Annotated in this window: 80 protein-coding genes, 1 tRNA gene, 3 pseudogenes and 1 riboswitch; of the genes and pseudogenes, 61 read left to right on the forward strand and 23 right to left on the reverse strand. The window is 36.6% G+C overall.

What is annotated here, in order from left to right:
• Positions 1-2,036 (forward strand): HD domain-containing phosphohydrolase (locus ACQ5H4_RS18375; RefSeq protein WP_430776447.1); only part of this gene is annotated, 2,036 nt, incomplete at its 5' end.
• 134 nt (positions 2,037-2,170) lie between these two features.
• Positions 2,171-4,222 (forward strand): PAS domain S-box protein, encoded by a 2,052-nt coding sequence (locus ACQ5H4_RS18380; RefSeq protein ID WP_430776448.1) that lies wholly within the window; start codon positions 2,171-2,173, stop codon positions 4,220-4,222.
• A gap of 89 nt (positions 4,223-4,311) precedes the next feature.
• Here the strand turns inward: ACQ5H4_RS18380 and ACQ5H4_RS18385 are convergent, their stop codons facing one another.
• The gene (locus ACQ5H4_RS18385) at positions 4,312-4,752 is read right to left on the reverse strand and encodes an Rrf2 family transcriptional regulator (RefSeq protein WP_430776449.1); all 441 of its coding nucleotides are present in this window, start codon (positions 4,750-4,752) and stop codon (positions 4,312-4,314) included.
• 174 nt (positions 4,753-4,926) lie between these two features.
• On the opposite strand from ACQ5H4_RS18385, the gene ACQ5H4_RS18390 reads away from it, so the two are divergent.
• Positions 4,927-5,790, forward strand: coding sequence for an SDR family oxidoreductase (locus ACQ5H4_RS18390; RefSeq protein WP_430776450.1), 864 nt, complete (start codon positions 4,927-4,929; stop codon positions 5,788-5,790).
• Positions 5,791-6,065: 275 nt separating this feature from the next.
• Here ACQ5H4_RS18390 and ACQ5H4_RS18395 read toward each other — a convergent pair whose 3' ends face one another.
• Positions 6,066-7,211: an ROK family protein gene (locus ACQ5H4_RS18395; RefSeq protein WP_430776451.1), complete on the reverse strand. Its 1,146-nt coding sequence runs from the start codon at positions 7,209-7,211 to the stop codon at positions 6,066-6,068.
• Between the two features lie 259 nt (positions 7,212-7,470).
• Here ACQ5H4_RS18395 and ACQ5H4_RS18400 point away from each other — a divergent pair, with 259 nt between their 5' ends.
• The 11 genes from ACQ5H4_RS18400 (at position 7,471) to ACQ5H4_RS18450 (ending at position 21,137) form a co-directional block, all read left to right on the forward strand.
• Entirely contained in the window at positions 7,471-9,621 is a 2,151-nt protein-coding gene (locus ACQ5H4_RS18400; protein ID WP_430776452.1) for a glycoside hydrolase family 52 protein, read from the forward strand.
• A gap of 99 nt (positions 9,622-9,720) precedes the next feature.
• A complete protein-coding gene (gene xylA / locus ACQ5H4_RS18405) occupies positions 9,721-11,052 on the forward strand; it encodes a xylose isomerase (protein WP_430776453.1) in 1,332 nt (443 codons plus the stop codon).
• A gap of 77 nt (positions 11,053-11,129) precedes the next feature.
• Positions 11,130-12,629 (forward strand): xylulokinase, encoded by a 1,500-nt coding sequence (xylB, locus tag ACQ5H4_RS18410; RefSeq protein ID WP_430776454.1) that lies wholly within the window; start codon positions 11,130-11,132, stop codon positions 12,627-12,629.
• Between the two features lie 20 nt (positions 12,630-12,649).
• A complete protein-coding gene (locus tag ACQ5H4_RS18415; protein ID WP_430776455.1) occupies positions 12,650-13,411 on the forward strand; it encodes a polysaccharide deacetylase family protein in 762 nt (253 codons plus the stop codon).
• A gap of 22 nt (positions 13,412-13,433) precedes the next feature.
• On the forward strand, positions 13,434-14,090 hold the full coding sequence (locus tag ACQ5H4_RS18420; RefSeq protein WP_430776456.1) for an SGNH/GDSL hydrolase family protein: 657 nt from the start codon (positions 13,434-13,436) through the stop codon (positions 14,088-14,090).
• A gap of 21 nt (positions 14,091-14,111) precedes the next feature.
• Positions 14,112-15,149 (forward strand): aldose epimerase family protein, encoded by a 1,038-nt coding sequence (locus ACQ5H4_RS18425; protein WP_430776457.1) that lies wholly within the window; start codon positions 14,112-14,114, stop codon positions 15,147-15,149.
• A gap of 148 nt (positions 15,150-15,297) precedes the next feature.
• A complete protein-coding gene (locus ACQ5H4_RS18430; protein WP_430776458.1) occupies positions 15,298-17,040 on the forward strand; it encodes a sensor histidine kinase in 1,743 nt (580 codons plus the stop codon).
• On the forward strand, positions 17,034-17,822 hold the full coding sequence (locus tag ACQ5H4_RS18435) for a response regulator transcription factor (RefSeq protein ID WP_430776459.1): 789 nt from the start codon (positions 17,034-17,036) through the stop codon (positions 17,820-17,822). Before ACQ5H4_RS18430 ends, ACQ5H4_RS18435 begins: the two co-directional genes overlap by 7 nt.
• A gap of 135 nt (positions 17,823-17,957) precedes the next feature.
• Entirely contained in the window at positions 17,958-19,244 is a 1,287-nt protein-coding gene (locus ACQ5H4_RS18440; protein WP_430776523.1) for an extracellular solute-binding protein, read from the forward strand.
• Positions 19,245-19,343: 99 nt separating this feature from the next.
• Positions 19,344-20,222: a carbohydrate ABC transporter permease gene (locus ACQ5H4_RS18445; protein WP_430776460.1), complete on the forward strand. Its 879-nt coding sequence runs from the start codon at positions 19,344-19,346 to the stop codon at positions 20,220-20,222.
• Between the two features lie 18 nt (positions 20,223-20,240).
• Entirely contained in the window at positions 20,241-21,137 is an 897-nt protein-coding gene (locus ACQ5H4_RS18450) for a carbohydrate ABC transporter permease (RefSeq protein WP_430776461.1), read from the forward strand.
• Between the two features lie 394 nt (positions 21,138-21,531).
• On the opposite strand, the gene ACQ5H4_RS18455 is transcribed toward ACQ5H4_RS18450, so the two are convergent.
• Both ACQ5H4_RS18455 and ACQ5H4_RS18460 read right to left on the reverse strand, forming a co-directional pair.
• Positions 21,532-22,695, reverse strand: coding sequence for an endo-1,4-beta-xylanase (locus tag ACQ5H4_RS18455; protein WP_430776462.1), 1,164 nt, complete (start codon positions 22,693-22,695; stop codon positions 21,532-21,534).
• 307 nt (positions 22,696-23,002) lie between these two features.
• Positions 23,003-23,989 carry a glycoside hydrolase family 43 protein gene (locus tag ACQ5H4_RS18460; protein WP_430776463.1) on the reverse strand — a complete coding sequence of 329 codons (987 nt, stop codon included), beginning with the start codon at positions 23,987-23,989 and terminating at the stop codon, positions 23,003-23,005.
• Between the two features lie 169 nt (positions 23,990-24,158).
• Between ACQ5H4_RS18460 and ACQ5H4_RS18465 the strand changes: the two genes are divergently transcribed.
• A complete protein-coding gene (locus ACQ5H4_RS18465) occupies positions 24,159-25,079 on the forward strand; it encodes an AraC family transcriptional regulator (RefSeq protein WP_430776464.1) in 921 nt (306 codons plus the stop codon).
• 138 nt (positions 25,080-25,217) lie between these two features.
• Positions 25,218-25,694, forward strand: a complete 477-nt coding sequence (locus ACQ5H4_RS18470; protein WP_430776465.1) for a hypothetical protein — start codon at positions 25,218-25,220, stop codon at positions 25,692-25,694.
• Positions 25,695-26,225: 531 nt separating this feature from the next.
• Here the strand turns inward: ACQ5H4_RS18470 and ACQ5H4_RS18475 are convergent.
• Complete coding sequence (locus ACQ5H4_RS18475) at positions 26,226-26,720, reverse strand: hypothetical protein (RefSeq protein WP_430776466.1); 495 nt, start codon at positions 26,718-26,720, stop codon at positions 26,226-26,228.
• Positions 26,721-27,174: 454 nt separating this feature from the next.
• On the opposite strand from ACQ5H4_RS18475, the gene ACQ5H4_RS18480 reads away from it, so the two are divergent.
• From ACQ5H4_RS18480 to ACQ5H4_RS18510, 7 genes are all read left to right on the forward strand, one after another.
• Positions 27,175-28,089, forward strand: a complete 915-nt coding sequence (locus tag ACQ5H4_RS18480) for a sugar phosphate isomerase/epimerase family protein (protein WP_430776467.1) — start codon at positions 27,175-27,177, stop codon at positions 28,087-28,089.
• 76 nt (positions 28,090-28,165) lie between these two features.
• The gene (locus ACQ5H4_RS18485) at positions 28,166-29,257 is read left to right on the forward strand and encodes a sugar ABC transporter substrate-binding protein (RefSeq protein WP_430776468.1); all 1,092 of its coding nucleotides are present in this window, start codon (positions 28,166-28,168) and stop codon (positions 29,255-29,257) included.
• A gap of 70 nt (positions 29,258-29,327) precedes the next feature.
• Entirely contained in the window at positions 29,328-30,845 is a 1,518-nt protein-coding gene (locus ACQ5H4_RS18490; RefSeq protein ID WP_430776469.1) for a sugar ABC transporter ATP-binding protein, read from the forward strand.
• Positions 30,832-31,818, forward strand: a complete 987-nt coding sequence (locus ACQ5H4_RS18495; protein WP_430776470.1) for an ABC transporter permease — start codon at positions 30,832-30,834, stop codon at positions 31,816-31,818. Before ACQ5H4_RS18490 ends, ACQ5H4_RS18495 begins: the two co-directional genes overlap by 14 nt.
• A 2-nt stretch (positions 31,819-31,820) precedes the next feature.
• Entirely contained in the window at positions 31,821-32,732 is a 912-nt protein-coding gene (locus tag ACQ5H4_RS18500) for a ribokinase (RefSeq protein WP_430776471.1), read from the forward strand.
• Positions 32,733-32,809: 77 nt separating this feature from the next.
• Positions 32,810-33,553, forward strand: a complete 744-nt coding sequence (locus ACQ5H4_RS18505) for a DeoR/GlpR family DNA-binding transcription regulator (RefSeq protein WP_430776472.1) — start codon at positions 32,810-32,812, stop codon at positions 33,551-33,553.
• A gap of 361 nt (positions 33,554-33,914) precedes the next feature.
• Complete coding sequence (locus tag ACQ5H4_RS18510) at positions 33,915-35,627, forward strand: SulP family inorganic anion transporter (protein WP_430776473.1); 1,713 nt, start codon at positions 33,915-33,917, stop codon at positions 35,625-35,627.
• A 163-nt stretch (positions 35,628-35,790) separates the two neighbouring features.
• Here ACQ5H4_RS18510 and ACQ5H4_RS18515 read toward each other — a convergent pair whose 3' ends face one another.
• The 8 genes from ACQ5H4_RS18515 to ACQ5H4_RS18550 all read right to left on the reverse strand — a co-directional run bounded on the left by ACQ5H4_RS18515 (position 35,791) and on the right by ACQ5H4_RS18550 (position 46,899).
• On the reverse strand, positions 35,791-37,395 hold the full coding sequence (locus tag ACQ5H4_RS18515; RefSeq protein WP_430776474.1) for an amidohydrolase: 1,605 nt from the start codon (positions 37,393-37,395) through the stop codon (positions 35,791-35,793).
• Between the two features lie 24 nt (positions 37,396-37,419).
• Positions 37,420-39,252 carry a hypothetical protein gene (locus tag ACQ5H4_RS18520; RefSeq protein ID WP_430776475.1) on the reverse strand — a complete coding sequence of 611 codons (1,833 nt, stop codon included), beginning with the start codon at positions 39,250-39,252 and terminating at the stop codon, positions 37,420-37,422.
• A 162-nt stretch (positions 39,253-39,414) separates the two neighbouring features.
• Positions 39,415-40,584 (reverse strand): acetylornithine transaminase, encoded by a 1,170-nt coding sequence (gene argD, locus ACQ5H4_RS18525; protein WP_430776476.1) that lies wholly within the window; start codon positions 40,582-40,584, stop codon positions 39,415-39,417.
• Complete coding sequence (gene argB, locus ACQ5H4_RS18530; protein ID WP_430776477.1) at positions 40,581-41,405, reverse strand: acetylglutamate kinase; 825 nt, start codon at positions 41,403-41,405, stop codon at positions 40,581-40,583. The genes argD and argB overlap by 4 nt, the downstream gene beginning before the upstream one ends.
• Positions 41,368-42,597, reverse strand: coding sequence for a bifunctional glutamate N-acetyltransferase/amino-acid acetyltransferase ArgJ (gene argJ / locus ACQ5H4_RS18535; RefSeq protein ID WP_430776478.1), 1,230 nt, complete (start codon positions 42,595-42,597; stop codon positions 41,368-41,370). Before argJ ends, argB begins: the two co-directional genes overlap by 38 nt.
• Positions 42,598-42,609: 12 nt before the next feature.
• Positions 42,610-43,644, reverse strand: coding sequence for an N-acetyl-gamma-glutamyl-phosphate reductase (gene argC / locus ACQ5H4_RS18540; RefSeq protein ID WP_430776479.1), 1,035 nt, complete (start codon positions 43,642-43,644; stop codon positions 42,610-42,612).
• Positions 43,645-43,674: 30 nt separating this feature from the next.
• Positions 43,675-45,663 (reverse strand): hypothetical protein, encoded by a 1,989-nt coding sequence (locus tag ACQ5H4_RS18545; protein WP_430776480.1) that lies wholly within the window; start codon positions 45,661-45,663, stop codon positions 43,675-43,677.
• A gap of 15 nt (positions 45,664-45,678) precedes the next feature.
• On the reverse strand, positions 45,679-46,899 hold the full coding sequence (locus tag ACQ5H4_RS18550) for an ATP-grasp domain-containing protein (RefSeq protein ID WP_430776481.1): 1,221 nt from the start codon (positions 46,897-46,899) through the stop codon (positions 45,679-45,681).
• A gap of 201 nt (positions 46,900-47,100) precedes the next feature.
• On the opposite strand from ACQ5H4_RS18550, the gene ACQ5H4_RS18555 reads away from it, so the two are divergent.
• Positions 47,101-47,676, forward strand: coding sequence for a GNAT family N-acetyltransferase (locus tag ACQ5H4_RS18555; RefSeq protein ID WP_430776482.1), 576 nt, complete (start codon positions 47,101-47,103; stop codon positions 47,674-47,676).
• A gap of 233 nt (positions 47,677-47,909) precedes the next feature.
• On the opposite strand, the gene ACQ5H4_RS18560 is transcribed toward ACQ5H4_RS18555, so the two are convergent.
• A complete protein-coding gene (locus ACQ5H4_RS18560) occupies positions 47,910-48,590 on the reverse strand; it encodes a winged helix-turn-helix domain-containing protein (protein WP_430776483.1) in 681 nt (226 codons plus the stop codon).
• 363 nt (positions 48,591-48,953) lie between these two features.
• On the opposite strand from ACQ5H4_RS18560, the gene ACQ5H4_RS18565 reads away from it, so the two are divergent.
• From ACQ5H4_RS18565 to ACQ5H4_RS18650, 18 genes are all read left to right on the forward strand, one after another.
• A complete protein-coding gene (locus ACQ5H4_RS18565; protein ID WP_430776484.1) occupies positions 48,954-49,379 on the forward strand; it encodes a transcriptional regulator GutM in 426 nt (141 codons plus the stop codon).
• Between the two features lie 16 nt (positions 49,380-49,395).
• Positions 49,396-49,926, forward strand: coding sequence for a PTS glucitol/sorbitol transporter subunit IIC (srlA, locus tag ACQ5H4_RS18570; protein WP_430776485.1), 531 nt, complete (start codon positions 49,396-49,398; stop codon positions 49,924-49,926).
• A 16-nt stretch (positions 49,927-49,942) separates the two neighbouring features.
• Positions 49,943-50,962 (forward strand): PTS glucitol/sorbitol transporter subunit IIB, encoded by a 1,020-nt coding sequence (gene srlE / locus ACQ5H4_RS18575; protein ID WP_430776486.1) that lies wholly within the window; start codon positions 49,943-49,945, stop codon positions 50,960-50,962.
• A 49-nt stretch (positions 50,963-51,011) separates the two neighbouring features.
• Entirely contained in the window at positions 51,012-51,950 is a 939-nt protein-coding gene (locus ACQ5H4_RS18580; protein ID WP_430776487.1) for a sugar-binding transcriptional regulator, read from the forward strand.
• A gap of 310 nt (positions 51,951-52,260) precedes the next feature.
• Positions 52,261-53,538 carry an NAD(P)H-dependent oxidoreductase gene (locus ACQ5H4_RS18585; RefSeq protein WP_119709615.1) on the forward strand — a complete coding sequence of 426 codons (1,278 nt, stop codon included), beginning with the start codon at positions 52,261-52,263 and terminating at the stop codon, positions 53,536-53,538.
• A 30-nt stretch (positions 53,539-53,568) separates the two neighbouring features.
• A complete protein-coding gene (locus ACQ5H4_RS18590; RefSeq protein WP_430776488.1) occupies positions 53,569-53,925 on the forward strand; it encodes a PTS glucitol/sorbitol transporter subunit IIA in 357 nt (118 codons plus the stop codon).
• 224 nt (positions 53,926-54,149) lie between these two features.
• Positions 54,150-55,133: a pyruvate dehydrogenase (acetyl-transferring) E1 component subunit alpha gene (pdhA, locus tag ACQ5H4_RS18595; RefSeq protein WP_430776524.1), complete on the forward strand. Its 984-nt coding sequence runs from the start codon at positions 54,150-54,152 to the stop codon at positions 55,131-55,133.
• 17 nt (positions 55,134-55,150) lie between these two features.
• On the forward strand, positions 55,151-56,140 hold the full coding sequence (locus ACQ5H4_RS18600) for an alpha-ketoacid dehydrogenase subunit beta (RefSeq protein ID WP_119709613.1): 990 nt from the start codon (positions 55,151-55,153) through the stop codon (positions 56,138-56,140).
• Between the two features lie 14 nt (positions 56,141-56,154).
• Complete coding sequence (locus ACQ5H4_RS18605; RefSeq protein WP_430776489.1) at positions 56,155-57,504, forward strand: dihydrolipoamide acetyltransferase family protein; 1,350 nt, start codon at positions 56,155-56,157, stop codon at positions 57,502-57,504.
• A gap of 14 nt (positions 57,505-57,518) precedes the next feature.
• Positions 57,519-58,928 carry a dihydrolipoyl dehydrogenase gene (gene lpdA / locus ACQ5H4_RS18610; RefSeq protein WP_430776490.1) on the forward strand — a complete coding sequence of 470 codons (1,410 nt, stop codon included), beginning with the start codon at positions 57,519-57,521 and terminating at the stop codon, positions 58,926-58,928.
• 191 nt (positions 58,929-59,119) lie between these two features.
• Positions 59,120-60,079 (forward strand): sugar-binding transcriptional regulator, encoded by a 960-nt coding sequence (locus ACQ5H4_RS18615; RefSeq protein ID WP_430776491.1) that lies wholly within the window; start codon positions 59,120-59,122, stop codon positions 60,077-60,079.
• A gap of 853 nt (positions 60,080-60,932) precedes the next feature.
• Complete coding sequence (locus tag ACQ5H4_RS18620) at positions 60,933-62,975, forward strand: BglG family transcription antiterminator (RefSeq protein ID WP_430776492.1); 2,043 nt, start codon at positions 60,933-60,935, stop codon at positions 62,973-62,975.
• Complete coding sequence (locus tag ACQ5H4_RS18625) at positions 62,947-63,450, forward strand: PTS sugar transporter subunit IIA (RefSeq protein WP_430776493.1); 504 nt, start codon at positions 62,947-62,949, stop codon at positions 63,448-63,450. The genes ACQ5H4_RS18620 and ACQ5H4_RS18625 overlap by 29 nt, the downstream gene beginning before the upstream one ends.
• 28 nt (positions 63,451-63,478) lie before the next feature.
• Positions 63,479-64,837 carry a PTS galactitol transporter subunit IIC gene (locus tag ACQ5H4_RS18630; RefSeq protein ID WP_430776494.1) on the forward strand — a complete coding sequence of 453 codons (1,359 nt, stop codon included), beginning with the start codon at positions 63,479-63,481 and terminating at the stop codon, positions 64,835-64,837.
• 32 nt (positions 64,838-64,869) lie between these two features.
• Complete coding sequence (locus ACQ5H4_RS18635; RefSeq protein WP_430776495.1) at positions 64,870-65,544, forward strand: L-ribulose-5-phosphate 4-epimerase; 675 nt, start codon at positions 64,870-64,872, stop codon at positions 65,542-65,544.
• A gap of 6 nt (positions 65,545-65,550) precedes the next feature.
• Positions 65,551-65,835, forward strand: coding sequence for a PTS sugar transporter subunit IIB (locus tag ACQ5H4_RS18640; RefSeq protein WP_430776496.1), 285 nt, complete (start codon positions 65,551-65,553; stop codon positions 65,833-65,835).
• A 172-nt stretch (positions 65,836-66,007) separates the two neighbouring features.
• Complete coding sequence (locus tag ACQ5H4_RS18645) at positions 66,008-66,544, forward strand: D-glycero-alpha-D-manno-heptose-1,7-bisphosphate 7-phosphatase (RefSeq protein WP_430776497.1); 537 nt, start codon at positions 66,008-66,010, stop codon at positions 66,542-66,544.
• Between the two features lie 643 nt (positions 66,545-67,187).
• Positions 67,188-67,310 carry a hypothetical protein gene (locus tag ACQ5H4_RS18650; RefSeq protein WP_430776498.1) on the forward strand — a complete coding sequence of 41 codons (123 nt, stop codon included), beginning with the start codon at positions 67,188-67,190 and terminating at the stop codon, positions 67,308-67,310.
• Positions 67,311-67,529: 219 nt separating this feature from the next.
• On the opposite strand, the gene ACQ5H4_RS18655 is transcribed toward ACQ5H4_RS18650, so the two are convergent.
• Positions 67,530-67,838 (reverse strand): hypothetical protein, encoded by a 309-nt coding sequence (locus ACQ5H4_RS18655; RefSeq protein ID WP_430776499.1) that lies wholly within the window; start codon positions 67,836-67,838, stop codon positions 67,530-67,532.
• A gap of 402 nt (positions 67,839-68,240) precedes the next feature.
• Between ACQ5H4_RS18655 and pfkA the strand changes: the two genes are divergently transcribed.
• Positions 68,241-69,200 (forward strand): 6-phosphofructokinase, encoded by a 960-nt coding sequence (gene pfkA, locus ACQ5H4_RS18660; protein WP_430776500.1) that lies wholly within the window; start codon positions 68,241-68,243, stop codon positions 69,198-69,200.
• 226 nt (positions 69,201-69,426) lie between these two features.
• Here the strand turns inward: pfkA and ACQ5H4_RS18665 are convergent, their stop codons facing one another.
• Entirely contained in the window at positions 69,427-70,437 is a 1,011-nt protein-coding gene (locus tag ACQ5H4_RS18665; RefSeq protein ID WP_430776501.1) for a Gfo/Idh/MocA family oxidoreductase, read from the reverse strand.
• A gap of 226 nt (positions 70,438-70,663) precedes the next feature.
• On the opposite strand from ACQ5H4_RS18665, the gene ACQ5H4_RS18670 reads away from it, so the two are divergent.
• Positions 70,664-71,521: a MurR/RpiR family transcriptional regulator gene (locus ACQ5H4_RS18670; protein ID WP_430776502.1), complete on the forward strand. Its 858-nt coding sequence runs from the start codon at positions 70,664-70,666 to the stop codon at positions 71,519-71,521.
• A gap of 56 nt (positions 71,522-71,577) precedes the next feature.
• Here ACQ5H4_RS18670 and ACQ5H4_RS18675 read toward each other — a convergent pair whose 3' ends face one another.
• Entirely contained in the window at positions 71,578-72,414 is an 837-nt protein-coding gene (locus ACQ5H4_RS18675) for a Cof-type HAD-IIB family hydrolase (protein ID WP_430776503.1), read from the reverse strand.
• Between the two features lie 1,117 nt (positions 72,415-73,531).
• On the opposite strand from ACQ5H4_RS18675, the pseudogene ACQ5H4_RS18680 reads away from it, so the two are divergent.
• A pseudogene (locus ACQ5H4_RS18680) lies at positions 73,532-73,945 on the forward strand (heme-binding protein); the annotation flags it as partial.
• On the opposite strand, the gene ACQ5H4_RS18685 reads toward ACQ5H4_RS18680, so the two are convergent.
• A complete protein-coding gene (locus ACQ5H4_RS18685; RefSeq protein WP_430776504.1) occupies positions 73,924-74,298 on the reverse strand; it encodes an HAD family hydrolase in 375 nt (124 codons plus the stop codon). The pseudogene ACQ5H4_RS18680 and the gene ACQ5H4_RS18685 sit on opposite strands and share 22 nt — an antisense overlap.
• Before the next feature lie 297 nt (positions 74,299-74,595).
• Here ACQ5H4_RS18685 and ACQ5H4_RS18690 point away from each other — a divergent pair, with 297 nt between their 5' ends.
• Positions 74,596-75,804, forward strand: a complete 1,209-nt coding sequence (locus ACQ5H4_RS18690; RefSeq protein ID WP_430776505.1) for a coiled-coil domain-containing protein — start codon at positions 74,596-74,598, stop codon at positions 75,802-75,804.
• 591 nt (positions 75,805-76,395) lie between these two features.
• Here the strand turns inward: ACQ5H4_RS18690 and ribB are convergent.
• A pseudogene (gene ribB, locus ACQ5H4_RS18695) lies at positions 76,396-76,983 on the reverse strand (3,4-dihydroxy-2-butanone-4-phosphate synthase); the annotation flags it as partial.
• Positions 76,984-77,011: 28 nt separating this feature from the next.
• Entirely contained in the window at positions 77,012-78,046 is a 1,035-nt protein-coding gene (locus ACQ5H4_RS18700; protein ID WP_430776506.1) for a LacI family DNA-binding transcriptional regulator, read from the reverse strand.
• A 379-nt stretch (positions 78,047-78,425) separates the two neighbouring features.
• On the opposite strand from ACQ5H4_RS18700, the gene ACQ5H4_RS18705 reads away from it, so the two are divergent.
• From ACQ5H4_RS18705 to ACQ5H4_RS18755, 11 genes are all read left to right on the forward strand, one after another.
• A complete protein-coding gene (locus ACQ5H4_RS18705; protein WP_430776507.1) occupies positions 78,426-79,862 on the forward strand; it encodes an L-fucose/L-arabinose isomerase family protein in 1,437 nt (478 codons plus the stop codon).
• A gap of 17 nt (positions 79,863-79,879) precedes the next feature.
• A complete protein-coding gene (locus ACQ5H4_RS18710) occupies positions 79,880-80,710 on the forward strand; it encodes a transketolase (RefSeq protein ID WP_430776508.1) in 831 nt (276 codons plus the stop codon).
• Complete coding sequence (locus ACQ5H4_RS18715; protein ID WP_430776509.1) at positions 80,707-81,672, forward strand: transketolase family protein; 966 nt, start codon at positions 80,707-80,709, stop codon at positions 81,670-81,672. The genes ACQ5H4_RS18710 and ACQ5H4_RS18715 overlap by 4 nt, the downstream gene beginning before the upstream one ends.
• 12 nt (positions 81,673-81,684) lie before the next feature.
• Positions 81,685-83,175 (forward strand): glycerol kinase GlpK, encoded by a 1,491-nt coding sequence (gene glpK / locus ACQ5H4_RS18720; RefSeq protein WP_430776510.1) that lies wholly within the window; start codon positions 81,685-81,687, stop codon positions 83,173-83,175.
• A 161-nt stretch (positions 83,176-83,336) separates the two neighbouring features.
• A complete protein-coding gene (locus tag ACQ5H4_RS18725; protein WP_430776511.1) occupies positions 83,337-84,629 on the forward strand; it encodes a PTS sugar transporter subunit IIC in 1,293 nt (430 codons plus the stop codon).
• A gap of 70 nt (positions 84,630-84,699) precedes the next feature.
• Entirely contained in the window at positions 84,700-85,983 is a 1,284-nt protein-coding gene (locus tag ACQ5H4_RS18730) for a glycoside hydrolase family 140 protein (protein ID WP_430776512.1), read from the forward strand.
• Between the two features lie 27 nt (positions 85,984-86,010).
• Complete coding sequence (locus ACQ5H4_RS18735; protein ID WP_430776513.1) at positions 86,011-86,319, forward strand: PTS sugar transporter subunit IIB; 309 nt, start codon at positions 86,011-86,013, stop codon at positions 86,317-86,319.
• An 86-nt stretch (positions 86,320-86,405) separates the two neighbouring features.
• The gene (locus ACQ5H4_RS18740) at positions 86,406-86,732 is read left to right on the forward strand and encodes a PTS lactose/cellobiose transporter subunit IIA (protein WP_430776514.1); all 327 of its coding nucleotides are present in this window, start codon (positions 86,406-86,408) and stop codon (positions 86,730-86,732) included.
• A gap of 25 nt (positions 86,733-86,757) precedes the next feature.
• Positions 86,758-87,612 (forward strand): alpha/beta hydrolase, encoded by an 855-nt coding sequence (locus ACQ5H4_RS18745; RefSeq protein ID WP_430776515.1) that lies wholly within the window; start codon positions 86,758-86,760, stop codon positions 87,610-87,612.
• A gap of 486 nt (positions 87,613-88,098) precedes the next feature.
• Entirely contained in the window at positions 88,099-89,412 is a 1,314-nt protein-coding gene (locus ACQ5H4_RS18750) for a prolyl oligopeptidase family serine peptidase (protein WP_430776516.1), read from the forward strand.
• 419 nt (positions 89,413-89,831) lie between these two features.
• Positions 89,832-92,903 carry a glycosyl hydrolase gene (locus tag ACQ5H4_RS18755; RefSeq protein WP_430776517.1) on the forward strand — a complete coding sequence of 1,024 codons (3,072 nt, stop codon included), beginning with the start codon at positions 89,832-89,834 and terminating at the stop codon, positions 92,901-92,903.
• A gap of 328 nt (positions 92,904-93,231) precedes the next feature.
• Here the strand turns inward: ACQ5H4_RS18755 and ACQ5H4_RS18760 are convergent, their stop codons facing one another.
• Positions 93,232-94,401, reverse strand: coding sequence for an IS256 family transposase (locus tag ACQ5H4_RS18760; protein ID WP_430776518.1), 1,170 nt, complete (start codon positions 94,399-94,401; stop codon positions 93,232-93,234).
• A 100-nt stretch (positions 94,402-94,501) separates the two neighbouring features.
• Here ACQ5H4_RS18760 and ACQ5H4_RS18765 point away from each other — a divergent pair.
• Positions 94,502-94,636 (forward strand): annotated as a pseudogene (locus tag ACQ5H4_RS18765) (IS3 family transposase); the annotation flags it as partial.
• Between the two features lie 78 nt (positions 94,637-94,714).
• On the opposite strand, the gene ACQ5H4_RS18770 reads toward ACQ5H4_RS18765, so the two are convergent.
• A tRNA-Ala gene (locus ACQ5H4_RS18770) sits at positions 94,715-94,787 on the reverse strand.
• 264 nt (positions 94,788-95,051) lie between these two features.
• Positions 95,052-95,166: riboswitch (TPP riboswitch) on the forward strand.
• A gap of 142 nt (positions 95,167-95,308) precedes the next feature.
• Between ACQ5H4_RS18770 and thiC the strand changes: the two genes are divergently transcribed.
• The 3 genes from thiC to ACQ5H4_RS18785 all read left to right on the forward strand — a co-directional run bounded on the left by thiC (position 95,309) and on the right by ACQ5H4_RS18785 (position 98,993).
• The gene (gene thiC, locus ACQ5H4_RS18775) at positions 95,309-97,093 is read left to right on the forward strand and encodes a phosphomethylpyrimidine synthase ThiC (protein WP_430776519.1); all 1,785 of its coding nucleotides are present in this window, start codon (positions 95,309-95,311) and stop codon (positions 97,091-97,093) included.
• 223 nt (positions 97,094-97,316) lie between these two features.
• Positions 97,317-98,018 carry an MgtC/SapB family protein gene (locus tag ACQ5H4_RS18780; RefSeq protein WP_430776520.1) on the forward strand — a complete coding sequence of 234 codons (702 nt, stop codon included), beginning with the start codon at positions 97,317-97,319 and terminating at the stop codon, positions 98,016-98,018.
• A 39-nt stretch (positions 98,019-98,057) separates the two neighbouring features.
• On the forward strand, positions 98,058-98,993 hold the full coding sequence (locus ACQ5H4_RS18785) for a DMT family transporter (RefSeq protein WP_430776521.1): 936 nt from the start codon (positions 98,058-98,060) through the stop codon (positions 98,991-98,993).
• A gap of 19 nt (positions 98,994-99,012) precedes the next feature.
• Here the strand turns inward: ACQ5H4_RS18785 and ACQ5H4_RS18790 are convergent, their stop codons facing one another.
• Positions 99,013-99,189: a hypothetical protein gene (locus tag ACQ5H4_RS18790; RefSeq protein WP_430776522.1), complete on the reverse strand. Its 177-nt coding sequence runs from the start codon at positions 99,187-99,189 to the stop codon at positions 99,013-99,015.
• Positions 99,190-99,548: the final 359 nt, after the last annotated feature.

Consider the following 99,548-nt stretch of genomic DNA (forward strand, 5'->3'; position numbering starts at 1 on the left):
AAAAAATGAAAGTAATTAATTGGTATACAATTAGCTTAGTGATAGTCGGATGTATATCATTTATCTTTTCTCTCACTCAACTCGAATGGTCTGGAATGAAAATTTTTTCCATAATGACATTCATAGTTATTATATTAGAAATTTTCCCTGTTAAATTACCTAGTGGGTATAAATATGCCGCAGGAAGTATTGGATTTCTATTTTTATTAATATACATTGGTTTTTCTTATGCAGTACTTGCCATATTTATTTCAACAGGTACCTACTATTTTATAAGTCTAAGAAAAAAGAGAATTCCAATCATACGACTATTAGTTACGATTGGCATGTATGTAATTTCTATTTTGGCAGCGTTTATTTCATGGAAATTCTCATTTCAAATAAATATATTTTTAGGAGTTAGTTTGGTTGCAATCATTTTTGAGTTGGTGAATTTTGTTGTAATGGAAGGAATTGAAGCAACTGTATTTCGAAAAAAGATGTTTTCTAACCTCAGGGAAAAGTTAATCGAGTTAATTATACCTATAATAGTGAGTATTCTTGTCATTTCTCGACTTATTATAATTAAAACAGAGACACAATTAATTCTTTCCATACTGTATACTCTTTTCTTCCTATTAATTGTTATCTTCTTTTCACATGAATTCACTAAACAATTTATGCTCCGAAAATCAACTTCTAATGCCTTCATGCAAATATTAGAGGATCAAATTAATCCTAGTTTAAAAGGGCATGGAAACCGAGTGGGTAAGATTTGTGATATTCTTCTTGAGGATTTAGGATATCCGAAGAGAAAACGCAACAGCCTAGTACAGATTGCTGCGATCCATGATATAGGTAAAGCATTAATTCCAACCTTTGTTTTTAGAAAACGTGGGGATTTAACATTATCAGAGGAGCGTGAATACAAAAGCCATTCTGAAAAGGCAGTTGAAATAATAAAAAATATATATCCCGATGAGTCTTTTGCCAAATGGATATTGCATCATCATGAACGTTGGGATGGTAAGGGGTTTCCTATTGGTTTGAAAGGAGAGGCCATCCCTTTAGAGTCAAGAATTATTGCTATAGCAAATGAGTTGGATCATATTCTATCCCGTCAAAAAGATCCGGAAACCATATTCAAATTACTTCATGAAAGATCGGGTACAATGTTGGATCCGCATTTAGTAGCAAAGTTAGATATAGATCATATTGAAATGTTGGTTGAAACTATATGTGACCCATCGAGTCACGAAGACGTTTCTATTTCAGTTGAATTGTCTGAAAATCAAAATATGATGGGGAGTTCATATATTAGTATTGGTAATGGAGAATCAATTTTCACTCAGGTGAGAGATGGAAAGATTCATTCTACAAATAATTTAATTCCAAGTACCTTTTACCAAAAACTCGCTGAAATAGCTATGGAGCGGCATGGAATTGTCCATGATACCTTTTCAGATCAACAAAGAACTTGGGATATACATGCACATTCTCTGGGGAATGGTGAGGTGACAATATTTGCTCACGATATTACCCCATACTTAGGGTATAGAAAGCAGTTAGAGAAAAGCATTTTAGAGTCGTATGTAGTTTTAGTTAATATATTGTCGGAAGGTAAAATCAATCTGCATACCTCGTCGGAAGAACTCATGAATCAACTCGGTGAATTTGTAGACGATATTCAAGTATCAAAAAACTCTGATGTACCAAAAAGTAGAGAATTAATAAAAAGAGTTCTTGAAAAATATGCGCCACATTTAGATTCTATGAAAGTACAAGTTGCAGTAACAGAGGCTGTGACAAATGTACTGAAGCATGCAACTGATGGTGGATTATGTATTTATCTCAAAGAAAACCAATTGCAATTTTTTGTATCCGATAAAGGGTCAGGTATCCCACTCCACGAAATTCCAAAAACAATTTTAGTTTCGGGCTATTCAAGTAAAAGGTCTTTAGGGCAAGGATTTAAAATGATTGCAAAATTTTGTGATGAAGTACAAGTTCATACGTCTTCTCAAGGAACCCAGGTTTTAATTGAGTATAAAATCTAAAAATCATACTTATTCTCCGAAATCGAAAGTTTTTGAGGAAAGGGTACAAAAATAAAATAGAAATACATGTACCTGAATAGCCCTTAAAGACACTTTTAAGGCTATTTTAAAGATGTCTTTAAGGGAGGCAATCAATGTATACTATTAATTCTGAATTCTGGGCTATGGCTTTTAATCATATTTCAGATTTAGTCTTCATTATGAAAGTTGAAGATGAATGCTTTCGGTACGTATTTATTAATGAACCCGCCAAAAATTATATCGGATTATCAATCGATGTAATAGGAAAAACACTTGATGAAGTGATGCCAAGTGACACAGCAGAATTAATTACAAGACAGTATTTAAAGGCGATTGAAAATAAAGCATGTACCAGTTATGAAGATTATAAAATCATTTTTCAAATGAAAAGTGATAATGGGAATCATCCATATTCACCAGTCAATCCAGATAATATTATCTATTTTGATTCAAAAATAACACCTATTTTTGATGATAAAGGAATATGTAGTCACTTAATAACGGTTGTTAGAGATATATCCGAAAGAAAAAGAAATGAAATTGAATTAAAGACTTTAAAAGATCGATATCATTCATTGTTTGAATACAATTTTAATGGAGTGTATTCAGTTAATAAACAAGGTTATATTAATTCTATTAATCCTTCTCTAGAAAAAATAACGGGTTATACCATTGATGAACTTATTGGAAAACAAATTACTCCATTTATTGTTCCTGGTTTTGTTAAAAAGACCAGAGGATTTTTTCATAAAGCTTCGAACGGAGATGCTCAAAAGTTTGAATGTGCGATATATCATAAAAATGGTCATATCGTTTATTTAATGGTAATGAATGTTCCTATATACGTAGCAGATCAAATTGTTGGTGTGTATGGAATTGTTATTGATGAAACAGAAAGTAAAAAAGCGGAACTAGCAATAAAAGAGAGTGAAGAGCGATACCGTAAGTTAGTAGAATTTTCTCCCGCAGGAATTGTTGTTCATCGAGAAGGAAAAATACTCTATGCAAATCGGTCAGCATTAAATGTGATGAAAGAGATTGATCTTAAAGATCAATCTATATTCTCATATATACATCCTGATTATCATGAAGTCTCTAAAAAAAGGATCTCGAATGAAAAGGTTGGATCAGAGATTCCTAATATCGAAATTCAATTGGTTCGCAGAGATGGAGAAATAATCTATGCTGATGTCGGGGGAATGGCCATCATATATGATGGAAGTTCTGCTTTTATGACACTTTTTAAAGATGTCTCACAGAGAAAATATATGGAACAAGTATTAATAGAAAGTGAAGAAAAGTACCGATTAATCGCTGATAATATGACAGATTTGGTTAGTATTGTAGATATCCATGGAATTATGAAATATTTATCCCCGTCACACCAAATGGTTTTAGGTCACTCTCCCGAAGTTTATGAAGGGCAAAGTGCTTTTAGTTACATTCATCCAGAAGAAATTGAAGAACTTCAACATCAGTTTATGGACATTTTAAAGAATAAAGAAACTAAAACTGTTGAGTTTCGCCATCTTCACGTGAGTGGCGAGTGGATTTGGGTAGAAGCTAAGGCCACTCCTGTCATGGATGATGAGGGGACCGTCCTTCATGTTCAAATTGTAGCTAGGGAGATAACAGAAAGGAAATTGTTAGAGGGTAAACTAAGATTTATGGCTTTTCATGATATATTGACAGAGTTACCTAACCGAAGAATGTTTAAAGCCAAGTTAGAGGAAATATTGGAAGAGGCAAATCGATATGATCGAAAATTTGCAGTCTTGTATATGGATATGGATAAATTTAAACATATTAACGATACGTATGGGCACGATATAGGGGATGAATTATTAAAACAATTTTCTAAAAAAGTAAAGGATTGTTTGCGGAAATCTGATATGTTAGCACGAATAGGTGGAGATGAATTTTGTGCATTATTGAAAATTAATCAAGAGAAGGATGTTCTTTTAACTGCACAAAGGATTCTTGATAGCATTCAGGCAAAATGGAAAATAAGAGAGTATGAATTTTTTACAACATCTAGTATTGGAATTGCTGTTTATGAACATGGTTTCGGCGTCGATGAGTTGATTAAAAATGCAGATTTAGCCTTATACCAAGCAAAAGAAAAAGGAAGAAATAATTATCAAATATATTCTTCCTTAGAATGAAGTTCCAAAGAATTAAACTATTGTATACTTTTAATGCTTAAAAAACACCTATAAGAATTTTTAGGTGTTTTTTAGTTATTATTATTGCTCTATTCGCTATAACATTTTTCTTTCTCTACTATATCTTTAACAACCTCTTCAATAGTTACATTTCCTAATACCTTTTCTAAAGCAAATTGAGCCGATGATAATATAGGAGTAATCGAATCTTGAATATTTCTGCCTACAGGACAATCTGGGTGAGGATTATCATGTAAACTGAATAGTTCTTTTTCCTTAACCACATCAACTGCCTTATAAACGTCAAGTAACGTTATCGTAGCTGGTTCCTTCGCTAGTTTTGCCCCAGCGATTCCTGGTTGTACTTCTATTAGTCCAGCTTTTTTGAGCATCCCCATAATTTTTCTGATTAAAGACGGGTTTGTGTTGACGCTCCCAGCTAAGAATTCTGATGAGCTAATTCCTTCTTTATTTAATTCAATAAGAGTTAATATGTGAACCCCAACAGTAAAGCGGCTACTAATGGACATTTTATGCACCTACTTCATTATCATGTATTTAATTTGAATACAACGTATTATACCTTATCATTCGTAAAAAATAAAAAAGGTTTTGTTGACAAAACAGCTAGAAGTATCTATTATGAATACATGTAATCGATATGAATACAGGTTTAGAGAAAATAAGAGTGGAGGAATAGGAAAATGAAAATATTAGTAACAGGTGCAACAGGTAAATTAGGAACGAAAGTAGTCGAAAGCTTATTAAAAACGGTACCGGCCAATCAACTGGCTGTAAGTGTTCGTAACCCAGAGAAAGCGGAAGGATTTCAATCTCGTGGAGTCGAAGTTCGCCAGGGAGATTTTGACCGTCCTGAGACATTAGATTCTGCTTTTGCAGGTATTGATAGACTTTTACTCATCTCTGCTGATGGAGATAATGACACAAGAATTAGACAGCATTCGAATGCGGTGGCTGCTGCTGAGCGTGCTGGGGTGAAATTTATCGCTTACACTAGCATAGCGAACGCAATGGAAAGTAAAAACTTCCTAGCTCCAACTCATAAGGCAACAGAAGAAGCAATTATTAAAACGGGAATTCCATATTCTTTCTTACGTAATAATTGGTATTTAGAGAACGAAAGCTCAAGCATTCAAGGTGTACTTGCAGGCGCTCCTTGGGTAACTTCAGCAGGACAGGGAAGAGTAGGCTGGGCATTACAACAAGACTATGCAGAGGCAGCAGCAACCGTACTTTCTGGGAATGGTCATGAAAACACAACATACGAATTATCAGGTAAACTATTAACTCAAGAAGAAATGGCATCTGCTCTTGGTAGAGTATTAAACAAGGAAGTACCTGTACAACAAGTGGATGATGCTACTTATGCGGATATCATGAAAGGTGCTGGGGTACCAGATTTCCTTATCCCTTTCCTAGTGAATATCCAAAAAGATATTCGCGAAGGAACACTAGAAGTCGAGAACAGTGATTTCGAAAAACTGCTTGGGCGTCCAGCTACACCGATTACTGAGGGGTTAAATCTAATTGTTAAAAGTATCTCTTAGTACCCTTATTTTTTGGTTGAGGCATTTGGTTAAGCACCCGAGCTGATAGATAGACGGAGAAATTCCGATTAATTAGTAATTTCCATGAAAAAAAGCTTTAATAGACGGAGAGATTCCGCCTATTGGCTCGAAAAATAAGAAAAGGGGAGATTTTGCTTTGCATAAGCGGAAAACCTCCCCTTATTTACCCTGAAATGTGCTCCAATCTGCACCCAACCGGAAATTCTCCGCTTATTTCACTATTGCTTGTAACTCGACCAAGGGGTTCATGGTTTTTACGCTTTAATAAAATTCTCAACAACAAAAGCAGACATACCAATTGCAATGGAATGTTTACCAAGTTTTGAGAAATCTAATTGGAATTCATTTTGGTGAAAAGCGAGTGAGTGATTTTCAATTGTTGAAAGAATGGGTTGTTCAATCCATTCCTTAGCCATCGATAATCGATTGCCTATGATTACTTGGTCAGGATTAAAGGTATTGATAATATTGTTGATTCCATATCCAAGGTAAACACCTATCTCTGTAAATAAATTCTGAGCATTTTTATCATCACTGTTAGCTAATTGTATTAAGTTTTCAAGTGAGTTGCTATTTTCTCCAGCATTCTTCAACAGGGCTTGTTCAGAAGCATATGCTTCCCAGCATCCCCTGCTTCCACAATTACATGGCTTTCCATTAATATCAATGATCATGTGACCCATCTCACCAGAAAATCCATTTTTCCCTTGATATAGTTCTTTGTTTAAAATGATTCCTACACCAATCCCGATTCCAGCACTAATATATATGATGTTTTGATAATCTTGCCCAATACCAAACTGTTGTTCACCGAATGCCCCAGCATTTGCTTCGTTTTCAATGATGACGGGGACATGGAGTAAATCCTCAAGGTCCTTTTTTATTTGTGTGTTTTTCCAACCTAAATTGGGAGCTAACAGTACAGAACCCTCTTTATTAACTATCCCAGGTACACCTACACCTATCCCAACAATGCCATATCTACTGCTAGGCATCTCGTCGATTAATGACTGGATCATATCTTTTACAATCTCTATCGTAGTAGCATAGGGAGTTTTGTGAACAGACTGATTTTTTTCAATGACGATATTCCCTTTTAAATCAGTCAGTACACATAATACATAGTTCACTCCGATATCAATTCCAATAGAATATCCAGCTATTTTATTAAAATGGAGAATAACAGGGCGGCGACCTCCACTAGATTCCCCAGGACCGGATTCATATACAAGATCTGCGGCTAATAATTCATTGACTAAAGAAGAAACGGTTGCTTTATTTAATCCAGAGACTTGAGCAATGTCAGCTCGAGAAATGGGCTCTTTTTCCATAATCAACTGTAAGACGAGGGCTTTGTTATTTTTTTTCACAACTTGTTGATTCCATGTAATGGTTTCCAATGCTAAAAACTCCTTGTTTGATAGTAAATATATTTTAACACAAAAACTTTGTTTATTGGGTATACAAACTTAGGTGACTGGTGTTATAATCAACTTAAGTTAGTCAAGAATGTTGTAAGGAGGAACCTTCTACTTATTAGAAATGAATCCGTTTACAATCCGTCTTTGACATCTACATACTATTATTTACACCTCAGAAGATGATTTGGGTAGGTATTTCAATTGATAATACATTTCATTTACGAGAGTAGGGAAGAAAATGGCTAAGAATATGTTTTTCAATTCGCATCATTCACCAATTGGAGCGTTTTCTAGTTTTACGCTTGGTTATTATGGAAATGGAGGGGGATTGGATCTAGAGCTAGGACGATCACCAAGAAAAAGTGTTTATGTCGGAGTTGAATCTAGTGAACAGGAAGGAATGTACGATGCATTACCTTTCTTTGAACTAGTAGATGATGAAAGTAAGCGCTATGATATTGAAAATATGGATCCAAATCCAGATAAACCTCGTATTATTCGTCCATATTCAAAGGAAGAAATCCATCGCGATTTTCAGTTAGGAACGGACACTTGGGAGGCAGGCGATTTGAGCTTTACTATATATACTCAAGTTGAATCTGTACCTGATCCTTCTTCAGCAACAGAAGAAGAATTAAAGAAAGCGATCATTCCAGCTGTTTGGGCAGAGCTTACCATTGATAATACAAAAGGTAGCAAAAAGCGCCGGGCATTTTTTGGATATCAAGGAAGTGACCCATACAGTTCTATGCGACGTTTAGACGATGCATGTGATGGCATTGTAGGTGTAGGCCAAGGCCGTTTAACGGCTATTACAACGAATGATTCTGAAGTGAAATCAGCTTTACACTTTAGTTTAGAAAATATATTAACCACTCCTTTTGAGGAAAATTGGACCTTTGGGTTAGGACCTGTTGGTGCTCTCGTAATGGATGTTCCTGCAGGGCAAAAACGTACCTATAAGTTTGCTATATGCTTCTATCGAGGTGGTTATATAACGGCTGGTATGGATGCCTCGTATTATTACACAAGGTGTTTTCCGAATATCGAATCTGTTGCTGCTTATGCATTGGAAAAAGCTGATGATTTTCTCAGTCGAGCGAAGCAGGCTAATAGATTGATAGATGATGAAAAATTATCGGAAGATCAAAAGTTTATGATGATTCATTCGATTCGGAGCTATTATGGTTCTACTCAATTACTAGATACCAATGGTGAGGCTTTTTGGGTAGTAAATGAAGGGGAATATCGAATGATGAATACCTTTGATCTGACAGTAGATCAAATTTTCTTCGAATTAAAGATGAATCCATGGACAGTGAAAAATGAGTTAGACATGTTTGTCAGTCGTTTTAGTTATGATGATAAAGTACGCTTTCCTGGAGAAGAAACAGAGTATCCAGGTGGTATCAGTTTTACCCATGATATGGGAGTGGCCAATACCGTCTCTAGACCACACTATTCTTCTTATGAGCTATATGGATTAGACGGATGTTTTTCTCATATGACGTATGAACAATTGGTGAACTGGGTGTTATGTGCGTCAGTTTATGTGGAGCAAACTGGAGATAAACAGTGGTTACAAACTAATTTAGATATATTTGTTCGTTGCTTTGAAAGCATGCTTAATCGTGATCATCCTGAACCAGATAAGCGCGATGGCATTATGGGGCTTGATTCTTCACGTGTCATGGGCGGAGCTGAAATCACAACGTATGATAGTTTAGATGTTTCGCTTGGTCAGGCAAGAAATAATATTTATCTAGCAGGGAAAACATGGGCTTCGTATGTAGCGTTAGAAAAAATATTTAGAGAAAACGGTTTAGAGGAGAAATCAAAAGAGGCTGGAGCACAAGCTGAAAAATGTGCAGCAACCATTGTCTCTCATTTCACTCCTGATGGGTATATACCAGCAGTAATAAAAGAAGGAAATAACTCGAAAATTATCCCTGCGATTGAAGGATTAATCTTCCCTTATTATACAAATAACAAGGATGCCTTAGATCCCAATGGCCGTTTCGGTGCCTATATTCAAGTGTTAAAGACCCATTTGAAAACCGTTTTAATTGAAGGAGTTTGCTTGTTTGAAGATGGTGGGTGGAAAATTTCCTCTACTAGTAATAATTCTTGGCTAAGTAAAATTTACTTATGTCAGTTTATTGCCCGTGAAATTCTTGGTTTGGAGTGGGATGAAAAAGGAGCGCAGGCAGATGCTGCTCATGTAAAATGGCTGACACATCCAACATTATCTGTTTGGAGCTGGAGTGATCAGATTATTTCTGGAGAAATTTCAGGAAGCAAGTATTATCCACGCGGAGTAACAAGTATTTTATGGCTTGAGGAGAGTAAAAAAACGGTACCATTAAATAAGGTTACACAACAAGCCTAATATGGCATTCTAGTTTATATACTTAGTTTGTTTTGTATATAAACTATATTGATAGAAAAGAATTTTCATAAAAATATAATACCTTTAGGAGGAATAACCATGGCATATTTCGAATCAATTAACAAAATTCAATTTGAGGGTGTAGCATCAAAAAATCCGTTAGCATTTAAGTATTACAATCCCGAAGAACTTGTAAACGGTAACACAATGGAAGAAATTCTTCGTTTCTCTGTAGCTTATTGGCATACATTTACAGCTGACGGTTCTGATCCGTTTGGTGTGGGGACAGCTCTTCGTCCTTGGGACCATTTAAGAGGGTTGGATTTAGCAAAAGCACGAGTGGAAGCTGCTTTTGAGCTTTTTGAAAAGCTTAACGTTCCTTTCTTTGCCTTCCACGATGTGGATATTGCTCCAGAAGGAAGAACCCTAAAGGAAACCAATGAAAATCAAGATGTGATTGTTTCCATGATCAAGGAATATATGAAAACAAGCAAAACAAAATTGCTTTGGAATACAGCCAATATGTTCACTAACCCAAGATATGTTCATGGTGCTGCCACTTCTCCTAATGCAGATATATTTGCTTATTCTGCAGCCAAGGTGAAAAAAGCGCTAGAAGTTGCAAAAGAGCTGGGTGCCGAGAACTATGTCTTCTGGGGAGGACGTGAGGGATACGAAACACTCCTTAATACGGATATGAAGCTCGAACAGGATAATTTAGCTCGATTCTTCCATATGGCAGTAGACTATGCGAAAGAAATTGGCTTAAATGTTCCATTCTTAATTGAGCCAAAGCCGAAGGAGCCTACAAAGCACCAATATGATTTTGATGTAGCTACTGGTCTAGCATTCTTGCAAAAGTATGATTTAACGGATTATTTCAAGTTTAATATTGAAGCAAATCATGCCACTTTAGCAGGTCATACATTTGAGCATGAACTAAGAACAGCTCGTATGAACGGAATGCTTGGCTCTGTAGATGCGAACCAAGGTGACACACTACTTGGTTGGGACACAGATGAATTCCCAACAGATTTGTATACAAACACATTGGCTATGTACGAAATTTTGCAAAACGGGGGCTTAGGTAGCGGAGGCTTAAACTTCGACGCAAAAGTGAGAAGAGGGTCATTTGAATCAGAAGATCTATTCCATGCACATATTGCAGGTATGGATGCTTTTGCCATCGGTCTAAAAGTTGCCAATAAACTAATTGAAGATAAAGTGCTTGATGGTTTTATTGAAGAACGTTATAGCAGCTATACAAAAGGAGTTGGACTAGAAATTGTAGAAGGAAGAACCAACTTCCGTGAACTTGAAGCGTATGCTCTTCAATTAACAGAAATCAAAAATACATCAGGTAGAACAGAGCGCCTAAAAGCTGTAATTAACCAATATTTATTAGAAACACTTTCAAGTGTAACTGTTTAATAACAATCAATAGAATGGTGAAACATGTGCTGGCAGTATATTTACTCCAGCACATTTTTATAGAAAGGATGATATAGATGAAATACGTGATTGGTATTGACCTCGGTACGAGTGCAGTAAAAATATTACTGGTTAATCAGAAGGGTGAGGTTTGTAATGAAATAACGAAATCTTACCCTCTCATTATTGAAAAATCAGGCTTTAGTGAACAAAACCCGGAAGAATGGGTGGGAAAAACAACAGCTGGGTTAACAGAATTATTGGAACAATTTGAGGGGGATGTAAACGATATCGAGGGTATCAGCTTCTCGGGCCAAATGCATGGATTAGTTTTATTAGATGAAAACAATCAAGTATTAAGGAATGCAATTTTGTGGAATGACACGAGAACAACCAAACAATGTAAGGATATTTACGAAGTTGTCGGGAAACAGACGGTACTAGAATTAACGAAAAACCCTGCGTTAGAGGGCTTTACTTTACCAAAGATTCTTTGGGTAAGAGAACAAGAACCCGGAATTTTTCAACAAACTAGTACGTTTCTGCTCCCAAAAGATTATCTTCGATACCGGATGACAGGAAATATCCATATGGAGTACTCTGATGCGGCAGGAACATTATTATTAAACGTGACAAAACGTGAGTGGAGTATAGAAATGTTAGAAGCCTTTGGTCTTTCCTCTACTTTCTGTCCCCCATTAGTAGAATCACATACGTTTGTAGGTATGCTGACAACTGAACTTGCAAATGAAACGGGGTTATCGGAGGCTACAAAAGTATTTGCAGGTGGAGCGGACAATGCGTGCGGTGCCATTGGCTCTGGAATTCTATCTGAAGGGAAAACTTTATGCAGTATCGGAACCTCTGGGGTTGTACTCTCCTATGAAGCAAGAAATGACTTGGATTTTGAAGGAAAGGTTCATTACTTCAACCATAGTGAAGAAAATGCTTACTATACCATGGGCGTCACCCTTGCTGCAGGCTATAGTTTAAGCTGGTTTAAAGATACGTTTGCAAAGGATGAGGCATTTGATCAATTTTTAGACGGGGTTGATATCGTACCGGCTGGTAGTAATGGATTACTTTTTACTCCGTATATTGTCGGGGAAAGAACTCCACATGCGGATTCAAATATCCGAGGTAGTTTTATTGGTGCGGATGCGGCTCATGAACGTCAGCATTTTGTTCGTGCAGTACTTGAGGGAATCACCTTTTCATTAAATGAATCAATCGAAATCTTTAGAAGCAGTGGAAAAAAGATTGATTCCATCGTCTCCATTGGTGGGGGAGCGAAGAGTAATGTATGGTTGCAGATGCAAGCAGATATATTTAATACAAAGATTGAAAAGCTTTCGAGTGAACAAGGTCCTGGAATGGGAGCAGCCATGTTAGCGGCTTATGGATGTGGCTGGTATCCATCACTTAGGGAATGCGCGGAAGTATTTATTAAAACATCAAAAACATACCTTCCTATTGAAGAAAATGTGAAAGCTTATAAAAAATTATTTGCTATTTATCAACAGGTATATACACAAACAAAAGAGTTAAATCAACAGTTAAGTGAATTTAGGAAATGATTTTAGAAAGGATGATTCAATTGAAAAAACTAATGAGCCTGTTATTAGCTTTCTCTCTTGTACTTATTCCCTCTATGGCTGAAGTACCAGTTGCTTCCGCCAAGGAAAATTCTGCTATCAAAATTCCTGTTCTGTTATATCATGTCGTGAAACCGAATCCTGACCCAACCAATCCCTATCAATTCAGTCTGGAAGAATTCGAAAAGCATATGGCTTATCTAAAAGAAAATGGCTATCGGACATTAACGATGAAACAATACTTTAACATCCTTGATGGGAAAGCAGCAATGCCAGAAAAGCCTATCTTACTAACATTTGATGATAATTCAAATGACTTTTATCCATACGTGTACCCAATCTTGCAGAGATATGGAATGAAGGCGACACAATTTACCGTTTCTAATTGGGTGAATGGAAGCTGGAATATGACGGAAAGTGAAATTTTAACGGTAATGGAAAATGGCGTAGATATTCAAATTCATACGGTAACCCATCCATTTTTAGCTAACCTAAGTAAAGAGGAACAATACGTAGAAATCCAAAATGCTGCTGAAGCACTTAAGAACTTAACGGGAAGAACCACTTTTGCGTTTGCCTATCCATATGGGAACTATAATTCAGATACGATTTCTCTACTAAAAGATCTTGGGTTTAAAGGAGCATTCAAAGTTGGTGGAGGTCTAAGCACGGACCAAAGTAACCGATATGAACTTCCTCGAATCATGATCCTTCAGAACCATACAATAGAAGATTTTGTTAGAATGATAGAATCTGGTTACTAATCTATTATCTGGAGGAATAGAAATGATCATTGAGCCGTCTCAAAAACTATTATTCATTGGAGATTCTGTTACAGACTGTGAGCGAGTAAAACCAGAAGGAGAAGGGCTGTTTCAGGCTTTAGGTAAGGGCTATGTCTCTTATGTTGATGCTCTATTGCAAGCGGTTTATCCGGAATTTGGGATAAGAGTGGTTAATAAAGGGATTAACGGAAATACCGTTCGCGATTTGAAAAACAGATGGCAGGAAGATGTGATGAACCAAAAGCCAGATTGGCTATCTATTATGATTGGGATCAACGATGTTTGGCGACAATTTGATACTCCTTTTATTAAGGAATGGCATGTATACCTAGATGAATACGAGGATACCCTTAGGAAGCTTGTTAAGGAGACCAAACCTTTTGTAAAGGGGATGGTTCTTATGACTCCATTTTATATAGAAAGCAATGAACTAGACCAAATGCGGCAGTCCATGGATCAGTACGGGTTAGTGGTAAAGAAAATAGCAGAAGAAGAAGGGTGTTTATTCATTGATACCCAAGCTGCTTTTAATGCTGTATTAAAAGATCTATATTCAGCCACATTGGCTTGGGATCGTGTCCACCCTACAGCTGCTGGACATATGGTTCTTGCACGCACATTCCTTAAGAAAGTTGGCTTTGATTGGAACCGTTCGTAACTTTGCAGAGGAGGAAGAATCTTGGAAGTCACTCAAACTATTTTTGGGGAAGTTGATCAAAAGACCGTATACTCTTTTACTATGGAAAATGATCAAGGAATGAAAGTTACTGCCATAAATTATGGCTGCATTATTACAAGTATCCTAGCACCTGATAAAAACGGTACCTTAGAAGAGGTTGTCATTGGACATGATACACTAGACGATTATATCCATGATTCCTACTTCCTTGGTGCGGTGGTAGGCCGAGTAGGTGGGAGGATTAGAGGTGGTTCGTTCATACTGGACGGGAATACGTACACTCTTCCAAAAAATAACGAAGAGAATCATTTGCATGGTGGGTTCAAGGGTTTAAATAAAGTCGTTTGGGACGCGGAGAGGTTGGAGGAAGGAGTACGTTTCTCCTACTTCAGTCCGGACGGTGAAGAAGGTTATCCGGGAAATTTACACATACAAGTAACGTATACCTTAGATAATCAAAACCAATTAAACATCCACTATGAAGCCCATTCTGATAAGAAAACATTGCTCACGGTAACCAATCATTCTTATTTTAACCTGAGTGGGAACCTAAAGCGGGATATCCAACAGCATTCCTTAAAAATAAAAAGTGATCGGTTTTTAGAACTTAACGATGAGTTTATCCCGACAGGAAAATTTTTAGAAGTTAGTCATACCCCTTTTGATTTTAGAGAGGGTAGGGTAATTGAGACCGGAATCACCTCAGCTCACCACCAAAATATAATAGTAGGAAATGGCTATGACCACCCCTTTATATTAAACACAAACCATGATACGGAGATTGAGCTAAAGGACCCTATCAGTGGACGGATTTTAACCATGGAAACAGATGAAGTTGGATTGGTGTTGTACTCTGGTAATTCTATATCGGCTGAAGGCCAATTTCGGGGTATACCTGCTAAGAAATATTTAGGCATTTGCTTGGAGACACAGGGGTTACCTGATGCGATACACCATCCTAAATTTCCAACAGTCGTACTGGATAAAGATCAAAAGTACTCATCTACAACCATCTATACGTTTGGGATTGAGCGTTAAAAAGTTGCAAGGAGGAGGAGGCACCCACCCAATAGGTTTGTGCTTCCTTTTGTTTCTCATCTATTACCTTCGAAATAAATGTTAACGGTTTCAAAGTTATGAGTTATAGTAAAAAAAAACTATCTACGTTTAGAAGGGCGAAATAAATATGTTCTCTAAATTACATAAATGGAACACGTTGCGAAATCAAATACTAGTGGTTTTTCTCGTTGTTATCGCTATTGTTTTACTGATTGTCGGCGCATTAACCTATAATCAAGTTTCCACTATGTTAAAAAATAACGCGAATAAACAAATTCATCAGATGGCTGCGGAAGCAAATGGTAGATTGGAATCTCTATATAAACAAATTAGTACGGCTTCTAAACTAGTGATGACTAATGGAAATGTTCAAAGAGTATTAACGAACGCCTACGAGGGACAAGAAGTAGGTTTTTCAGAAAGGCAACAACTAGAAGGAATTGTTAATATTATTCAAGCGAATTCAGAAGGGATTTTTTCATTTGAGCTTTACACAAGTAATAGGAAACGATTATTACCTTTGGATGATAAAAGTTTAATGACTAGAATAGATGAAAAGTGGATTCATCGTGCGAACCGGGCAAACGGTCGACTCGTCTGGATAGGAGATGATCCAAGTAACTCAGACAATATTCTAGCTCTTAGACGAGTGAACTTAATGGGGCGAGATTATGCAAACGGTGGCTACCTCCTTATTAGTATTTATAGAAGTTATCTTCAGTTTCCAAACCAGGATGAGTCCAATCAATATTCAATTTTAATTGATAAAGATATAAAGCCTATTCTTTCAAATTATGATCAGTCACTAGTACCAATCTTAAAAAATGAAGATCCAACCATCCTATTAGATAACGAGGAGTATATGGTAACAAAACAAACTTCGAATGAAACCGATTGGACCCTTATCATTCTAACGCCAATTAAGGCTCTTACAGAAGGGATAAGTGTATTGCGAACGGGAATTATCCTTTCAGGGATCATTGGTTTTATTATTTTTTTCATCAGCTCACTATTTCTATCCACTTATATTACGAAGCCTATTATTAAACTGACAGAAACGATGCAGCAGGCGAGTGCAGGGTCTTTAACTATGAATCCAAGTATAACGACAATCAATGAAATCAATGAACTGAACAGTACCTATAATCAACTAGTAAAAGAAACGAATCATTTAATCAATATGGTCTACCAGAAGGAAATTACTCGAAGTAGAAGTGAGTTAAAAGCACTTCAAGCACAAATTAATCCTCACTTTCTTTTTAATACGTTAGACGCGCTAAGATGGTCCCTTGAGGATAAGGATGAGGAAGATTTAGCCGAGTTTGTCGTTGCCATGTCTGAACTCTTCCGATATACGATTACGAAACAATCGGATGATGATTGGGTAACGATCAAAGAAGAAATTCACCATATCGAAAACTATATGGAGATTATCAAAATGCGGTTTGGTGATCACCTTCAATGGAATCTTACTCTTCCTACAAAGTATGAAAAGGTAAAAATTCCAAAACTGTTAATACAACCGTTAGTGGAAAATGCCGTTTTGCATGGAGCTGGAAATAAGCTGAATCCATGCACGATTTCGGTATCTATTCAACCTACGACAGACACCCAATGTTTGCAAGTTCTTGTAGAAGATGATGGTCCCGGGATTACACAAGAAAAATTGGAATCTATTGAACAGGCCATGAAATCTGGAGGTATAAACTCTAAAAAAGGGAATGGTATGGCCATTTCTAATGTACATAAACGATTAGAACTGTACTATCAGGATCGATTAAGAAAGGGCCTTTCGATTGTTAGTGAAGTAAATATGGGGACAAAGGTTTCTTTTGTGATACCTGTTAACGGGGAGGAAGAACAATGTTGAATGTGAAAACCATTTTGGTTGTAGATGATGAGCCAAGAACACGTCAAGGGCTAAAGAAAACTTTGGACTCATGGGCCAATGGGGAACATCAAATATTCATCGCCTCTAACGGGGAAGAGGCGATTGATTTCATGCAAAATCAAAAAGTTCATATCCTCATTACAGACATTAATATGCCGGAAATAACAGGCTTACAATTATTGAGAAGCGTAAAAGAACAAAATATCTTCCCTGTGATCATTGTTATTTCCGCTTACTCAGAATTCCAATACGCCCAGGAAGCGCTTCGTTTTGGCGTTATTAATTATTTACTTAAACCTATTAGCAAAAAGATATTAGTTGAAGCTGTGGAAGAGGCTCTTCAAGCGGTTGAAAAGCAGGAGAGAGCTGGAATGATTGAAAAAGTGGTCGATAATAAGCTTGTTCTTGCTAATAGCCAACACCCAACAGACCGAGTACCAATTAGAGAAGCTGTAGATTATATTAACAATCATTTAAAGAATGAGTTAACCCAAAAAGAAGTGGCTGAACATGTTCACTTAAATCCTAGTTATCTGAGTGTACTGTTTAAAGAACATATGAAGCTTACCTTCAGTGAATATGTGACTAGAAGAAGAATTCAACGTTCCAAGGAATTATTAATCTCCACGAGTCTCCCGATTAATGAAATTGCTGAAGAGTCAGGATACAAAACAGCAAAATACTTTATTAAGATATTCAAAGAATTAGAGGGTATGACACCGAGTGCCTATCGAAAAAACAACAATGAAAGGGTTTTCTAAAAATAGTAGTATTTTTCCTAATCGTTGTGACCTATTTTCAGAATGATCTGAATGTTAAATTATAAGTGTAAGGAAAACTAGTAAAAGGTCATAGGGGGAATTTCATTGTTAAAAAAGAAAACGGTTTCAGTACTAATGTCTTTAATCATGCTTGTCTCTCTAGCATTAGTAGGTTGTTCGTCTTCTAGTTCCACGGAAGAAAGCAGTGCCGATGGTAAAAAAGTAATCAAGTTTATGCATTTATGGCCAGAAGGTAGCTCCAATGCACAGTTTTCAATCGTAAAAGACATCATTGAAGAATATGAAAAAGAACACACAGATATAAAAGTGGAAACAGAAATATTAAATCCTGACCAGTACAGAGAAAAACTTAAAGTCCTTGCCTCTTCTAATGAGTTACCGGATATTGGCATGACATGGTCAGACGGATTCATTAAGCCATATGTTGAAGGAGATATGCTAGCTCCTTTAGATGATATTGTTGATGCGAATCTAAAAGATGCTTTTATTCCTGGGGTTAAAGAATCCTATGCAGTAGATGGAAAAACGTATGGTCTTCCATTGGAATTAAACATTTCTTATGTTTTTTATAACAAAGAAATTTTTGAAAAATACAACCTTGAAGTGCCACAAACATTTGAAGAGTATAAAAACGTTGTTAAAACATTAGCAGATAATGGAGTCGTTCCGGCTACTGTAGGTGCTAAAGATGGATGGCCTGCTTCTTTCTGGTTTATGTATCTAGCAGATCGTATTGGTGGTTCTACTATCTTAACAGATGTGATTCATGGAAAAGCAAAGATGGACGACCCAGCAATTGTGAAAGCAGCGGAAGAAGTGCAAAACCTTGTGGATATGGGTGGCTTTGTTAAAGGATCTAGTGCGTTATCAAATGATGATGCAAAAGGTTACTTTATGAATGAACAAGCAGCTATGTTTCTAACCGCTACTTGGGAGTTACCAAACTATACTACAAGTCCTGATGTAGCACAGGAATTTAAAGACAAGATTGGCTATTTCAAGTTCCCAACATATGAAGGCGGTAAAGGTACAGATATCAACAGTTATGTTGGTGGACCTGGTGTAGGATTATTCGTAGCAAAGGATTCTAAAGTTCAGAACGAAGCAAAAGACTTCTCAGCATTCCTTGTAAAAAGATGGGGAGAAAAATCAGTAACAGATGCTGGTGTTATTCCTGCTACTAAAGTAGACACAGCTAATTTGGACCTTGCTCCAATGTACATTGAAATTTTAAAAGATTTGAGTGAAGCATCCAACGTTACTACTTATTTTGATACTCAATCCAGCCCAGCTGTATCCGAATTACACCATGATTTAGTAACGGCCCTTTTTGGAAAACAAGTGACACCGAAGGATTTTGTAAAACAACATGCGGACGAACTTGCCCAAGAACAAGAATAAAATGGTGTAATTTATCTTTAAAGGAGTAGAGGGCATATAGAGAATATGCCCTCTATCATTTTATAGGAACGCTTTTCAAAGTAGAAGGGAGTACAGAAAATGAAAAGTGTCATGTCAAACAAATTCGTAATCACTCTTTATGTCCTTCCTGCATTAATATTAATTCTGCTCCTAATTTATATCCCAATCGTACTAACTGGCTATTATGGTTTAATGGACTGGAATGGAATCGGGAAGATGAAGTTTATCGGATTAGAAAACTATATCGAGTTAGTCCAAGACAAAAAATTTTGGCAAAGTACGTGGCATTCTCTTTTGCTTGGTATCTTCTCAACAGTAAGCTTGGTTGGCTATCTTATTTTATCGCTTATATTAGCTAGTAAAATAAAAGGAGCCAATTTTTTAAGAAAGATATACTTAATTCCTATGTTGTTATCATCCGTTGCCATCGGACAACTTTGGGCTAAGATATTTGATCCTACTAATGGAATGATCAACCGGTTGTTAGTGATGTTGGGTGTTGAAAACCCACCACTTTGGCTAGCTGATGCTAACATCGTATTATATGCTCTATTCATTCCTATTGTTTGGCAGTATGCGGGCTTTTATATCATCATTTTCTATGCAGCGTTAAAAAACGTTCCAGAGGAATTGATTGAAGCGGCAAAAATAGATGGTGCAAACCCTATTCAAATAGCTTATAAAATAAAGATTCCTCTAATCATTGGTGTAATAAAAGTTATGGTCATTCTAGCAATTGTTGGTTCTTTAAAGTATTTTGATTTAATTTTTGTATTAACAGGTGGAGGACCAAACGGTGCGAGTGAAGTAATGGCTTCTTATATGTATACAGAGGCATTTAGTAAATACAACTTTGGATACGGAAGTGCGATAGGATTCGGTTTATTGGTCATCTGCCTCATTATGACTTGGCTCATTCAAAAACTATTATCTTCTAAAGAAGATGTGCAATTTTAAGAAGGGGGAGTGAAACCGATGAGTAAAATTGCGTATGAAACAGAACCAAGTACGACTCTAGCGGCACCGTATAAAACTAGTAAAACACTCGGAACAAGAATAGGATACGGAATCCTTTATTTTATCCTAGGTGTAATTGCCATTGTCCAAGTGTACCCGCTGGTGTGGTTATTCCTTTTTTCACTGAAAACGAATCAAGAGGTATTCGGTATGTCCCCGTTCGCCTTTCCACAAAATCCTCAATGGGGAAATTACGTAAAGGCATGGACAGCAGGGCATATTGATGTTTACTTTTTTAATAGTGTCTTATACACCCTTGTAGCGGTGTTACTAACCGTTATTCTTGCTAGTTTCGTAACATTTGCTATTACAAGAATGTATTGGAAACTAAGTGGATTAGTTCTTGGATTGTTTATGGCAGGGTATATGATTCCACTTCATTCAACATTAATTCCACTATTTAATATTTTTAAATCAGTCAATTTAATAGATAATCCCATTTCTATTATTTTGTCTTACGTTGCGTTTAACTTACCTATCACGATTATGATTTTAACTGGATTTTACAGGACCATTCCAAGGGAGATTGAAGAAGCAGCAGTTATGGATGGTTGTTCCGTTCATAGGATATTCTTTCAAATAACATTGCCGATGACCGTTCCCGTACTTTCAACAACTGTCATCATTAACATGATTTATAACTGGAATGAATTTGTATTTGTAAATACTTTCTTGAGTTCGGACAAGTGGAAAACAATTACGGTAGGTGTAAATAACTTTGTTGGGCAGTACTTAACGGATTGGGGAGCTATAGGTGCAACCTTAATGATCAGTATTATCCCCGTATTAATCGCATACTTCCTTCTGAGTGACCGAATCGTTGAAGGCATTGCAGCAGGATCTGTCAAAGGATAAAGGTAAAAAACATAAAAAAGATGCAGTCCAATTCAGTTGCGAATTGGACTGCTAATTTGTTTGCTAATTTAGTTTTTGTACTCGAGGTAGAGATAGGAATTCATAGGCGGAGAAATTCCGGTTAATGTGTATAGTATGGGCTCAAGAAGCAGATATAAGCGGATATATTCCGATTAACTTATCAATATATAACCAAATTGATAGATTAAGATCATATTAGCGGAAAAACTCCGCTTATTTTACGGGAAATGTTGGTATTTCCCGAGATAAGCGGAATTTTTCCGTTTATTTTTAATGTGTCTACCTTAAGGGGAGCCTATCACTTTGTTCCAAGCATTTTTGCTTATCAAATTGCCTGTTAATTTAAGTGTGAAATACCGTTTGAATAGCAAGGTTAGTCCATAATCGACCAATAAGCTGGTTTTACGTTATATTCCGGATCAAACACGAATGGTGCATCTTTTCCTACACCATCGTTATATTGCATGGCTCGATCATCTAACCAAGTATGATTATCAGCGATTCCCCAGAAAGTAACGTTACTGATTTTGTCTCCTAGACGTTCATATATTTCAAAAATAGCATTGTACCGGTCTGCTTGAGCTACCAGTCTATCAGTTGGGATATCAGCATACGTTGGAAAAGCTGGTCTAGGTGGCCAACCATATAGGCTAACATCTAGCTCTGTTATTTGATTGTCTAACCCAAGGTCAGCAAACATATTAATGGAATCTTCAATTTCCTGGTTAGAAGGCCAACCAATTTGAATGTGAGCTTGATGTCCTACACCATCAATTGGAACTCCTTGTTCAAGCATATCTTTTACGAGATTATATAAGTGCGTTCTCTTTGGTGTAACTTCTGTATTGTAATCATTAATGTATAGCTTTGCATCTTTTGCTGCATATCTATTGGCTGTTTCAAAAGCTACTTTAATATATTCATCCCCCGTAATCTTGTACCAAGCAGATTCACGCAGCCCTCTTTCATTTTGTGGAGAATCATCAATCACCTCATTCACAACATCCCAAGATTTCACGTCGTTTTTATAACGTTTTACAATCGTTTTAATATGGGTTTCTAAACGTTTTAACAGAAGTTTTTTATTTTTCTCACGCTGTTTTGGATCTTGCTCATCAACCATATTGTTTCCTTCTTCGTCTAGGAAGAACCACTCAGGCACCTGGCTATGCCAAACAAGGTTATGAAAACGGATGTCCATGCCATTTTCTTTTGCAAACTTAACAATTTTATCAGCTTCGGTAAAGTTAAATTTACCTTCCTCAGGTTGAATATTAATTGGTTTCATAACATTTTCAGCAACAATACTATTATAATGGCGTTTTAATACTTCTGCATCTGTGCCCTGTAATTGATAAGGCTCCACTGCTGCCCCAATAGTGAAGGAATTCTTGTATCTTTCAGCGATAGATGGTACTGATAAAGCACTAGTAGACTGTTCATTTGTCGTTTGTGCAGCGGCAGGGTTCAAACCAACAGGTAATAATAAGGATAAAGCTAATCCTGTAATGAGAGGTTTACGTAATACTTTAAGCATCTGAGATTCTCCTTTTATAATAAAATTTAGAAAGGTAGTTCTTATATATGGATAACTGAACCTCCTTTACGAAAGTTTTAGACAGAGAGAGAAAGGGCTTTCGTTTTTATGAAAGTTATGTAACATGTCATCTGTCTTGAGTTTATTATACCTTCCCCATACTTAGTTTGTATAGTAAATAAACTAAGTATTTTGTGAATTTCGAAAAATGGTTATAGAGTAATAGTGAAAAATTACTATGTTAATCTTTTATGACTCCAAAATAAAAATACAGCTGACCTTATCAGTAAAAGCCAGCTGTTCTTTGTTATTTTTCTTCATAAGGGTCTATTGTTACAATCGTTCCGTCTTCATTATAGGTTAATTCAGTGTATTTGACTGATCGTTTATGATCTACCCCATCTGATAAGGAGCAATCATGATAGAAAAGGTACCATTTATTTTTAAACTGGACAATTGAATGATGGGTGGTCCAGCCGATGACGGGAGTAAGTATTGTACCTTTAAATTCAAAGGGACCATGTGGGTTTTTGCTTACCGCATACACAATCTTGTGAGTGGTACCTGTAGAATATGATAGATAGTAAAGATCATTGTATTTATGAACCCATGGACCTTCAAAATATCTTCGTTTTTCATCACCAGCAAGAATGGGATTTCCATTTTCATCAACTATTGATATTTCTCGAGGCTCACTTTTGAAAGTTAGCATATCGTCACTTAACTCTGCGACTCTTGGCCCTAAAGCTGGTTCTGTATGCGATGGACCTTCACCATCGGGATTAAATGTTCCTGACAGCCATTTTTCCAACTGACCTCCCCAAAGGCCCCCAAAATAAACGTATGCTTTCTCATCCTCATCGACGAATACGGCTGGATCAATGCTGAAGCTACCAGGTATGTAATTTTCCTCTGGTGTAAATGGTCCTGAAGGGGTGGTGCTTTTGGCAACACCAATTCTAAAAATACCCTCTTTATCTCTAGCCGGAAAATATAAATAATACGTGCTGTTCTTGTATGCAGCATCTGGTGCCCAAAGCTGTTTACTTGCCCAAGGAATATCTCTCAAGTGAAGCGCTTCCCCATGGTCTATACATGGTTCGTTTACATCATCCATGGATAACACATGGTAATCTTCCATCGCATATTGATCACCGTTATCGTTTGAAGGCCCATCATGATCCAAATCATGAGAAGGATAAATATAAAGCTTTCCTTCAAAGACATGTGCAGAAGGATCTGCTGTAAAAATATGCGTAACTATAGGCTCGTTAAATTTTAAACTTTTCCCCATAATAGTTCCCCCATACATTATTTAATCGCTTACAAATATAGTATAACCGATGTTAAATAACTTTGTATATTCGAAAAACTAAGTTTTTTTTATAGTATTAAAAAAAGGATTTCTACAAAAAAATGAGTATATAAGTATATATCAAGAAAAGTAGGAGGCCTTGCCTTTTATGAAATATCCATATGAAAGCGCTGTAATTAAAGAAGAGGTTCCTGTTTTCGCATTAATGACGAGTGTAAAGTATGTGGCCATGCATTGGCATGACAGAATTGAATTATTATTAGTGTTAAAAGGGAAAATACATGTGTATGTGGGAAGAGAAGAGTATGTGCTTGAGGAAAATGACCTTTTGCTCATTAACAGTAATGAAGTACATGGTGTTGAATCAGATCAAGAGAATAAACTATTACTTATTCAAATTCCAATAAGATTTATTAAAAGATTTTACAGTAATATCGAAAACGAATCCTTCCAATGTCAGTCCTTTCAGAGTATTGACCAGCAATCCTATAACAAAATTAGGTCTCTGATTGCTGAACTAATGTTAGCTGTAAAAAGGAAAGAAGACAATTATGAAATTAAGGTGCACTCTCTATTATTAGATGTGGTGTATCAACTGGTTACCCATTTTAAGGTGGAAAAGAAGAATATCATAATCAACACAGAAAAAGATATTGAACGGATGAACCGGTTAACCAATTACATACAGCAGCACTATATGAATCCTATAACACTTCAAGAGTTGGCTGATACAGAAGAACTTACGGCTCCCTATCTATCAAGGTATTTCCAACATCATATGGGACAGTCATTTATTAAATATATAAATGGGATACGATTAGAACATGCGGTTCGATTTTTGCTAGAAACCGATCAACCCATCATTCAAATCGCGTTAGAATGTGGCTTTCCAAATTTAAATTCCTTTCATAAACTTTTTAAAGACACGTTTCACACAACACCTCACCAATACCGAAAAAAACAAATACAAAATAACACTTCGATTCGTCCTGTTGAATTAAGTGAGATTAGAGGGTATGAATTTACTGAGGAAGAAGATTACCAGGAACTGTATAAACTTATAGGCTAAGGCTTGCAGGTAGTTAAATACCTACAAGCTTTTTCGTTGAATAGGCTTGGTATATTTTCCTATTAAATAAGTTAAGATAAACTAAGAAGACTTTCATAAGATTATTTTGTTTAGAATACTACTGATAAGGTGGTTTAAATGGAGTTTATGAAATATGAAGGTGAATGGTATGTCTGGACCTTAGTGATCATATCGATAATATTTGTATTAATCATGCCTAAAAAAAATTTAACATGGGTAGGCATTTTTATTACATTTGTTTTTTCAGCAGGTTTGACCTGGACTTTTGATACGATATCAATGTCCACATTTAACTTATTTGATCTAGCTAAAAAAATATCCATTGAGCTAAGTGATGCGTTATTAATTGGCATTGTCCCTGCGAGCATAGCGACCATCTATGTTAATTTTTATAAGCCTCAAAAGGAATGGGTTTTTGTATTATCTTTTACATTGCTATGCTTTGTCTTAGAGTTTGGATTAGTTCAGTTTGGATACATGAAAAATAACGGTTGGAACACATGGTATGGAATACCGGTATACTTTATCATTTTTAAATTCTTTTTTCCTTGGTATTTTAATTTATTAGCAAAGCCATTAGTTAAATCGAGGTAATGAACTAGCAGAGGCATTCCATAAAAGGGATGTTTCTTTTTGTTTTTAAACTAAGTGTTAACTCGTTCAGATGTATATTTCAATTGTTTCGTTGTCCAATAAAAAAACAGAACATGGAGGATAAATACAAAAAGATAAACTAGGAATGAGAAAAGTAAATTCCAATGATTATACTGAAACACATTAAAAAAGGTCGAAATCTGTTCGGATACTGTGCTAAATAAGGCCCAGAGAATTACAACTACCCAAGAGGGAATCTTGTGAAATTTATCATAAAAATAATAGAATAAGTAACCGTATAGGGAATAAACAATTGTATATGTAATCTCATCAAACAACTCATGTGTATTGTCATCAAAACTGTTATAGATATCGAAAGGTTCAATAGCGATACTAGTATCTACAGTACGTCCGATGCAAGAATTTATTAATAATAAAAGAATGAGTAAATGTAGGGGAAAGCGATTTGGTAAGTAGATAAAAATAAGAATTAATCCGCCCATAATTAATAATACGAAGATCTCATTCTCATCAAAGTTTTTTGGAAGAGTTAAAACTTTCATACATTACTCCTGCTCTCGTTAATACTTTTCTATATCCCATGAGTAAGATTATATTTACAATCAAAGCAACTCCCCAGTAACTATATGTAAAACTCAATGACAGATGGCTGATATTTACTAATCTGAACCTTTCAAATACATAGGGAATAGTACTGTGAGCAAAAAGCGAAAGAATAAAAATAACTGTTTTCCCTAAAATGGATCGAATCTTTAGAAAATATATTACGGAGAAAAGAGTTAACATGGGAATTAAAAATGTCATCCCTACTATAATTGTTAAGGCAGATGTAAGCTCTTCTGATATATTAATTACTTTTAGGTTAGCAACGGTTACTAGGATAAATAATTCATTGATCATTGCATTAATCATCCAACATAGTGCAATTTCAACAGGATGCACACCGCTTTTTATAATTAAAATGAAAAGAGAGATTGCGACTAAAATGAAAAAGATAAGAACCAACCTAGTCTCTCCTTTTTTATGCTATTGTTGATCTTTCAATATGATGGAGGCCATAGACTCTTTTGATAAATGGTATTTTCTCCCCTTATCCTGTTCATTTCATCAAATAATTATCCTCTGTTGGAGCTTAATATTTTTTCCTTACTACTAATGAAAGGCATGTCGTAAGAGGTCTTGGCTGTTTAAGCTAAGACCTCTTTTTAGTTGTTTTTTCTGGTAAAAGCAGAGGGGAATTATATGTATTCTATGTGTTGATAGGTAAAAACTGTGTATATCTAATGTGAAAAAATATTAAAAAATATGAAATAAAGTTAAAAAAGATGAAAAAATATGAAAAAAGTTATTGAAATCGCTTTATTATGGTGTTAAATTTAATTCAAGAAATCAGTTACAAGAAGATTCAACAAAAAATTGGAGGCTCACAATGAAATTAGCTACGAGGATAAATTCAATTATGCCCAAGGTCGATGGAGATATTATCAAAGCATTAGAAAAAGTTTCAGAGATTGATGGAATTACATGTGTTGATTTAAATTATCCAGAACATTTTTCAAATTACTCTGTAGATGAAATCAATAAAACGCTAAAAGATTTAAACATGAGTACAAATGGATTAGCTTTAAGGTTTAGAAATCATTTTATAAATGGTGAATTTGGAAACAACAATAAGCTGATTGCTGAAGACGCGTTTACTTTGTGTAAAGAGGCTGCAGATACCTGTAGAGTATTAGGTGGGAAAGTTTTAACTTTATGGTTAGGCTTTGACGGATTTGACTATCCATTTCAAGTTGATTATCAAAAAGCCTGGAGTCAAGTTAGGGAATATGTAACAAAACTTGCTGATTATGCACCAGACTTACAAATCAGTATTGAATATAAACCATACCAAGAAAGATCATATGCATTAATTGATAGTATTGGACTAACGTTGCTAATGGTAAATGAAATTAATCGTGAAAATGTTGGAGTTACAGTCGATTACTGTCATATGCTTATGAAACGAGAAAATCCTGCATATGGATTAAGTCTTGCAGCAGATAAAGGGAAATTATTCGGTGTTCATATTAATGATGGATACGGAACTCACGATGATGGTCTAATGGTTGGGACAGTATCATTAATGCAGACACTAGAATTCATGTATTATTTGAAAAAGTATAACTATGATGGAGCTATCTATTTTGATACATTTCCGATTAGAGAGGAACCACTTGCGGAAATTAGACAAAATGTAAAAGCGATTCATATTATTAGTAACTTAATAGATCAGCTTGGATTAGAAGAAATTGAAAAAACAATTGAGAAAAATGACGCAATCTCAGTAAATAACATGTTCTTTTCAATGTTTGAAATAAAAGTAAATAAATAATTACTAACCTACTAAACACAATTTTTTTTCACAAGAATTGAAAGCGATTACTAATAAATTCTAGGGGGCAAAAAAAATGAAAAGGTCAAAGAAAAATTTATTCGTAACGGGTGTTTTAGCAATTTCTTTAGGATTGACAGCATGTAGTAGCAATAGCAGTAGTGGAAGTGCATCTCCCGATAAAGAAACAGGGGCTTTTAACCCAGATAATGCTGATGGTCAAACTTATGAAGAGGTAAGATCAAGCTTAGGAGAAGTACCTAAATTAACTGAAGATATAAAATTAGGTGCTGTAGCAAAAGCGTTTGAAAATGAATATTGGAGAACATTGAAAGAAGGAATGGAAACAGGGGCTCAAAAGTTTAGTGATAAAGGGATGAACCTTACCATTGATGTTAAATCCCCACAAGGTGAAGCGGATGAAGAAGGACAGCTTGCCATTGTAAAAGATATGATCAACAAAAAGTATAGTGCTTTGTTACTTTCTCCGATTTCAGATAGCAATCTCGTTCCTGGGGTTGAAAGTGCCCTCGAAAAGGATATCCCAGTAATAAACGTTAATGATGGAATTATCAAGGAGGCTCCTAATTTTGTCGGACCAAAAGCAGATTTAAACGGGGAATCAGCTGCAGAATGGATCTCAGAAAAATTAAATGGAGAAGGAAAGGTTGCGATTATAGTAGGAATGCCAAAAGCTTTCGCTGCTAGACAACGGACGTTAGGATTTGAGAATTGGATGAAGGACAATGCTCCAAATATTGATATCGCTGAAAAACAAAATGCGGATTGGGATCGCGCAAAGGCAAAGGATATTGCTGAAACATGGATTAAAAAGCATGGAGATCTAGCTGCTATTTTTGCAAATAATGACACAATGGCTTTAGGTGTGCAAGAGGCGGTAAATGAATCAGGAAAAGATATATTAGTAGTCGGAGTAGATGGAATTGGTGAAGCCTATGACTCTATTCGTAAAGGTGAGTTGGATGCCACTATCGATTCTTTCCCAAAATATAAAGGGCAAATAGCAGTTGAAATGATCATTCGTCAAATGGGTGGACAGGAAGTTCCTAGAGTTATTTGGACTCCACAGGCATTAATTGATGAAACGAATGTAGATACACCTGCTGAAGAGATTATTAATTGGGAAGACCCAACAATAGCAGAGTAACAATATACTAGTTTATACCTATAGTCGAATGAATTGGGTTCGACTATAGGTATGAAAAAGGGGAATCAAAATGGAAAAGCAAACAGAGAGTATTGTTAGGTTTCAGAATATTTCAAAAGTTTTTCCTGGAGTAAAGGCCCTGGATGGGGTGAGTTTTGATATTAAAAAAGGAGAGATACATGCTCTTTTAGGAGAGAATGGAGCAGGAAAATCAACATTGTTGAATACACTTCATGGAGTCAACAATGAATATGTAGGAACGGTAGAAATTCAAGGAAGAACAGTGTCGTATAAAAATGCTAATGAAGCCATTCAGGATGGAATTGTAAAAATTCATCAAGAAGTTAGTCTAATTCCTGATTTAACTGTAGGTCAAAATATTACTTTAGGTCATGAACCAAGAAAAGGAATGTTTATTGACTACAAAAAGCTTCATCATGATGCGAATAAGATCCTCACTAAAATGAAGTGTAACTTTAAAAGCGAAGATTTAGCGAGTACGCTAAGTACAGGAGAAATGCAAATGGTAGCCATCGCTAAAGGATTGTATCATAACGCGAAACTCATATCATTTGATGAGCCATCAGCTTCGCTAACAAATCAAGAAGTACAAACACTTTTTTCTATTATTAACGACCTAAGAGAAAATGGAATAACTATTTTATACGTTAGTCACCGACTAGATGAAGTCTTCGAGATTTGTGATAGCGCGACAGTCCTTCGTGATGGCAGACATATAGATACGTTTCAATTAAAGGATGTTACAAGAGAGCAATTAATAAAAAAAATGGTAGGCAGGGATGTTTCAGCTTATGCGGTAAGAACCAAACCGTCTCCAAAGACTGATGAAAAGGTATTGGAAATAGAAAACCTATGTGTGAATGGAGTATTTGAAAATATTAATTTCCACCTTCATAAAGGTGAAATTTTAGGCTTTGCAGGTTTAGTTGGCTCCAAGAGGACTGATGTAGTTAGAACGATTTTTGGTGCAGAGGAAAAGTCAGGTGGCACTATTAAAATAAAGGGAGTTCCTGTGAATATAAAAAATCCTAGCCAAGGTGTTCAAAAGGGGATTGGACTCATTCCAGAAAATAGAAAAACACAAGGATTTATCAAATTTTTTAATAATGCAAACAATGTAGGTCTTACTAAAATGGAGAAATTCTCTAAGTATGGCTTCGTGAATCATAGAAAGAAAACGGAGAACTGTAATTATTATATCGATGAAATCAACTTAAAACCTAGTAACCCTCATTATATGACCACTAATTTGAGCGGAGGAAATCAGCAAAAAGTAGTGATTTCTAAATGGCTTTCTTCCGATGCAGAGATTTTGATTTTAGATGAGCCGACAAAAGGAGTCGACGTTGGAGCGAAAGCAGAGATTTATAGAGTCCTAGAAGAATTACTTGAAAAGGGAAAATCTATAATCGTCGTTTCCTCCGAGTTGCCTGAAGTGTTAGGTCTAAGTGATCGGATCATTGTCATGCGCGAGGGAAAAAAAGTGAAAGAATTTGAAAATCAAAATCTAACTGAGGAAGATATCCTTCAATATGCTATGGGGGTAAACAAAGATGTTAAAAACTAAGGAATATAGTAGGGAACTCAGCCTAGTAGCAGCGATCTTTATTATGGTTATTGTATTTTCCATTATTGAGCCAGTCTATTTAAGTGGAAGTAATTTACTTGATATTATGGACCAAAGTGTTATTAATGGATTATTAGCTTTAGGTATTACTTATGCAATCATAACAGGTGGAATCGACCTTTCTGTAGGATCCATCTTTGCAATTGTAATTGTAGTTGTAGGTGATTTACTTGTAAGTGGTTTAAATCCTGTCTTAGCTATTATTTGTGGAGTGGGAATAGGTTTTGTTTTAGGTGTATTTAATGGTCTATTAATTACAAAGCTAAATCTTCAGCCATTCATTGCTACTTTAGGAACAATGAGTGCATACAGAGGGATTGCTTATGTTATAACTGGAGGCTGGCCAGTTCTAGATATACCTGAAAATTTCAGATCAATCTTTAACTCAGATATTTTTGGAGCATTTCCTGTGTCAATTCTGGTACTTCTTGCATTTGCTGCTGTTGGACATATCATCTTAAAGTATACCAAACTTGGGACATATATATATGCAATTGGAGGTAATGAAGAAGCTACTCTCTTATCAGGAGTAAATGTTAACAAAAGTAAAATGCTTGCTTATGCCATTTCTGGAGCAGGTGCTGCTTTAGCTGGTATGGTTTTGTTAGCACGCTTAGGGTCAGGAGAGCCAGCAGCAGGTCAAACTTATGAATTAAATGCGATAGCGGCAGCTGCGATTGGTGGAGCTAGCCTGGCTGGTGGAAGAGGGAATATGATCGGTACATTACTTGGAGCCATTTTATTATCAACTCTAAAAGTAGGATTAGTTGTTGTAGGTGTAGATAGTTTTTGGCAATATATTGCAACCGGAGCTATAATTGTAGTAGCAGCTTATTTTGAAGTAATTCAAGGGAAACTAAAAGGTATGAGGGTTGGTAGAAGTAATACCAAAACTATCGAGGTAGGTAAATAGCCATGGAAAAGAATGCGGTTACAATAGTCGGTAGTATCAATTATGACATTATCCTTAAGCAAAAACGACTTCCGGAAATTGGTGAGACTTTTACAGCAGATAGTGTAACTTTCTGTGGAGGCGGGAAAGGAGCCAATCAAGCAGTACAGTGTGCCAAGCTAGGACTGGAAAGTTATATGGTAGGTAAGGTTGGCAATGATCAATTTGGCTCTGAATTAATTGCATCTATGAAAAAGTATGGCTTGAATACGGACTATGTTTCAAAGGCTGATACAAACACTGGACTTGGTATTGTGAACGCAATTTCAGATGGAAGTGTGGTTGCTACCATAGCAAAAGGTGCTAATTACAGTCTGACGATTGAAGATATCGATCAGGCGGAAGGCTTATTTAAGAAAAGCAAAATCGTTATATTGCAATTAGAAATTCCTAAAGAAGTAGTGGAATATACCATTAAAAAGGTGAAAGAGTATAATTGCTATGTGATATTAAATGCTGCTCCTGCAAGTGAAATAGATGTTGATTGTTTAAAACTGGTGGATTGTCTAGTGGTTAACGAAACGGAAGCTAGTTTTTATGCTGGAGAGAGAGTTTCATCGTTAAGAGAGGCTGAAAAGGTTTGTGAAAAGCTTTATCAATATACTAATAATCTGTTAATTATAACTCTTGGTGAAAAAGGCAGTATTTTATATGATGGAAAGAAGACCATTCACATTCCTTGCAGAACAGTAGATGTAGTCGAAACAACAGGAGCAGGAGATTCTTATACTGGGGCATTAGCTTACGGACTTACGAATGAGTGGCAAATTGAAAAAATAGGAGAATTGGCTTCAATAGTTAGTTCAAGAACGGTTACCAAAATTGGCGCTCAAGATGCAATGCCAACACTATTAGAGTTAAACGAATATGTGTGATAAATTATGAAGGTCAATCTTTTGTTCAACTATGAAACTTAACGAAATTTACTAAATATGTATCGAGGTATTAAATCATGATCCCTTATGTCAGAAGAGAAAAAATAATGGATGAATTAGAAAATAAACAAATCCTTTATATTGAAGATCTGTTGAAAATTTTTGATGGGGTCTCTGAATCTACCATTCGTAGGGATTTGAAAATTCTGGAGGATGAAAATTTTATTGTCCTTTTACGAGGTGGAGCAGTTAAATTAAAGCTGGATTCTCATGAAATTCCTGTAGGCACAAAGAAATTACTAAATAAAGAAAGTAAAGAAAGAATTGCAAAATTTGCTGCTTCTTTAGTAGAAGACGATGATGTGATATACATTGATTCAGGAACAACATGCTCAGCGATTGTAAAATACATTGTATCAAAAGGGATTAGAGTAGTTACTTCCAATATCCAGGTGTTGAGTGAGATAAATGGAACTCATATAGAAAACATTACAATTGTAGGAGGAGAGGTTAATAGAAATTTGGATTCTATTTCAGGACCTCTAACAGACTCTTCTTTAAGAAATTTAAACTTTGATAAATCTTTTCTTGGTGCTAGTGGTTTTGGTTTAAATGTGGGGGTAAATACTCCAGACTTTCGAGAAGCTAGTAAGAAAAGTATTGTCAAAATGAACTCAAATAAATGCTATGTACTAGCGGACAGTTCAAAGTTTAATAAAAACACATTATGTAAGGCGTTTGATATTCAAGATTGTTTGCTCATAACAAATAAGCAGATTCCTGAACTTGATGGAACTACTGAATATTATGTTGTTGAATAACAACTACCAAATTAAATTTGGCTAAAATACAACTCAGAAGAAAATAGGAAAAACCCTTGCTTGTTATTTCGCAAGGGTTTTCTTTTCGTATTTGGTGGTAGTACACTCGAAATCCTGACCTCTATGTACCAGAGGGAATTTGTTGAACAATAAAAGTTAATTTATTCTTTTGAATGATGTTCGAAGAAGTAGAACGTTGGCTGGTATATAAAAGCTATTGAGTCATATAGAGAACTGATTTAGTATTAAATCAAGTGTATGTATAAGATTGAAATATAAATAAACAACTCTCCATTGGAAGGGAATTCTTTTCTTTAATTTTTTTGTTTTTGAAAAAATGATAAAAGAAGGAAAGGTGGAAATGGTATTTAAAAAATTTAACCCAATAAATTTGCAGGAACCTTACAATCGTAATTTAATGATGAACGACCTTTTGGCTGGGTTTACACTTTTTGTCATGCTTGTTCCTCAAGGAATGGCCTATGCCATGCTGGCAGGTCTCCCACCTGTTATGGGGCTATATGCCTCGACACTTCCATTACTCATATATGCGCTTTTTGCCTCTTCCCGACATCTTTCAGTTGGCCCAACCGCCATCACATCGTTATTAGTGTTTTCTGGTATCTCTGCGGTTGGGCAACCAGGAACAACTGAATATGTTACATTAGTTATTTTATTAGCATTAATGGTAGGTATTTTTCAATTTTTATTTGGTGTTTTAAAATTAGGCTTTATTGTTAGATTTATTTCCCCCTCTGTACTAGGAGGTTACACGTCAGCAGCTGCCATTATCATTGCATTGAGTCAATTAAAGCATTTGTTAGGTATTGAATTAGGGAATTATTTTCAAGTTCATCTATTAATTTACGATGTGATAAATAAAATAGGCGGTATACATGGGGTTACTTTATTAATTGGGGTAACTAGCATTGCTTTTTTAGTCTTACTAAAAAAAGTAAGTCCACGAGTTCCGGCAGCGTTATTACTGATACTTCTTTCTATAGTTATTATTTATTCTTTTGGTTTAAATAAAGAAGGGGTCAAGATTGTTGGAATGGTTCCAAGTGGTTTTCCGTCACTTCTTTTTCCTACTATTACATTAGCAGCTGTTAAACAAATTATTCTACCTGCACTAACTATCGCGTTACTTGGATTTATGGAATCTCTTGCAATAGGTAAATCTATTGCTGATAAAGAAAAGTATAAAATAAATCCTAACCGGGAATTAAAAGCTTTAGGGCTAGCGAATATCTTTGGTTCTTTTTTTCAAATATTACCGATAAATGGAAGCTTTTCTAGAAGTGCTGTCAACCACCAAAGTGGTGGGGCTACTCAAATGGTTTCCATTTTTACAGGAATGCTGATCCTGATTACACTGCTAATTTTTACATCTTATTTTTATTACCTACCTAACGCAGTATTAGCTGCAATCATTATGGTTGCGGTTTATAAGCTAATTGATTTAAAACAATTTAAAAAATTAATTAAAATTAAACCCGTCGATGGTTGGAGTTGGTTAGTTACATTTCTAGCTACCCTTCTTGTAGGGATTCAATGGGGAATCTTAATTGGTGCTACTTTTAGTTTCTACCAATTATTAAGTAGAATGTTTAAATCAAGTATTATAGAAATTGGATATCTTGAAAGGGAAAAAACGTTTCGGGATTTAAAAAGATTTCCTCAGGCTAAGACACTTGACGATGTAATTTTTTTAAGAATAGATTCTTCCCTACATTTTGCGAATGTATTTTACCTTGAAGAGAAAATAGGACATTTACTATTCCAAAGGTCAAAGGTGAATTTGGTAATATTAGATTTTTCAGGTGTTAATGATATGGATACATCTGCATGTAAATCCCTTGAAGAGTTCAAAGACCAACTAAAACAACAAAGCAATATAGAATTATATTTTGTTGCAATGAAAGGCTCAGTAAGAGACACTGCCTATAGAGCTGGCTGGGATACAAAATATAAAAAGGAAATAGGTTATGTATCAATAGAAAAATTACTTGAAGAGAAGAAGATAACATTCTCTTCTAATGGAACAGAAACACCTTTTATCTATATGATTTAAAATGTCATGCTTGTAGTGTAAAGAAACCCTTGGATTGAAGGGTTTCTTATGCAAACAAGGTATGTTATGCTTTCTTGCTGTCGCAAGGGTACAGGCTGTAGACAAACTCGAAGAAATACAAGTCCCTCTACAGTTTTTTAAAATCTTTTAGAAAAAACCTACATTATCCTTGAAAAACTAATTTCCCACCCATATAAGTTTGTTTCACTTTAACGGTATGAATCTTTTCCATACGCATTTCAAATATATCTTCTTCAAGAATAATAAAGTCTGCGTGATTCCCGACAGTAAGCTGTCCGATATGCGGTATCTGTGTAATTTCTTGCGCGGCTTTTGTGTAAAGCATAATAGCAGTTCTTAAATCGATTCTTTGTGATTTTCCAGTATCCAAACCATTGTGTGCAAGACGTGTAACAGCGGACATGATTCCAACAAATGGATTAACTGGATCAGCCCAGGCAGTTGCCGGTGCGTCAGAAGAGATAGCAACTTGTATCCCAGATTGCAGCATGGATTGAATAGGATAGGTTTGCTTTGTCCGCTCTGGACCGAGGTTATTATGATAGCTCTCGATTTCTGCAAACACAAAAATGAGTTGGGTAACAACGGCAATACCGGCATCAGCAGCACGTTGAATCGCCCGCTGGGTAGGCATAGCTGCATGCTCAATCCTAATGGAAGGGCCGGTAGTTAGCCATCCATTTTTTCGATAAAATGTATCAATAATTAAGTCGATTGCTTGTTCACCCATCGCATGAACAACTAATTGAATCTGATTTTTTTCGGCTGCTTGTGCTGCAGCTAATAACTCTTCCTTAGTAGTCATTTGAATACCATAATTACCTTCCTCACCTAAAAAGGGGGGATTAACCCAAGCTGTTTTTCCAGAAATACTTCCGTCAGAGAATAATTTGATTCCGCCGATATGAATCTGATCTTCTTTATTCATTTTTTCTAACGGTATAATGGGTTTTTCCTTCAAATCTTCCCACAGATAGTATAGAACCGTCCGCTGTTTCAGTCCTTTTTTTCTAGCTTCATCATACATTTTAAAATAATCTATCGGTTTTGTTCGGCTCATAAGATCTGTAATCGCAGTAATACCATGTGCAAGTAATTTTGTACTTAACCCTGCTAATAAGTCTGCGTTTTCCTCAAGGGATTTTGACGGAATCAATGATTGGACCAGATCCTTCGCATTTTCACGTAATATTCCTGTTGGTTCACCATTCGAATCTCGATCAATCTTTCCGTCTGGAGGATCTGGTGTGTCTTTCGTGATTCCTGCTAATTCTAACGCTTTACTATTTACTACAGCAATATGGGTACAGGTTCGCGTGATGAAAATAGGAATCTCACTTGTAGCTTTATCTAAATCCCAGCGTGAAGGCTCCCTTCCTTCAGCGAATTTTGCTTCATCATAACCCCAGCCTTCAATCCATTTTCCTTTTTCAATGGTGCGACTTATTTTCTTAATTTGTTCAATTAAAAAGCTTATTGAGTGAATAAGCGGTGGGGTGCAAGCAATTTGGGTTGTTGCGGTAGCAAGCCATAATGGGTGTAAATGGGCATCAATAATGCCAGGTAGTACCCTCTGACCTTTAAGGTCTATACATTCTCCTTCAATAATTTCTAAATTAGATTGTTCACCGATCCAAACAATTCTCCCATTCTGTACAATCATGGTGTTTGCATCTGGCTGTTCCGGATTAGAGGTGAAAATTTTCCCGTTCATAAAAGTTTGAGTTGATTGCTTGTGAATATTCATTGGTTTCACCTCTAAATAAAGATATCAATCCTGTTTTGGAAAATGGAACGCATATAAGCAGTATAGGAAATCGTCAAAAGGAAGGGACGACTCGCCCTCCTGCTCACCGTTACCCCACACACTCGTTCGAATGGAATTTCCCCATTCTTGCAGGCTGTCGTTATTTGGGTTGTAAAAATAAACTCTCATACAGCCAAGTGGGTCAGGGGCTACTCTCTGAATAAGAACAGCATGGGCCCCAAGCGCTTGACCAGAATGGTTGTATATCGTAATACCAGCTGGCTGTGGGAGCCCTTTATTAATATATATATTTACAGAAGGGTGATAATATCTATGGAACTTCGCTTTAAATTCAAAATCACTGAAGGCATCTGAAAATTCGGTCCAAATTCCTTTCAAATGAAAAGAGGGATTGATCCATTTATGCGGATCTAGCCCACGTCCTTTGGCAGTCTCTAACATTTCTCCATAAATTGAATTGAGGTGAGGAATTAAGAGTAATGATATCGTATCTATATTGTCCTCATCCTCTAGTAACACATGCGGAAGGAGGTCAGAAGAAAGAGAACTTCCCTCAAAATCAATAGTGATTTTCCCATTTTCAACAAAATCATTAAACATTTTAAGAAGTAGGACAGGTTCCTTCTGTGACCAATAGGAGAGAGCTCTAGTTGATTGACAAGTAGGGTTAAAGCCTTGACCTATCCCAAGTGGCTGCCCTAAAACGTTCACCATTTCTGAGACTAGTAGAGCTCGAAGTCCTGCTTCATCACTCATGTGATAAACGCTTGAAAGTCTGTCTTTAATGTGTTGATGTAGGGGAACGACTAAAAGCTGTTTAAACTCTTCAACGAATTCTTTTGAAAAAATATCGCGCTCCAACAGACGTATGAAACCATATATACTTCTTCTGGTTTTGATCGTGATGGCAAATTCAATTAGGGAAGAAACAAAAGGAAGATTCAACCTTAAGTTCTTGCCAGCTGCATCGTTCACTACAAGTAAATTAGTAATTAGTTTGGGCTTATCTTTATTGATATACTGTAAAAAAATTGCATGGAATGGTGAAACAAGTCCGGTAGATCTTACGGATGCATTTAGCTGAAGTGCTTCCCGAATGAGTAATAAATCATTACTTTCATGCAGTTTATTTTCATAATTTTCAACGGTTGCTCTAGAGGCGATATCAGATGGGGAATACACCGCATTCACGTAACGCATCAAGTTTGAATCTTTCTCATCCATACTACTAACTAACTTTTTGGCAGTGGAAATTAATTTAAGGATTTTGTTGGTTACAATCGGTCTCTGTACAGCTAGATTATGGATTTCCTGATACACGCTTTGAAAAACAAATGGTGAAAAACAGTGGTCCGAAATAAACGATAAAATCTCCGATGCTTGTTTGTCTTTGTATAAATGAGTGACACGATTTTCTTCCGTTTCTTTCATTAATAACAAATCCAAATTCAAAGCTAAAACCTTCGTCAAAAACTCAGTTGCTTCCAATGCCGACATGTCTGGGTGAATGTAATGGCCTTTAGAAATAGCGAGAATTCGAAGGTTACTCAATGTCTCTGCTGCTGCCATATTGCCACCCACATGTAAAGTGCCTCTAACAAGTACAGGATTGAGTTTTCGGACATTCTCCCATGGCTTCCCCTGAAAAACCCCTGCCTGGTCAAAGAGATGGGCATATTTATAAATCTTTGCCAATCCATTAGGTTCTTTCAGAAGTAATGCTGCTTCTTCAAAAAAAGCCTCTTGAAATAAATTCTTTATTAAAAATGGTGTTTTGATTAATTGGTTCAAGGCCTTTTGAAATGAATCCTCAGATGTAAATAGAAAAAGTCCCATTTATCCAATCCCTTTCCTGCATATTGCCTTTACCATATGTTATTGGAAAACTATCGTATAGTTACCTATTCAAAAAAACTATTGCTAAGAAGTTTTTTAAGATAGTGAAAAAAAGGACCACAAAAAAATAGTTGGTCCTTTGATTTTTTTGGTTAAAAATTCCTAACCAATCTCTTGCATTCCCGTGGACATACATGCTTTTTCTAGCATCTCTTTTATTATATTTACTCCGATTTTTAATTCTTCAAATGAGACGGTTAGTGGAGGCAATAGTCTTATGACTCGTTCTCCTGCTGGTAATACAATAAGTCCTATATTTTGTAGTTGAGGTATCAGTGAGGATACTGGAATCTTACATTCGATTCCGGCCATCAATCCTATCCCTCTTATATCTTGGACAACCCTATACTGTTTTAGACTATTTAGTTGCTGAAAGAGGAATTCACTTTTATCAGAAACCTCATCTAAAAATTCCTTTTTGAAAATGGTGTTCATGGTTTCAATACCGGCGGCTATCGAGATTGGATTCCCTCCGAAGGTTGATCCGTGACTTCCTAGGCCAAAATATGGTGTGAGTTTTTCTTTCCCAATAACCGCGCCGATAGGAAATCCACTGCCTAATCCTTTAGCCGAAGTAACAAGATCGGGATTTAAATCAAAATGTTGAAACGCAAAAGGGAGTCCTGTTCGGCCGATACCCGTTTGTATCTCATCTATGATGAAAAGTATATCATGCTGGTTACAAAGATCTTGAATACCTTGTAAGAAGTCCTTACTACCTACATGAATTCCACCTTCACCCTGGACGGTTTCAATCATAACAGCAGCAACATCATTGTCAATTGCCATTTCTACAGCTTCAAGATCGTTGTATGAAACATGTTTAAACGTTTCAAGCATAGGACCGAAACCATTCTTTATTTTCTCCTGCCCGGTTGCTGACATTGTAGCAAAGGTGCGACCATGAAAAGAATTTTTAAAGGTAATAAATTTAGATTTTCCTGTTGCTTTACGTGCTAACTTTATCGCAGCTTCGTTGGCTTCTGCACCGCTATTGGAAAAGAAAACTCTGTCTAGCCTCGCAGCTTTTGCAAGCATTTTTGCAGCAGTCTCTTGGTTTCCACTCTGAAATAGGTTCGAAACATGCCAAAATTGATTAAGTTGCTTTCTTACCGCATCATGCACCTGTTTTGGGCGGTGTCCCAGGTTACACACTCCGATTCCTGAAGTAAAGTCAAGATACCTTTTACCATTCTTATCTGTAATCGTACTTCCTGAGGCTGTTACAGGTTCAATGTCCCATCGTGCATAGGTTTGAAATAAGTGGCTCAATTTGTGATCGGCTCCTTATGATAAATTCTCGTACCGTTCCATTTTCCACTTTCAAAAAATGGCTTTTTACCAGAAACAATCATGACACTTTTAACGCCTCTTTCCAAAGCATTTAGTGCTGAGGTAACTTTCGGAATCATTCCGCCATTAATTTCACCATTTGCAATGAAGGAGTCAATCTCTTGCTTAGATAGCTTACTAGTAAGGGAGCCATTAATGAATACTCCATCAACATTTGTAACAAATAAGCACTGCTCAGCAGAAAGAGCTTTAGCTATCTCTGCTGATACATAATCAGCATTTATATTCAGTTTTTCACCGTTTTGAGTAATCCCTATTGGTGTAATAACCGGAATGTAATTTCCGTTAACGACAAGCTCTACGTATTCTAAATTTACCTTTTTTATTTCTCCAACAAAACCGAGCTCTTCACGGTTTAAGTAATCGGCTTGTAAGCAATATGCATCACTTCCATTAATACCGATGGCAGAAAAATGGTGTTGTTGAAGCAGCGCTACTAGTTTTCTGTTTGTTTGCCCTGATAGTATCATTTCAGCAATCAGTAGGGATTGCTCATCCGTTTTACGAAGTCCATTCACAAATTGGGGTGTAATATTACATAATTCAAGCATGTCATTAATATCGGGTCCGCCACCATGTACAAAAACTAGTTTGTAGCCTTGCTTTTTCAATTCAGATAGACTGGTAAAAAAAGAGGTTGATAACTCGTCTAATACGCTGCCACCACATTTGATCACAATATATTTCATCTTTTCACCAACCTTACGAACGATAACTGGCATTAATTTTGACATACTCATAAGATAGGTCACAGCCCCATGCTTTCCCTACTCCATTACCTACATGGAGATCAACTAAAATCTTAATATATGGCTGATTTAAATAATTACGTGCCTCATCCTCGGAGAATGTACAAGGTACACTTTTTTCAAGCATTTTAATAGTGCCTATAGAAATATCAACTGTATCAGGATTGATGGCAGCATTTGTTTGGCCGACCGCCCCGATGATTCGTCCCCAGTTAGCATCTGCACCAAAGATGGCGGTTTTTACTAAATTTGAACCGATAATTTGCTTTGCAATAAATCTTGCTTCCTCATCTTTAATTGCTCCTAATACCTCAACTTCAACTAGTTTGGTAGCTCCCTCTCCATCCATTGCAATTTGCTTTGCTAACTTTTCACAAGCCTTTGTTAAAAGTTCAATAAATGTCTCCCATTCCGGATGCAGAGGAGATAAAGGACGATTACCTGCCAAGCCATTGGCCATCACAAGTACCATATCGTTCGTTGAGGTGTCACCATCAACGGTAATTTGATTAAATGTATGGTTAGTTACACTTCTTAATGCAACGGACAGATTCTCAGAAGAGATGACTGCATCCGTTGTTAAGAAGCCTAGCATGGTAGCCATGTTTGGATGAATCATTCCTGAGCCTTTTGCTGCTCCACCAATCGTGATGATTTTGTCATTGATGATAGCTGAAAAACCACAGCTCTTCATCACAATATCAGTGGTCAAAATAGCCGTTTGAAAATCAACCGCATCACTGTCTGAATTTCCAGGTGATAATAACTCAATACCAGATGAAATTTTATCCATATTTAAATATTCACCGATCACTCCAGTCGAGGCGACGGCGACATAATTGTCCTTTACGTTGAATTTCCTAGATGTTAAGGAACGCATTTCTAGTGCATCCTTGTATCCTCTTTCTCCCGTGCATGCATTGGCACACGCACTGTTAACCACTACCGCCTGTAAAAGCCCCTCACACAAAATGCTTTGTTGAGTCACTTTTAAAGGTGCTGCTTGGAATTGGTTTGTGGTATAAACGGCTGCAGATGAAGCTGGAATGTCACTAAGAATGACCCCTAAGTCCTTTTTTGAATGGCGGAGGCCAGCATGAACTCCAGTTGTTCGAAATCCTTGTGGTGATAATATATTCCCATTTTCAATTTCAACAATTTTATCCATAAACTTTACCTGCATTCCAAATCCTCCTTAAGGGTACATGGGAATAAATTCTAATCCCGTTTTCTCATTTAATCCATTCATTACATTGGCATTTTGAACGGCTTGACCAGCTGCACCCTTCATAAGGTTATCAATGACAGAAACAATCGTTAACCTTCCAGTTCGCTCATCAAGATGTAACCCGATATCACAATAATTTGAGCCGGATACTTCCTTAACAGCAGGGAAAGATCCTTGTGGTCTAATCCGGACAAACGGATTGTGTGAATACTGATCTTTATATAAATGAATAAGTTGTTCAATACTCATAGATGCTTTGAGTTTGACGTAGATGGTTGCCAAAATTCCTCTTGTGATTGGAAGCAAATGTGTATTAAAAGTAATAGGTGATATATCTTTATCCCAAAGGTTCAGCTGCTGTTGAATTTCAGGAATATGCTGATGTTCGTTTACTTTATATATTTTGAAATTTTCATTAATCTCTGAGAATAGAAGGTTTTTAGATACAGATCTTCCAGCTCCGGAAACACCTGATTTTGCATCAATAATAATAAAATTCGGGTCAATAAGTTTTTCTTTAATTACTGGTGCAAGACCCAATAGAGTTGCTGTGGGGTAACAACCAGGATTAGCGATTAATCTAGAATCAATTATTTTTTCTTTATTCCACTCACTTAACCCATATATCGAGGTTTCTAAAATATCACTTTCAACTGGCTCGTGCTTATACCATTTCTTATACAAAGAAGCATCTCTAAGACGTAGGTCACCAGATAAGTCGATAATTTGAACACCTGTCTTTAAGAAAGATGGAACAAGTTTACTAGATACTCCTGATGGAGCAGCTATAAATACAATATCTGAATGTTTAGCTATTTCTTCGGGGTCGATATGTGTAAGTCTTAAGCTTGTCATTCCATATAAATGTGGAAACTCTTCATATAATAGAATTTCTTCCCTTGTCGTATGCACGGATTGTATCCTGAATACAGGATGATGATGTAATATACGAAAAAGCTCACCGCCGCCATAGCCAGTCGTTCCTATGATTGATACATTCATAACAATTCTCCCCGAGATGACCATTTATTTTTATTCCCACGAATAACTTTTACCCCAACTGTGCCTTGCCAAGGTTTCTACTTCTTCAACTAAGCTGTCTTCCACCATGAAGATATCCCCCTGTTCATAGGGGTTATAATGAAATGCGTACATTCTTGATAAAAACTGATGGAAGGGCAGGGAGGATTCACCTTCCCATTCACCGAAACCTGATACACTTGGTTCAATGCCTTGCCCCCAATTTTGTCCGCTATCATTGTTCGGATTGTAGAAATATATTCTGTATTCACCATTCTGGTCTTTCTTGATCCTTTGAATGGAGACTGCGTGCAATCCTAATAGGGTACCATGGACATTCGTTATAAAAATTCCAACTGGATTTGGATAGATGAGCTCGTAGCCCTCGTTATAGTCCGGATGATGGGTCGCATTAAACAGTCTGATGAAGGTGGAATAGTTAGTGACTCTTAAAGAGATTGGATCAATGACATTAATAAATCCTTTCGGGATCCATTCTCCGTAAAATTCAGGATTGACCCATTTGTGACCATCCTCTCCACGAAGGAGTGTCCGTTTCATCATTTCGTTATAAATTTTATCCAGGTGCGGTACAAGAACAATGGATACTGGATCTAAATCCTGATGAATTTCTTCTGCGACTCCGCCTGTCAGTAGGCTTGAGTGGATTGCCTCACCTTCGAAGGTCATGTCAATGTCATGATCACGTGCCGCACGAGCAATATATTCCAAGAGCTGTCCGATTCCATGCTGAGACCAGAGAGAGATCGCTCTTGCTGACTGGCAAGTTGGATTAAGACCCTGACCAACACCGAGGGGTTGACCGAGTACACTAATTACTCCAGCAATAAGCACACCATTTATGCTAATGCCACCTTGTTCATATTCAGGCTTTGAAAGGATTTGTTTCACCTGAGAATGAATCGGGAGCTCAAAAAGGCGTCGAATGGCAGGTGGTACATGATCCTGTGAAAGGACCCCGCGATCAAGCACACTCGCTAATCCATATATGGCTTGCCGCGTTTCAGGAAAAATAGAAAGCTGAATGATATCGTAAATAAGAGTTCTATTGGAGTTAAAGCTAGCTGTCCCTGTTTCTGATAAATCAAGCGCACCTGGAATGAATTCAGGATGTTTTCGGTTAAGGAATCGTAACAGTACCGCATGATAGGGCGACACAAGGCCTGTATCTTTCATTGATCCGGCAAAAATCTTAGCCTCAGCTTCCAGTTCATCCGTATACGCTTCTGCTAATCTTAATCTGTACTCACGTTGATTTTCCGCTTCTTTGCTAAGAGGTGTTGGTGCATTGGCAGCACGTGAGAACTTTCGTAGAGCTTCAGCCGTATGTTCTTCTTTTATACTTTCAATGATTGGTTCAAACATCGAGATCATCTTTAAAACCCGCCCGGTCAAAATAGGTCGCTGAACGGTGAGACGATCGATTTCTTGGGCGATTTTATCAGCGATTGCCTTAAACGACAGTTCTTTACCAAGGAATTGAAATAAATGTTGTGCTCGGACCGTATGCTCATCTAAGTGAATTCGGTTTTCTTCCGTTTCCGGCGGGAATAAAAGGTCCAGATTAAGTGCGAGAATTTCATTTAAAAATATTTCTGCTTCTTCCGCTGAAATGGCCTCGTGTATGTATTCGCCCTTCGCGATGGAAAGCATCCTCATCTCACTTAACAATTCGATAATCGATTGGACGCCTTTAAGCTTAAGAGAACCACCAACGAGGGAGGGCTGCATTTTCCCTGGGTCCTCCCATGGACCGCCATAAAAAACACCCGCTTGGTCAAACTGATACGCATTTGCATAGAGGACGGACATACCGTCATCTGAGCGGGCTAGTTCAACCGCCAATTGAAAGACGTCTGTTTGGTACATGCTTTTCGCGAAAGGCTTTGCTTCCTCAAGTCTCTTAAGGGCCGATTCGAATCTGTTTTTTAAGACAGTTGTTAGCTTATTTAATCTTTTTCTCTTCGTTAGGTTCGTCATCCTTGCAAGGCCCTCCTAAAGATAAAAATCATATTTTTCATATTTTTTCATGAGCGTCCTCATGACCTCACTGTCATCCCCTGAAAAGAAAATGGTTCCATAATGATTTCCAAAGCCCACTCTATCAGCCACTTTCGAGGTTACAGGAATGAACATATCATGCCTTTCAAAATAAGGATGGTTTTTGAGTTCCTCAGGAATATTGAGTTTTTCAATACGTTTTACATTTGGATAAACCATTAAGCTGCCTGCATAACTCTTTGAAGAAGTGACTTCCTCAGGGAAAAAGGCCTCTAGTTCTTTTTCGGTTGTATCTGGGTCACTGCATAGAATCTGCGCTTGAAACGCACTGAAGCCATATGCCTTTTCAATCAATTCAAAAATATGACCTCCGGGAACACGTGCTGCCACTTCACCGAAATTTAAGGTTCCATCTGGTGCAATGAAATATTCAGGATGAATGAGACCATAGTCGACTTCAAAAGCTTCAACAAGTTTTTCAATTTGTTCTTTTATCTGTGGCCGCCATTCTTCAAGTGATGGGGAAGCCGGTACAAAGTTGGAGTGACCAAGCTTGACATATTCTGTAATATTTAAGAATCTAACCTTGCCGTTATGGATAAAGGCCTCACACGAGAATTCCTGACCATCGAGATGGCTTTCCATAAGAAGGGGGAATTCTGAATCACAAATTTCTTCAATCTCTTTACGGTCCCGGATCATTCGATGCCCAACTGTTCCCGCTTTATTAAATGGTTTTACATGAATAGGGTCGTTAGGATCACCATCGAGTTTAATTAATGCTTCGTTTACTCTATCGATGAATCGGTAGATGTCATGTTTGTTTTCTGCTTCCGCAAATACTCCTACACGGATTCCAGCCATTTGTGCTTTTCGCTTCATCAATCCTTTATCTCTCAATAGTAGGGACTTATGGAAAATACGCGGGTTATTTCTGAACTTTGCATTCAAGGCACCTGCCCATTCAACCGTTTCCTCATAAATAGGTACAGCTACTTTTGTATGGAGACCTTTTAAAATCTCATATAGTTCATCCGACCGTTCTTCTAGCTGGTCGAATACCCATGGTACTAATTGGATACCATGACTATCAGCAAAGCTTTGAAATTCAGGTGGACCGACCACCACAAATGGCCGATTCATTTTGTCAATTGCTTCGATGGCGTGAAGGCTCCATCCTAGTAATGCTGTTACTCTACCCTTGTTCTCTTTCATCTGCATAACTCTCCCTATTTTGATTATGGACAAGATCACAACGGTATCATTTTAGCAAAAAAATAATTTGAAAATTCGGATTTACACAAATAGTACAAACAATTAAAAGTAACTAATTAAAAAATTTACATTGATTAACTAAAATAGGGGAGGAATCAGAGACAGTTTTTAATACAAAATTTCGGGCAAAGGGGTATGGCAATGAGTGAATGGTATAGTAGATTGACTGATTATTTTCCAGAAAAAGAAATGAAATCAAAAAAGCATTTTGAAATACTTTTTCACGAAAAGCGAGGTATCTATCAAGTAGAAGAAAGCCCAAGCCATGTACTAGTTTATCTTGAAAAAAATGAATATATTTTCATAGATTATATTCTGGTGACTCAGAATAAACGTGGAAATGGAAAAGGTAGCAAGATCCTTGAAGAGCTAAAACATAAAGGAAAGGCTATTATTCTAGAGGTTGAACCTGTAACTCAAATAGACCCTGACTCCAAAAAAAGAGTACGATTTTATGAGAAAAATGGGTTTCGAAAAATGGAATCCATAAGTTACGAGAGAATTCATATGGTAACAGATGAGTTAAATAAAATGGACATTCTCTGTTGGTCCCCAATACATAGAACAGAGCAATGGGTATACGACCAAATGAAAACAGTATTTAATGAGGTACATGCTTTTAAAGCAAAGGAACTATATAACCGTCAACCTCAGCTTGTCACAGACGTTCTGAGATTGAGAGAATTGACTTTAGCTAATGAAAGTTTTAATAATTAAGAGTTATTTAAGAGGGGGAAAGGACTCGCCTTTTTAGTGACTAAATATGTTAAAAACACCAGGACGTGGATTTTTGGTGATATTCCAAGACCATCAGTGGTTGCAATTACAAGGCAATAACACAAAAGCCAGAAGTTGGTTCTCTAAAGGTCAATGAAAAAATGGAAAATACAGTTTTTTTAAGCCTCTCACAAATGTGTGTGAGGCTTAATTTGGATTGTTATCTATCGAACTTACATTACACAGTCATTAAAACGGTATCCATACCCTTTTATGGTTGTGATGTATTGAGGTTTTTTTGGATCTTTCTCAATTTTTTTCCTTAGATTACTAATGTTTATATCAACGATTCTAAAACCACCATAATAATCAAATCCCCAAATATATCTTATCATTTCTTCTCTTGATATAACTCTTCTTTCGATCAACAGCATAAGTACTTGAAACTCTCTTCTAGATAAATAAACTTTATTTGTCTTTAAAACAATTTCAAATTGTTCAGGTTTTATAACTAAGCCTCCTATAATAATTTCATGAGTTAGTTTTGATTTTGTCATTTCAATTCTTCTAAAGATTGCTTTAACTCTCGCTTCAACTTCTCTTGGGCTAAAGGGAACTGTAATGTAGTCAGTAGCCCCCTTTTCAAAGGCATGGAGTATGGCTTCCTCACTGGAAAGGGAGTTAACAAAGATTATAGGGAGATTGAGTTTAAGTCTTAATTGTTTAAAATCTTTTTCATACTGTAGAAATAATGAAAAATTACTAAAAATTAGATCAGGTTTTATCTGAACAAGATTCGTAAGTCCTTCTTGAAAGTCTTTTGTATGAACTCTAAACCTGAGTTGTTCCAGTCTTTTTATTAGGATAAAGTACTCTTCGTAGTAATTATCTAAGATCAAAATAGTTTTATTCATCCAATTTACCCCTTGGTAAAAAATGTCTTAGTGTATTTATTTCCAACCATCTTACTTTTAATCACAATAAGGGGTTATTTTTAAACATAGAAGTTACCAATCGATATAATCAAAAAACTAATATAACTAACTCACTGAATTATTAGAATTTTTTCAATAGATTATTGACAAATATAAGGCCTTTTTATATTCTTAGTATATAACAAATGTTAACTCGTGTAACAAATGTAAAATTTATTCTTCTGAAGTGATAAGTTGTAGCATTTGTTCCTGGTTCATGAATTAAAATAAAATGAAAGCGCTGTTAAAAGAGAGGGGGACTAGGAATCTTCTAATCTATGAAATGGGGAAAGGAGAGGTTTTATGCAACTTGCTTTCATACTTTGTACGATTCTCATTGTACAGTATCTTTTATCGTTCTTTCAAATTAAGCAATACAAGAAAAATATCGATAAAATTGTTAGCGTTTACAAGGGTGATGACGGTTATTTTATGTTCTCAGGGATGGAACGAGGAAAGTTTAAGCCGGGAGCAATTGCCATTTTGGTTGTTGATAGCAACTACATCATACATGAGTGTCACATGTTAAAGGGGATGTCCGTTCTAACTAAGTTCAAGCCGTTAGATAACTATAAGGGCAAACATGTGGGCGAAATTGTTAGTGATGTGAATGATATGATTCCTGAAAAAGGGAAAAATAAACTTCCTGCTTATCGTAAGGCATTATTACAAGCGAGTGAAAATGCATTGTTAACTATATCTAAGAACAAAGTTTCAATGGGAGTATAAAAAGGGGGTCAAACAAATGGAATGGATTAAATGGTTAGGGGAACATTTTATCGGGATGTTTCAGGCTGGTGGCGAAACGTTTATGGGATTAGTAACGGGAATTGTTCCAACGCTGGTTGTCCTATTAACATTTACTTATGCAATGATGAAGTTCGTCGGGGAAGACAGAGTAACAAGAATCATTCAGTTTGCTGCAAAATATACAATCCTTCGATATACACTAATGCCAGTCCTTTCAGTTCTCATGTTAACCAACCCGATGGCCTATACTTTCGGTCGTTTCTTACCTGAAAAGCAAAAACCAGCTTTTTATGATTCAGCGGTATCTTTCGTTCATCCGGTAACAGGGTTGTTTCCTTACGCTAACGCAGGTGAACTATTCGTATACTTAGGTATAGCAAACGGTATTCAGGAATTAGGGCTACCAGTAGCTGACTTAGCTGTTCGTTACTTTATCGTCGGTGTGGTGGTTATATTAATTCGTGGTATCGTGACAGAATTAATTACAAAATATCTAGCGAAAAAAGAGGGCGCGGATTTAGCGTAGAAAGGGGAGACTGTAAATGACGACTTATCGTGGAGTGTTCGTATCAAAAGGATCAGGCGGATGGGGTGTGGGTCTTTATATTGAACCCAATTCCAAAAAGAATAAGGTTGTATCAATTACAGGAGGCGGAATCCATCCAGTTGCAGCTAGAATTGCAGAATTAACTGGTGCTGAGGCTGTTGATGGATTTAAGGGCTCTTATCCAGAAGACGAAATGGTATGTGTGGTTATTGACTGTGGTGGGACAGCTCGGATTGGTGTTTATCCAATGAAACGTATCTTGACAGTTGATGTTCTTCCATCTTCTCCTTCAGGTCCCCTTTCAAAATATATTACGGATGATATCTTTGTATCAGGTGTTACACCAAAGGAGGTTGCGGTTGCTGAAGGCTATAGTCAATCCGCAGGTGCACAAGAAGTAACGGATGAGCCAAAATTCGATACAAAAGATAAAGAGAAGTTTAAAGAAAGTTATACAGAGTTGAAAAAAGAAGTAGCTAGCCAGCAAAAAGATAATCTCTTGCTGCGTTTTTCGAAAGGAATCGGTAACGTAACCGGAACTTTCTATCAGGCTGGCCGTGACACAATGGATATCCTTATTAAAAATATTCTTCCGTTCATGGCTTTCGTTAGTATGTTAATGGGGATTATCAACTACACTGGTGTCGGTGATTGGATTGCCCAGGCACTAACGCCACTCGCTGGTTCTCTGTGGGGACTTCTAGTAATCGTTATCGTCTGTACTCTGCCATTCTTATCTCCAGTGTTAGGACCAGGGGCCGTTATTGCGCAGGTGATTGGGGTCTTAATTGGTACACAAATTGCCTTAGGGAATATTCCACCGCAATACGCATTACCTGCACTCTTTGCCATCAACGGTCAAGTAGGTTGTGATTTCATTCCTGTAGGTTTATCCCTTGGAGAAGCGAAACCGGAAACAGTCCGTTACGGAGTCCCAGCCGTATTATACAGCCGCTTAGTTACAGGTATTGTATCCGTTGTAATTGCCTATTTTGCTAGTTTTGGAATGTACTAAAATTTAAGGTTTTTGTAAGGGCAGTAAGATATGAAAGAAGAGGATCACTGTGGTCATTCAAGATAGAAGAATTCTAGTTAAAGTCGCACAAATGTATTATGACGAAGGAGCAACACAGTCGGAAATAGCAGAAAAGATAGGAATCAGCCGCTCTCTTGTTTCAAAGGTGTTAACAAAGGCAAGAGAGGAAGGGATTGTTGAAATCATCATTCATGATGATAAAATTCATCAGTTTAGAAATCTAGAACGGAAATTGGAGCGTTTGTATAATTTACGAGAAGTAGTTTGTATTGAGAGTGTGGGACGCGAGTCTTCGAAAAAGCAATTAGGCGAAGCAACTAGTGATTATTTGCAGCGAGTCATTAAAGATGGTCAAATCATCGGTATGTCTTCAGGCACGACTTTAAACGAAGTTGCTAAGGCAATGAACTCAGTACAGGCATTTCCTTCTGCAACGGTAGTACCATTAGTAGGTGGAATGGGTAACGAGCGGGTGGACATTCACTCTAATAGTATTGTTTCCAAAGTAGGAAGTGCCCTTCAATCCAAGTATGAATTCCTACATGTCCCGGTAATGGTTGATACAAAGGAAGCGAAGGAAGTATTGATTCGCCAGCCTTCTATCCGCTGTACTTTAAATCTAGCAGAACAATCCAATATTGCAGTGGTCGGTATTGGTGGCCGTCCTGAAGACTCTACCATGGTAAAATCCTACATGGGTCCGGACCATCAACAGATTACTAATGATCACGAAATTGTAGGTGATATCTGCTACAACTTCATTAATAAGTTTGGGAAGCCTGTTGACAATTCATGGAATGAAAGAGTGATAGCTATTGAACTGGAAAAATTGAAAGCCATTCCCCTAGTCATTGGGGTTGCTTCTGGTTTAGAAAAAGTTCAGTCCATCAAAGCGGCATTAGAAGGTGGCTTGATACATGTATTAATTACGGATGAAGCAACAGGAACTGCGCTGGTTGAAGGATAAGAGTCGAGCTGCACTCCTACTGTGCAGCTTTTTCTTGTTTGTCTTTGATCCATTAACAACCTTTTAAATCTTCACTCTACTAAAATCTCCCTTTTATCAGATATATTTGAATATTACGACTTGACAAGGCTTACATAAGGGCTTACACTAGGGGTATGGAACAAATGATATGCGTTGTAACAAATGTTACATAAATAGATGGATTGTTACAATTAATAACATTTGTATGAATCTAAAAAACCAATTAAAAGAATACTATTCTACAAAGAAAATTGTAAGCGTATTAATTAACCTTTGGGAGGAATTATTCATGTCAATTTACACTAAGCTTTTACAACGTGAACGTGAAAATGCGCCAATTAAAGTTGGGGTTATCGGTGCAGGGCAAATGGGTTTTGGAATGATTGCACAAATCTCAAAAATCCCTGGAATGATCGTAACAGGGGTTTGTGATGTAAATGTTCAGGCTGCGCAAAGAGCTGCTGATTATTATTCCTCACAATCTACGAGAAAGGATCCAATGGTTGTATCAAACGACTATCGAGATGTGATCCAGTCCAATCATGTAGAAGTGATTGTTGATGCAACAGGTGTTCCTGAAGTGGGAGCAAACGTGTCACTGGAGGCTTTGCGTTCGAAAAAACACATTGTCCTTCTTAACGTAGAGGTTGATATCACAATCGGTTCAATTATGTACCAAATGTTTACGAATGCTGGGTTGGTATACACAGGCTCTGCAGGGGATGAGCCAGCTGCCACTCTAGAATTATATGAATTTGCTAAAACAATGGGCTTAGAAGTGTTGGTTGCTGGGAAAGGCAAAAACAATCCATTCAACCCGCTATCAAACCCAGACGTAGCTGCAGCTGAAGCCAAGGCAAAGCATATGAGTGCACATATGCTAGCTGCATTCCAAGATGGAACAAAAACAATGGCGGAAATGAATCTTTTAAGTAACGCGATTGGCTTAGTACCAGATAAAGTCGGAATGCACGGTGTATCTGCAACTGTTCAAGATGTTGCTGATAAATTAGACCTAAAGGAAAATGGAGGAGTACTAGATAACTTCGGCGTTGTAGAATATGTAAACGGTTTAGCACCGGGAGTATTCGTCATTGTAAAAAGTGATCTTGAACCAGTTGACGAAGAACTTCGCTACTTAAAAGTGGGTAATGGACCACACTATGTGTTTTATCGTCCATACCACTTAGCCAGTCTAGAAACTCCAATTACAATCGCAAAAGCAGTATTAGAACATGATTCTTCTATTCATCCACTTGGAGCACCGATTTCTGAAACCGTTGCTGTGGCAAAACGGGACATTAAAGCAGGTGAGACATTAGATGGAATTGGTGGCTATAGTGTACGTGGTGTCCTAGAAACACACCGGGACATGAAGGTAAACGGCCATATACCAATTGGTTTAATCAGTGGAAAAGTAGTTGCTAAAAAGGATATCAAGACAGGTCAATTCCTAACACAAGATGATGTGGAATTAGATACAAATACAACCGTATGGAAGTTACGATCACTTCAAGATCAGCTTTTTCCAACAAGCACAGAACAACGTCCACTTGTGACACTATAAAGAGACAAGCGAGCAAATGGGAGGATCAAGATGACAAAATCAGTGGTAAAAGAAATTGGAGTATTAGTACCAACGTTTAAAGAAGATAAAATATTAATTTTATTTGGTCCACAAGCACCGAAGGAATTAAGAGAAATGTCTGTTATTCATGAATTTGAGAATCTAGAAGAAGAGCCATTAAAGCAGGGAGGAACGATTCAGTTTGGTGAAGAGAGTTTCACCATTACCGCATTAGGTGACCTTGCAAACAAGAATTTTAAGGAATTAGGGCATGTCTCCATTTATTTCCAGGAGCCGATGGAAGAAGTTCTGCCTGGAGCGGTGTTTGCAGCACCATATTCCTTCCCAAATACTATTAATGAAGGAACAGTAATTTCAGTAAAATAAACAAAAGGGAAAAGGTGGGTCAAGTTTAATGAAACTTGATCTCTTTTTCCTTTTTTTAAATCCACGGTATTTTTGGAACCGTTACCATTGTTGATATATCAATATTTGTCCAATGAAAATTATCAAAAAAATAACGTTTTTTTCTTGACTAAAATGTGAATAGATTATATGATGTTTACAAAGGTAACAGTATGGAACAAATGTAAAAGGAGGAACAGATAATGATGGTTAAAACATTAAAGCTTCCTGAGATGATTACTGAGCAGAAATTAAAAGATTTATATAAAGAAATGTGGTTAATCCGTTATTTTGATGAAAAGGTTGACCAGTTCTTTGCGAAGGGATTGATTCACGGTACAACACATTTATGTGTTGGCCAAGAGGCATCTGCGGCTGGTTCTATAGCGGTGATTGGCAGAAAAGATAAGATCATAAGCACACACCGAGGACATGGACACTGTATTTCAAAAGAAGGCGATGTTAACAAGATGATGGCAGAACTCTTCGGCAGGGAAACAGGGTATTGTAAAGGAAAAGGCGGATCCATGCATATTGCCGATGTAGAAAAAGGGAATTTAGGGGCAAATGGAATTGTCGGTGGAGGTCTTCCTCTTGCTGTAGGAGCAGCTCTAACGTCGAAAATGAAAAAAGAAGATTATGTGGTTCTTTGTTTCTTCGGTGATGGTGCTTCTAATGAAGGAAGTTTCCATGAATCTGTGAATCTAGCAGCCATCTGGGACCTTCCCGTTGTCTTTATTTGTGAAAACAACCAATATGGAATGTCAGGTCCCGTTAAAGAAATGACTCGTGTAGAAAATATTGCTGATCGTGCTAGCGGTTACGGAATCCCTGGTCATGTGGTTGACGGTCTTGACATGATTGAAATCATGAATACCGTTCATGAAGCAGTGGAACATGCACGTGGTGGCAACGGACCAACATTAATTGAAATGAAAACTTATCGCTGGAAAGGACATTCCAAGAGCGATGCGAAAAAATATCGTACCCGTGAAGAAGAAAAAGAATGGAGAGAAAAAGACGGAATCAAGCGTTTTAAAGAAACGTTAATCGAAGCAGGTGTATTAACAGAAGAAACCGCCAAACAACTTCAGGAGGAAGCAAACCAGGAAATCGACAATGCTGTGAAATTTGCTGAAAGCAGCCCGGAACCATCCCTTGATAGTTTACTAGAGGACGTTTACGCGTAAAGAGAGGAGTAGAAAACATGGCTACTAGACAAATAACCTATTTAGAAGCAGTAAGGGAAGCAATGAGCTTAGAAATGCGGGAAAACAATGATGTATTTATTCTTGGTGAAGATATCGGTGTTTATGGAGGAGCTTTTGGTGTAACACGTGGAATGATTGAAGAGTTTGGACCTGAACGTGTCCGTAATACACCCATCTCAGAAGCGGCGATTGCTGGTGCGGCAATAGGATCGGCATTAACTGGAATGCGTCCTATATTAGAACTTCAATTTTCTGATTTTATTACGATCGCTATGGATCAAATGGTGAACCAAGCTGCGAAGACCCGTTATATGTTTGGAGGCAAGGGAAAAGTACCAATGGTATTACGGACACCAGCTGGTTCGGGTACTGGTGCTGCTGCCCAGCATTCACAAAGTCTTGAAGCTTGGATGGCTCATATCCCAGGATTAAAAGTCGTTCAGCCGTCCACAGCTTATGATGTAAAAGGTTTGTTAAAAGCAGCCATTGACGATGATAACCCAGTTATTTTCTACGAACACAAACTATTGTATAAAACGACGGGTGATGTTCCTGAGGAATCCTACAAAATTGAATTAGGTAAAGCAGATATCAAGCGTGAAGGTACAGATGTCACGATTGTTGCTACTGCTATCATGGTTCATAAAGCAATGGAAGCAGCAGTGGAACTTGAAAAAGAAGGAATCAGTGTAGAAGTAGTGGATCCTCGTACCATTGTTCCACTCGATAAAGAAACGATTATTAATTCTGTAAAGAAGACCGGACGTTTAATTGTTGTTCATGAAGCTGTGCAACGGGGAGGATTCGGTGGGGAAATCGTTAGTGTTGTTGCTGAAAGCGAAGCATTTGACTATTTAGATGCTCCAATAAAGCGACTCGGCGGTAAAGAGGTTCCGATTCCTTATAACCCTAAATTAGAAAGAGCGGCCATTCCGCAAGTTCCAGATATTATCGAAGCTGTTAAAGAAACTGTTAAGAATAAGTAAGGAGGAGGGGCAATATGGCAAAAGAAATATTTATGCCGAAGCTAAGCAGCACGATGGCAGTGGGTACCCTCCTTCAGTGGCTTAAAGAAGAAGGGGAAACCGTTGAAATAGGTGAACCACTTTTTGAAATCATGACAGACAAAATCAATATTGAAGTAGAGGCTTACGATGAAGGTGTATTATTAAAAAAATACTTTGATGTCGACGCTGAAGTTCCGGTCAACCAAATTATTGGTTACATTGGCGAAGTAGGAGAAAAAGTACCTGACAGTTCACCAGGGATTGCTGGGGAAGAACCAACAGCAGAGGAACAAATAGAAGAGGTGATTTCCGAACGTCAAGAGGAACCTGTACTAGTAAGTAATATTCAAAAAGGTGAGAAACCACGTGCAACCCCGGCAGCACGCCAAATGGCACGCTCGAATAAACTTGAATTGGTATTCATTAAAGGCAGCGGCCCAAATGGTCGTGTGCATAAAAAAGATGTGCTTAGTCATCTAGAGGCGACTGCATCAGCATCAAAAGCTACTCCTCTTGCAAGGAAAATTGCCTTAGCCGAACAAGTAGACTTATCTGCCGTAACTGGTAGCGGTGCGAACGGGAAAATCGTTAAAGCTGATGTGGTAACCGCAAACTCTTCTAAGCCAGCACCACCAGCAGCCGCTTCTATACCAGCTGCACAGCGAAGAAAAATGACGGGTATGAGAAAAGTAATTGCTGACAGAATGGCACAAAGTGCTTACACAGCACCACATGTAACATTAACGACAGAAGTGGAAATGTTGAAGGTAAAGGAACTTCGTCAAACACTTCTACCTGTAATTGAAAAGCAAACAGGCTTCCGGTTGTCGTTTACTGATATCCTCGTAAAAGCTGTAGGTGTAGCACTGGCTCGTCATCCACAGGTAAATGTATCAATTGACGGGGACGAAATTATTCAGCATAGCCAGGTTCATATCGGACTAGCTGTTGCTGTCCAGGATGGATTAATGGTTCCAGTAATTAAAGATGTTTTGAGTAAGGGACTTGCAGAGTTAACAAGTGATGCAAAAGAAATTGGTAAACGTGCTCGCGAAAATAAATTACTTCCAGATCAAATGAAGGGATCTACATTTACCATTAGTAACCTGGGTATGTATGCAGTTGATGCATTTACTCCAATTATTAATCAGCCTGAAAGTGCCATTCTTGGTGTTGGTCGAATTCAAGATAAGCCTGTGGCTATAAATGGTGCTCTTGAAATACGTCCTATGATGACGCTTAGTCTATCCTTCGACCACCGAGCGATGGATGGAGCACCGGCTGCTGCGTTCTTAACAGAGTTAAAGCAAATACTCGAAAGTCCATACGAGTTATTGGTATAGGGGGTGAATAATACATGGTGAAATCCTACGATATAGTTGTGGTTGGAGGAGGACCCGGAGGCTATGTAGCTGCCTTGCATGCTGCGGAGCTTGGTAAAAAAACTGCTCTCATCGAGGTAGACTTCCTCGGTGGAACATGTCTAAACCGCGGCTGTATCCCATCAAAGACCTATTTGAAACATTCTGAAGTCATTGAGCAAATTGAAAAGGCGAAGGATTGGGGCATTGAAACTGGTGACCTTAGCTTTTCTTTTAGCAAAATGAAAAAGCGAAAAGATGATGTGATTCAGCGTCTACGTGGAGGCATCGCCTTTCTACTAAAACAGGGGAAGATTGATGTTTATAACGGATATGGATCGGTTCTACCCGGCGGAGAAGTAAAGGTAAAAACATCTGATGGGGAAGAGACTGTTAAGGCTGCAAAAGTGATTGTCGCAACGGGGTCGACCCCTGCTGTGCCGCCAATTGCTGGGCTGGATACCGTTCATTTTGATACAAGTGATACGATCTTTGATATTCCAGAGATTCCTAAATCAGTAATTATTATTGGTGGCGGAGTGATTGGAGTTGAATTTGCGACTATTTTTGCATCTCTTAAAGCACAAGTAAGTATTGTCGAGGCTGCTGACCGGATCATCCCCACAGAAGATGTGGAAGCTTCAAAATTTTTAACAAAGATGTTAAAGAAAAAGGGAATCAACATCCATACAGGTGCAAAAGTGCAAAGAGTTCAAGAAACAGAGGGTGTGAAAACCGTCATTTACCAGGATTCAAAGGGAAAAGAGCTTTCATTGCAAGCAGATACATTACTCGTAAGCACTGGACGCCGCCCAAATTTATCCGCAGTCACAGAACTTAATCTAGAACAGAACGGCCCATTCATTAAAGTTAATAAAAAGATGGAAACAACTCACAATCATGTTTATGCAGTTGGGGATGTGATCGGCGGTTGGCAGCTCGCACACGCGGCAAGTGCAGAAGGAATTGTTGCCGCGAATAATGCTGCTGGAGAGATGGATGTTATCGACTATAAAGTCATGCCCCGTTGTATTTATACGCTCCCTGAAATCGCCTCCGTTGGCCTGTCGGAGGAGGAAGCGAAAAAACAAGGGATTGATATTTGTGTAGAAAAATTTGACTTTGCTGGTAGTGGGAAAGCACTGAGTGCTGGAGAACCGGAAGGATTTACAAAGATTATCTATGAGGCAAAATACGGTGAAATCATCGGTGTGGTTATGGCTGGGTCACATGTAACGGAAATGATCTCAGAAGCTTCCGCTTTCATGTATTTAGAAGGGACGATAGATGAGGCTGCCAAAATGATTCATCCGCATCCGTCATTATCAGAGACTTTCTACGAAGCCGCAGTGAATGCGGTTAATAAGCTAAGACAACAACAAAAAGCAGTACAATCAGCGGTATAGTAATTGGTTAGTAAAAACAACATAAAAATAACAGCCAAGTATCATCATATTGAGTTGTTACAGAAAAGTGCCGAGAATGATTATTCTCGGCACTTTTGCGATACGATGTGATGATTTTAAAAAAGATATGTTGTAATATGTTCATATACATAACATTTGTAAAATGGTTAATCGATGACGCCTAGAAGGAGATGGCTAGAGTGGAGTGGCAAGAAAAGAGACAATTAGTTAAGGTTTCTAGTATGTATTACAATGATGGCTGGACACAAGCACAAATTGCCCAAAAATTGGGTGTTTCGAGACCTGTAATATCTAAGTTACTACAAAGAGCGAAGGATGAAGGAATTGTTAAGGTCTATATAAAAGATGAGAGTGTGCACACGGTAGAATTAGAAAGGAAGCTTGAACAATTATTCGGACTTTCTGATGCTGTTGTTGTCCCAAACAACGGATTATCTGTGGAAATGGCAAAGCGAGAAGTTGGTCAAGCAGGTGCCAGCTATATCTCTAACAATCTAAAAGATGTTAAGAGCATTGGAATCTCCTGGGGAGAAACGTTGGCATATCTCGTTCAAGAATACCCTTTTGAGCGAAGAGATGATATTACGGTTGTACCACTAGAAGGTGGTATGGGTGTGAAGCAGGTGCAAATTCATGCTAATCAACTTGCAAACGAATTAGCCAAAAAGCTTCACAGTACTTGTACTTATTTATACGCTCCAGCAATTGTTGAAAATGAAGAGCTAAAAGAGCGGTTAATGGGTATGGAGGATATCCAAACAGTTTTAGAAAGTGGTAGGAATGTAGATATTGCTCTCGTTGGTATAGGAAATCCTTTCCAGAACTCCACCTTGATGAAATTAGGATACTTAAAAGAAAATGATTTAATTCAGCTCCGTGAGGTTGGAACGATTGGAGATATAGGTTTTCGATTTTTTGATGAGAATGGCCAGGCGATCAATAATTCTTTAAATACCAAAGTAATTGGAATTACCATTGAAGAATTTCAATGTATCAATAAAGTAATTGCTGTCGTTGAAGGGGAACATAAAGTAGAAAGTATATTGGGAGCATTAAAAGGGAAATTTATTGATGTTTTAATTACCGATGAATTAACTGCAAGTGCAATTCTAAAAAAAATTAACCACTAAACACTATCTTGTACCTTTTTGTGGAAAAGTCGAATATAATATAATATTAATTTGTGGTCTACATTGGGAAAATAATAAAAATGCAAAAAAGTATTCCTAAATAAGGAGAGGTTAAGTTGAAGATCACTGAGTATGATGTCTCCCTATATTGCTCTCGTTGTCATGATGAAACACTTCATTGTGTTCAGTATTTAAATGATAAAATATCAAGTACAGAGTGTACAAATTGCCATCGTAAAATTGATATGCACTTAAATCCTAAAAGAGAATTATATAAAGAAATATATAAACGTATTATTTCGAAACCTACCAGGCTAACACAAGAATATAAAGATGATTTAAACAAGTTCATTGGGGAGTTTCCGAAACGGGCACTTAGTAAACCTTATCGTCTTATGAGATACGTGGACGAAACACGGAAAGCCCTAAAAAAAATTAATAAATTATAATAAATTTTAGAGAAAGCCTTTGTTTGCTGTTCATCATACGGTGTTCTTGTTGCATGAGTGGCGGCTGCACAAGCATATATTCCACATGATAAAAATATAGAAGAGTTTGTATTAAAGTGTAATTCAAATGAGACGGTATCCATGATGGTACCGTTTTTTTATTTGCTATTTGGGTTGGAATACCATTAGAAAAGATTTTTCCGGTAATTTTCACTCTAAAGTGATTGACGAAAATGTACTATAAGGGGTAAGTTTATTACAAAGGTAACAGTTATGAACAAATGTAAAATATTCGGCACAAACTTGCACACAAAATGATGTTAGTAAAGGAGAAAAATTGATATGAAAACGTTTTCAATTTATTCGGCACCTCAACTATAATAAAGACAGAAGGAGGTATATCGATGTTCCTTGATGATCGAAGTGTAAATTTATTAAATGAATTAATTAGAACACCTCAAATAAAAAATAAGGAACTAGAAGGGAAATTTAAGCTTAGCAGACGGCAGATCTCATACTCAATTGAGAAAATTAATCATTGGTTAGAAACGAAGAATTTAACACCGATAACAAAGAGTAGAAACGGTAACTTTATTATTGATAAAAAAATATTTGAGCATTTTTCAGTCCCGCATCCATCTGTTAATCAATTGCAAGAATATATCCCGACTGAAAAGGAACGTGCACTTTTAATTATTTTATATTTACTCGGAAAAAAAGAAGAGGTTTCACTATTTCATATAATTGATCTTTTTAACGTAAGCAAAAACACAGGGATAAGCGATATCAAAGAGGCATCAGAATTCATTAAAAAGTATTCCTTGTCCATCGTTTATAGCCGAGCTGATGGGTATGTAATTGCCGGGGATGAATTTCAAATTCGAAAACTATTAATTATCGTAGTTAAATCCGTTTTAAATTTGTTTAATGGACATAAGTACTTCGAGAAGGTTTTACAACTCGATATTTCTCCAATGACGGAAAAAGTAAAATCTATTGAAACCTCATTAAACATCCATTTAACGGATGAAAGCTATGAAAGCTTACCTTATATAATAGAATTAATTTTTTCCCGAATTGAACAGGGACATTTTTTAAACGCTGATTTTCACATTGGCATAATGGAGTTAGCTGATACGGAGGAATACTTAGTTACGGAGCTACTATTAAATGAGGATATGGATTTACCAATAAGTGAAAGAATATGGCTTACACTCCAACTATTAACCTCAAATGTTCTTCAATCGGATATTCTTACTGATCAAAGGTTAAACGAATTAAAGTTTGCAATCCTGGATATGCTTGACCTTTTTGAAAAAAAATCGTGTATCTTTATTGATGATAAAAAAGATATCCTCGATAAATTAATGATTCATATGAGACCAGCATACTATCGGATCAAATATCATCTTACATTAAAAGAACATTACTCAATTCAGTTAATCGAGGAGTACCTGGAGTTGCATGAGATGGTCTCAGCTTCAATAAATCCACTCGAAAAATTAATAGGAGAGAAATTCCCAAAAGGTGAGCTTGCCTTTATTACAATGTTTCTTGCAGGGCAACTCATTAAACAGGGTGAAGAGCTTCATAAAAAGAAACGAGCAGTAGTTATTTGTACAAACGGTCTGACTGTGTCAAAAATAATGAAGCAAACGTTGAAAGAAATATTTCCAGAGTTTTATTTTGCAGAAAGCCTATCTTTAAGACAGTTCCAAATGTATCAACAGGATTACCATATTATTTTTAGCACCATTCCAATCCAGTCCGCGCAACCTGTGTATTTAATTAATCCACTCATGACTTTACACGAAAAAGAATTGTTACGAAAACAAGTTATTTCCACCATCGATAAGAGTGGCTATGAAACTATTAATATAAATAAATTAATAGAAACCATTAAACAAAACGCAATTATAACAGATGAGACCGCCTTGATGACTTCGTTGTCCAGTTTATTTCAAGATAGTCAGAAGAGGGATATAAAAGACAATAATGTTATATCGTATGGTTTGAGGAAATTTTTACCTAGTGATTTTATTCAATATAGAGACAACGTTGAAAATTGGCAAGAGGCAATTAGAATCGCCTGTGAGCCTTTAGTAAAAAACAATATCATCAAATCATCTTATGTGAACACTTTAATTGAAGACAATGATCATCAGCAGATATACAGTTTTTTAGGTGAAAACATGGCGATTCCGCATGCGGCAACGGAAAAGGGAGTGCTAGCTGACGCATTTGCAATGCTTATTTTAAAGAATCCGGTAGAGTTTGCTAATGGACAGAAGGTATCCATTGTTACACCGCTCGCTATTTATAACCCGAATCGCCATTTAAAGGCACTCTTCCAATTGGCAGATCTTGCTGAAGACAATGAAAAAATGTCTAAATTACTAGACTCAAAGGAGGTAACTGATGCGTGGCTTATTATCAACGGAAGTTGAGACAGTAGGGGGAAAAACCATGTTTTTTGATAAAAATATTACGTTTATTAATTTAGAAGCAAGTGATCGTTCAGATGCAATTAGGAAAATGGCCTTGTCTTTATATGAAGCGAACTTAGTTTCCTCAACTTTTGAGAAAGGTGTTTTGGAAAGAGAAGATACTTTTCCAACCGGCCTGGCAGTCGGGACCCTTGGGGTAGCAATTCCCCATACAGATGCTGATAAAGTCATTACACCACAGATTGCTTTTGCCTCGTTAAAAGAACCGGTTAAATTCCGCTTGATGGGAAATGGGAATGAAGAGGTTGATGTTTCATTAATTTTCATGCTTGCATTAAAAAAATCCGAGGATCAGTTAACGATGTTACAACAGTTAATGGAGATCTTTCAAGACCAAGAATTATTAAAGGATTTTGCTGAGTGTAAGAGTCAGGAAGGCTTACAGCAATTGTTAAATAAGGTTGGACTAGAGTAAAAAATATAATTGAATAAGGGGGATTTTTATGGCTGTTCTACAATGGTTCGTTGATCTTGGTGCAAGTGTTATGCTACCTATTCTACTGTTTATCTTTGGAATTATACTAGGAACCAAACCAGCAAAAGCCTTTAAAGCGGGTTTAACTGTTGGAATTGGATTCGTTGGTTTGAACCTTGTCATTGGCTTGTTAACAAACAGTTTAGGGCCTGCATCGAAAGCGATGGTTGATAATTTTGGTTTTCAACTCGGTACGATTGATGTTGGTTGGCCTGCTGCTGCAGCCATTTCATACGGTACAGCTTTAGGAAGTTTAGCCATTCCATTAGGTATCGGTTTAAATGTAGTCCTATTGATTACAGGGTTAACAAAAACATTGGACGTTGATATTTGGGATTATTGGCACTGTGCCTTTACGGGTTCACTAGTTTACGCTCTAACTGGAAACTTTGCACTTGGCCTATATACGATTGCCATCCATTTAGTTGTGATCTTCTTCCTAGGTGATTTAATTGCCAAGGATGTTCAAAAATTTTATGGGTTTCCAAAGATTACATTTCCACATGGTGCATCTGCTCCGTCCTATTTAGTAGCGAAACCATTAAATTGGGTCTTTGATAGAATACCTGGTTTTAATAAATTAGAAGCCAATCCTGAAACCATTCAAAAGAAAATTGGGATTTTCGGGGACTCAACAGTAATGGGTGTGTTAATTGGGGTTGTGATTGGTTTCTTGGCAGGTTACAGTGTGAGTGAAGTGATGCAGCTTGCTGTTCAAACAGGAGCCGTTATGATGTTAATGCCTCGAATGGTATCTTTACTTATGGAAGGGCTTTCTCCTATTTCAGAAGCTGCTAGTGAGTTTGTTAAAAGACGGATGCCAGGACGAGATCTTTATATTGGAATGGATAGTGCCTTATCGGTAGGGCATCCGGCTGTTCTATCAGCATCATTAATTATTGTACCAATCACCTTGTTTTTAGCTGTCATTTTACCAGGGAACAAAGTCTTGCCATTTGGTGACTTAGCAACAATTCCATTCTTAGTTTGTTTGATGACACCAGTTTTCAGAGGGAATATTATTAGAACGGTCGTTGCAGGAACTATATACATGGCGGTTGGATTGTTAATAGCTTCATGGGCGGCACCATTAATTACCGATGCTGCTTTGGCTGCGAAATTTGATATGGCAGGGAATTCTAGTATTTCTGCACTCGTTGATGGGGCTGTCTGGACGACATTTATTTTTGTTGGATTAGCACAGTTTCTTAGCTGGGGTGGAATTACGATCATAGGCGTTGTTGCCTTAGCGGGTTTAATATATATAAATAAAATTAAACCTAAACGTGAAGCAAAGTTAAACGATGACGTTGGTACCAGTTTATAATGAAAACTTTATGTGATAGAAGGTGATGTACAATGTTGGAGATTTGGAAACAGCTAGTATGTGACGCGAATAAAGCATTAAAAGAATTACAGCTTGTCAAATGGACCAGTGGAAATGTAAGCTATCGAGATTATGAGAGTAATAGGGTGGTTATCAAACCAAGTGGGGTTCACTTTGATGTGTTAAAGCCAGAGGATATGGTCATTGTTGATTTAGATGGAAATGTCATCGAGGGAAGATTAAAACCGTCGGTAGATATGGCAAGTCATTTATATGTCTATCGCCATCGTGATGATATTCATAGTGTAGTACACACTCATTCTCCGTTTGCAACAAGCTTTGCGATACGTGGGCTCGATATACCTTCTTACACGACAACAGCAGCTAATTTGTTTAAAAATCGAGTGCCTTGTTCTGATTATGCTGCTATTGGTGAGGAAGATATAGGGAAGCAGATTATAGATCATATCTATGATTCGCCTGCTGTGTTACTTCGAAGCCATGGAGTATTCACTGTTGGAAAAGATATTGAACATGCATTAAAGGCAGCTGTCATTTTAGAGGAAACAGCAGAATATGCACATTATGCTACCTTACATGAACCAGATCTCCAGCCGCTTAGCAAAGAAGTGATTAAGCAGTGTAACCATTTTTATAGTACTACTTATGGACAAAAAGAAGAAATTCAAACTACAAAAAAAGGGTGATAAGAAATGAAAAAATTATTGATTATGTGTGGAACGGGTATTGCAACATCTACAATTGTAACAGGAAAGGTAAAGACATGGTTAGAAGATAATGGACTTCAAAATAAGGTTAAGCTCTATCAATCAAAGATCAGTGAGGAATTAAGCCGCATCGATGAATACGATATTATTGTGTCAACTACGTTAGTACCTGATAATATAAAGAGTAGAGTTATCGATGGGGTGCCATTACTCACAGGAATGGGCAAAGAAGAGATGTTTGAAAAAATCAAAACACAAATTCTTGCGTAATTAAATCTAAATATTCGTAAGAGATACCAGCATACGGTTAGAAGCACCACAGTAGTTAGACATTAAAATCTAACAATTGGGGTGTTTTTATTTTTTATCTATGTCTAAGGTTGGTAATAGTATTACGTCAATATGTACATGATTAAAATAAATAAACTGAGGGGGTAAAAAGGTGGGTAAACAAGCGGTATTTTTAGATAGAGATGGCGTTATAAACGAAGTGTTAACAAAAAGAGTAAAATTCGTAAACAAGCCATCGGAATTATTTTTTTTACCTGGTGTTCCAGAGGCTATACGAAAATTAAATAAAGTGTTTGGAGACAACATTTTTGTTGTGACAAATCAGGGGGGAGTTGGGCTAGGGTTCATGAAAGTGAATCAACTCGAAACGATTCATGAACACATGATAGGTGAACTTAAAAAGGAGGGGGCAGTCATCAAAGATGTGGCCTACTGCCCTCATAAACCAAAAGCGGGATGTGTATGCAGAAAACCTGGCTCGAAAATGATTACTGACTTAGCCGAAAAATATCAGATTGACCTAGCACAGTCTTATATGGTCGGTGATACGGACACAGACATCCAAGCAGGGAAGAAAGTAGGAACTAAAGGTGTATTTCTTGGAGAGAGTGACCCACTAGCAGATGCCGTATTTCCTGATTTATTAAGGGCATCTGATTGGATTATAGAAGATGCTACAAAATCTTGATAAAAACAATGCCCCAACTCTTTTGATAAGTAGTTCCGATAACGTGGAGAAATACTAAACAAACATTATAAATCACATAGTAAATAACAGTAAATCTAGCAATTGAATGAACATATTAATTAGCACCTATTCTTGTCCGAATACGAGGTTCATTAGGACGGGATGATCTGGAAGATTACCTATTGTTGTCCGAATACGAGGTGGATTCGGACAGGAAGACCGGGAAATTGCCTATTGTTGTCCGAATACGAGGTTCATTCGGGCAGGAAGACCGGGAAATTGCCTATAGTTGTCCGAATACGAGGTAGATTCGGACAGGAAGACCGGGAAATTGCCTATAGTTGTCCGAATACGAGGTAGATTCGGACAGGAAGACCGTGAGATTGCCTATAGTTGTCCGAATACGAGGTAGATTCGGACAGGAAGACCGTGAGATTACCTATAGTTGTCCGAATACGAGGTGGATTCGGACAGGAAGACCGGGAAATTGCCTATTGTTGTCCGAGTACGGGGTGGATTCGGACAGGAAGACTGGGAAATTGCCTATAGTTGTCCGAATACGAGGTAGATGCGGACAGGAAGACCATGAAATTGCCTATAATTGTCCGAATACGAGGTGGATTCGGACAGGAAGACCGTGAGATTGCCTATAGTTGTCCGAATACGAGGTGGATTCGGACAGGAAGACCGTGAAATTGCCTATTGTTGTCCAAATAAGTGGTTTATTCAAAACAGGAGTATTTTAACAGAAGAATTCGCACTCTAATAAACAAGTTGACAATAGATATTGTCATCCTGAGATTTAGACGGATAACTGTTATGTTAATTCATGTAGAATAATTCAATAATCGTTGATTTAATAAGATTTATTAAAGCCCCCAATCACTATGGGATTGGGGTTATGATTTTAAAGGTTATTTCTAATGTTTCTCCACAAAAACTGAACCACTTACTCTTTTGAGATGAGGCCGCTAATTTTCTGTTGTTATGATATATCTGAAATGTGTTGGTTTTCGATATCCTTTGTGGAAATATACAGTTGTCCGATCATTTTACCAAGATTCCTAACATATTCCTCGATTTCAGGAGGGGTATATCCAACAGAATTCCACGCTGCTTCTCTTCCTCCATACATACCAAGCGCTCTCTTTGAACTTAGTATACGTTTTACTTCTCCATAATGAAGATAAACTTCCCATAACCATTGATAGTGGTCTTCTGAGCTAATTCCAACCATTTTAAGATTGGACCAATTATTATCGGTATCACCTAGTTTACTTAATTTGTGGATCATAATACTCCATCTCCTTATGATTATGTCTTAGTTATTGACATATCATAGGGTGTTTATAACTGGAGAGTAATGGTCGTAGATTGTAATTGGCAGCAATGGAAGTTCCTTTGTTTTTATAAGGGTTTTAATCAAAAAGTAAAAACATATTCAGACTTTGGGAAGTCTAATGGAGTATACATGGAAGAGTTTCGACTTTTAGCACGTGCGATGAAGGAATTATTATGAATAAGATGCTCTTATTTATAGATAGTTGACACCAACGAAGAAGAAAAATATATTAAATATTAAAATACTTCGTAGAGAAATAAAAAGAAGTAGTTTAATATTTAATACTTAGAGAATAGCTAAGTAGGCATGTAACTGAAACTGCTTTATAAATTACATAATGAAAGAAGGGAAATTATGAGAAGAATTGCTGTACTAACTAGTGGTGGAGATTCTCCGGGAATGAATGCTGCCATTCGGGCGGTAGTTTTGAGAGGGATCGATAAGGGGTTAGAAGTATTCGGTGTTTACAATGGTTATGAGGGTCTGTTAGAAGGAAATATCGTTCCGATGAATCAAAAGTTTGTTGATGGAATCATACAGCGTGGGGGAACGATACTACGTACATCAAGAAGTGAGCGATTTAAACTGGATGAATCTCAACATGAAGCAATACAAAATTTAAAGGATTTAAATATTGATGGACTTGTTGTAATAGGTGGAGATGGATCTTTTCAAGGTGCGTTGAAATTATGTGAAAAGGGACTACCTGTTGTGGGCATACCTGGAACCATCGATAATGATATATCTGGTACAGATTATTCAATAGGTTTTAATACAGCAGTAAGTACTGCAATTGATGCGATTGATAAAATTCGTGATACCGCTTATTCACACGAAAAAACTTCAATTGTGGAGGTTATGGGACGTGGTGCAGGGGATATTGCCTTATGGGCTGGACTTTGTTCGGAAGCAGAATCAATCATTATTCCGGAGGCAACTTATGATATTAAAGATGTCATTGCACGTATTCAAACGGCAAGGGATCGTGGACAAAAGGATTGTATCATCATTGTTGCAGAGGGTGTGTGTAGTGCTGAGGATATACAAAAAGAGTTACAAGACCACATACAACTAGATACTAGGGTGGTTGTACTAGGATTCTTACAACGTGGTGGGACGCCTACTGCCTATGATCGGATGATAGGTAGTCAGATGGGGGCAAAAGCTGTGGATATCCTCATTAGTGGGGATCATGGAAGTATGGTTAGTGTAAAGAATGGTAAAATCACTTACACCACTTTTGAACAAGCTTCGACAGAAATACACGAAATTGATATGTCATTGTATCAATTAGCACTTAGTTTATCCATGTAGTAATTTAGAATAAAAAAATGAAATTCAAACTCGTAGGATTGTAAGTTTGCCTACTGTCTTTGTGAAACCTCTTCATTTAATTGAAGAGGTTTCATTTTTAGTATTGTACAGTTTTAACTCTATCAACTGCTGGTTTGCTCTGTTCCAAAGATAGAAACTAAGTATCTGGTAAATCTCCCGCCATTGTTATGATATCTGCGACTATCTGGCCAGAACCTAGTAAATTTTATTCTTTGATATGGTTAATCCCTTCTTCTAAAATTTCCATCTGCCGTATGGTTTCTTCATCCTTAACAATTTTTTCTTTTCCATGAATGATTGATTCATACACTCCATCGTAAATCCGTCCGTAGTCACCAACTTCAGAAATGACTTTTTCTTCATGATAGTTTCCATCATCATCCACATAAGTTAGAACGCCATAGTGTTCTGGTAAATCAATCCCAAAGTCCTTATTGGTTGGCATATAAAATAGTTTCAAATGCTCTTCTTGTCTATCTTTTGTTTGTTTCACAAAACCCCCTTTATTACCATAAACGATAAAGCTAGGACGTTCTTTCAGGCGGAAATAACTAGATTTAACAGAAACTTTTTTGGAATCATAAAAGAAATCCAAATCAAAATAGTCATTGAAATGTCCTTTTCCAAGAAGTTGTCTTACATCATAAGAAATATGATTGGGATTACCAAAGTAAGAGAGAACTTGATCTATCGTATGACATCCGTGTCCATATAAATAACTGTGCTCTCTAGAAAACTTTAAAGACTTTGGTACTTCAGGTCTGAAATAATCATAGTGCATTTCCACTTCTAAAATATCTCCTAATACACCACTATTAATCACCTTTTGTACGGTTAGGAAATCTGAATCAAATCGGCGATTTTGATAGCATTGAATAAATAGATTTTTTTCTTTTGCATAGGTAAATAACTCTTTTGCTTGGTCAGAAGTCTGTGTAAATGGCTTTTCGACTAGTACATGTTTGCCATTTTCCAGTGCCAATTTAGCATATTCATAATGTTCTTCTGAAGTACAAATGACGACTAATTGAATCTCGTCGTCGAGCCAGATTTTATTTAAATCATGAACATAATTTACTTCAGGTATTTTCTCCCAAACACTGTTATCTCGTCGAGAGTAAATAGTTTTCACTCGGATGTTTTCGTTTTTTAATGAAAAAGGTAGGTGATAGCGGTTCGTACTTTTTCCATTTCCGATATAAGCAATCGTTAACATAAAAAACTCCTCCAATTCTCTTTTGCTAGCTTGATTATATCTGAGATGCTAAGTATTGAGAACGCTTATATATCAGACAGGACCACATTTTCAACAATACTTAGAATCGATGACGTTAGGCTGAACATAATGTTTAAAGAAGAGTTCAGCTTTGTGATTTGGTATATTAGTTATGAAATTAATCGATATAAATAATTATGTATTGTCAATCCAATGGAGGGAAAATATGACATTATTACATAAGCTTGAACACAAGCAAGGGTTTACTGACACTGAAATAAGAATTGCTGATTTCATTTTAATAAACCAAGAAGATGTCCCGAATATGTATATTCAAGAGTTGGCAGAGAATACCTATACATCCCACTCTGCAATCATTAGGCTTACTCAGAAATTAGGATTTTCAGGTTATAGGGATTTCAAAGTAGCATTAATCCATGAAATTCAAAGTAATAAGCATACTATTGGGCATGTTGACCCTAACTTTCCTTTTCTCCCAACTGATAGTTCTATCAACATTGCCAAAAAAATGGCTGATTTGACGATTGAAACTATTAGAAAGACATTAGTGAAGTTGGAAAGGAATCAATTAAATAAAGCAGTTGAAATAATTAGAAGTTCGAAACGAATTTTTCTATTTGGCATTGGAGATTCCCAGATTCGTGCTCGTAGCTTTCAAAACAAATTTATTAAAATTAATAAGCACTTAATCATCGCTGATGAATATGGAGAAGGAATATGGAATACGTTAAGCATGGACAAAATGGATTGTGCTATTTTTATTAGTTATACTGGGAATTCAGTTTCACACATGAAAATAATAAAATATCTCGCTTCAATGAGTATTCCTTCAATCATGTTAACTAGTAATTCTGAATCAACAATGTCTAAACTATGTAATCTGACAATTGAGGTCCCGCATGATGAATATGATTTTTTCAAAGTAGGAACATTTTCTTCTCAAATATCGTTTGAATATATCCTCGATACGCTTTTTTCAATTATCTATGCGAAAGAGTACACAAGTAATCTCAATGATTTAAAGAAAAAGGAAGAGGCCATTAAAAAATGGGACCTACTTTAAGTAAGTTAGAGAAATAACATCAAAAAAACCGCCTTGGCGTTTTTTTTTGAAATGAATTAGATCAATCCATATTTTTTAAAACTATTATAAATGCCATCCTCATCATGTGTATCAGTCACATCATTAGCTATTTTCTTAACAGCTTCATGTGCATTTCCCATTGCGATTCCGTAGTGAACGAATTCAAGCATTTCTAAATCATTCCAGCTATCACCGTATCCAAAGGTATCTTCCTTCTTAATGTTTAAGTGGTTTATTAATTTTTCAATAGCTGTCGCTTTGTTTACACCTAGAATGGATACTTCACCACTATCTTCTCCAAAAGCAGATACTGTGCTAGGGATGACTGTGAATTTAGATGCAAATTCTCCTTTTATTTTTTCAATCGGTAATTCTGAACCGAAAAAGGAGATTTTATTAATATCATCTCTAATTGGATTTTCACACTCGATGAAAGTATCTAGGAAAGACTTTAAACCTTTTTCGATTTCCTCTTTAGAATTAGGATGAGCATGTTGTAATCTTTCTAAAATAGAACGGCTATGCTTGTTAGCATTTTTACTTGTAAATATACCGATGTTCGACTCCAGATTAAACTCTATTCGATGAGTGATAAAAAAGTCTACAATATGCTTTAAATCCTCTTTTTTAATCATTTTGTGAAAGAGCACCTCTTGATCCATTTCTATATACCCGCCAGCAGCACCAATAATACCATCAAATCCAACTTCTAGTATTTCAGGGAATATTAGTGCTTTGGACCTCCCCGTACAAATAAAAACAAGATGACCGTTTTCTCTAGCCCTTTGTACAGCTAGTTTGGCGGATTCAGGAATTAAAAGTTTATCGTTAACCAAAGTTCCATCGATGTCCAAAAAAATAGCCTTTTTCATACTCTTAACCTACCTATTCTTCATTTTTAAGATAATCATTATATATATGATTTTTTCTAATTTATTTTGAAATCTAATTATATATATTCTATTTTTGTTGTGGAGAATAGAAAATAGGTCAAGAGCTTATTGTTATGTATACCAACTAAAATTATGTGTTACATAAATGAAACACCTTGTTACATTAGTGGTATTTTATGAAATGTTGGTCTTAATATTTCAAAAATAATTAATACAGGTTGGGAAAAAACTAATAAGAAAGGAGTGAGATAAAATGAGTCATACCAAAAACAATATGCCTATTGGATAATATCAACTCCATACTACTTTTTATATAGGAAGACCAAATGTTTGAGACCTCGTTTACGGTTAGTTCGAAGAGTGGCTATGATTATTCTCATTTTTTATCTACTGTATGTTGCTATAATTAACTCAGATAGTATAGTTAACAATAAAGCCAAGCATACCTATTTGTATGCTTGGCTTTTAATTATTTTGGTTTCAAATAAACGGAAAAATTCCGCTTAAGTAGTAAAAAAAATAAAAAATAGCTCTTATAGTCGGAGAGGTTCCGCCTATTGGCTCGAAAAGCGTGAAAATGGGTGGGGGTTGCTTTGTATAACCGGAAAAACTCCCCTTATATGCCCCGAAACGAGCTTCATTCTGTATCTAACCGGAAAAACTCCGCCTATTTCCCAACCAAGAGAGTTTTGCTTCAGACTGTATGAGCACCTTGTCCTGCCACAATGTGAAAAACCGATCATCATAGTAACAATAGCTATTGTAGATAAGGTCGATTCATTCGAATCAAACCCGATTCGTCTCCATACTGGATAAACGATATACATAAACCTCCCTTCCAACAGTATATTGACAGTCAAATATAACCAAAGTCGACCAAAGGTAAAGTGGAATAACCAGATAACTATAACCAAATATGCCCCATATACTCAAGGAACCGGGATGACTTTATCCTACCAAAACATACTGGCGAACTATATTAATACTAATAGAAGATTAGATTCTCTAGAACTAGGTACGAAGTCTCCAGTTGAAGATGTGCAGAACTGATATAGGCTTTTGAAAAACATAAATTTGGAAGGTAAAGGAATTTGGGATGTTAAATAAATTGAAAAGTGAATTGAAAGGACAATATCCGCTAGGGTGTGCAAAGGTTTTGGAAGAAATAGAGGAGTTATTTGTCTTTGAAATCTTTGATAGTCAAGTTGCATTATCCGTAGGAAATTTGATTGTACAATTATCTCAGGAATATAAAGAAGATGTAATCGTAAGAATTACAAGGGAAAGCGATAAATTACCTGTTTTTCAGTATGTAGGGAGTAGTAAATCACAGAGAAATATTGACTTTGCTTTAGCCAAAAGGAATACGGTTTTAAAAACAGGCCATTGTAGTTTGTGGGCAATGGCTCAGGAGTTGACCAATGGTGGTTTAGAAGAGATTTTTCAAGAAAAAAGTAATTGCTTACCAGTAGGTGGAGCTTTTCCTATCTATGTAGGGAAACAGTTGGTTGCACCTATTACATCATTAACAAAAGAATCTCCAATGTATACTGTACGTTTTTTGTTTAACAGAAGCTTTTTTTCAACGGTTTCAAAAACGAGGGAAGTCGGTTTCGCACATCCAATTGCTTCGGATATGAAAATATTTTCTTTAGGAATCCATCTAGTTAGTCCCAACTGATTAATTTTCATCAATTGATGTTGGTGAGGTCCATTCGTTAGAATGCCTAGCTGTTTACCTCTTTTATTAAGTAATTCTAACAGTCTTTCAATTTCAGGAAATAGAGTTATTTTATTTTGATCTTCTTCATAAGTCCTTTGAAAAGTAATAGCTTCATTTTCGTTAATTTCAATATCAAACATCTCGCTACTGTGCTAATACCCCCAATCCACTGGATATCAATCAGTGAAGGGGCTCGTGAGACTAGACTTACTCATGAAATGGAGGATAAGGATTTATCGATGAATTAGTATTTTTTCATCCCGAACTAGAATACTATGATATTTAAAAATTATGTTGAATTTAGTAATATTTGAAATATATTTGTAATCTTTATTGTCAGATTTTGATGATATAATACTATTATCATAGGTATTTGTCGAAATGTTAATTATACATATAAATTGTGTCGCTGCGTAGAAGCAGGGAGGATAAATAAATTGAAGAAAACTACATTAACTACATTAACTACATTAATTACAACAGTAACACTTGGAATAGGTAGCTTACTTACTGTTTCACCAGTAAATGCCGAATCCGTTCATAGTATTCAAAGTAATATTGTAAGCGCTCAACAACAGCTTAGTAGTTTACAAGCACAGCGTTCGGAAGTAGAAGTACAAATACAAAAAAATGAACAAGCTATTGCTGACAACAGCGCTAAAATTGAATCTACAAATGCCCAAATTGTTGAATATCAGGCTGAAATTGACCAACTAAACAAAGTAATTTCCGAGATTGAAGAACGAATTACGGCCCGTAATGAAACTTTGAAAGCCCGTGCTGTTTCGTATCAAGCTAGCGGTGGTCAGTTAAGTTATTTTGATGTAGTATTTGGTTCAAAAAGTTTTGGTGATTTTATTGACCGTGTTGGAGTAGTTGCAACAATACTAGATGCTGACCGGGAAATGATAGAAGCGCATGAAGCGGATAGAAAGGAAGTACAAGAGAAATACAAGGAAGTTGAGCAAAAGTTAAACGACCTGAACAATATGAAGGTTGAACTAGAGGGAATGCAAGCTCAAATTGCTGAGCAAAAGGCAAACAATGAGGCTCTAAGAGCACAGTTAGTAAACCAAGAAAATGATAGTAAAGCAGAAATCTCAAGTCTTCAAGAGCAGAAAGCAGAATTACAAAGAGCTGCGGAGGCAGCGATAACAGCGGGTTCTGTCTCACCGAAATCACAAACTGGGACAAGTAAAGGAACTTCAGTTAACAGCTCTAATTCAATACCTGTTTCAAATACTGCAGTCTCATCTGGTTCTATTTCGACTGTTATAAATGCAGGCAATAAATATATTGGGAATTCAGTCTATGTATTTGGTGGTGGAAGAACAGCCTCTGACATCGCGAATGGACGTTTTGACTGTTCTGGATTTGTCTCTTGGGCATTTTCACAGGCTGGTGTTCGCGTTGGTGCTAGCACGGATACTTTAAAAAATACTGGTACACCTGTATCTGTAAATGAGATGCGTCCTGGTGATATGGTATTCTTTAATACATACAAACAGGATGGACATGTTGGAATTTATATCGGAGGTGGCAAATTTATTGGATCGCAAAGTTCAACAGGTGTAGCCATTGCTAATATGTCGAGTGGATATTGGGCAAATACGTTTAATGGTAGAGTGATGAGAGTTATTCATTAGTAGATTAAAAGACAGGGAATTTTCCTTGTCTTTTTTTATGTGCGTCCTGGCATAAGTGTAAAACCACTAGAGGATTGTGGACCTGTTTCTAATGAAGAGTTTTTGTGTATGGAGCATAGGGGGCTCGAACCCCTGACCTCTACGCTGCCAGAGGAAAAACTATTGAACAACTGAGTAAAATAAGTTCAATTAAAAACAATTAAGTCTGGTATATCAAGGCTTTTAGCATGTTGTTAGTCAATCTAGATCAATTAAAATCAATTAAAAAAAATAAGTCTGTGCACACTTTTGTGCACAAATTGTGTAACGGAGTCAGAATTTCTTATTAGTTAATTTCTATTCATTTAAAGAATTGCAGAACATATATTAACACTGGTCATACTTGGTAAACATCGAGTTATACTTAGTTTTATGCTACTTTCTCTTTTATAGGAGTTCATAGTCATAAAAGTAATACGATGAATATTAAAAAAGCCCAATGACTCAATGTCATTGGGCTACTGGTATTTACTCTTTTGATGTTATACACCTTCTTATTTTACTTAAGGCTTTAAGATAACTGTTTTAGGAGTTGGTGTTATCTCCCTGCAAAAATGTAACTAAATCCTTAATTGTTATTATTTTTAAATTGTAAGTATCTGAGAATTCTTTTAAATCATTCAATCGTGCCATTTTCCCATCATCTTTAATTACTTCACAAATAACTGCCGCAGGGAAACTTCCAGATAGTTTTGCTAAGTCAACAGCTGCTTCGGTATGTCCAGGTCTCTCAAGCACACCCCCATCAACTGCTATTAGGGGAAACATATGTCCTGGCTTTCTAAAATCACTTGGGATGGATTCAGGATTTGCTATTGCTCGAACGGTATCTGCTCGTTCATAAGCAGAAATTCCTGTACTATTAGAACGATGATCAACTGAAACAGTAAATGCGGTCTTTAAACTTTCCGTATTCTCCGAAACCATGATTTGAAATCCTAATTGTTCTGCTCTTTCTCTTGTAATGGGGCAGCATACCAAGCCACGACCATATTGGATCATAAAGTTTATTGTCTCAGCTGTTATATTTTCAGCAAGAGCTAAAAAATCACCTTCATTTTCCCTCTTTTCGTCATCCATCACTATAATGATTTTTCCATTTTTTAAATCTTCAATTGCATCTAATATTGAACTCAGCATATAAAATTCATCCTTAATTTTTATTTAACTAGTTTTTTTCTGAACATGAGTTTCTCTCAATCAGTTCCGTATCAACAAATACTTTAATTTTATCAAAGTTGTTATTTTCAATCTGTCGGATTAGTATTTCAACCGCAAAAAGCGCAATTCTATCTTTTTTAACACGAATAGTTGTTAATTCTGGGGTGATAACTTGCGATTCAAAAATGTCATCAAAACCAATTACTGAAATATCATCTGGCACTTTAATCCCTAATTCGGTAAGTGATTTAATAACACTAATTGCCATATAATCTGCTTCGCAAAATAAAGCAGTTGGTAGTTGGTTACAATTATTTCTAATTTTCTCTACAAAAGTCTCTTGAGATGAAATAGTTGTTGGGGATATTGAAAAATAATTGTTTTCACTAATATTTAGATTTCGTTCTGTTAATGCTTGAATAAAACCTTTTTTCCTCATATCAAAATTGTACATTCTGATATTCGATTGAACATAACCAATATCATGATGTCCGTGTTCCATTAAATACTGTGCAGCCTCATAAGCACCGTATATATTGTTCATCACAACAAAGTTAACGTCTAGTGTTTCAAAGCAAGTATCTAAAACAACTAAATTTGGTTGAATATCTGAAATAATTCTGATTTGCTCAGAAGTTAAATTGGTACCCAATAACAAGATCCCAGCGGACTTTTGCTCTTTTTCTAGTCTAGTTATTTCATCCTCAAATGTTTCTATATTTATAGATGAAACCATTAAGGAATAACCACTAGAAACAATTTCAGTATCAATACTTTTGATCAACTCCATGAAAAATGGAAGTGATTCAAATTGTTCTGTTACAATACCTGCATTTGTCACAGCAACAAATCTCAGTAGTTTAGTATTCGTTTGATAAACTTGTTCAGCTTTAATAATAGGACGTGGAATGTAACCATAATCCTCTGCGATTTTCAAAATTTTATTACGAGTTTTCTCACTTACTCCGTTTTTCCCGTTTAGTGCTAAAGAGACCGCTGATTTTGATACATTCGCTAATTTAGCGATATCATCTATTTTCAAATAAATGCACCTTCCTAGAAGTGTTAAGTTGTTTGTATTGAATATAAACGAATTATAACACACTTTTATTTTGTTTAGTTAGTATTTAGATTTTGTTTAGTTATTTTTTATATAAAACTGATGAAGATTACATTGTAATATGAGAAATAGTCCTATTTTATGACACGATTTTGTATTTTTATATAAAATTAATCTAAAATTATATAAAAATAACTAAAAAAATTTATTTAAAATATTGACTATTAGTCTAGAGGTTGATAATATTACCTCAAGGGAATTCCTTGAACGAAGGGTATGTAAGCGGTTTTAAGTAAAAAAACTAAAAAAGTTTAGTTAATTAGATCAATTTAATTAATGTAATATACTTCGGAGGGTAGTCATGAAAAAACTCAAACTTGGTTTTGCTCCAACTCGGAGATTTGTATTTAGTAAAGAGGATGCACTAAAATTTAAAAATTTAATCAGAGAAAAAATTGAAAGTTTTGGACTTGAGTTGGAAATTGTTGATTTAGAAGGAATTAATGAAGAAGGGTTATTGTACGATCGTTCTCAAGAATCGATGATTATTAAAAAATTTAGAGATTTAGAGGTAGATGCTTTATTTTTTCCTCATTGTAATTTTGGAACGGAAGACATCGTAGCGCGAGTAGCAAAAGCTATTGGTAAACCCGTTTTACTTTGGGGTCCAAGAGATGAAGCTCCTTTAGAAAATGGGATGCGTCTCCGTGATACGCAATGTGGACTATTTGCAACAGGTAAAGTTCTTAGAAGGTTTAACGTGAAATTCACGTATATTACGAACTGCAGCGTGGATAGTCCTGTTTTTGAAAGAGGCTTTAGGAATTTTATTGCAGCAGCCAATGTTGTAAAGCAATTTACAAATCTAAGAATCTTGCAAATTTCAACTAGGCCATCTGATTTTTGGTCAGTTATTTGTAATGAAGGTGAATTGTTAGAGACATTTGGAATCCAAGTTCATCCGATTACGCTTGAAGAGTTGAAAAAAGTAACTTTGAAAATTGAAAAGATTGACAGTCCTGAGTTAGATGAGTCCATGAACTATATTAAGGAAAAGCTTGATTGGAGCGAAGTGACAGAACAGGACGTTCGACGAATTGCATCCTTGAAGGTTGCGATGAAGCAGCTTGCTGCTGATACAGGAAGTACAGCGATTGCGATTCAATGCTGGTCTACCTTGCAAGACATCATTGGCATCATGCCTTGTTTGGCTAATGCGATTCTTACAGACGAACAAATTCCAGTAACATGTGAAACAGACATCCATGGTGCAATTACCTCCATTATGGTTCAAGCAGCAACATTAAACACAAAACCAACATTTTTTGCAGATATAACTGTACGTCACCCTGAAAATCCAAATGGCGAATTATTATTCCACTGTGGTAACTTCCCTGTATCGTTAAGTGTGGAAGAAAAACCAAAGCTAAACAAACACTTCTTGTTTGACGATCATTCTCCGGGAACACATGAAGGAGAAATCAAGGGGGGAGAAATGACGATTGCACGCTTTGACGGAGATCATGGCGAATATTCTATCTTCCTTGGTAAAGCAAAGGGGATTGAAGGTCCATTCACCCGAGGTTCATATGTTTGGGTAGAAGTAAACGATTGGCCGTTATGGGAAGAAAAGTTAGTAAAAGGACCATATATTCACCATTCAGTAGGTGTCCATGCTGACGTTATTCCGGCACTGTTTGAAGCATGCGAATATATTCCTGGTTTAACTCCTGATCCAGTAGATCCAACTGAAAGTGAAATAAGAGCATGGCTTCGTGGAAGTGATCTTAATAAATAGAACAGGAGGAGATAAGGGTGAAGAATATTGAGTTTCTAAAACGAAAAGCTACAGAAATTCGCATGGAATTGCTAAAAATGATTTATGAAGCGGGTACTGGTCATACAGGTGGCTCTCTATCCAACACGGATATCTTAACGGTTCTTTACTATCATATTATGAAGGTTGATCCAAAGAATCCTAAATGGGAAGACCGAGATCGTTATGTTCAAAGTAAAGGTCATGCTGTGGAATCTTACTGGGCAATATTAGCAGATAAGGGTTTCTTTCCAAAAGAGGAATTAAAAACGTTCTCTCAATTTAATACTAGATTAATAGGTCATCCAAACAATAAAGTACCTGGTGTGGAAATGAATACAGGGGCTTTGGGACATGGACTTCCAATCTCCATTGGAATGGCCTTGGCTGCCAAGAAGGATGGAAAACCGTATCGAGTGTATACCTTAATGGGAGACGGCGAACAGGCAGAAGGTTCCGTTTGGGAAGGAGCTATGGCAGCTGCACATTACAAGCTTGATAATTTAATAGCTATCATTGATCGCAATGGATTGCAAATTACAGGAAGTACGGAAGATGTAATGTCGCTTGAGCCGTTCGGAGAAAAGTGGAGAGCATTTGGATGGGAAGTTGTAGAAGTTGATGGGAATGACATTGAACAGTTAGTGAATGTTTTGGAGGGAACTCCAAAAGTGTTTGGAAAACCGACATTAATTGTTGCCAATACAGTAAAGGGCAAGGGAATTTCATTTGCAGAAAATGTAGCGAAATGGCATCATCATGTACCGAGTAAAGAGGAATATGAAATGGCAATAGAAGAACTTTCAAAGCAACTGGAGGTGCTACAATGAGTAATGTTGCTTTACAGAGTGCAAAAGGAAATAAGATCGCGAATCGTCAAGCTATCAGTGAGGTTTTATTAGAGCTAGCTAACGAAAATAAAGATATTTTAGTCTTAACAAGCGACTCTAGGGGGTCTGCCTCTCTTGTAGAGTTTGGCAAAGAATTACCGGATCAAATTGTAGAGGTCGGTATTGCTGAGCAAAACCTCGTTGGAATTGCGGCAGGATTGGCCGCTTCTGGCAAAAAGGCATTTGTTGCATCACCTGCTTGTTTCTTAAGTATGAGAAGTATTGAACAGATTAAAGTAGATGTGGCGTATTCCAATACAAATGTTAAGTTAATCGGTATTAGTGGAGGGGTTAGTTACGGTGCGCTTGGTATGTCTCATCATTCTTTACAGGATCTAGCTGTTACTCGTGCTATTCCTGGTTTGGATGTCATGATGCCAGCAGATCGTCATGAGGCAAAAAAAATGATTGAAGCTTTGGTTGAATATGACCGACCGGTTTATCTACGAATTGGCCGAAATCCAGTAGAGGATTCGTATGTATCGGAAGATTACGAGTTTCAAATCGGTAGAGCCGTTACAATGACGGAAGGAAAGGATATTACCATTATTGCAGCTGGGGAAACTGTCAGAGTGGCGTTAGATTCCGCAGAAGCACTGAAGTTAGAAGGCATCGGTTGTAGAGTTATCAATATGCATACCATTAAGCCGTTGGATAATGAAGCAATTCTAAAAGCAGCTCAAGAAACAGGAAGAATCATCACTATAGAAGAACATAGCATCTATGGCGGGTTAGGTTCAGCGGTAGCAGAAGTTGTTTCACAAAGTCACCCGGTTCCTGTCAAAATTCTTGGACTGCCAGACGAGCCAGCGATTGCTGGGAAAACTGCTGAAGTTTTCGAGTACTATGGTTTGAGTGTACAAAATGTTAAGGATATCGCCATGCAAATGGTTGATAAATGATGAGGTAATCTTATGGGAAAAGGAAATCACATCCTCGCTATTGACCAGAGTACATCAGGAACAAAAGTGTTACTCGTAAATGAAAAAGGACAAATCATTCATAAATGTTCTGAAAGTCATAAGCAATATTATCCTCAAGCTGGATGGGTAGAGCATGACCCAATTGAAATCTATGAAAATGTCAAAAAACTAATGAAGGAACTGGTCCAAACATCTGGCATCTCTCAAGAAGAATTAGCAGTTTTAGCCATAACCAATCAAAGAGAAACGATAGTCGTGTGGGATAAGGAAACAGGAGTCCCAGTATATAATGCAATCGTTTGGCAATGCCGAAGAACGTCAGATATGTGCAAAGAGTTAAAAGACCAGGGACATGAAGAGATGATACAATCCAAAACTGGCTTAAAGGCAGACCCTTACTTTTCTGCATCTAAGATCAAATGGATTTTGGATCATGTAGATGGTGTCAAAGATAGGGCACGAGAAGGCAAGCTTTTGCTAGGAACGATTGATAGTTGGCTGATTTGGAAATTAACATGTGGTAAGGTACATGCCACTGATTATACGAATGCAAGCAGGACCCTTCTTTTTAACATTGATACTCTTCAATGGGATGATGATTTGTTGGAACTATTTAATATACCAAGATCCATGCTTCCTGGTATAAAAGATTCCAATGAAATATTTGGTGTGACGGAAGATCAAAATCTTCCGTTCGCAGCTCTTCCAATCTCAGGTGTAATTGGAGATTCACAAGGTGCTTTATTTGGGCAAAAATGTTTTAAATCTGGAATGGCTAAAGCCACATATGGAACAGGAACTTCTGTTATGATGCACACAGGGGAATTAGTAAAAGCTTCCAATGGTTTAGTATCATCCATTGCGTGGGGTCTTAATGGTAAAGTTGAATATGCACTTGAAGGGATTATTAACAGTACAGGTGATGTGATTAAATGGCTAAAAGAGCAGCTCGGAATAATCAATGGAATTGATGAGGCGGAAAAATTGGCAAGCTCTATACCCGATAATCAAGGTGTCTATCTTGTTCCTGCTTTTGTGGGCTTAGGAGCTCCTTACTGGAATCCATATACACGAGCAGCCATTTTAGGAATGAGCCGAGATACGGGAAAGGCACACATTGTGCGGGCTGCATTAGAAAGCATTGCCTATCAGGTTAGGGATATTATTGAATTGATGCAATCTGAATCCAATATTCAAATAAACATCCTAAAAGTGGATGGAGGAGCAACTAGCAACCGCTTATTGATGCAATATCAAGCAGATATGTTGGACATCAATGTAACCGCTTCAAAAGTCGCGGAATTATCATCAATGGGTTCTGTTTACTTAGCTGGGTTAGGAATCGGGATTTGGAGATCTATAGAGGAAATTAACAAACTAAATCAGGAACATCAAGTCTATCAACCTTTTATGACTAATGATGAGAGAAATAAGTATTATCAAGGATGGAAGCAGTCGGTTCATGGTGTTTTGGTTAGTTAATCAATCCTAGTATAGTAAGGAGGTGGAAAACAGAATTAAGTATTCATGTTGTTTAATAAAATGACAATGAACTAATAGTTTTGAAACTGTGGTAAAAAGTTATCCTCCAATGAATTTTAAGTCTTTTCTAATTGAGTTGTATGAAAGGAATTGAGACTAATATGAAAAATAAAGAACTATTAATGGAAAAAGCAATGACGTTTGCAGGTAATGTTCAGCAAAATAAATATTTAAAAGCCATATCTTATGGTTTAATGGCTACATTGCCTTTGCTGATCATTGGTTCAATTGCCTTGTTGTTAATGGTATTGCCAATTGCTCCTTGGCAGGATTTTATAGCAAGTACAGGGATTGCACCATATTTTAATGTGGCTTTTACACTTACCACTAGTTTAATAGCTTTATATTCATCGTTTACTATAGCTTACAAATTAGCTGAATACTTAGATGAAAATCAACTTACTCCTGCTTTTATCTCAACTCTATGTTTTTTGATGGTTGTACCTCTTGCAAATGTAGATGGAGCTAGTTACCTTGATATTGGATGGTTAGGAGCAAAAGGATTATTCACAGCACTTGTTGTTGCACTGTTATCATGTAGATTATATTGTTATTTGGTTGGAAACAAAAAGATAACAATTAAAATGCCAGAGAGCGTTCCACCAGTAGTATCAAATACATTCGCAGGTTTGATTCCATCACTTATTGTTGCAGCTGTATTCTTAATCGTTGCAATGCTATTTGGCGCTACAAGTTATGGATCTTTTGCAGCATTTGTTTATAATGTAATCGCTCTTCCTCTTCAAAATTTAACGGGTTCTGTTTGGTCTTTATTGTTGATCGTGATTGTACAAATGGTTTTATGGTTCTTTGGTCTTCATGGTTCAATCGTAGTTGGTGCATTTATTACTGCATTATATTTACCAATGGATACGGCTAATATGGAAGCTGCAGCTAGCGGGGTAGCTAATGGGGATTTACCAAATATTTTAGGAAAAACGTTCTATGATATTTTTGCGGGTATAGGTGGTGCGGGAGGTACACTCTCACTAGTTATCTTGATGCTAATATTAGCAAAAAGTAAACAAATTAAGACTCTCGGAAAAATAGCCATTGGACCTGGAATGTTTACAATAAATGAACCAGTTATATTTGGTTTACCACTAGTATTAAATCCGATCATGGCTATACCTTTTATTTCTGTCCCGCTTATTCAAGTACTAGTAGCATATGGTGCAATCGCATCTGGAATCATTCCAAAACTTACAGGTGTACAAGTACCATTCGGTATGCCGATATTTGTAAATGGATTTTTAGCGGGTGGGTGGCAAATAGCAGTTTTACAGGTTGTATTAGTTGTAATTGGTATGGTAATTTATTTTCCATTCATCAAAATGATGGATAAAAATGCCGTTAAGGTTGAAATGAAAGACGAACAAGAAAAAATGGCTTAATAGTGAATCATAAAAATAAAAGTTGTAGGGTTAATTAATTATCTACAACTTTTATTTTTAATAAGAGGTGATGAAATTGGGATTAACTGTTGAAAAGGGAAGTAGAGTCATAAAAAAGGATGGTAAACCCTTCTTTTATTTAGCTGATACCTGTTGGAGTGCTTTTACAAATATTACATTAGAAGAATGGGAATATTATCTGAATTTAAGAAAACTACAAGGATTCAATTTTCTTCAAATAAATGTTCTTCCTCAATGGGATGCTAGTGAAACGGAACTTAATCATTATCCATTCCCAACAGACGATGGAATAACCTTTAAATTTACAGATCTGAACCAAGAGTACTTTGATCGTGCAAGACAGATGTGTGAGATGGCTAAAGCAAAAGGCTTTGAACTTGCTCTAGTTATATTATGGTGTAACTATGTACCAAATACATGGGCAAGTAAAATGGTGGATACAAATATTATGCCATTTGAGTTTATTGATTCTTATGTTAATAAGGTTCATGAAACATTTTCAGACTTAGATCCAATATACTTGATAAGCGGAGATACTGATTTTGATACAGAAGAAACAAAGCAACATTACTTAAAAGCATCGAAACTTTTAAAAGAATTAGCTCCCGTTTCATTACAGACTCTTCATATAAAGGGAAGATTAGATGAAATTCCTGAAGAGTTCTTAGGCTTAATAGATTTCTATATGTATCAATCCGGTCATAATGCTCAAAATCCTGCAATGCCTTATTTACTTGCAGAAAGTTTCTATAACAAATATCCAGCAAAGCCCATTATTAATTCAGAACCATGTTATGAACAAATGGGATACAGCAGAAATATGTATGGGCGATTCTACCAGTTTGATGTAAGAAGAGCAGCTTGGATGAGTATATTGTCAGGTGCATCTGCTGGTGTCACCTATGGTGCACACGGAATATATAGCTGGCATAAAATTGGGAAAAAATTTGGTGCGTTATTAGGAGAGGGATTTGATAGTCCCAACCCTTGGAATGATGCTGTAAAGTATCCTGGAGCATGGGATTATGGATATATTAAACATCTCTTTGAGACCTATGGGATTAATGAATTAGTTCCATTAAGTAAAATAATAAATCCAATCGCCGATATCAGAATGGCTTCTACTAAGGATGGACAATTATCTTTTGTTTACGTTCCTGTAAATACGAATGTAAAGATTGATATGGATTTATCGAACTGTGATATCAAAATGATTGATTTAACAAGCAAAAATATTTGTTTCCCAAATGTAGATGTAGTTGATGGGAAAACAGTTATCTATATGCATAATTTTGAACAGGATAGTTTAATCGTTATAAAAAAGAGATCGTAAATTTATAGATTTCAGGGGGATGAACAAATGAATATTTTATTATGTTGTGCAGCAGGTATGTCTACTAGTCTTTTAGTACAAAAAATGCAAAAGGCTGCAGCTGAACAGGGATTAGAGTGCAAGATTTGGGCGGAAAGTGTTGAAGTAGCAAGAACACAAATTGACCAAGCAGATGTAATGCTACTTGGACCGCAAGTACGCTACCTACTTTCACAAATGAAGAAGCTTGGAGAAGAAAAGAGTGTCCCAGTTGATTCTATTAACCCAGTTCATTACGGGATGTGTAACGGTGCTGAAGTGTTAAAAACAGCCCTTGCTTTAATTAATCAAGGATAAAGGATAACAGAAGTTAATTAACTAGATATACCTTGGAACCCCCACGGTTTTGAGGGGGCTCCTGTAACATTTTGGAGGGAAATATAATGAAGAACTTAGAGGAAATTATTTTTCAGATTATACTACATGGTGGAAATGGAAAAAGTAGTGCGATGGAGGCGATCGCTGCTGCGAAACAAGGGGATTTCACAATCGCTCATGAAAAATTAAAAGAAGCAGGTGATGCGTTAAATGAAGCACACCATATCCAGACATCTTTAATTCAAAAACAAATTAGAGGAGAAAAAACAGAAGTTAGCTTACTCATGGTTCACGCCCAAGACCATTTAATGAATGCAATTACCTTAAAAGATTTGTCTTCGGAATTTGTAGAATTATATGAAACTATAAAGTTATCCAAAGCTGCTTTATAAACGGACTGTATAGGAGAGACTTTAGATGTTGTATGAGAAGATTTCTATAAACGAAACGGCTTTCATGGAAACTTATTTACTTAAAAATTCAAATGAATATAATTTCGGAAATAAAAGACCTTTAGTGATCGTATGCCCAGGTGGTGGATATGCATTTACGAGTGACCGTGAAGCCGAACCGATTGCATTGAAATTCAACAGTATAGGTTTCCATAGTATTGTTCTATGGTATACAGTTTATGACCAAGTAAAGAATGTTCCTCAAAATGCACTCTTAGAATTGGCTCAGACTATTAAGTATGCTCGTGAGCATGCAGATGAGTGGTTAATAGATACGGATAAAATCATCGTTTGTGGCTTTTCTGCTGGAGGACATTTAACTTTAGAGATGGCAACTAGATGGAATGATCCTTGGTTAACAGAACAACTGAATACTACTAAGGAAAAATTAAAGGTAAATCTGGCGATACCATGCTATCCTGCTGTGTCAGCAAATCGATTTGATGAAGATGATTTAGGATTTGCAGCAGCTTTAATTAATCAGCCTAATACAGCAAATGAAAGATTCTTTGGGGTTAAAAATCCTACAGATGAAGATGTTGAGAAGTATAATATTTTAAATTATGTTAACGAAGAAACACCACCGATGTTCATATGGCATACATTTGAAGATGTCCTTGTAGATGTATCTAATTCTCTAATGTTGGCTGTGAAATTAAGAGAAAAAAATGTGCCGTTTGAGTTACATGTGTTTGAAAAAGGAGAGCATGGTTTAGCCTTGTGTGATAGAACGACAGCTAGAAAGCAAAGTCATCATAACTCCCATGTCATTCATTGGTTTAAGTTGTGTGAAGAATGGCTTTCATCCTATGTAGATTGATCATTATAAATGAAAACCCCTTGTGTTTGATCCTTGTTACCCCCAAGATTTTAATCCACAAAATATCCTGTATTCTTACAGGAGGAGAAAATGTTTAACTTTTTCTGTGGGGATGTTCAAGTTAGAGGTGAACATCCTGCTTTCTCTAGACATTACTATGAAAAACCACCTATGTTATTACAAAAAAACGCACAGACTAATGTTTTTAATTATTTTTATAGTCTTTTTATAACTACTAGCTTTTAGAGTTAAATCTATTTTTTTGAAAGCGGCAACAAATCCGTGGGATCATTTGATAATCTCATATTCTAAGCTTATTAGTAGTAGAAATTAGAATTTATAAAATCTAATATTTTATTACTTTTAATATCTTTTAGGAAAGGAGTGAATCTAGTAATATTCTAAGTTAATTGTATTTTCGGTATAGGGACACTCACCTTGGTTTTTAACAGATGTACAACTATATTAGAGGAGGAACAATTGGAAATGAAAATTAAAAAGATACTATTTTTAGTGTTAGTAACGATTGTTACATTTTCTTTTGGCTTAAGTGTATCTGCAAAGGAAAAAGAAGCAACTTACAGAACAGTAATTGAAGTTGAGGACTTTGGACCAGTAATTACTAAAATAATAGTTGAGTTAGGCCAACCGGTTCCACAAGGTGCGGTTACAGTGGATACCTTTAATGTTCATGTTGAAAAGAAAGACCCAAGGGTTCCTGAGGGTGGTTGGGGAGCATATGTTGAAGGTGACCGTACCGTAACGAAAGCTTATGTTTCAGATAAAAATGGGAACCAAATTGATAAAGGTAGAGGAGAGTACGCTGTCTTAGAAATGGAAATTGGGCCGAGTGATTTATTAGGATCAACAGTAAATTATGATTTTATATCAGGTCATAATGATTGGGTTGATTACGACTATACCATTACTCAAGTAGAAGATATCGTAGCACATCCAGGAAAGGGTGGAACGATTTCTGACTTAGTAATTGACACATTCGCAGGAGAAACTAAAGAACTTTTGGATGAGTTCTCAACTGGTGAAGCTACCTATGGTGATATTACCTTATCTTATGCTGATTACAAACCAGCTAAAGATAAGCATCAAAATCCACTAGTTATTTGGTTGCATGGTGGTGGTGAAGGTGGAACTGACCCAACTATTGCAGCTGGCGCTAACAAAGCCGTTGCTTTTGCGTCCGATGAAGCACAGGAAATATATGGTGGTGCTTATGTATTAGCCCCGCAAGCACCAACTTATTGGATGCAGGGTGAAAATGGTACTGCTGATGGTACTTCTATTTATAGTGAAGCGCTAATAGCATTAATTAAAGATTATGTAGCGAATACCCCAGATATTGACCCAAATAGAATCTATATCGGCGGTGCTTCGAATGGTGGTTATATGACCATGTTATTAATCCGAGATAATCCAGGTTATTTTGCAGCTGCATTTCCAGTATGTGAAGGCTTAAGAAATTCATTGGTAACAGACGCTGATATTCAAAATATGATTAAGACTCCTATTTGGTTTGTTCATGCCAAAAATGATAAAGTTTTAGATCCTACGCTAAACTCTATTCCAACGTACAATCGTATGATCGAAGCTGGAGCAGATGTTTACTTCACTTTATTTGAGGATGTACATGATACTTCAGGGTTATATAATAATGCTGATGGAAAACCGTATCAATACGATGGTCACTGGTCTTGGATCTATGTTTTCAATAATGTACCAACTGAAACAATTGATGGTGTAGAAACAACTATTATGGAATGGATGGCTGCACAGTCAAATTAATCTGCAAACAGCAACCTTTAGAAATAAAAAAATGCATCTCAATAGTTAGACTAATAATCTATCTATTGGGGTGTTTTTTTTATCAAAATACTGTTAACGGGGTTCAATTGGATTATTTGTTACGCAATGTAGAAAAAAAGTATGGCAAGAGCTTCATTTGAATTTTTAATTTCATAAAATATTGATAACATCAGAAGATTCTCCCCCAAAGCCGAAAATTGTCTCCTACTAAAATGCTTAAATGTTTATTAAGATAATTGTAAGCGTTAACAATCACAGAGTTATTAACACTTTTTTCTTTATGGGGGGATGGAGATATCCTAAATAAGAGATAGCAATGGTCATTAGGTAGTGTATGGGGAAAAGTGGGATTAGGAATACGATTTCAATTTAATAAAAGGGATAAAGGAGACATTGGTATGAAAAATGTTTTGACTATTATACTGAGTTTATTATTACTATTTTCAGCGATACCTAGTGGGATTGCAAATAGTAGTAAACAAACTAGTACAAACCCATTTAAAGAAAAGATGATTTCCATGTACGAATCCCCAGAAATGAAATACCGACCAGAAACAAGATGGTGGTTGGCACAAGGATCGCATACTGATGAAACATTGCTAGAGTCACTCCAAGAAATTAGAGACAATGGATTCGGTGGGGTAGAGTTCGTTACTCTTGATGAAGATACCCTTGACCCAGAACGTTATGCATGGGGTTCGGAAGAATGGATACATGATTCCCAATTAATTATTAAACGGGCAACAGAATTAGGATTAGGTGTAAGTTTTACAAATGGAACACATTGGGGTACGGCAAACTTGATGAACATAACACCTGATGATGAAGCAGCATCACAGGAACTTGGATTCAAATCTATAGAACTAAACGCAGGAAATTCATTTGCTGGAACGATTCCACAACCAGTTTTACCAGATGGAGTAACAAAGGCTAATTTAGTTCGAGTAACGACAGCTAAGCTAACCGATAAAGTAGGGATGTTAAATAATGAAACCCTAACAGACATCACTGATTTAGCTGTTGGAACTGAAAAGGATTGGAAAATAGAATGGACCGCCCCATCTGATGGAAAATACGTGATGTTTTTCTTTTGGAGTTATGGTACTGGGCAGACAAATGAACCAGCTGTTGAACCGGCCTATACAATTAATTATTATTCGAAAGAAGGAGCTAATGCTCTAATCGATTATTGGATGAAGCATGTGTTTACAGAAGAATTAATTCAAGTGATAAAAGAAAATGGTAAAGTAAATATGTTTATGGACTCGATTGAAAAGCATACAACAGGTAAAAATTCAACTCAACAGTTTTGGACTACTGATTTTTTAGAGGAATTTAGGGTTAGACGAGGCTATGAATTAACTAAATATTTACCATTAATCATTATTGATAAAGGAAAAGGCTTCACTGCAACAGATATATCATATCAGTACGAAATTGACGGACAAAGTGAGTTAAGTAAAAAAATAAGAAATGATTTAGGACAGACTTACACCGAACTTTACATGGAAGAATTCTTAGATGTGCTAAGGGAATGGTTAAGTGAGATTGGAATAAGCTTACGAGGACAAAGTTCATACGGACAATATCTTGAAATTTCGGAGCCTATTAAGTCACTGGACTATGTAGAAACGGAGTCTTTCACGTTTGGTAGTGAAATTGAAGCTTACCGGACGATGGCTGGAGCTGCACAACTTTACAATAAGATGTTTTCAAGTGAAACAGGTGCCTCTTATATAAACTACACATTTAACTATAATCATTTTTTACAAATTATAAATGCTCAGTTTGCAACAGGTATTGCAAGAACCGTATTTCATGGCTATTCCTCACAAGCTGGCCCTGCTGGTCAAGTCCAATGGCCGGGTTACGAAGGGATGTGGAAATACATCTCTGGACGATTCAACAAACGGCAACCAGCAGCTCAAGATTACAAGGATATTAATACACATATAGCGCGTCTACAAAAAGTTTTACAACAGGGTAGCCCAAGAGTTGATATTGGTATCCTTCGAACAGATTATAACGTAAATGCTTCATGGGCAAATAGGACAAGAGATTATACAAAAAATTATTTCCGTAGTAATAAAGGGATGTACTGGCAAGATATGACCTTACAAAATACTGGTTATACCTATAACTACTTTTCACCTGGAATCCTGGCAGATAAAAATATAGATTATAAAAATGGGGTTATTCAACCAGATGGACCAGGTTACCAGGCACTTATTCTCTATCAGGAAGAGCTTCAATATGAAAGTGCAAAAATTATTTATGAATGGGCAAAGGAAGGGCTTCCAGTGGTAATCGTAGATGGTGCAATTCAAGAACTGACACGTCCAGAACATACTGTGACGCATAATGGTGCAGGAATACGGACCCCTTTTAATGATGGAAAAGATGAAGAATTATCAGAGGTTATGAAAAATTTAAAACAATTGGAGAATGTTGCTGTTATTAAAAGCAGTGAAGATGCACAGACTGCGTTGCGAGAGTTAGGAGTAAACCCACGTGCAGAATATGTGGATGCTAATAAAAAGTTATTATCGTTTATGAGAGAAGGCGATGATGAAAAGTACCTCTATGTATACAATTATATGTACAATGATGAAAATGCTTACTCAACTCAAATCTCAATTGATGGTGTTTATAAACCATACTTAATAGATACATGGAATGGTGATGTTACAGAAATTGGAGAATATAAGATTCAAAATAACAGAACCATTGTTGATATAACCTTAGCGCCTGGAGAAACTGCAGTATTTGCATTAGATCCAAATGCCAAAGACGAAAGTTATGTAACAAATAGTAACGCAGACGAGGTCACAATTGTTGATGGAAAAGTAACTTTCAAAGTGACTGATAGTGGAAGGTATTATGCCCAATTAAGTAATGGTAAAAAGTATGAAAGACAAGTAAAGGCTCCAGAGAATATTTCATTAACTAACTGGAATCTTGTGGTTGAAAATTGGCAACCGGGAGAGAAAGTGACCCGTCAAGAAGACCGTGGCTTAGGTTACATTACTGTTGAAGAATATTATGAAACCAATAAACCATTGATAAATGTCGGAGCAACAGACCTAATACCTTGGAAAGATATAGAAAAAATAGGGAAATCTGTTTCTGGAATTGGATCCTATTCTACTACTGTTAAACTACCAAATAATTGGAACAAACACAATGGAGCTTATTTAAAGCTGGGTTCGCTAAATGGGGGAACAGCATCTATATTTGTCAATGGAGAAAAAGCAGACACTGTTGATATAACCAACCCAAGTATTGATATTTCTGAGCTACTTATTAAAGGAGAAAATATACTAGAAGTTAAGGTAACAAGTAACTTAAATAATCGTTTGTGGGGTTCTTTTCCAGCACAGGAATACGGTTTGACTGGTGAAGCATCATTGATAACTTATGAGGAATTTGAAATCCCAACTACTGTATTAAAAGATAATAAAAGCAAATAAAGAATGGGTGAACCGTAATGGGAGGAAAGTGGTGACTTTCCTCCCATTTTTGTTTGTTTATTTCTATGTTTTAAACCATATTTCCACAGTCATAGAGTATTTCTTTGGTTTATTAAAGTCAAGTCCTGATTATTGTGTAATTTCAAAAGTAACTGTTCTCAGCTTCACCTTTGCTTATTCTCTATCCATACCCCTTAAATTTTTTTGACGAAACTTCCATGGTTTTTTATCTACATATCCGGGGAGGGCTGTCAAAGGCTTTTCACTTTGACAGCCCTTCCCGGATATGTAATCATTCCATAATGGAAGTACGTTGAAAATAAAAGTTTTATTTGTTATTAAGTATTATCTTTCTCTTGGAGTAGTCCTCCTGGTATTGCATAAGAACAGCACCTACCAATCGAAAATCAGACTGGGTATTAGGGAAAATACGAATAACTTTCTCCCTTCTACGGACTTCCTGGTTTAAGCGTTCAAGAGAATTTGTGCTTTGGATATGAGGGTGCACCTTCTCAGGAAAGTTTAGGTATTGAATGGCATCTTCGAAGCCTTCATCTAAAGTTTCCAAGGCTTTAGCATATTTAGCCTCATCCCCAAACTGGTTCATTAATTCATTCTTAAACCTGCGGATATCATCCACCGTAACAGCTTCAAAGACCCGTTTAATCATTGTGCGTATCTCTGTGGAATCCTTCTTAGGGAGTTTCCCTATTATGTTGCGTTTAAAATGTACCGTGCATCTTTGCCATGTAGTACCAATAAAATCGCGCTGTATTGCCTTTTGTAGCCCTAGATGAGCATCTGAGATGACCAGTTTTGGAGATTTAAGCCCACGGGATTTAAGCTGTTGGAAGAAACGACTCCAACTCTCGAAATCCTCTGCATGATCCACACTAAGCCCAAGGATTTCACGGGTATTCTTCTCGGTAATGGCAGTCGCAATGTACACCGCTTTTGAGACAACTTGGTTATATTCCCTGACCTTAATATACATGGCATCCACAAAAATATAAGGATAATACATGACATTCAAAGGGCGTTTGGACCACTCATTAACAATGGGGTCAAGCTTTTGAGTAAGAGAAGATACAAACGATTTTGATATACTTTCCCCACAAAGCTGCTCAACAATATTTGTAACTTTCCGAGTTGAAACACCGTTAATGACCATTTCTAGCATTGAGATGACTAGGGCTTGGTCACAGCGAGCATACTTTTCGAAGACAGAAGTGGAAAACTCTCCATTTCTGGTCCGAGGTACCTTTAGCTTTAGTTTCCCAATACCTAGGATCAATTCACGTTCATAGTAGCCGTTTCGATAGTCCCGGCGATCTGGAGACCGTTCATAAGCAGCGGCACGTAAGTAATTGTCCCTTTCATTTTCCATGACTTCATTAAGGACTAAGACAATCGCTGATTTAATCACCATATCCAGATTAGAATTGATAACGGATTCTTTTAAAAGGCCTAAATCTAGGTTAAACTGAAAGTGAGTCATTTTATTTCCTCTTTTCATTGTTTATCGTCGCTGAAAACAGTGTTGCCAAGAGTGAATAAAATGACTCTTTCTTTTTACACAATTATATGGACTTAATCGTTTATTAAAGTCTGAGTTGTTGTATCTGCAGTAATTAGAAAGCATAGCACTTTTTGAAGAAGAATTGGAATATATTGAATATTATAATCATAAACAAATTAAAGCAAAGCTAAAAGACCTAAGTCCAGTAGAATAACGAACTCAGGTCTTGGAAGCTGCCTAAACTATTTGTCTAAATTTTTGGGGTTAAATCATACACAAGGGTTTTCCTGTATGGAGCATAGGGGGCTCGAACCCCTGACCTCTACGCTGCCAGCGTAGCGCTCTCCCAGCTGAGCTAATGCCCCGAATTTCTGAAACGATATAAAAATATTATACTACATCATTGTATTTTTACAATACCTGAAAACGCATTTTTTGCCTAAGCTAAATATTGTAGGAGGCATGTAATATCAGGGCTTCATAGGGCAGTTATGAATAACTCGTAACCTTTATACGATAACTTCCGAATCTTTCATAAAGTGGTTCTGAATCGTGGTCTTTTATAACTATTCAGGAAAATTTACCCTTCCATTTCCTATGGTTTCATGTATAATAAATGAGAATTGAATAGCAATAACTAGGGGAGTCCAATAGTTTGGGCTGAGAGAGAGACACGTTTAAGTTTCTTGACCCTTTGGACCTGATCTGGATCATACCAGCGTGGGGAAGTTAATAACAATCTATTAATTTAGATTACACTTCTACATATTAAGCCGGGTCCGTCTATTTTTGGACCCGGCTTTTTTATTGTGTTTTTCTTACTTCGATCCCCCGTTTTTTCTAGATCTCGTCCTTTTATTACATTTTATAAAAGGAGAGATTTATCATGGCATCAACTTCATTAAATCAATCGAGTATTTCCATTATGTCAAGTTTTTCAGGAAGTAAAAAGGTATATGTAGAAGGCTCAAGACCTGATATTCAAGTACCTATGCGAGAAATTGCACTTAGTCCTACATCTGGAACTTTTGGTGAAGAAGAAAATCTACCAGTTCGGGTATACGATTCAAGTGGACCATATACCGATAACCAATTTTCAGTCGATATAACTAAAGGCTTACCTAATCTAAGACATAACTGGATACGAGAAAGAGAAGATGTAGAAGAATATAAAGGAAGAGAAATAAAGCCGGAAGACAATGGATTTAAAGATGATCATGACCCAAGAGCGAATCATAAAATCTTTCCGGGACTCAACCGAAAACCATTACGAGCGAAAAAAGGTCAGAATGTAACCCAACTTCATTATGCCAAAAAAGGGATTATCACTCCTGAAATGGAGTTTATCGCCATTAGAGAAAATATGAAACCAGAGTTTGTTCGTGAGGAAGTGGCAAAAGGAAGAGCGATCATTCCGTCGAATATCAATCATCCAGAGATGGAGCCAATGATCATCGGACGTAATTTTCACGTGAAGATAAATGCGAATATCGGAAACTCAGCTGTTTCCTCTTCAATTGAAGAGGAAGTGGAAAAAATGACATGGGCTACCCGCTGGGGGGCAGATACCATTATGGATTTATCAACAGGAAAAAATATTCATACAACAAGAGAATGGATCATCCGTAATTCTGCCGTTCCGGTAGGTACAGTTCCTATTTATCAAGCACTTGAAAAAGTGAACGGTATTGCCGAGGATTTAACTTGGGAAGTTTATCGTGACACATTAATTGAGCAAGCAGAGCAAGGTGTCGATTATTTCACTATCCATGCCGGGGTTCTTTTAAGGTACGTTCCTCTAACGGCGAAACGATTAACGGGCATTGTTTCAAGAGGTGGCTCGATCATGGCTCAGTGGTGTTTGTATCATCACCAGGAAAATTTCCTTTATACTCATTTTAACGAAATCTGTGAAATTATGAAGGCTTATGATGTAGCGTTCTCTCTTGGGGACGGTTTACGTCCTGGTTCTATTGCAGATGCAAATGATGAGGCACAGTTTGCAGAACTAGAGACATTAGGAGAACTAACCCAGATTGCATGGGAGCATGATGTACAGGTAATGGTGGAGGGGCCAGGGCATGTACCAATGCATCTCATTAAAGAGAATATGGATAAACAATTAGAGGTTTGTAAGGAAGCTCCATTCTATACATTAGGGCCTTTAACGACTGATATTGCTCCAGGGTATGACCATATCACATCAGCCATTGGGGCTGCGATGATCGGTTGGTATGGCACGGCCATGCTTTGTTATGTGACACCAAAGGAACATTTAGGCTTACCTAATAGAGAGGATGTTAGGGAAGGGGTAATCACCTATAAGATTGCGGCTCACGCGGCTGATTTAGCCAAAGGTCATCCAGGCGCACAAAAGAGAGATGATGCTCTATCAAAAGCAAGATTTGAATTCCGCTGGAGAGATCAGTTTAATCTATCTTTAGATCCAGAACGGGCATTGGAGTACCATGATGAAACCTTACCTGCAGAGGGAGCTAAAACAGCCCATTTTTGCTCTATGTGTGGACCGAAGTTTTGCAGCATGAGGATTTCACATGATATTCGTAATTACGCAAAAGAAAACCAACTTGATACGAATGAAGCTATGGTGAAAGGAATGAAAGAAAAAGCTGACGAGTTTAAACAAACAGGTGGAAGTATCTATCGATAATATATGCAAATAAATATATAGAAGGAAGTCGTTCCAATTGACTTCCTTCTATTATTTTCGTTATTAAATTAAATTGTATGGAAAATCGTTTTTTGTGTGTTATATTTCATATAATATATTGACGGAATGAATGGAGCTCGGATGGAATAGGTATATATGATATACGCATCGTTTCCTAATTCTTTCACCAAAAATATAACTACATCATTAAGGGGGATAATATATGAAAGAACTATTTATAGAATTTACTCGTTACGATGTTCTTTTTAAATTATCTTTTGCTGCAGTTGCTGGGATTGTCATCGGATTGGAACGAGAACTAAAAGGGAAGCCACTAGGATTGAAAACTTGTCTCATTATTTCTGTCATGGCTTGTTTGTTAACGACAGTGTCATATGAATCCGCCTTTTTATATGCTAAAGAGTATTCAAGACCAATGGATCCAGGCAGAATTCCTTCATATATCATTAGTGGTATTGGCTTTTTGGGAGCAGGGGTAATAATGAAGAGAGGGAATGAAGCCATTTCAGGCCTCACAACCGCGTCATTGGTTCTTGCATCCGCTGGAATTGGAATTACGATTGGTGCTGGTTTTTACATAGAGGCAGTTGCTGGCATATTATTCTTAATTTTCGGTATTAAAGTAATTCCATTTTTATTTGATAAAATTGGGCCGAAAAAGTTAAAAGAGAAAGAAATTAAGGTGAAATTATTTTTAGAGAAATCAACCAACTTGACAGAAATGATTAAGGAAATTAAAGGTAAAAAATTAGGGGTGAAACACTTAAAGGTCAAAGAAGAGACAGATGATATTTTGATTAGTTGCTTAGTCACAACCTATAAAGGTATTTACACCACAGATATTTATTACGAGTTAAAATCAATTAATGGTGTAAACCAAGTTGAAGTCGAAAGCGTTGAGTAAATAGTGTGATATCAGGGAGGAATTAAGAAGGGGAAACGAATGAATCGTACAATAGTCAATCCGTATTTTGCATTAATCGTCGGTGTAATTGCAGTATCAGCTTCCGCCATTTTTGTAAAGTTTTCTGATGCTCCTTCGGGGGTAATTGCTTTTTACCGACTACTTTTCTCTGTATTGTTTATGTTACCGGTCTTTTTAATGAAGTATGTAAAGGAATTGGCGCTTATCTCGGGAAGAGATTGGTTATATGCAATTCTTGCTGGAGTGTTTTTATCCTTTCACTTCATATTATGGTTTGAATCTTTAAATTACACATCTGTGGCAAGTTCTACTGTACTTGTCACTCTTCAGCCGTTGTTTGCATTTGTCGGTACTTTTTTGTTTTTTAAAGAGCGCTTTACATTAAAAGCCATACTTTGTGCAGTAGCAGCGATTGTAGGGAGTGTCATCATTAGCTGGGGGGATTTTCAAGTAAGTGGAACAGCTTTATTTGGGGATATTCTTGCATTACTAGCATGTGCACTTGTTACAGCGTATTTAATGTTTGGACAATCAGTAAGAAAGAGAATTTCTTTAGTTACTTATACATTTGTTGTATATAGTATAAGCTCGATTGTTTTATTGCTTTATGTCCTTATTGTCGGAGAATCTCTATATCCCTATCCGAAAAATGAGTGGTGGAACTTTATTTTATTAGCACTTATCCCTACCTTATTAGGTCATTCCTTATTCAATTGGGCAATCAAGTGGATTAGTACTTCCATTATATCGATGGCTATCTTATTTGAGCCGATCGGAGCAACAATCCTTGCTTATTATCTTTTATCAGAAAAAGTTTTATTTACTCAGGTATTAGGGGGAAGCGTTGTTATTGTGGGTATCTCCTTGTTTTTATTAAATGAGAGAAGTGGAAAACAGAAGAAAATTAAAAAAGATACACTTAAAGAAATCGTTAATAAGAAGGAGAACCTTTAACATAAAGGTTCTCCTTCTTTTAGAGTGTGTAGGTAAATCCAGAAAAAATACAAGCTGAAACGAATGTAAAGATAAATGTACCACCGTATACTTTGCCTTCGCTATTGGCGATTCGAATTCCCTCCCAGTAAGCATAGTAAAATAAGAAGATGGCCATAAATAGTGATAGGTATAAGGAGAATGATTCTAATAGCATGTGTTACTCCTTTCTATTATTTTTTATAGTATTTATATGCTAGCAAACCAAATCTATTACTCCTCTTAAGAGATTCTACTTTTAAAAGAAAAACTTTTTTAAAATTATATTGAAATTGAATTTTATTCGTGATATATTATTTCTTGTCCTCACGAGGAAGCAACGTTTTGAAAAAACAAAAGTAAAAAAGTTGTTGACTTTAAAATGGACGATGTGATATATTAAGGAAGTCGCTTTTGAGCGATAACCTAACAAATTGTTCTTTGAAAACTAAACAAATCATACGTCAACAAAAAATGATTAGTGTTGAAATATACACTAGCCAACGTTTTAACTTTAAGAGCTAATCTTACTCTTTA

Source organism: Bacillus coreaensis (genome assembly GCF_050586445.1).
Taxonomy (GTDB): Bacteria; Bacillota; Bacilli; order Bacillales; family Cytobacillaceae; genus Robertmurraya_A; species Robertmurraya_A coreaensis.

Bases quoted from the DNA above. Each gene is read 5' to 3' on its own strand.
- ACQ5H4_RS18520 (WP_430776475.1), bottom strand. From the start codon at position 39,252: ATGGGACTTTTTCTATTTACATCTGAGGATTCATTTCAAAAGGCCTTG.
- ACQ5H4_RS18670 (WP_430776502.1), top strand. From the start codon at position 70,664: ATGACATTATTACATAAGCTTGAACACAAGCAAGGGTTTACTGACACT.
- ACQ5H4_RS18620 (WP_430776492.1), top strand. From the start codon at position 60,933: ATGTTCCTTGATGATCGAAGTGTAAATTTATTAAATGAATTAATTAGA.
- ACQ5H4_RS18600 (WP_119709613.1), top strand. From the start codon at position 55,151: ATGGCTACTAGACAAATAACCTATTTAGAAGCAGTAAGGGAAGCAATG.
- ACQ5H4_RS18460 (WP_430776463.1), bottom strand. From the start codon at position 23,989: ATGGGGAAAAGTTTAAAATTTAACGAGCCTATAGTTACGCATATTTTT.
- ACQ5H4_RS18585 (WP_119709615.1), top strand. From the start codon at position 52,261: ATGTCAATTTACACTAAGCTTTTACAACGTGAACGTGAAAATGCGCCA.
- ACQ5H4_RS18625 (WP_430776493.1), top strand. From the start codon at position 62,947: ATGCGTGGCTTATTATCAACGGAAGTTGAGACAGTAGGGGGAAAAACC.
- ACQ5H4_RS18665 (WP_430776501.1), bottom strand. From the start codon at position 70,437: ATGTTAACGATTGCTTATATCGGAAATGGAAAAAGTACGAACCGCTAT.
- lpdA (WP_430776490.1), top strand. From the start codon at position 57,519: ATGGTGAAATCCTACGATATAGTTGTGGTTGGAGGAGGACCCGGAGGC.
- ACQ5H4_RS18450 (WP_430776461.1), top strand. From the start codon at position 20,241: ATGAGTAAAATTGCGTATGAAACAGAACCAAGTACGACTCTAGCGGCA.
- ACQ5H4_RS18420 (WP_430776456.1), top strand. From the start codon at position 13,434: ATGATCATTGAGCCGTCTCAAAAACTATTATTCATTGGAGATTCTGTT.
- ACQ5H4_RS18730 (WP_430776512.1), top strand. From the start codon at position 84,700: ATGAAATTGGGATTAACTGTTGAAAAGGGAAGTAGAGTCATAAAAAAG.
- ACQ5H4_RS18630 (WP_430776494.1), top strand. From the start codon at position 63,479: ATGGCTGTTCTACAATGGTTCGTTGATCTTGGTGCAAGTGTTATGCTA.
- ACQ5H4_RS18740 (WP_430776514.1), top strand. From the start codon at position 86,406: ATGAAGAACTTAGAGGAAATTATTTTTCAGATTATACTACATGGTGGA.
- thiC (WP_430776519.1), top strand. From the start codon at position 95,309: ATGGCATCAACTTCATTAAATCAATCGAGTATTTCCATTATGTCAAGT.
- ACQ5H4_RS18790 (WP_430776522.1), bottom strand. From the start codon at position 99,189: ATGCTATTAGAATCATTCTCCTTATACCTATCACTATTTATGGCCATC.
- ACQ5H4_RS18560 (WP_430776483.1), bottom strand. From the start codon at position 48,590: ATGAATAAAACTATTTTGATCTTAGATAATTACTACGAAGAGTACTTT.
- ACQ5H4_RS18635 (WP_430776495.1), top strand. From the start codon at position 64,870: ATGTTGGAGATTTGGAAACAGCTAGTATGTGACGCGAATAAAGCATTA.
- ACQ5H4_RS18510 (WP_430776473.1), top strand. From the start codon at position 33,915: ATGGTATTTAAAAAATTTAACCCAATAAATTTGCAGGAACCTTACAAT.
- ACQ5H4_RS18655 (WP_430776499.1), bottom strand. From the start codon at position 67,838: ATGATCCACAAATTAAGTAAACTAGGTGATACCGATAATAATTGGTCC.
- ACQ5H4_RS18385 (WP_430776449.1), bottom strand. From the start codon at position 4,752: ATGTCCATTAGTAGCCGCTTTACTGTTGGGGTTCACATATTAACTCTT.
- ACQ5H4_RS18380 (WP_430776448.1), top strand. From the start codon at position 2,171: ATGTATACTATTAATTCTGAATTCTGGGCTATGGCTTTTAATCATATT.
- ACQ5H4_RS18485 (WP_430776468.1), top strand. From the start codon at position 28,166: ATGAAAAGGTCAAAGAAAAATTTATTCGTAACGGGTGTTTTAGCAATT.
- ACQ5H4_RS18785 (WP_430776521.1), top strand. From the start codon at position 98,058: ATGAATCGTACAATAGTCAATCCGTATTTTGCATTAATCGTCGGTGTA.
- ACQ5H4_RS18515 (WP_430776474.1), bottom strand. From the start codon at position 37,395: ATGAATATTCACAAGCAATCAACTCAAACTTTTATGAACGGGAAAATT.
- ACQ5H4_RS18390 (WP_430776450.1), top strand. From the start codon at position 4,927: ATGAAAATATTAGTAACAGGTGCAACAGGTAAATTAGGAACGAAAGTA.
- ACQ5H4_RS18780 (WP_430776520.1), top strand. From the start codon at position 97,317: ATGAAAGAACTATTTATAGAATTTACTCGTTACGATGTTCTTTTTAAA.
- ACQ5H4_RS18760 (WP_430776518.1), bottom strand. From the start codon at position 94,401: ATGACTCACTTTCAGTTTAACCTAGATTTAGGCCTTTTAAAAGAATCC.
- glpK (WP_430776510.1), top strand. From the start codon at position 81,685: ATGGGAAAAGGAAATCACATCCTCGCTATTGACCAGAGTACATCAGGA.
- ACQ5H4_RS18550 (WP_430776481.1), bottom strand. From the start codon at position 46,899: ATGAAAGAGAACAAGGGTAGAGTAACAGCATTACTAGGATGGAGCCTT.
- ACQ5H4_RS18430 (WP_430776458.1), top strand. From the start codon at position 15,298: ATGTTCTCTAAATTACATAAATGGAACACGTTGCGAAATCAAATACTA.
- ACQ5H4_RS18605 (WP_430776489.1), top strand. From the start codon at position 56,155: ATGGCAAAAGAAATATTTATGCCGAAGCTAAGCAGCACGATGGCAGTG.
- argB (WP_430776477.1), bottom strand. From the start codon at position 41,405: ATGAGTATGTCAAAATTAATGCCAGTTATCGTTCGTAAGGTTGGTGAA.
- srlA (WP_430776485.1), top strand. From the start codon at position 49,396: ATGGAATGGATTAAATGGTTAGGGGAACATTTTATCGGGATGTTTCAG.
- ACQ5H4_RS18675 (WP_430776503.1), bottom strand. From the start codon at position 72,414: ATGAAAAAGGCTATTTTTTTGGACATCGATGGAACTTTGGTTAACGAT.
- ACQ5H4_RS18490 (WP_430776469.1), top strand. From the start codon at position 29,328: ATGGAAAAGCAAACAGAGAGTATTGTTAGGTTTCAGAATATTTCAAAA.
- xylA (WP_430776453.1), top strand. From the start codon at position 9,721: ATGGCATATTTCGAATCAATTAACAAAATTCAATTTGAGGGTGTAGCA.
- ACQ5H4_RS18495 (WP_430776470.1), top strand. From the start codon at position 30,832: ATGTTAAAAACTAAGGAATATAGTAGGGAACTCAGCCTAGTAGCAGCG.
- ACQ5H4_RS18445 (WP_430776460.1), top strand. From the start codon at position 19,344: ATGAAAAGTGTCATGTCAAACAAATTCGTAATCACTCTTTATGTCCTT.
- ACQ5H4_RS18725 (WP_430776511.1), top strand. From the start codon at position 83,337: ATGAAAAATAAAGAACTATTAATGGAAAAAGCAATGACGTTTGCAGGT.
- ACQ5H4_RS18470 (WP_430776465.1), top strand. From the start codon at position 25,218: ATGGAGTTTATGAAATATGAAGGTGAATGGTATGTCTGGACCTTAGTG.
- ACQ5H4_RS18435 (WP_430776459.1), top strand. From the start codon at position 17,034: ATGTTGAATGTGAAAACCATTTTGGTTGTAGATGATGAGCCAAGAACA.
- ACQ5H4_RS18465 (WP_430776464.1), top strand. From the start codon at position 24,159: ATGAAATATCCATATGAAAGCGCTGTAATTAAAGAAGAGGTTCCTGTT.
- ACQ5H4_RS18400 (WP_430776452.1), top strand. From the start codon at position 7,471: ATGGCTAAGAATATGTTTTTCAATTCGCATCATTCACCAATTGGAGCG.
- ACQ5H4_RS18755 (WP_430776517.1), top strand. From the start codon at position 89,832: ATGAAAAATGTTTTGACTATTATACTGAGTTTATTATTACTATTTTCA.
- ACQ5H4_RS18455 (WP_430776462.1), bottom strand. From the start codon at position 22,695: ATGCTTAAAGTATTACGTAAACCTCTCATTACAGGATTAGCTTTATCC.
- ACQ5H4_RS18555 (WP_430776482.1), top strand. From the start codon at position 47,101: ATGAGTGAATGGTATAGTAGATTGACTGATTATTTTCCAGAAAAAGAA.
- ACQ5H4_RS18565 (WP_430776484.1), top strand. From the start codon at position 48,954: ATGCAACTTGCTTTCATACTTTGTACGATTCTCATTGTACAGTATCTT.
- ACQ5H4_RS18640 (WP_430776496.1), top strand. From the start codon at position 65,551: ATGAAAAAATTATTGATTATGTGTGGAACGGGTATTGCAACATCTACA.
- ACQ5H4_RS18745 (WP_430776515.1), top strand. From the start codon at position 86,758: ATGTTGTATGAGAAGATTTCTATAAACGAAACGGCTTTCATGGAAACT.
- ACQ5H4_RS18615 (WP_430776491.1), top strand. From the start codon at position 59,120: ATGGCTAGAGTGGAGTGGCAAGAAAAGAGACAATTAGTTAAGGTTTCT.
- ACQ5H4_RS18440 (WP_430776523.1), top strand. From the start codon at position 17,958: ATGTCTTTAATCATGCTTGTCTCTCTAGCATTAGTAGGTTGTTCGTCT.
- ACQ5H4_RS18750 (WP_430776516.1), top strand. From the start codon at position 88,099: ATGAAAATTAAAAAGATACTATTTTTAGTGTTAGTAACGATTGTTACA.
- ACQ5H4_RS18715 (WP_430776509.1), top strand. From the start codon at position 80,707: ATGAGTAATGTTGCTTTACAGAGTGCAAAAGGAAATAAGATCGCGAAT.
- ACQ5H4_RS18505 (WP_430776472.1), top strand. From the start codon at position 32,810: ATGATCCCTTATGTCAGAAGAGAAAAAATAATGGATGAATTAGAAAAT.
- ACQ5H4_RS18735 (WP_430776513.1), top strand. From the start codon at position 86,011: ATGAATATTTTATTATGTTGTGCAGCAGGTATGTCTACTAGTCTTTTA.
- ACQ5H4_RS18590 (WP_430776488.1), top strand. From the start codon at position 53,569: ATGACAAAATCAGTGGTAAAAGAAATTGGAGTATTAGTACCAACGTTT.
- argJ (WP_430776478.1), bottom strand. From the start codon at position 42,597: ATGCAGGTAAAGTTTATGGATAAAATTGTTGAAATTGAAAATGGGAAT.
- pfkA (WP_430776500.1), top strand. From the start codon at position 68,241: ATGAGAAGAATTGCTGTACTAACTAGTGGTGGAGATTCTCCGGGAATG.
- ACQ5H4_RS18480 (WP_430776467.1), top strand. From the start codon at position 27,175: ATGCCCAAGGTCGATGGAGATATTATCAAAGCATTAGAAAAAGTTTCA.
- ACQ5H4_RS18545 (WP_430776480.1), bottom strand. From the start codon at position 45,663: ATGACGAACCTAACGAAGAGAAAAAGATTAAATAAGCTAACAACTGTC.
- pdhA (WP_430776524.1), top strand. From the start codon at position 54,150: ATGGTTAAAACATTAAAGCTTCCTGAGATGATTACTGAGCAGAAATTA.
- ACQ5H4_RS18500 (WP_430776471.1), top strand. From the start codon at position 31,821: ATGGAAAAGAATGCGGTTACAATAGTCGGTAGTATCAATTATGACATT.
- ACQ5H4_RS18685 (WP_430776504.1), bottom strand. From the start codon at position 74,298: ATGTTTGATATTGAAATTAACGAAAATGAAGCTATTACTTTTCAAAGG.
- ACQ5H4_RS18705 (WP_430776507.1), top strand. From the start codon at position 78,426: ATGAAAAAACTCAAACTTGGTTTTGCTCCAACTCGGAGATTTGTATTT.
- argC (WP_430776479.1), bottom strand. From the start codon at position 43,644: ATGAATGTATCAATCATAGGAACGACTGGCTATGGCGGCGGTGAGCTT.
- srlE (WP_430776486.1), top strand. From the start codon at position 49,943: ATGACGACTTATCGTGGAGTGTTCGTATCAAAAGGATCAGGCGGATGG.
- xylB (WP_430776454.1), top strand. From the start codon at position 11,130: ATGAAATACGTGATTGGTATTGACCTCGGTACGAGTGCAGTAAAAATA.